110 protein-coding genes, 1 other RNA gene and 2 pseudogenes (1 of these 113 cut by a window edge) are annotated in these 115,011 nt (G+C 51.5%); 55 read left to right on the top strand and 58 right to left on the bottom strand.

Translation table 11 applies throughout. The features are described 5' to 3' along the window. Positions 1-155 precede the first annotated feature (155 nt). Entirely contained in the window at positions 156-1,205 is a 1,050-nt protein-coding gene (locus H1D31_RS00800; protein WP_261255191.1) for an NAD(P)-dependent alcohol dehydrogenase, read from the top strand. 58 nt (positions 1,206-1,263) lie between these two features. Here the strand turns inward: H1D31_RS00800 and xseA are convergent, their stop codons facing one another. After that, entirely contained in the window at positions 1,264-2,601 is a 1,338-nt protein-coding gene (xseA, locus tag H1D31_RS00795) for an exodeoxyribonuclease VII large subunit (RefSeq protein WP_261255190.1), read from the bottom strand. Between the two features lie 152 nt (positions 2,602-2,753). On the opposite strand from xseA, the gene guaB reads away from it, so the two are divergent. Both guaB and guaA read left to right on the top strand, forming a co-directional pair. Beyond that, entirely contained in the window at positions 2,754-4,223 is a 1,470-nt protein-coding gene (guaB, locus tag H1D31_RS00790) for an IMP dehydrogenase (RefSeq protein WP_261255188.1), read from the top strand. Positions 4,224-4,329: 106 nt separating this feature from the next. Continuing rightward, positions 4,330-5,907: a glutamine-hydrolyzing GMP synthase gene (gene guaA / locus H1D31_RS00785; protein ID WP_261255187.1), complete on the top strand. Its 1,578-nt coding sequence runs from the start codon at positions 4,330-4,332 to the stop codon at positions 5,905-5,907. A gap of 810 nt (positions 5,908-6,717) precedes the next feature. Here guaA and H1D31_RS17320 read toward each other — a convergent pair. The 7 genes and pseudogenes from H1D31_RS17320 to istA all read right to left on the bottom strand — a co-directional run. Continuing rightward, a pseudogene (locus H1D31_RS17320) lies at positions 6,718-6,870 on the bottom strand (type II toxin-antitoxin system RelE/ParE family toxin); the annotation flags it as partial. A gap of 52 nt (positions 6,871-6,922) precedes the next feature. After that, positions 6,923-7,687, bottom strand: coding sequence for an IS21-like element helper ATPase IstB (istB, locus tag H1D31_RS00780; RefSeq protein ID WP_261255186.1), 765 nt, complete (start codon positions 7,685-7,687; stop codon positions 6,923-6,925). Next, entirely contained in the window at positions 7,684-7,860 is a 177-nt protein-coding gene (locus H1D31_RS00775) for a hypothetical protein (protein ID WP_261255184.1), read from the bottom strand. Before H1D31_RS00775 ends, istB (H1D31_RS00780) begins: the two co-directional genes overlap by 4 nt. Positions 7,861-7,988: 128 nt before the next feature. Then, positions 7,989-8,735, bottom strand: a complete 747-nt coding sequence (gene istB, locus H1D31_RS00770; RefSeq protein WP_261255183.1) for an IS21-like element helper ATPase IstB — start codon at positions 8,733-8,735, stop codon at positions 7,989-7,991. A gap of 11 nt (positions 8,736-8,746) precedes the next feature. After that, positions 8,747-9,511: a Mu transposase domain-containing protein gene (locus H1D31_RS00765; RefSeq protein ID WP_261255182.1), complete on the bottom strand. Its 765-nt coding sequence runs from the start codon at positions 9,509-9,511 to the stop codon at positions 8,747-8,749. A gap of 17 nt (positions 9,512-9,528) precedes the next feature. Next, positions 9,529-10,719, bottom strand: a complete 1,191-nt coding sequence (locus H1D31_RS00760) for an IS4 family transposase (protein WP_261255181.1) — start codon at positions 10,717-10,719, stop codon at positions 9,529-9,531. A gap of 95 nt (positions 10,720-10,814) precedes the next feature. Then, a complete protein-coding gene (istA, locus tag H1D31_RS00755; protein WP_261255180.1) occupies positions 10,815-11,600 on the bottom strand; it encodes an IS21 family transposase in 786 nt (261 codons plus the stop codon). Positions 11,601-11,817: 217 nt separating this feature from the next. Between istA and H1D31_RS00750 the strand changes: the two are divergent. Continuing rightward, positions 11,818-12,159 (top strand): annotated as a pseudogene (locus tag H1D31_RS00750) (IS4 family transposase); the annotation flags it as partial. A 193-nt stretch (positions 12,160-12,352) separates the two neighbouring features. On the opposite strand, the gene H1D31_RS00745 reads toward H1D31_RS00750, so the two are convergent. Both H1D31_RS00745 and H1D31_RS00740 read right to left on the bottom strand, forming a co-directional pair. Beyond that, positions 12,353-12,874, bottom strand: a complete 522-nt coding sequence (locus H1D31_RS00745; protein ID WP_261255179.1) for a hypothetical protein — start codon at positions 12,872-12,874, stop codon at positions 12,353-12,355. A 116-nt stretch (positions 12,875-12,990) separates the two neighbouring features. Then, complete coding sequence (locus H1D31_RS00740) at positions 12,991-13,470, bottom strand: hypothetical protein (RefSeq protein ID WP_261255178.1); 480 nt, start codon at positions 13,468-13,470, stop codon at positions 12,991-12,993. 735 nt (positions 13,471-14,205) lie between these two features. Between H1D31_RS00740 and H1D31_RS00735 the strand changes: the two genes are divergently transcribed. Next, positions 14,206-14,721 carry a GNAT family N-acetyltransferase gene (locus H1D31_RS00735; RefSeq protein ID WP_261255177.1) on the top strand — a complete coding sequence of 172 codons (516 nt, stop codon included), beginning with the start codon at positions 14,206-14,208 and terminating at the stop codon, positions 14,719-14,721. Here the strand turns inward: H1D31_RS00735 and H1D31_RS00730 are convergent. From H1D31_RS00730 to srmB, 4 genes are all read right to left on the bottom strand, one after another. Beyond that, entirely contained in the window at positions 14,681-15,121 is a 441-nt protein-coding gene (locus tag H1D31_RS00730) for a type II toxin-antitoxin system HicB family antitoxin (protein WP_261255176.1), read from the bottom strand. The two genes, H1D31_RS00735 and H1D31_RS00730, sit on opposite strands and share 41 nt — an antisense overlap. Positions 15,122-15,132: 11 nt before the next feature. Beyond that, a complete protein-coding gene (locus H1D31_RS00725) occupies positions 15,133-15,315 on the bottom strand; it encodes a type II toxin-antitoxin system HicA family toxin (RefSeq protein WP_261255175.1) in 183 nt (60 codons plus the stop codon). Between the two features lie 156 nt (positions 15,316-15,471). Continuing rightward, entirely contained in the window at positions 15,472-16,530 is a 1,059-nt protein-coding gene (locus tag H1D31_RS00720; RefSeq protein ID WP_261255174.1) for an LD-carboxypeptidase, read from the bottom strand. A 151-nt stretch (positions 16,531-16,681) separates the two neighbouring features. Next, on the bottom strand, positions 16,682-17,902 hold the full coding sequence (gene srmB, locus H1D31_RS00715) for an ATP-dependent RNA helicase SrmB (protein ID WP_008608947.1): 1,221 nt from the start codon (positions 17,900-17,902) through the stop codon (positions 16,682-16,684). A 68-nt stretch (positions 17,903-17,970) separates the two neighbouring features. Here srmB and H1D31_RS00710 point away from each other — a divergent pair, with 68 nt between their 5' ends. The 5 genes from H1D31_RS00710 to H1D31_RS00690 all read left to right on the top strand — a co-directional run bounded on the left by H1D31_RS00710 (position 17,971) and on the right by H1D31_RS00690 (position 29,571). Next, positions 17,971-18,696 (top strand): tRNA1(Val) (adenine(37)-N6)-methyltransferase, encoded by a 726-nt coding sequence (locus H1D31_RS00710; protein WP_261255173.1) that lies wholly within the window; start codon positions 17,971-17,973, stop codon positions 18,694-18,696. A gap of 75 nt (positions 18,697-18,771) precedes the next feature. Continuing rightward, positions 18,772-20,691 (top strand): sensor histidine kinase, encoded by a 1,920-nt coding sequence (locus tag H1D31_RS00705; protein WP_261255172.1) that lies wholly within the window; start codon positions 18,772-18,774, stop codon positions 20,689-20,691. Next, entirely contained in the window at positions 20,682-21,368 is a 687-nt protein-coding gene (locus tag H1D31_RS00700; protein WP_261255171.1) for a response regulator transcription factor, read from the top strand. Before H1D31_RS00705 ends, H1D31_RS00700 begins: the two co-directional genes overlap by 10 nt. A gap of 182 nt (positions 21,369-21,550) precedes the next feature. Next, entirely contained in the window at positions 21,551-27,844 is a 6,294-nt protein-coding gene (locus H1D31_RS00695; RefSeq protein ID WP_261255169.1) for a YDG domain-containing protein, read from the top strand. Continuing rightward, entirely contained in the window at positions 27,841-29,571 is a 1,731-nt protein-coding gene (locus tag H1D31_RS00690) for a ShlB/FhaC/HecB family hemolysin secretion/activation protein (protein WP_261255168.1), read from the top strand. Before H1D31_RS00695 ends, H1D31_RS00690 begins: the two co-directional genes overlap by 4 nt. Positions 29,572-29,633: 62 nt before the next feature. On the opposite strand, the gene fldB is transcribed toward H1D31_RS00690, so the two are convergent. Beyond that, positions 29,634-30,152, bottom strand: coding sequence for a flavodoxin FldB (gene fldB, locus H1D31_RS00685; RefSeq protein WP_261255167.1), 519 nt, complete (start codon positions 30,150-30,152; stop codon positions 29,634-29,636). Positions 30,153-30,348: 196 nt separating this feature from the next. Here fldB and xerD point away from each other — a divergent pair, with 196 nt between their 5' ends. From xerD to yghX, 8 genes are all read left to right on the top strand, one after another. Next, positions 30,349-31,245: a site-specific tyrosine recombinase XerD gene (gene xerD, locus H1D31_RS00680; protein WP_409976773.1), complete on the top strand. Its 897-nt coding sequence runs from the start codon at positions 30,349-30,351 to the stop codon at positions 31,243-31,245. A gap of 16 nt (positions 31,246-31,261) precedes the next feature. Beyond that, on the top strand, positions 31,262-31,993 hold the full coding sequence (gene dsbC, locus H1D31_RS00675; protein WP_261255165.1) for a bifunctional protein-disulfide isomerase/oxidoreductase DsbC: 732 nt from the start codon (positions 31,262-31,264) through the stop codon (positions 31,991-31,993). Between the two features lie 3 nt (positions 31,994-31,996). Beyond that, positions 31,997-33,730 carry a single-stranded-DNA-specific exonuclease RecJ gene (gene recJ, locus H1D31_RS00670; protein ID WP_261255164.1) on the top strand — a complete coding sequence of 578 codons (1,734 nt, stop codon included), beginning with the start codon at positions 31,997-31,999 and terminating at the stop codon, positions 33,728-33,730. A 113-nt stretch (positions 33,731-33,843) separates the two neighbouring features. Further along, a protein-coding gene (prfB, locus tag H1D31_RS00665; RefSeq protein WP_162097744.1) for a peptide chain release factor 2 occupies positions 33,844-34,942 on the top strand; the annotation gives its coding sequence in 2 pieces (ribosomal slippage) (positions 33,844-33,918 and positions 33,920-34,942; 1,098 coding nt in all). A gap of 27 nt (positions 34,943-34,969) precedes the next feature. Beyond that, entirely contained in the window at positions 34,970-36,490 is a 1,521-nt protein-coding gene (gene lysS, locus H1D31_RS00660) for a lysine--tRNA ligase (protein ID WP_008608940.1), read from the top strand. A 176-nt stretch (positions 36,491-36,666) separates the two neighbouring features. Then, the gene (locus tag H1D31_RS00655; RefSeq protein ID WP_261255163.1) at positions 36,667-37,050 is read left to right on the top strand and encodes a PA2779 family protein; all 384 of its coding nucleotides are present in this window, start codon (positions 36,667-36,669) and stop codon (positions 37,048-37,050) included. Further along, complete coding sequence (locus H1D31_RS00650) at positions 37,050-38,018, top strand: PA2778 family cysteine peptidase (protein ID WP_261255162.1); 969 nt, start codon at positions 37,050-37,052, stop codon at positions 38,016-38,018. The genes H1D31_RS00655 and H1D31_RS00650 overlap by 1 nt, the downstream gene beginning before the upstream one ends. 140 nt (positions 38,019-38,158) lie before the next feature. Further along, positions 38,159-39,067: a YghX family hydrolase gene (yghX, locus tag H1D31_RS00645; RefSeq protein ID WP_261255161.1), complete on the top strand. Its 909-nt coding sequence runs from the start codon at positions 38,159-38,161 to the stop codon at positions 39,065-39,067. A gap of 696 nt (positions 39,068-39,763) precedes the next feature. Here yghX and H1D31_RS00640 read toward each other — a convergent pair. Next, positions 39,764-40,399, bottom strand: coding sequence for an NAD(P)H-dependent oxidoreductase (locus H1D31_RS00640; RefSeq protein ID WP_261255160.1), 636 nt, complete (start codon positions 40,397-40,399; stop codon positions 39,764-39,766). Positions 40,400-40,951: 552 nt separating this feature from the next. Further along, positions 40,952-41,416, bottom strand: a complete 465-nt coding sequence (locus H1D31_RS00635; RefSeq protein ID WP_261255159.1) for a CreA family protein — start codon at positions 41,414-41,416, stop codon at positions 40,952-40,954. A gap of 535 nt (positions 41,417-41,951) precedes the next feature. Here H1D31_RS00635 and H1D31_RS00630 point away from each other — a divergent pair. Beyond that, positions 41,952-42,629 carry a S41 family peptidase gene (locus H1D31_RS00630; protein WP_261255158.1) on the top strand — a complete coding sequence of 226 codons (678 nt, stop codon included), beginning with the start codon at positions 41,952-41,954 and terminating at the stop codon, positions 42,627-42,629. A gap of 142 nt (positions 42,630-42,771) precedes the next feature. Here H1D31_RS00630 and H1D31_RS00625 read toward each other — a convergent pair whose 3' ends face one another. Next, positions 42,772-43,086, bottom strand: a complete 315-nt coding sequence (locus tag H1D31_RS00625; RefSeq protein ID WP_261255157.1) for a helix-turn-helix domain-containing protein — start codon at positions 43,084-43,086, stop codon at positions 42,772-42,774. Next, complete coding sequence (locus H1D31_RS00620; RefSeq protein ID WP_261255156.1) at positions 43,073-43,405, bottom strand: type II toxin-antitoxin system RelE/ParE family toxin; 333 nt, start codon at positions 43,403-43,405, stop codon at positions 43,073-43,075. Before H1D31_RS00620 ends, H1D31_RS00625 begins: the two co-directional genes overlap by 14 nt. A gap of 666 nt (positions 43,406-44,071) precedes the next feature. On the opposite strand from H1D31_RS00620, the gene H1D31_RS00615 reads away from it, so the two are divergent. Continuing rightward, positions 44,072-44,899 carry a MipA/OmpV family protein gene (locus H1D31_RS00615; RefSeq protein WP_261255155.1) on the top strand — a complete coding sequence of 276 codons (828 nt, stop codon included), beginning with the start codon at positions 44,072-44,074 and terminating at the stop codon, positions 44,897-44,899. Between the two features lie 213 nt (positions 44,900-45,112). On the opposite strand, the gene H1D31_RS00610 is transcribed toward H1D31_RS00615, so the two are convergent. From H1D31_RS00610 to H1D31_RS00595, 4 genes are all read right to left on the bottom strand, one after another. Then, the gene (locus H1D31_RS00610; RefSeq protein ID WP_008949998.1) at positions 45,113-45,397 is read right to left on the bottom strand and encodes a type II toxin-antitoxin system RelE family toxin; all 285 of its coding nucleotides are present in this window, start codon (positions 45,395-45,397) and stop codon (positions 45,113-45,115) included. Continuing rightward, positions 45,387-45,638, bottom strand: a complete 252-nt coding sequence (locus H1D31_RS00605; protein ID WP_008608928.1) for a type II toxin-antitoxin system Phd/YefM family antitoxin — start codon at positions 45,636-45,638, stop codon at positions 45,387-45,389. Before H1D31_RS00605 ends, H1D31_RS00610 begins: the two co-directional genes overlap by 11 nt. Before the next feature lie 250 nt (positions 45,639-45,888). After that, the gene (locus H1D31_RS00600) at positions 45,889-46,359 is read right to left on the bottom strand and encodes an RES family NAD+ phosphorylase (RefSeq protein ID WP_261255154.1); all 471 of its coding nucleotides are present in this window, start codon (positions 46,357-46,359) and stop codon (positions 45,889-45,891) included. Next, a complete protein-coding gene (locus tag H1D31_RS00595; protein ID WP_261255153.1) occupies positions 46,359-46,811 on the bottom strand; it encodes an antitoxin Xre/MbcA/ParS toxin-binding domain-containing protein in 453 nt (150 codons plus the stop codon). Before H1D31_RS00595 ends, H1D31_RS00600 begins: the two co-directional genes overlap by 1 nt. A 161-nt stretch (positions 46,812-46,972) precedes the next feature. On the opposite strand from H1D31_RS00595, the gene H1D31_RS00590 reads away from it, so the two are divergent. Both H1D31_RS00590 and H1D31_RS00585 read left to right on the top strand, forming a co-directional pair. Continuing rightward, a complete protein-coding gene (locus H1D31_RS00590; protein ID WP_008608924.1) occupies positions 46,973-47,320 on the top strand; it encodes a PadR family transcriptional regulator in 348 nt (115 codons plus the stop codon). Further along, positions 47,320-48,267 (top strand): HAAS signaling domain-containing protein, encoded by a 948-nt coding sequence (locus H1D31_RS00585; RefSeq protein ID WP_261255152.1) that lies wholly within the window; start codon positions 47,320-47,322, stop codon positions 48,265-48,267. Before H1D31_RS00590 ends, H1D31_RS00585 begins: the two co-directional genes overlap by 1 nt. Before the next feature lie 128 nt (positions 48,268-48,395). Here H1D31_RS00585 and H1D31_RS00580 read toward each other — a convergent pair whose 3' ends face one another. The 3 genes from H1D31_RS00580 to H1D31_RS00570 all read right to left on the bottom strand — a co-directional run bounded on the left by H1D31_RS00580 (position 48,396) and on the right by H1D31_RS00570 (position 49,364). Further along, entirely contained in the window at positions 48,396-48,617 is a 222-nt protein-coding gene (locus tag H1D31_RS00580; RefSeq protein WP_008949994.1) for a hypothetical protein, read from the bottom strand. 301 nt (positions 48,618-48,918) lie between these two features. Then, positions 48,919-49,131, bottom strand: coding sequence for a hypothetical protein (locus H1D31_RS00575; protein WP_261255151.1), 213 nt, complete (start codon positions 49,129-49,131; stop codon positions 48,919-48,921). 14 nt (positions 49,132-49,145) lie between these two features. Further along, positions 49,146-49,364, bottom strand: coding sequence for a hypothetical protein (locus tag H1D31_RS00570; protein WP_008608920.1), 219 nt, complete (start codon positions 49,362-49,364; stop codon positions 49,146-49,148). A gap of 185 nt (positions 49,365-49,549) precedes the next feature. Here H1D31_RS00570 and tadA point away from each other — a divergent pair, with 185 nt between their 5' ends. Then, entirely contained in the window at positions 49,550-50,053 is a 504-nt protein-coding gene (gene tadA, locus H1D31_RS00565) for a tRNA adenosine(34) deaminase TadA (RefSeq protein ID WP_008608919.1), read from the top strand. Here the strand turns inward: tadA and H1D31_RS00560 are convergent. After that, positions 50,010-50,174 (bottom strand): hypothetical protein, encoded by a 165-nt coding sequence (locus H1D31_RS00560; protein WP_008608916.1) that lies wholly within the window; start codon positions 50,172-50,174, stop codon positions 50,010-50,012. The two genes, tadA and H1D31_RS00560, sit on opposite strands and share 44 nt — an antisense overlap. A gap of 74 nt (positions 50,175-50,248) precedes the next feature. Continuing rightward, positions 50,249-51,679, bottom strand: a complete 1,431-nt coding sequence (gene mltF / locus H1D31_RS00555) for a membrane-bound lytic murein transglycosylase MltF (RefSeq protein WP_261255150.1) — start codon at positions 51,677-51,679, stop codon at positions 50,249-50,251. A 147-nt stretch (positions 51,680-51,826) separates the two neighbouring features. On the opposite strand from mltF, the gene purL reads away from it, so the two are divergent. Further along, positions 51,827-55,717 carry a phosphoribosylformylglycinamidine synthase gene (purL, locus tag H1D31_RS00550; RefSeq protein ID WP_261255149.1) on the top strand — a complete coding sequence of 1,297 codons (3,891 nt, stop codon included), beginning with the start codon at positions 51,827-51,829 and terminating at the stop codon, positions 55,715-55,717. A gap of 66 nt (positions 55,718-55,783) precedes the next feature. Here purL and H1D31_RS00545 read toward each other — a convergent pair whose 3' ends face one another. The 8 genes from H1D31_RS00545 to H1D31_RS00510 all read right to left on the bottom strand — a co-directional run bounded on the left by H1D31_RS00545 (position 55,784) and on the right by H1D31_RS00510 (position 65,907). Further along, a complete protein-coding gene (locus tag H1D31_RS00545) occupies positions 55,784-56,305 on the bottom strand; it encodes a hypothetical protein (protein WP_261255148.1) in 522 nt (173 codons plus the stop codon). A gap of 143 nt (positions 56,306-56,448) precedes the next feature. Further along, complete coding sequence (locus H1D31_RS00540) at positions 56,449-57,186, bottom strand: tetratricopeptide repeat protein (protein WP_261255147.1); 738 nt, start codon at positions 57,184-57,186, stop codon at positions 56,449-56,451. A gap of 301 nt (positions 57,187-57,487) precedes the next feature. Further along, positions 57,488-58,612 carry a GGDEF domain-containing protein gene (locus H1D31_RS00535; RefSeq protein ID WP_261255146.1) on the bottom strand — a complete coding sequence of 375 codons (1,125 nt, stop codon included), beginning with the start codon at positions 58,610-58,612 and terminating at the stop codon, positions 57,488-57,490. Positions 58,613-58,663: 51 nt separating this feature from the next. Continuing rightward, the gene (locus tag H1D31_RS00530) at positions 58,664-59,569 is read right to left on the bottom strand and encodes a histone deacetylase family protein (protein WP_261255145.1); all 906 of its coding nucleotides are present in this window, start codon (positions 59,567-59,569) and stop codon (positions 58,664-58,666) included. Then, positions 59,569-61,413 carry a bifunctional acetyl-CoA hydrolase/transferase family protein/GNAT family N-acetyltransferase gene (locus H1D31_RS00525; protein ID WP_261255144.1) on the bottom strand — a complete coding sequence of 615 codons (1,845 nt, stop codon included), beginning with the start codon at positions 61,411-61,413 and terminating at the stop codon, positions 59,569-59,571. The genes H1D31_RS00530 and H1D31_RS00525 overlap by 1 nt, the downstream gene beginning before the upstream one ends. 133 nt (positions 61,414-61,546) lie before the next feature. Next, entirely contained in the window at positions 61,547-62,242 is a 696-nt protein-coding gene (locus H1D31_RS00520; protein WP_008608905.1) for an OmpW/AlkL family protein, read from the bottom strand. Between the two features lie 158 nt (positions 62,243-62,400). Continuing rightward, positions 62,401-64,065 carry a DUF3300 domain-containing protein gene (locus H1D31_RS00515; RefSeq protein WP_261255143.1) on the bottom strand — a complete coding sequence of 555 codons (1,665 nt, stop codon included), beginning with the start codon at positions 64,063-64,065 and terminating at the stop codon, positions 62,401-62,403. A 135-nt stretch (positions 64,066-64,200) separates the two neighbouring features. Next, positions 64,201-65,907 (bottom strand): lysophospholipid acyltransferase family protein, encoded by a 1,707-nt coding sequence (locus H1D31_RS00510; RefSeq protein WP_261255142.1) that lies wholly within the window; start codon positions 65,905-65,907, stop codon positions 64,201-64,203. A 152-nt stretch (positions 65,908-66,059) separates the two neighbouring features. On the opposite strand from H1D31_RS00510, the gene H1D31_RS00505 reads away from it, so the two are divergent. Then, positions 66,060-66,980 (top strand): 2-hydroxyacid dehydrogenase, encoded by a 921-nt coding sequence (locus H1D31_RS00505; protein ID WP_261255141.1) that lies wholly within the window; start codon positions 66,060-66,062, stop codon positions 66,978-66,980. 302 nt (positions 66,981-67,282) lie between these two features. Here the strand turns inward: H1D31_RS00505 and smrA are convergent, their stop codons facing one another. The 3 genes from smrA to H1D31_RS00490 all read right to left on the bottom strand — a co-directional run bounded on the left by smrA (position 67,283) and on the right by H1D31_RS00490 (position 69,995). After that, on the bottom strand, positions 67,283-67,861 hold the full coding sequence (gene smrA / locus H1D31_RS00500) for a DNA endonuclease SmrA (protein ID WP_008949982.1): 579 nt from the start codon (positions 67,859-67,861) through the stop codon (positions 67,283-67,285). Between the two features lie 112 nt (positions 67,862-67,973). Then, positions 67,974-68,252, bottom strand: a complete 279-nt coding sequence (locus H1D31_RS00495; protein WP_008608898.1) for a hypothetical protein — start codon at positions 68,250-68,252, stop codon at positions 67,974-67,976. Between the two features lie 414 nt (positions 68,253-68,666). Continuing rightward, positions 68,667-69,995, bottom strand: a complete 1,329-nt coding sequence (locus tag H1D31_RS00490; RefSeq protein WP_261255140.1) for a M20/M25/M40 family metallo-hydrolase — start codon at positions 69,993-69,995, stop codon at positions 68,667-68,669. A gap of 120 nt (positions 69,996-70,115) precedes the next feature. Between H1D31_RS00490 and H1D31_RS00485 the strand changes: the two genes are divergently transcribed. After that, complete coding sequence (locus tag H1D31_RS00485) at positions 70,116-70,505, top strand: response regulator (RefSeq protein ID WP_008608896.1); 390 nt, start codon at positions 70,116-70,118, stop codon at positions 70,503-70,505. 89 nt (positions 70,506-70,594) lie between these two features. Then, the gene (locus H1D31_RS00480) at positions 70,595-70,891 is read left to right on the top strand and encodes an ArsR/SmtB family transcription factor (RefSeq protein WP_008949981.1); all 297 of its coding nucleotides are present in this window, start codon (positions 70,595-70,597) and stop codon (positions 70,889-70,891) included. A gap of 118 nt (positions 70,892-71,009) precedes the next feature. Here H1D31_RS00480 and rpsT read toward each other — a convergent pair whose 3' ends face one another. Then, positions 71,010-71,279: a 30S ribosomal protein S20 gene (rpsT, locus tag H1D31_RS00475; RefSeq protein ID WP_008608893.1), complete on the bottom strand. Its 270-nt coding sequence runs from the start codon at positions 71,277-71,279 to the stop codon at positions 71,010-71,012. A gap of 174 nt (positions 71,280-71,453) precedes the next feature. On the opposite strand from rpsT, the gene murJ reads away from it, so the two are divergent. The 19 genes from murJ to H1D31_RS00375 all read left to right on the top strand — a co-directional run bounded on the left by murJ (position 71,454) and on the right by H1D31_RS00375 (position 90,333). Then, positions 71,454-73,031, top strand: coding sequence for a murein biosynthesis integral membrane protein MurJ (murJ, locus tag H1D31_RS00470; protein WP_314732986.1), 1,578 nt, complete (start codon positions 71,454-71,456; stop codon positions 73,029-73,031). Between the two features lie 48 nt (positions 73,032-73,079). Continuing rightward, positions 73,080-74,030: a bifunctional riboflavin kinase/FAD synthetase gene (gene ribF / locus H1D31_RS00465; RefSeq protein ID WP_261255133.1), complete on the top strand. Its 951-nt coding sequence runs from the start codon at positions 73,080-73,082 to the stop codon at positions 74,028-74,030. 14 nt (positions 74,031-74,044) lie between these two features. Then, a complete protein-coding gene (gene ileS / locus H1D31_RS00460) occupies positions 74,045-76,870 on the top strand; it encodes an isoleucine--tRNA ligase (RefSeq protein WP_261255131.1) in 2,826 nt (941 codons plus the stop codon). Beyond that, positions 76,870-77,361 (top strand): signal peptidase II, encoded by a 492-nt coding sequence (lspA, locus tag H1D31_RS00455; protein ID WP_065955612.1) that lies wholly within the window; start codon positions 76,870-76,872, stop codon positions 77,359-77,361. Before ileS ends, lspA begins: the two co-directional genes overlap by 1 nt. Then, positions 77,358-77,789: an FKBP-type peptidyl-prolyl cis-trans isomerase gene (gene fkpB, locus H1D31_RS00450; protein WP_065955611.1), complete on the top strand. Its 432-nt coding sequence runs from the start codon at positions 77,358-77,360 to the stop codon at positions 77,787-77,789. Before lspA ends, fkpB begins: the two co-directional genes overlap by 4 nt. A gap of 2 nt (positions 77,790-77,791) precedes the next feature. Then, complete coding sequence (gene ispH / locus H1D31_RS00445) at positions 77,792-78,721, top strand: 4-hydroxy-3-methylbut-2-enyl diphosphate reductase (protein ID WP_065955610.1); 930 nt, start codon at positions 77,792-77,794, stop codon at positions 78,719-78,721. Between the two features lie 12 nt (positions 78,722-78,733). Further along, positions 78,734-79,813, top strand: coding sequence for a sensor histidine kinase (locus H1D31_RS00440; protein ID WP_261255127.1), 1,080 nt, complete (start codon positions 78,734-78,736; stop codon positions 79,811-79,813). Continuing rightward, positions 79,791-80,498: a LytR/AlgR family response regulator transcription factor gene (locus H1D31_RS00435; protein ID WP_008608882.1), complete on the top strand. Its 708-nt coding sequence runs from the start codon at positions 79,791-79,793 to the stop codon at positions 80,496-80,498. The genes H1D31_RS00440 and H1D31_RS00435 overlap by 23 nt, the downstream gene beginning before the upstream one ends. A gap of 108 nt (positions 80,499-80,606) precedes the next feature. After that, the gene (locus H1D31_RS00430) at positions 80,607-81,182 is read left to right on the top strand and encodes a GspH/FimT family pseudopilin (protein ID WP_261255125.1); all 576 of its coding nucleotides are present in this window, start codon (positions 80,607-80,609) and stop codon (positions 81,180-81,182) included. Positions 81,183-81,190: 8 nt separating this feature from the next. Beyond that, positions 81,191-81,619: a type IV pilus modification protein PilV gene (gene pilV / locus H1D31_RS00425; RefSeq protein WP_261255123.1), complete on the top strand. Its 429-nt coding sequence runs from the start codon at positions 81,191-81,193 to the stop codon at positions 81,617-81,619. Beyond that, entirely contained in the window at positions 81,616-82,587 is a 972-nt protein-coding gene (locus tag H1D31_RS00420) for a PilW family protein (RefSeq protein ID WP_261255122.1), read from the top strand. The genes pilV (H1D31_RS00425) and H1D31_RS00420 overlap by 4 nt, the downstream gene beginning before the upstream one ends. Before the next feature lie 2 nt (positions 82,588-82,589). After that, complete coding sequence (locus H1D31_RS00415) at positions 82,590-83,099, top strand: PilX N-terminal domain-containing pilus assembly protein (RefSeq protein ID WP_261255121.1); 510 nt, start codon at positions 82,590-82,592, stop codon at positions 83,097-83,099. 9 nt (positions 83,100-83,108) lie between these two features. Beyond that, positions 83,109-86,522, top strand: coding sequence for a pilus assembly protein (locus H1D31_RS00410; RefSeq protein ID WP_261255120.1), 3,414 nt, complete (start codon positions 83,109-83,111; stop codon positions 86,520-86,522). Then, a complete protein-coding gene (locus H1D31_RS00400; RefSeq protein WP_314732985.1) occupies positions 86,519-86,929 on the top strand; it encodes a type IV pilin protein in 411 nt (136 codons plus the stop codon). The genes H1D31_RS00410 and H1D31_RS00400 overlap by 4 nt, the downstream gene beginning before the upstream one ends. Before the next feature lie 78 nt (positions 86,930-87,007). Next, a complete protein-coding gene (gene pilV / locus H1D31_RS00395) occupies positions 87,008-87,481 on the top strand; it encodes a type IV pilus modification protein PilV (RefSeq protein WP_261255119.1) in 474 nt (157 codons plus the stop codon). 3 nt (positions 87,482-87,484) lie between these two features. Further along, positions 87,485-88,447 (top strand): PilW family protein, encoded by a 963-nt coding sequence (locus H1D31_RS00390; RefSeq protein ID WP_065955601.1) that lies wholly within the window; start codon positions 87,485-87,487, stop codon positions 88,445-88,447. A 43-nt stretch (positions 88,448-88,490) separates the two neighbouring features. Beyond that, positions 88,491-88,868: a hypothetical protein gene (locus H1D31_RS00385; protein ID WP_261255118.1), complete on the top strand. Its 378-nt coding sequence runs from the start codon at positions 88,491-88,493 to the stop codon at positions 88,866-88,868. Further along, positions 88,865-89,932 (top strand): hypothetical protein, encoded by a 1,068-nt coding sequence (locus H1D31_RS00380; protein ID WP_261255117.1) that lies wholly within the window; start codon positions 88,865-88,867, stop codon positions 89,930-89,932. The genes H1D31_RS00385 and H1D31_RS00380 overlap by 4 nt, the downstream gene beginning before the upstream one ends. Next, positions 89,932-90,333, top strand: a complete 402-nt coding sequence (locus tag H1D31_RS00375) for a type IV pilin protein (protein WP_261255116.1) — start codon at positions 89,932-89,934, stop codon at positions 90,331-90,333. Before H1D31_RS00380 ends, H1D31_RS00375 begins: the two co-directional genes overlap by 1 nt. 109 nt (positions 90,334-90,442) lie before the next feature. Here the strand turns inward: H1D31_RS00375 and H1D31_RS00370 are convergent, their stop codons facing one another. Both H1D31_RS00370 and nadE read right to left on the bottom strand, forming a co-directional pair. Next, the gene (locus H1D31_RS00370) at positions 90,443-90,937 is read right to left on the bottom strand and encodes a GspH/FimT family protein (RefSeq protein WP_261255115.1); all 495 of its coding nucleotides are present in this window, start codon (positions 90,935-90,937) and stop codon (positions 90,443-90,445) included. A 139-nt stretch (positions 90,938-91,076) separates the two neighbouring features. Then, complete coding sequence (gene nadE, locus H1D31_RS00365) at positions 91,077-91,910, bottom strand: ammonia-dependent NAD(+) synthetase (protein ID WP_008608862.1); 834 nt, start codon at positions 91,908-91,910, stop codon at positions 91,077-91,079. A 138-nt stretch (positions 91,911-92,048) separates the two neighbouring features. Between nadE and glnB the strand changes: the two genes are divergently transcribed. Beyond that, positions 92,049-92,387 (top strand): nitrogen regulatory protein P-II, encoded by a 339-nt coding sequence (glnB, locus tag H1D31_RS00360; RefSeq protein ID WP_008949963.1) that lies wholly within the window; start codon positions 92,049-92,051, stop codon positions 92,385-92,387. A 28-nt stretch (positions 92,388-92,415) separates the two neighbouring features. Here glnB and H1D31_RS00355 read toward each other — a convergent pair whose 3' ends face one another. Genes H1D31_RS00355 through H1D31_RS00345 form a run of 3 tightly spaced genes read right to left on the bottom strand, consistent with a single transcriptional unit; the run spans position 92,416 to position 96,793 of the window. After that, on the bottom strand, positions 92,416-93,924 hold the full coding sequence (locus tag H1D31_RS00355) for an FAD-binding domain-containing protein (protein WP_261255113.1): 1,509 nt from the start codon (positions 93,922-93,924) through the stop codon (positions 92,416-92,418). A 2-nt stretch (positions 93,925-93,926) separates the two neighbouring features. Next, positions 93,927-95,267 (bottom strand): DASH family cryptochrome, encoded by a 1,341-nt coding sequence (locus H1D31_RS00350; protein ID WP_261255111.1) that lies wholly within the window; start codon positions 95,265-95,267, stop codon positions 93,927-93,929. Further along, the gene (locus tag H1D31_RS00345; protein ID WP_261255110.1) at positions 95,264-96,793 is read right to left on the bottom strand and encodes a cryptochrome/photolyase family protein; all 1,530 of its coding nucleotides are present in this window, start codon (positions 96,791-96,793) and stop codon (positions 95,264-95,266) included. The genes H1D31_RS00350 and H1D31_RS00345 overlap by 4 nt, the downstream gene beginning before the upstream one ends. A 124-nt stretch (positions 96,794-96,917) precedes the next feature. Between H1D31_RS00345 and H1D31_RS00340 the strand changes: the two genes are divergently transcribed. Further along, positions 96,918-97,526 carry a DUF2796 domain-containing protein gene (locus H1D31_RS00340; RefSeq protein WP_261255109.1) on the top strand — a complete coding sequence of 203 codons (609 nt, stop codon included), beginning with the start codon at positions 96,918-96,920 and terminating at the stop codon, positions 97,524-97,526. Positions 97,527-97,643: 117 nt separating this feature from the next. Here the strand turns inward: H1D31_RS00340 and H1D31_RS00335 are convergent, their stop codons facing one another. Next, positions 97,644-98,189 (bottom strand): DUF3299 domain-containing protein, encoded by a 546-nt coding sequence (locus H1D31_RS00335; RefSeq protein WP_008608847.1) that lies wholly within the window; start codon positions 98,187-98,189, stop codon positions 97,644-97,646. A gap of 98 nt (positions 98,190-98,287) precedes the next feature. Between H1D31_RS00335 and H1D31_RS00330 the strand changes: the two genes are divergently transcribed. The 3 genes from H1D31_RS00330 to H1D31_RS00320 are packed head-to-tail and all read left to right on the top strand — an operon-like array spanning position 98,288 to position 100,740. Then, positions 98,288-98,980 (top strand): ABC transporter ATP-binding protein, encoded by a 693-nt coding sequence (locus tag H1D31_RS00330; RefSeq protein ID WP_261255108.1) that lies wholly within the window; start codon positions 98,288-98,290, stop codon positions 98,978-98,980. Further along, on the top strand, positions 98,974-100,230 hold the full coding sequence (locus H1D31_RS00325; RefSeq protein ID WP_008949957.1) for an ABC transporter permease: 1,257 nt from the start codon (positions 98,974-98,976) through the stop codon (positions 100,228-100,230). The genes H1D31_RS00330 and H1D31_RS00325 overlap by 7 nt, the downstream gene beginning before the upstream one ends. A gap of 9 nt (positions 100,231-100,239) precedes the next feature. Beyond that, the gene (locus tag H1D31_RS00320) at positions 100,240-100,740 is read left to right on the top strand and encodes a DUF1543 domain-containing protein (protein WP_261255107.1); all 501 of its coding nucleotides are present in this window, start codon (positions 100,240-100,242) and stop codon (positions 100,738-100,740) included. Here H1D31_RS00320 and H1D31_RS00315 read toward each other — a convergent pair. The 6 genes from H1D31_RS00315 to smpB all read right to left on the bottom strand — a co-directional run bounded on the left by H1D31_RS00315 (position 100,655) and on the right by smpB (position 104,579). Further along, the gene (locus H1D31_RS00315) at positions 100,655-101,710 is read right to left on the bottom strand and encodes a metal-dependent hydrolase (protein ID WP_261255106.1); all 1,056 of its coding nucleotides are present in this window, start codon (positions 101,708-101,710) and stop codon (positions 100,655-100,657) included. The genes H1D31_RS00320 and H1D31_RS00315 overlap by 86 nt on opposite strands. A 23-nt stretch (positions 101,711-101,733) precedes the next feature. Then, positions 101,734-102,540 (bottom strand): PEP-CTERM/exosortase system-associated acyltransferase, encoded by an 807-nt coding sequence (locus H1D31_RS00310; protein ID WP_261255104.1) that lies wholly within the window; start codon positions 102,538-102,540, stop codon positions 101,734-101,736. 288 nt (positions 102,541-102,828) lie between these two features. Further along, complete coding sequence (locus tag H1D31_RS00305) at positions 102,829-103,230, bottom strand: type II toxin-antitoxin system tRNA(fMet)-specific endonuclease VapC (RefSeq protein WP_261255102.1); 402 nt, start codon at positions 103,228-103,230, stop codon at positions 102,829-102,831. After that, positions 103,230-103,463, bottom strand: coding sequence for a type II toxin-antitoxin system VapB family antitoxin (gene vapB / locus H1D31_RS00300; protein WP_261255100.1), 234 nt, complete (start codon positions 103,461-103,463; stop codon positions 103,230-103,232). Before vapB ends, H1D31_RS00305 begins: the two co-directional genes overlap by 1 nt. A 130-nt stretch (positions 103,464-103,593) precedes the next feature. Beyond that, positions 103,594-103,953: a transfer-messenger RNA gene (gene ssrA / locus H1D31_RS00295) on the bottom strand. Positions 103,954-104,096: 143 nt separating this feature from the next. Further along, positions 104,097-104,579 (bottom strand): SsrA-binding protein SmpB, encoded by a 483-nt coding sequence (gene smpB, locus H1D31_RS00290; protein WP_008608841.1) that lies wholly within the window; start codon positions 104,577-104,579, stop codon positions 104,097-104,099. 106 nt (positions 104,580-104,685) lie between these two features. On the opposite strand from smpB, the gene H1D31_RS00285 reads away from it, so the two are divergent. Both H1D31_RS00285 and H1D31_RS00280 read left to right on the top strand, forming a co-directional pair. Next, positions 104,686-105,120 carry a type II toxin-antitoxin system RatA family toxin gene (locus tag H1D31_RS00285; RefSeq protein ID WP_008608839.1) on the top strand — a complete coding sequence of 145 codons (435 nt, stop codon included), beginning with the start codon at positions 104,686-104,688 and terminating at the stop codon, positions 105,118-105,120. After that, the gene (locus tag H1D31_RS00280) at positions 105,110-105,460 is read left to right on the top strand and encodes an RnfH family protein (protein ID WP_008608838.1); all 351 of its coding nucleotides are present in this window, start codon (positions 105,110-105,112) and stop codon (positions 105,458-105,460) included. The genes H1D31_RS00285 and H1D31_RS00280 overlap by 11 nt, the downstream gene beginning before the upstream one ends. Before the next feature lie 164 nt (positions 105,461-105,624). On the opposite strand, the gene H1D31_RS00275 is transcribed toward H1D31_RS00280, so the two are convergent. The 3 genes from H1D31_RS00275 to nadK form a co-directional block, all read right to left on the bottom strand. Then, positions 105,625-105,981: an outer membrane protein assembly factor BamE gene (locus H1D31_RS00275; RefSeq protein ID WP_008949940.1), complete on the bottom strand. Its 357-nt coding sequence runs from the start codon at positions 105,979-105,981 to the stop codon at positions 105,625-105,627. A gap of 150 nt (positions 105,982-106,131) precedes the next feature. After that, complete coding sequence (gene recN, locus H1D31_RS00270; RefSeq protein ID WP_261255097.1) at positions 106,132-107,805, bottom strand: DNA repair protein RecN; 1,674 nt, start codon at positions 107,803-107,805, stop codon at positions 106,132-106,134. Positions 107,806-107,885: 80 nt separating this feature from the next. Next, a complete protein-coding gene (gene nadK / locus H1D31_RS00265) occupies positions 107,886-108,767 on the bottom strand; it encodes an NAD(+) kinase (protein WP_261255096.1) in 882 nt (293 codons plus the stop codon). A gap of 200 nt (positions 108,768-108,967) precedes the next feature. Between nadK and hrcA the strand changes: the two genes are divergently transcribed. Together hrcA and grpE are read left to right on the top strand one after the other, a co-directional pair. Further along, a complete protein-coding gene (gene hrcA, locus H1D31_RS00260) occupies positions 108,968-109,987 on the top strand; it encodes a heat-inducible transcriptional repressor HrcA (protein ID WP_008608832.1) in 1,020 nt (339 codons plus the stop codon). 40 nt (positions 109,988-110,027) lie between these two features. Then, a complete protein-coding gene (gene grpE, locus H1D31_RS00255) occupies positions 110,028-110,597 on the top strand; it encodes a nucleotide exchange factor GrpE (protein WP_261255095.1) in 570 nt (189 codons plus the stop codon). Positions 110,598-110,645: 48 nt separating this feature from the next. Here the strand turns inward: grpE and H1D31_RS00250 are convergent, their stop codons facing one another. The 3 genes from H1D31_RS00250 to H1D31_RS00240 all read right to left on the bottom strand — a co-directional run. After that, the gene (locus tag H1D31_RS00250; protein WP_261255094.1) at positions 110,646-111,422 is read right to left on the bottom strand and encodes a rhamnogalacturonan acetylesterase; all 777 of its coding nucleotides are present in this window, start codon (positions 111,420-111,422) and stop codon (positions 110,646-110,648) included. Beyond that, on the bottom strand, positions 111,419-112,453 hold the full coding sequence (locus H1D31_RS00245) for a pectinesterase family protein (protein WP_261255093.1): 1,035 nt from the start codon (positions 112,451-112,453) through the stop codon (positions 111,419-111,421). The genes H1D31_RS00250 and H1D31_RS00245 overlap by 4 nt, the downstream gene beginning before the upstream one ends. Before the next feature lie 126 nt (positions 112,454-112,579). Continuing rightward, positions 112,580-115,011, bottom strand: the 3' portion of a protein-coding gene (locus tag H1D31_RS00240; RefSeq protein ID WP_261255092.1) for a glycoside hydrolase family 88 protein. Its footprint extends 64 nt past the window's final position; 2,432 of the gene's 2,496 nt are visible here — the last part of the coding sequence; the start codon falls outside the window, past its right edge — the gene reads right to left on this strand; its stop codon occupies positions 112,580-112,582.

Genomic DNA, 115,011 nt, shown 5'->3' with positions numbered 1-115,011 from the left:
CACATTCCGGAGTCGCTATTTTGGTAAGGGAGCCGCGGTTAGCTTGCTGTTTGATAGTATGGCCTCTATTCTTGAGCCTAACACCGCGCACGCGCGATGAGCAAAAGCAAAGTGCTAATGCTGCAGTATCTAAACTAACCTTGGGGTGAAATCACATGAAAACAATTGGTTATGCAGCTTTTTCTACCGATGCAGTTATGGCCCCTTATCATTTTGAGCGGCGGGCTTTACGGCCTAATGATGTTGCCATTGAGATTTTGTTTTGTGGTGTCTGTCACTCAGATTTACACACCGTCAATGGTGATTGGGGGCCACAGCCGTATCCGTTAATACCAGGGCATGAGATTGTCGGCAGAGTGCAGGCTGTCGGATCTGCGGTAGTGCGGTATAAAGAGGGAGACCGGGTAGCGGTTGGCTGTTTGGTTGATAGCTGCCAGCATTGTGAACAGTGCGAAAAGCATGCAGAACAATATTGTCGTAACGGTTTCACTCCGACCTATGGCGCGCCGGATCGTGTTGACGGTGTTATTACTCAGGGTGGCTACTCTAAGCACATCGTAGTGCGGGAAGAGTTTGTGCTGCAAATTCCGGAAAACATGGATCTGGCAAAGGCAGCCCCTATCCTCTGTGCTGGTATCACCACTTATTCGCCACTTCGTGCCTGGCAAGTCGGCCGAGGCAGCCGGGTTGGGGTAGTTGGGTTAGGGGGGCTTGGGCATATGGCGGTGAAATTGGCTCATGCGATGGGTGCAGAGGTAACCGTCATTAGCCGCTCGGATCAGAAAAAAGCCGAAGCCCTCGCTATGGGTGCGGAGGCAATGCTGATTTCATCTGATACTGCAGCGATGAAAGCTGCCGCCAGCGCCTTTGATTTAATTATTGATACAGTACCAGTTAAACATGATGTAAGTATCTACACGCCGCTGCTGGATGTTGATGGCACGCTGGTTATCGTCGGGCAGGTTGGTCCGCTCAATGAGCTGATGACGATTCCGTTAATTATGGGACGGCGGCGTATTGCGGGCTCATTAATTGGTGGTATTGCTGAAACACAGGAAGTCTTAAACTTTTGTGCTGAGCATAATGTCTATCCAGATTGCGAGATGATTCGAATGGATCAGATAAACGACGCCTTTAGTCGATTGAAACAGGGGGATTTAGCCCATCGGTTTGTGATTGATATGGCCTCGTTGAACGCGAGCTAAGCTAATGAGTGCTACAGACACCAGCGACAAGTGTAGTGGTGCCTGCAGCACCATGCTTTTATTGCTCGGTAAGTTTCCGCACCTCAGCCTCAAAGGCCCCTTCGGCCAGCTTAACCGTGACTTTATCACCAACAGCTAACTGCGAGTTACGAGTAACCACCTGTTGCTGAGCATCAAAGGCGATACTATAGCCCCGAGCTAAAGTCGCCAGAGGGCTGACCGTATGCAGTTGTTTACTCAGTTGCAGCAAATTGAATTTATGTTGTTTTAGTTGTTGCTGCTGCGCCTGCTGTAAACGCTTTGCCAGCTGCTGTAGCTGCAGTTGCTGTTGCTTAATCGCCTTGGCCGGCGATAAATGCTGCAGGCTTTGTTGTAAATAACTGTGTTGCCGCCGCGCCTGCTGCAGCTGTTGTTGCATCTGTCGTTGCAAACGCAGCTGCAATTCATCCAGCCGCTGCTGCTGTTGCTCCAGCCGGCGTTGTGGATGTAATTGCTGTAGCCGTTGTTGCAGTTGCATTAAACGCGGTTGCTGCTGCATAAGTTGCCGGCGCATCGCTCGGCTTAATCGTTGCTGCAGTTGGCTAAGCGCCACTAACCACTGGCTTTGGTCAGGTGATACCAGCTCTGCCGCAGCTGAGGGCGTAGCGGCCCGCACATCGGCGACAAAATCGGTGAGTGCAAAATCAATTTCGTGGCCCACGGCACTGACAATCGGGATCGGACAGTCGGCCACGGCACGGGCCAGGGCTTCATCATTAAAACACCAGAGATCTTCAATCGAGCCACCGCCACGGCCGATAATCAGTACATCGACTTCTTTGCGCCGGATAGCGCTACTGAGCATAGTTCGAAGCTGAGCGGCGGCGGTTTCACCCTGCACCTGACACGGATAAATAATCAGCTCAATGCCCGGCGCCCGGCGTGCCAGCACGGTAATGATATCGCGTACGGCGGCACCGGTTGGTGAGGTAATCACCCCGACACGTCGCGGATTGGCCGGTAACGGCTTTTTCCGTTCGGGGGCAAATAAGCCCTCGGCGGCCAGTTTGGCTTTAAGTTGTTCAAACTGTTGTTTCAGCAAACCCGCACCGGCCGGTTCAATAAACTCGGCCAGCAACTGATATTCACCACGCGGCTCATAAACACTGATCCGGGCCCGGATCAGCACTTGCTGGCCATTTTGCGGCCTGACAGTGGCATAGCGGTTGGCTTGCTTAAACATCGCTACCTTAACCTGTGCCGCCTGATCTTTGAGGCTAAAATACCAATGGCCGGAAGCAGCGGCGACAAAGTTTGACACTTCGCCCACCAGCCACAGCTGCTGAAACTGCAGCTCCAGCGTCAGTCGTACTTCAGAATTCAGGCGAGATACCGTATAAATATCCGGGTTTTGCATAGCGTTATTCGGTTAAGCAATCAGGCCCCTAGTGTACCCAGAGCGGGGCTACCTGACAAAAAGAAAAAAAGCCTTTGTCCTAAAGCCCGCTTTGCGCTAAAATTGCACCGCAACATTCCCTATCATTTCACCCAGAAAGCGAGATTGTTGCAATGCTCAGGATCATCAAAGAAGCCCTTACTTTTGACGACGTGTTATTAGTACCGGCACACTCTAGTGTTTTACCCCACACTGCGGATTTACGCACTAAACTTACCGCCTCAATCACGCTGAATATCCCAATGGTATCCGCTTCTATGGATACGGTTACCGAAGCCCGGCTGGCCATTGCGCTGGCGCAGGAAGGCGGTATCGGTTTTATTCATAAAAATATGACCATTGAAGAGCAGGCTGCCAACGTACGCAAAGTGAAAAAGTACGAAAGCGGTGTGGTATCTGATCCGGTAACGGCCTCTGCTGAAATGACGGTACGCGAAGTGCAGGCACTGGCGCAGCAGCATGGTTTCTCCGGCTTTCCGGTACTGGATAAACAGGGTGAATTAGTCGGTATCGTGACCGGCCGTGATATGAGCTTTGAAGCCAATCTGCAGGCAAAAGTGACCGAGGTAATGACGCCGCGTGAGCGTCTGGTTACTGTTAATGAAAATGCGCCACGCGAGCAGGCGCTGAAACTGATGCATCAACACCGTATCGAGAAGGTACTGGTGGTGGATGATAACTTTAAACTGAAAGGCTTGATCACCGTTCGTGACTACTACAAAGCCGCCAGCAAGCCGAATGCCTGTAAAGATGAATTAGGCCGGCTACGGGTCGGTGCGGCAGTGGGCGTAGGCCCAGGCACTGACGAGCGCATCGCCGCCCTGGTAGAAGCTGGCGTCGATATCCTGCTGATTGATACCTCACATGGCCACTCGCAAGGTGTCATTGACCGCGTGAAACAAACCCGCGCCCAGTATCCGGAGTTGCAAATTGTTGCCGGTAATGTGGCCACGGCAGAAGGCGCTAAGGCGCTGGCCGAAGCCGGTGCCAATGCGGTTAAAGTCGGTATTGGTCCGGGTTCTATCTGTACTACCCGTATTGTGACCGGCTGTGGTGTACCTCAGATTACTGCCATCTCTGATGCAGTGGAAGGGGTAAAAGGCACCAACGTTTGCATTATCGCCGATGGCGGTATCCGTTTCTCCGGTGATATTGCTAAAGCCTTAGTTGCCGGTGCCAACTGTGTGATGGTCGGCTCGATGTTTGCTGGTACTGAAGAAGCACCGGGCGAAGTTGAACTCTATCAGGGCCGCTACTACAAATCTTACCGCGGTATGGGCTCCTTAGGTGCGATGGCGCAGCGTAACGGTTCGTCTGACCGCTATTTCCAGGGCAGCAACAACGCGGAAAAACTGGTACCGGAAGGCATCGAAGGCCGCGTTGCCTACAAAGGCCCGATTGAAACCATTATCCATCAGCAAATGGGTGGCCTGCGCTCTGCGATGGGCTTAACCGGTTCACCGGATATCGATACCCTGCGCACCAAGCCCAGCTTTGTCAAAGTGACGGCCGCCGGCATGGGCGAATCGCATGTGCATGATGTGCAGATCACCAAAGAAGCACCGAACTACCGTTTGGGTTAAGTTGGCGGTTAGGTAAATTTAGCGTTTAGGTTAGCTTGGCGTTTTCGCTAGGCCAATACCCGAATCCGGCTGGCGCAAGCCAGCCGCCTGAGCATACAAGGTTACTATGAACAAAAATATTCATCATCATCGTATTCTGATCCTCGACTTTGGTTCGCAATATACCCAGCTGATTGCCCGGCGGGTACGCGAAATCGGCGTTTACTGCGAGCTGTGGGCCTGGGATGTGACCGAAGCCCAAATCCGCGATTTTAATCCAACCGGTATTATCTTATCCGGCGGCCCGGAAAGCGTTACCGAGGCTGGCTCACCACGGGCACCGGCTTATGTATTCGAAGCGGGCGTACCGGTACTGGGCGTTTGCTACGGTATGCAAACCATGGCAGAGCAGCTGGGCGGTAAGGTGCAGGGCTCAGAGGAGCGTGAGTTTGGTTATGCCCAGGTTGAAGTGCTGGCGCCAAATGAACTGTTCGCCAAAATTGAAGACCATATCGGCGCCAACGGCAATGCCTTGTTAGATGTGTGGATGAGCCACGGCGATAAAGTGGTACAGATCCCGGCCGGTTTTACGACTATTGCCCAAACCCCAACCTGCCCGCATGCCGCCATGGCGGACGAAGCGCGGCAGTTTTACGGTGTGCAGTTCCACCCGGAAGTTACCCATACCCGGCAGGGCCTGCGGATGCTGGAGCATTTTGTGGTCGATATCTGTGGCTGTGACAAGCTGTGGACGCCAGCCTCAATTATTGAAGATGCCATCGTACGCTTAAAACAGCAAATCGGTGATGATCAGGTGATCCTGGGCTTATCTGGTGGTGTCGACAGCTCTGTTGTTGCCATGCTGCTGCACCGCGCTATCGGTAAAAACCTGACCTGTGTCTTTGTTGATAACGGCCTGCTGCGCCTCAACGAAGGCAAGCAGGTCATGGATATGTTTGGCGATCACTTTGGCCTGAACATTATCAAAGTCGATGCCGAAGAGCGTTTCCTGTCGGCTTTAGCCGGTGTTGACGAGCCGGAAGCCAAGCGGAAAATTATCGGCCGCGTTTTCGTTGAGGTGTTCGACGAACAAGCGCAAAAGCTCAGCAATGCCAAATGGCTGGCACAGGGCACTATCTATCCGGACGTGATTGAATCCGCAGGTTCAGCAACCGGTAAAGCCCATGTTATTAAATCGCACCACAACGTCGGCGGCTTGCCGGAGCATATGAAGCTGGGCTTAGTCGAGCCACTGCGCGAATTGTTTAAAGACGAAGTGCGCAAAGTCGGTTTAGAGCTGGGCTTACCTTACGATATGCTGTACCGCCACCCGTTCCCGGGACCAGGTTTAGGCGTGCGGGTACTGGGCGAAATCAAAAAAGAATACTGCGACTTACTGCGCCGTGCCGATGCGATCTTTATCGAAGAGCTGCATAAAGCCGATCTGTACAATAAAGTCAGCCAGGCGTTCGCGGTGTTCCTGCCGGTTAAATCAGTGGGTGTAATGGGCGATGCCCGTAAGTACGACTGGGTAATTTCGCTGCGTGCAGTAGAAACCATCGACTTTATGACCGCACACTGGGCACACCTGCCATATGAGTTACTGGGTAAGGTGTCGAACCGGATTATTAACGAGATCAATGGTATTTCACGGGTAGTTTATGATATTTCCGGCAAGCCACCAGCCACCATTGAGTGGGAATGATTTTGACGTCGTCAAAATCGTAGCACCAATCTAAACGCTACCCCGATCCAGGACTCCGGTACGCTAGTCGTACCGGAGTCCATTCTGCGATAGTGATAGCAGCGCCAATCTCAACGCTACCCCAAACCCAGGACTCCGGTATGCTCGCCGTACCGGAGTCCATTCTGCGATAGTAATAACAGCACCAATCCCAACGCTACCGCAAACACAGGACTCCGGTATGCTCGCCGTACCGGAGTCCATTCTGCGATAGTGATAGCAGCGCCAATCTTATCGCTACCCAGACCCAGGACTCCGGTATGCTTGTCGTACCGGAGTCCATTCTGCGATAGTGATAGCAGCACCAATCTAATCGCTAGCGCAAACCCAGGACTCCGGTATGCTTGTCGTACCGGAGTCCATTCTGCGATAGTGATAGCAGCACCAATCTCAACGCTACCCCAAGCCCAGGACTCCGGTACGCTCGCCGTACCGGAGTCCATCCTGCGATAGTAATAACAGCACCAATCTCAACGCTACCTCGATCCAGGACTCCGGTATGCTCGCCGTACCGGAGTCCATCTTGCGATAGTGATAGCAGCACCAATCTCAATGCTACCCCAAGCCCAGGACTCCGGTACGCTCGTCGTACCGGAGTCCATCCTACGATAGTGATAGCAGCGCCAATCTCAACGCTACCGCAAACCCAGGACTCCGGTACGCCCGCCGTACCGGAGTCCATCCTGCGATAGTGAGATGGGCACTTTTAGTTGATTTAGTGGCTAGATTGTAAGCGTTGCTGGGGCCGTAGGCCACGAATGACGCGGATTTTTAGCTGTGTTCAAGCATAAATGTACGAAGCTGTCGCTCCTCTCGCATGACAAAGAGGATAAAAACCCGCTGCTCATCCTCACGATAAAAAATGCGACAAGGTGTAACCACGACCTCCCTGTAGACTGAATCTGGGAGCTCAGGAGGAATCCGCCGTGTTCGGCGTCAACTATCTTGGCCGGTTCGCGTCAATTATGATGGCCGGTTAGGTTTTCTCATTTTTCCTATTTCCAACCTGTTTTAGTTGATGCTGTTTTCGATAGCTTTCTCCTTCTAACTCTATAATTGTCGCGTGATGGATCAGCCGATCTATGGCCGCTACCGTCATCATGCTATCCGGGAAGATCTGATCCCATGCACTAAACGGTTGATTGGCTGTGATGATCAGGCTGCCACTTTCATAGCGATGCGCGATAAACTCAAACAGTACCTGTGTTTCTGCATCGGTCTTTTTCACATAACCAATGTCATCAATGATAATTACCTGATACTTATCCAGCTTACTCAGCTCGCTCATCAGATCCAGTTCGCGCTTCGCTTGTTGTAACTGTTGTACCAAGCCAATAGCCGGAAACAGTTTGCAGCGGATGCCTTGCTCTATCAGCTGGTAACCCAGCGCGTTGGCGATGTGTGTTTTGCCGGTGCTACTGGGGCCAATCAGCAGGATATTATCCGCGTGATGCGCCCAGGACAGGTCTTGATGCAGCTTGGCAATGAGGGCTTGATTTGTCCGGCTTAATGGGCTGTTATCCAGCGCGCTCAAGGTTTTGCCCGGTGCCAGCTTAGCTTCACGTACCCAACTCTGGGTGCGCCGTGTAAAACGCTCTGAGAGCTCGTATTCGCATAAGGCCGCAAGATAGTCGCTATGCGACCAGCCTTTCTCTACCGCGGTTTGCCAGAGTTTTTCATAGTGTCTGACAAAGGCCGGTAGCTTTAATTCTTTGAGTAGCAATGCAACGGAGGAGGTCAAAACGGCTCCTCCACATCGTGTTTCGTCTGCGCCTTTAATGAAGCCAGCAGCGCATCATAACTTTGCAGGCTGTGCTGTTCAGACTTCACCTGTGGTCTACTTTGCGGGGTGTAAAAGCGCTCCTGAATGGTTTTGGCACTTTCAAACAGACCGGCTCTGGCCTCTTGCAGCAATGCCTCCCCCAGCTCTTTTTCGCTATCTGCGTATTTCGGTTTGTCCGGCCACCTGTTCCGGTTTCATCCGGCCAGGCGTTTCGGTGTGATCCGGCCAGCATGATCTGACCTTCGTTTATGTTCTCTTTTTACCCGACTTCTTCCCCCTGAACCAGTGTTTTTTTACGTTGTGACTCACCTGTTAATTCCAGTCGGTGGGCGTTGTGGATCACTCTGTCTAATAGCGCATCTGCAACGGTCGGGTTATCCATCAGGCCGTACCATTCTGAGACCGGTAATTGACTGACGATGATTGTACTGCGTTGCTCGTAGCGATCTTCAATCACATCCAGTAAATCACTGACTTGCTTCCCTTTAAATCCCTCAAGGCCCCAGTCATCCAGGATCAGCATATCCACCTTTTGTAGCTGTACCAGTTGTTTAAGATAGCTGCCATCAGCATGCCCCATTTTCAGGCTCTCCAGTAACCGGCCTAAGCGGTAATACAGTACACGTTTATTCTGACGGCAAGCTTGCTCACCTAAGGCGCAGGCAAGATAGGTTTTGCCGCTGCCAGTGGGGCCGGTGATCAGGATATTCTGATGGTACGTCAGGTGATGACCTTGCAGCAGCGGGGTAATGTGCTCAGCGCGTAAGCCTCGCTTTGCCGGATAGCGTAAGCCTTCCGGTGTCGCTTTAAGGCGCAGATTAGCCTGTTTGCGCAAGCGTTGTAAGCGGGTGTTATCTCTTGCCAGATGTTCTTGCTCGACCAGTAATCCCAGTCGTTCGTCGAAGCTCAGCTCTGCGTAAGTGTGTGGCGCAAGGCGTTGCTGCTCCAGCGCATTGGCCATGGCTGCCAGCTTAAGCTGGCGCAGTTGGATAAGTAGTGAATCCATTAGTGGTGTCCTTATTGGTAGTATTTTGAGCCACGGATGTTGGTGTGTGTGCCAGGGATAATGGTTTTGGTTTCATCCGGTTGCCAGCGCATATCTTCGCCGTTTTTAAGCAGCTTTTTGATGACCGGTATATAAGGTAGTTGGCGACTGATGGCCAGTGCGCAAGCCTTTTCCAGTCGGTCACTGCCATAGCGTTTTTGCTCGCTAAGGAGCCCCAGACAGGTGCGCTGCGCTTGGATAAGATGATCTTTGTGACGTTCAACCGCTAAGACCACTGCCAGCGTGTTGGTGCCAATATGGGTTGCCCAGCTGCGAATGCGCTCAGGGCTCCACTCCAGATGGGCAGCATGGTTCTCTGGCATATGCGCTATGTCCGTCGTGTGCCGGTAAGGGGTATAGCTGCGAGCATGCTGGGCGACACATTTCGCTTGATGGTAAATCTTAATCAGCGTTTGCGTGGCGCTGATTTCAACTCGCTCACCCACTAAACGGTGTGGCACCGAGTACCAGTGATAGTCGTATTGTACATGGTAGTCTTTGGCGACTTTGGCAATGCGATAATCGGTGTACTCATAGGCGTAAGGCGGCAATGGCTGCAAGGCAGGTTCGTCCAGCAATTTAAACAACTGCTCACGGCTGGCACCGTTGTAATGCTTCATCGGCCGCTGGTTAAGCTCAGTATTCAGTGCGCGGATGGCCTGATTTAACGCGGCCAGTGAGTGAAACACCTGATGGCGCAGCCGGGCTAATACCCAGCGCCTGAGGGATCCCCACAAATTTACACCTCATAGTATCAGCTCTTTGCCAACTTGATTTGCGCCCAGTCCCACTGAGCAGCCCAGTGCAAGATTTGCTTTAGCCCTTGCTGATAATGTTGCCTGCTGATTGGGAGCTTGGGTTCATTACATAGCAGGATGCCGAGGAAGTTCAGAGCAAGTACCCGTCGATTTCTTACTGTGTTAGCCTGATATCGTAAGTGCACACCTGCTATTTCACCTGCGGCTCCCATCAGGTAGTGGAACCAATTTGCCAGTGCAGCCAATAGCAGCAATATATTCAAACGTGATTTACACTTGGTGCCGTGCAAGTCACTCCCTAAGCCATAGCGCGGGCTTTTCTGGTCGCGGAAACTTTCTTCTATTTGCATCCGGCTGCTGTAGCATTTGGCGATTTTATCCGCATAGTCATGACACTCAGGTAACGATGACACCAATAACCAGGGTTCTTTGTAAGATTTATTTCTATCACGCTTCAAGAGCTTATAGCCTTTACCTACCAGAATAGCGCGGGTTTCATATTGCTGCGTCTGAGTCAGCACGATTGCGCCTACGTGTTTGGGTGTAGCGCGAGCCTTTTTATAAAGAGCATTCACGGTTATAAATTCTGTTTGCTCTGTAAGCTTAAGTTTCACGTTGCCTCTGACTCTGGCGACATAATGCCAGCCTAATTGGCGTACCTGTTTAAGCCAGGGCACCTTGAAGCCAGCATCGGTGACGATAACGGGCTTGCAGTCTTTGGGTAACATGGCCTTGAGCTGTTTTAAAAACGCGCGGTGCAAATGTGGGCAAGTATACTCTTCTGCTGCCGCCACTTTTTGTAATAGCGTCAATGCTCTGCCATCAGCGGCCATACTGGCTCGCAGTATAAAGTGCCGTTTCGCGGTATCAGCGTTGCTCCAGTCAACCAGAATGAGCGGTTGCGATTTACTGCTAACGACAGACTTAGTCATTGCTGCATAGATAAGAGGCAGTTCCCGTTGCAGATTGGCATTGCTGAGTAATCTATCCGCGCGCTTGATACTGATTTTGTCGGACGATCCTGGCATTGCGCGCCCTATGGCGGTCACAGTGCAACGCGCGTCTTTAGCAAGCGCAGTAACCGCGTCTAATAAGACAGAAAATCGCGCTTTATGCATAGTTTTGGGGGTGACAAATCCGAGGAAATCGGCGAGCATTCTTTTCACATTCATGGCTGTTAATGACATGGTTTAGTTTTGGCGAACGATCAGATCAGGAACGGCCATGAATGTTCCCTAATCGCCTAACTTTTTATTTTAAATGCAGAATTTCTGGGGATACCTCAGACCCAGCGCTCAACTATCAGCACAGCCGATTCGACTTTGCCTTTATCCTGCGGTTTGCGTGGTCGGGTGGGCATCAATGCACAGCAATAATGTCTGGCCAGCGCTTTGTAATTGTCGTTAATCACCGGCTCGAACTTATCCGCTTTATCAACCGCGGCTTTGAGATTATCGGGTATCAATAATGCGGGTACACCACCTAAAAATGTCAGGCAACGACTGTTCGCCATCAGCCAGGATTCCCTATCCTGACCTTTACAGGCTTCAATATAGGTGTAGTTCGATGCGCCCATGGTGGCGACGAAGATAGCAGCGGGTTTTATCTCGCCTGTTTCTGGATGCACAATTGGCACTGTTGGGCCACAGAAGTCGATAAACAGCTTCTCACCGGCTTCATGATGCTGCCGCATTGAGCGTTTTTGTACAGCACACCAGCGGCGATAATGTTCGCAGAATTGCGTGTAACCAAGCGCTTTATTGCCATGCTCAGCTTGATACTCCTGCCATAACAGCAGTTTGGTGACGCCTTTTCTGCGCAGCTCAAGGTGTACCTGCACCCACAACGGCAAGACCCGCTGTGTACTGTAATCACGTCCAGGAAATAACTGTTTATCGAGGCTATCAAGCGGGTAATCGGCTGCCAGCGGCCAGCTCAGACCTAAATTGTTAAAGCGTATGACCACATCACTGATGGTTGCCCGGCCGATATTTAGTGCCTGAGAGATTTGTCTGTCGCTTAACTTGGCCTCGAATTTGAGGCGGAATATATCCAGATAAGTTTGCATATCTGTCCTTACCATTTTCTTTTTACGTGTCATGACTACTCCGACAAACAGTTAAAAAACTGTTATGCCAAAGTCCGTAAAACGAAGGAAGAACAAACTGGCCGGACGATACCGAAACAGATGGCCGGATGAGGCCGAAATCAGTGGCCGGATGATACCGAAATGGGTGGCCGACTCATGCCGAAATCGCTGGCCGGATCATCCCGAAATACGCACCATCACGCTTCGCAGCAAAAAAGTCGCGTTGGTGTATCAGGAATTATGGGGTCTATTGCTGGGATACAATCTAGTCAGGCGGGAAGCCAGTCAGGCCGCAGTCGCGCACAAACGGGCACCTTACGAAGTCAGCTTTAAGTTTGCTTGTCAGTTTATAGCCAGCAAGCTGGTGATGATGGCGGGCGCTATCTCGCCGTCACACTCAGCAAGAAGACTGTCAGAACTGCGCGGTTGTGTCGGCAATCTGTTTATAGAAAAACGCCCCAGGCCAGCAAGACCTAGGGCGGTGAAGATATCCAAAACCCGTTATCCGGTAAACCGCAATGCCGCTCCACTTAAGTGAAGAGCATTACGAAGCACGCGCGGCTTTGTAGTGGAGGCGGAGCCGAAAAAAAAAGCCATTGCCGTGCCTGTGATAGCAAGAAAAAATGCGAGGAACGCTTTAGCAGAAAAAAAGAACCACAACTTTAAACACCCGAAAGCGGCTAACACCTGAATTAAACGCTCCGTGAAGCTGCATCGGTTTGGACAAATAATTAGCTGCCACCGGCGATGCCAATTTTTGGACGGTACTGCGCCAGCAAGTGCTTCAGGCCGACGGCGTACGCGAAGGACGCCACCCAAAACATAAAGCCTATTGTCAGAGCCTTGGCAAATGAGCTCGAGCCGCTTGGGTCCGGATAGATGTGCAGGTGAATCGCAACGGCGAATAATGTTGCCAAAATAGAGCTGCCGAAAATGGATATGGTGCGTGGCATCTCCATGAGCACGTTCTTGGCAATCGAGAGCACGCGGGGGCTCTCCTTCGTCGCTGCTAATAGAAAGAAGAGTACGCCGGACACTACCAAAATGGACAGTAGTGAGAGGAAGAACTCAGGGAACGTAGTGCCGTTGATTTTCTGGTTGGCGTAAGCTGCCAGAGCAGCGCTGTCACGTAGAAAATTGGATGAGAACATTGCAATAAAGAAGAAGATCGCAGTTTGTGCGATCGATATGGACAACTCCTCTGCAAGCAGCCATAGGCTATTCCTCTGTGTTTTAGCTTCTTGTCCTTTCATGATAAGACTATATTCCTACTGTGGCAGCTAATGCATAAATTTAGCTCGGAGAGCCGCGCAGCGGGCTGACGTCACAGACATAACTTTTTGCTGTCGAAAAAGTTTGATTGTTATGTTTATTGGTAAACAACCTCGGTTGATATAGCAATGCAGCCATTACCGGCAGGCATGAGCAGTCTATCAACGCTGCCTGACGGATTCTTCAAAACCACAAGACCTGCTAGCTCTCCTGAATATTTCCAATCACTAAAATTTATTTCACGAGCAACACTGCAGGATTTATCAACGTAAAAAACTGTCGTATACGAGCCATCGCATCGGCCTGTTTTACCGGGTGAAACATTCAACATAGCAGCAGAATGCCCATCTGGATACTTGACAGCAATTAGCGCATTAAACAGCCGAGTATCTGCCTCATTATTATTCCATGTTGCTAATGAGCCATGATTATTGTCTTTAATCACAAATTTTGACAACCCGTCAACCAAATCTAGGCAAGCGTTGAAGCCAGCACCCTTTGCGTGCTGCGTTGGTAGTGTTTCAGCATCCGCTGCTGCCGATAAAAAAACTGCACCAAGCAAAAAAAGTCTTTTCATTGTCATCTCCATTTTTGATATAAAATTTAAACATAATGTTCGTAGCACAGGCCGAAACCCGCGCAGCGGTTGAGGTCCAGGCCACGCAGTGGCCGATTGGGCACAGATTGCACATGCAACTCCGTCTTGGCCATTTCTACATGTCCCAGAATTGCTGCAATGGCCACATGATTCATATTTGGGTTGCTGCAAATTAACTCTCCTTGTTCTCTAATGCTTAATATCCGGAAAAATTTGTATTTAAATACAGATCCTTCTGCTGTTGTTAATTTAATGTGTTAAATATTACATGGATTTTCTAAAGCTTACAACAAGCGGCTATTTACACTTCCTGAAAACAAGGACTAATCCGTCTAAAAGCATTGGCTGGCTATACTCAGATGCGAACAGGATACTTTTACAGCTCCAATATCCGCATTTACGACTACAGTAGTTTTCTGCTCCAGATCGCAGATGTGACTCCGGTACGACAAGCATACCGGAGTCAGGTGTAGCAGTGCAGGCTAAGATTCCCAAGTTGGCGCCACTGTGCTACTTTTATCGGGCTGACCAACTCCGGACGGGATCCGTAGCCGCGTTAACCCACACAGCGCCGGCTTCGCATTGCATAATAAGAGGAAAAACCGATGCGTAACGTCAAAGTCATCCAGCACAATAATTTCTATCTCAAGGCCCTGTGCGAGTGATCCCAGGCGCTATGACGCTGTCTTTTCTGCAGATTAATACCGGTATGCTATGAGCAGTCCCGATCTGATCCTGCTTAAGTATTTGCCTGAGCTGATCCCTGAGCTGGCGCATTGGCATTATCTGGAGTGGGGCGCCCTGTTTCCGGAAAAAACCGAAGCCGACTTTGCCGCCGATCTGGCCGCCAGTTTAAATGAGCAGCAATTGCCGATCAGTTGGGTGGTGGTGTATGAACATCAGGTGGTAGGTACCGCCTCGCTGTTACTGCACGATATGCAAACCAATCGTGAGTTATCGCCCTGGCTGGCCAATATTTATCTGGCACCCTCGGTAAGAGGTAAAGGGCTTGGCAAATGGCTGGTGCAGCAGGTGATGACAGAAGCCCGGCAGCTGGGGCTGATGCAACTGTATTTATTTACCGAAGATCAGGCAGAATTTTATCAACGTCTGGGCTGGCAGGTACTCAAGCAGGAGCTGTATCAGGGCAAGGCAGTGACCATTATGAGCTGGTGTTGTAACGGAATGGCTAATTGCTTGCCGTCTCCAATTCATGCCGCGCAGCTGTAGCCAAAAAGTGACTACGATCACGGTAGCGATCAGGTGAGTTCTTCACTGTTTGATCAATGCGGCTGATCAAGGTGTCAGGCATACTGATGTTAATACGCTTGGGTTTACCGTCAAAACTAGACAGATCAATATAAACCAGCAACCAACTATCACAATAAGCATACTCAGCTTGCTGTTGATAGCTAAGTGGGCCAAGATCCTGAATATTGGTTAGTGCAAGGCCTTGCTCTTGAAGCTGTTCCAGCGTCATCATAATGGCTTCTGTTACAGCCGGCGCAATTTCTGCCTGACTGTCGGCGGCACTGATACAACTAAAGTCAGTGGTACAAAGCGCAGGCACCACCAGACCATAAGCGGTGTTATCAGCTGTTGGTTGTTCGATACCCACCGAAAAATACATGTATTACCTCACTATATACCAGCGGCTTTTCTGATCGCTTTTAATGTTCCAATAGGTAAAGCACCTTTGGGATGGGGGACGACAAAGGTTTTGCCGGTAAGTGGCGAATACCATAGTTGATGGCTGCCTTTGCCTTGCCGTTTTAGTTCACAGCCTGCAGCTTTCAGTTCCCTGATCAGATCTATAGATCTCATTATAGCTCCGTTTCGCAATCTTGCACACACCAATACACACAATGGGGTAAGCAGACTTACCAGAGTCGGCGGGCAACGGACAAGATGTAGCTTTAATGTAAAAATCTTAGCAGATTTTTGCTAAGCTTTTTATCAGGCAGGTAAGGCTAATATGGGCTAACTTTGAAACACCGGCTCCAGCAAACGGAAGGTGCCGGCGTCGGCATCCATTTCTGCCATAGCGCCAACCGGCACAATAAACTGCTTTGGAATATGACCAATCATGGCGCCGCGGTAAGCCGGAATACCGAGCGGCTTAATAAAGTCAGCAAAGATTTCATCTAAGGTTAAACTGCCCCAGCCGTTGCCTGGGGTACAGCGGTTACAGTCACCAAAAATAAAGCCTTTAATTTTATCCAGCGCGCCCATTAGCTTTAAGGTGCTCATCATGCGGTCGATACGGTATGGCTGCTCTTCAATATCTTCGAGGAATAAAATCTTATTCTGAAAATCCGGCAGGTAAGGCGTGCCAGCCAGCGCCGTTAATACGGTCAGATTGCCGCCGATCAGCTGGCCCTGAGCTTTGCCGCCGGTAATGATTCGGGTGCGGTTTTCGCGTTGCACCAGCTCGCCTTTCAGATCCTGCTCGTTCTGGTATTGCATCAGCTCTTGTTTAAAGAACAGCCGCTCAAACTGATCAACATTAAAGGCATTCCAGCTGCCTATGCCATTCGGGCCATGGAAACTGACCAAACCGCACTGTGCCAGCAAGGCATTATGTAGCGCAGTGATATCGGAATAACCGAGCAATGGCTTAGGATTGCGGCGGATCATTTGATAATCCAGCAGCGGTAAAATGCGGGCTGCGCCAGAGCCACCGCGGGCACAGATCACGGCTTTCACCTCTGGATCGGCAAACATGGCATTGAGATCCGCGGCGCGATCTTCATCTCTGCCAGCTAAGTGGCCACGGCGTTCGTTATAGAAGCGGCCGCTTTTTACTTTAAAACCCAGGGCTTGCAGGGTTTCGCGGGCGATTGCCAGATCTTCAAGATCCGCGACGGCAGCCGAGGAGGCGATTAAGCCCACCGTATCGCCCTTGCGCAGCGGTTTTGGCAGAATGCGGCCAGTCACTTGCCGTTTGGCCGTGGCAGCACCGGCCGGTACAGCGCAAGCGGTAAGCGGCAGCAGGCTTAATGCCAGCGCACTGGTTTTTAGAAATTGTCGTTTATCCATCAGCGGCACCATGCTTATCAGTAATAATTTATTCCTATTGGTAGCATAACTTTGGAATAAATGCAGCAGCTAGGGCGGAAAATCAGGCGTTTTTTCGAACGGCAGCCCGGCGCAGAGTGCGGCCGGGCTGAAGAATGGCAGGTGACAAAGCTTACTTTTTGGCTTTCGGTGCCAGCTTTTTCGCGGCAACCCGGCCCGGTTTTTTCTTTTTCTTGGTGACCTTGGCTTCTTTATGTTTTGGCCGCAGCTCGTCGATCACCCGGCGCTTTAACGGCTGCTCGGTGTAACGCTCAACCTTGCCAACCACTGCCATATCATGGGCTTCAACCAGCGAAATCGCGGTGCCTTTTTTACCGGCGCGGCCGGTGCGGCCAATGCGGTGCACATACACATCGGCGCTGCGCGGCATATCATAGTTAATAACATGGCTGATATCGTCGATATCCAGACCGCGTGCCGCCACGTCGGTGGCAACTAAAATCCGTACCTGATTATTGGTAAAGCGTGCCAGCGCCTGTAAACGTTTGTCCTGCGGCATTTCGCCCTGCAGCCAGCAGCACTTAATGCCGGCGGTTTCCAGCTGACCAGTTAGCGTTGCCAGCCGCTCGCGGGTTTTCACGAACACTATGGCTTTACTGACGTCGGGCTGCTTCAGAATATGGGTTAGCAGCGCCAGCTTATGGTTGGCATCATCGGCCAGATGGCACCACTGCAAAATTTTGGCTTTTTCTTTGCGCGATGGGTTGGCTTCGACATGTTCCGGCTCTTTCAGTGCTTTTTCGGCAAAGCGCTCTAACGAGGCGCCTTCCAGCGTGGCAGAGAACAGGAACGTCTGGCGGCGGCGGCGCGCTTCCAGCACAATGCGATTCATCTCACCGATAAAGCCCATATCCAGCATGCGGTCAGCTTCATCAAGAATAAGCAGCTCGACTTCATCGGCCTGAAAGCTCTCGGCATCCAGATATTCAATTAAGCGGCCCGGGGTGGCGACCAGAATATCGTTGTTCTTTTCCAGCGTATCTTTGTGACTGCCGTAATTAATACCGCCGGTGATCAAACCGACATTCAGCGTGGTGAACTGGCTGAATTGTTTAAAAGTATCGTAAACCTGATACGCCAGCTCGCGGGTTGGTGTCATCACCAGTACCCGGGCAAAGCCCGGATCGCGGCGCGGGAAATCCAGTAGATACTGAATTGCCGGTAACACAAAGGCCAGGGTTTTGCCGGTACCGGTGGGGGCACTGGCTAACAGATCACGGCCTTCCAGCGCCGGCGGGATCGCCAGTTGCTGTATTTGGGTAGGCTGATCAAAACCGGCACTTTCCAGCGCCTGATTTAAGGCGTCATCCAGTTGGAACTCGGCAAAACTCATGTTATTTCCTTAAGCTGTTATATTGTGACATTAGCGGCTGGCGCGTTACACTCCGCGCCGGAGGGCTTATGTCAGCAGGTTTTCAGTGTAAACAATTTTATATCGGCCATCAGCACTGCGCGATGAAAGTCGGCACCGATGCGCTGTTACTGGGTGCCTGGGCCACTCTGCCCGTGTCGTTACAGGCTAATCCGGCCATACTGGATATTGGCAGCGGCAGTGGCATTTTAAGTTTAATGCTGGCACAGCGCACCGGGGGCCACATTCCGATCACGGCAGTGGAGCTCGATACCCATGCCGCTGCCCAGGCTGCCGCTAATGTGGCAGCAAGCCCCTGGCCTGAGGCCATTCGCGTGATAAAGGGCGATATTCTAACCTATAGCACTGCTGAACGTTATGCTTTAATTATTTCTAACCCGCCTTTTTTTCAGGATGCGCTGCCAAGTCAGGATGCCACGCGGCAACAGGCCAGGCATACCGCTAGTCTGCCCTTTGCTGCGTTGTTAGAGAAAGCCGCCAGTTTATTAGCGCCTGGTGGAGAGTTTAGTCTGGTATTGCCGGCCGCCAGTCAGATGGCTTTTACTAAAACCGCGGTAGAGAGCGGCTGGTTGTGTCAGCGGCTTTGTACTGTGAAAAGTAAAGCCGATAAACCGGTAAGCCGTTATTTACAAAGCTGGATTAGATATACAAAGCCTGATTTACCTGTGATTACAAAGCTATTAATATATCAGAGCAGCAATGAATATTCTTCAGCCTATCGCAATTTACTTGTTGATTTTTATTTGAAATTTTAGTTTTAAGTTTTGGGTTTAGAAAAAGAGCTTGGCTTAAATAGGCAATAAACTCGCCTAATAATGGAATGCAAAGTAATGAGACTGAAAAATAAAGTGTTGAGTTACCACATCTCTCACCTAGTTGTTATTTTTATGTTGATTACGAGCAGCTTGTCGAGTGCTATGCCAGAGCCTAGTAGAGTACTGATCCTAAATTCGCATAGCGTAGGTATGCCTTGGTCTGACGCTGTCATGCAGGAGTTATTAAATGCGTTTGCTTCACAGCAGCTTGGTGTAGTGCAGGTTGACTATGAATATACAGGCCTATCTTCTTATTCTGATGCGCTTTACGCCCAACATCTTGCAGAATTATACAAGAAAAAGTATCAAACTAAGCAACCTGACGTTGTTATAACCTTACAAGGTCACGCTACCCGCTTTTTAGTAAGTTACGCGCCGCAAATTTTTTCTAAATCCTTTATTCACATCTACACTGGGGATGAGGGGGATACCTCGCTAGTTAATACACAGAGTAAGGTTATTGCACTGATTACTTCAATGCAAATAAAGCGGAATATAGAACTCGTTTTAAAGCTAAAACCTGCGACTTCTAAAATTTATGCTTTTGTCGATAATAGCCCGGTAGGTAACGACAAGTTAGAGCATATAAAGCAAGAACTCAAGACTTACCCAGCTATAACGTTGGTTAATTTAAGTGACATACCCATACAGGAAGCGATTTCTAAGGTTGCTACCCTACCTACAGACTCGGTTATTTTTTATACCCCTACTTTGTTAGATGTTACAGGGCAGCGTTTTATACCCAGAAACATTTTAAATATTATCAGCCAACAGGCGTCTGTACCTATTTTTACCTTTTGGAGCTCTTTCTTAGGGGCTGGAGCTGTTGGTGGCTACCTAGCTGATACCAAGCACTTGGCTTCAGATTTACTTAACCTAACTTTTGAAGCATTAGCCAGTTCGGATTCAACAAAATCTATTATTTATCGTGAAGGTGGTTCAGGCTATTATTTTGACCATCGACAATTACACAAATGGGGTATTTCTGATAAAAATCTCCCTCAGAATAGTGTCGTCAAGTTTGCAGAATTAACATTTTGGCAGTTGTATAAGCAATATTTATTTCTATTAATCCTTGGGGTTAGTAGCTTGTTGCTAACATTGTTGCTGTTTGGTTACCGTAATAAGCAATTAAGACTTGCTAAAATTGAACTGCAAAAACTTAACGAAAGTTTAGAGCATAAAGTACTCCATCGAACAATCAGACTTCAGGAATCTCAGTTAAAAACCGAGCAGGCACTGGAAGAGAATAGGCAATTACTTACGATGCTATCGCATGAGCTTCGTTCACCCATGTCTGTTATCAATAGCAGTGTTGCGGTTCTTGAAAAAGCACTAGAAATTAAAAATCCACAGCTTGCATTAGACATGACGTTAAAAATAAGACAAGCGGTAACGCGCTTTCGAAACTTTATGGATAGTCTTGCAGCGGCCGATCGTTTGCAGACCAAAATTAGGCCTGAAGCTCATTCTTGCGACATTCTAGTATTGGCCAACAATGTTATATATAACTTAAGCTCGCAGTATCCGAACAGGGTTATTAACCTTACGCTTCTAGGCGAATCTCAAACAACGGTAAACGATCCTTTATTACTTGAAATCTTAATGCAAAATTTACTTGATAATGCTTTAAAGTATTCTCCCAATAGCGCATGTGTTGAATTCAATCTCGTTGTAACCTTGCAAGATATTTCGTTTAACATTGCAGATCGTGGCCCGGGATTTCTTCCAGCTGAGATAGACCAAATGTTTAAGAAATATACTCGTGGTTCTGCAGCAACCAAAGTAAGCGGTACTGGTATAGGTTTGTATTTAGTAAAAAAAATTCTTGATTTATTTTCAGGAAATATAACTATAGAAAATAGAACGGGAGGTGGCGCCTGTGTAAGCGTTCGCTTGCCAGTAATTATAGAGACTAGCAGTAAATGTCATTAAAAGTAGTTTTGATTGAAGACGATACAAATCAGCGTGAAGCTTTACATGCATGGCTTGAGTTGGATGGCTTTCAAGTTTGGTCTGTGCCAAGTGCAGAGGCGTTTTATAAGCAAGCTGCAGTTAATAACTTTGACTTGGCTGTTGTTGATCTAGGTTTACCAGGAGAAGATGGTTTAGAGTTGATAGAGTTTTTACGGAGTAATCTAAAAATATCTATTATTGTACTAACTGCTCGTACAAGCGCAAATGATAGGATAAAAGCTGCCAAGTTAAAAGTTGAACATTATTTAGTAAAGCCTATCATTCCAGAGGATCTATCGGAAATAATAAGGGCGGAATGGAAAAAAAATGACTTTAATAAAAACAATGAATCGCTTTTTCCATGGAAAATTAATACAGCAGAGAAGATACTTATATCACCAGATTTTGAAATTATAAATTTAACATCCAGTGAGCTTTTAATACTGCAGTATTTAGCAAGACAAAGTGAACCGGTATCAAAGCATGATATTGTTTTGCAGTTAGGTGCAAAACCCGCACAGTACGATATGCATCGCTTAGATGTCCACATTAGCCGGTTGCGAGCAAAAATCCGAAAAGTGACCAAGATCAATCTATTTATAACTACCTTACCCGGTCAGCGCCTGCAACTTGTCAGCAAAATTCTTATCCAGTGAGAAAAAGAGAGAAATTGGTATTTAAAGTGTCTCTCCTATCTCATCCTCTTTCATATAATCAAGTATATTGAAAATATACCGTTTATCTTGTCTATCTTGGCTAAATCCATTGGTTGATAAAGTTCTGGTCAGTGGATTTGCTCATGACATTCATGCTTTTGTTTATCTGAAGGAATCCACCTATGAATCGTATCTACCGTCTAATTTGGGACCCCATTCAGCAGCAGGTTGTTGTTGTCAGTGAAAAAGCAAAATCGCGTGGCAAAAAGGGCCGGATTGTTGGCGCAGTGATGGCTGCTGGGCTGATGAGCCAAGGCGCTTGGGCTTCGTCGGTTGCTGCTTTTGATCCGGTACAGGCGGGTATGACGGGCGTGGCGCCACAGCGGGTTGCGATGGCGGTGTCGAATGCGCTACCTGCTAATACGTTGCCTCGAAACGGTACAGTAACGGTTGGTGAGATTACGATAAATAGTGCAGGCAATGTGATGAACATTGAGCAGGCAACACAGCGCGGCGCTATTAATTGGCACAGCTTCAGTGTAGGTAGTGATGCTACGGTAAACTTCCTGCAACCGAACAGCAGTGCCATTACCTTAAACAGGGTGGTAGGGCATGAGCGCAGTGTGATAGACGGCGCTATAAATGCTAATGGCCAGGTGTGGGTTTTAAACAGTCATGGCGTGCTATTTAACCGTGATGCGCAAGTTAACGTAGGTAGCCTGATAGCGACCACGCTGGATATGAGTGATGCCGATTTTGTGGCTGGCAGTTCGACCTTTGAAGCAGGCTCAGGCCGTGGCAGTATTATCAATTTAGGTACCTTGCAGGCTGCTGATGCGGGTTATATTGCGTTACTGGGGCAGCAAGTTGCCAATGAGGGGGTAATTCATGCCCGGCTTGGCACCGCGATGCTTGCGGCGGCAGATAAGCTGACCCTGAATTTTAACGGTGACTCGCTGGTGGGCGTCACCATTGAGCGTGGCACCTTGCAGGCTTTGGTAGAAAACAAACAGGCGATTATTGCGGACGGTGGTTTAGTTACTCTTACCGCTAAGGGCCTGGATGAAGTGATGCGCACGGTGGTGAATAACACCGGTGAAATTCGTGCCCAGACCATTCAAAACAAAGAAGGCCGGATTTTCTTGTTGGGTGGCATGGAGAACGACCGTATTGAAGTCGCCGGCAAGTTAGATGCCAGCGCATCGGAAGGCGGTAATGGCGGCTTTATTGAAACCTCTGCAGCAAATGTACAGATTAATGATGTTAATATTACGACATTATCTGATCATGGCGAAACCGGCACTTGGTTAATAGATCCAACTGATTTTGATATTGTTCAGGGCAATATTTCACAGACAAATAGTGGTATCGGTGCTCAAACATTAGAGTCAGCCTTAGCTGGCAGTAATGTCGTGATTCAAACCGTAGCCTCTGGCAGCGAAGTCGGGAATATAAATGTAAATGCAAACCTCACCTGGTCGGCAAATAAGCTTACTCTTGAAGCTCATGGAGATATCAATGTAAACGCCGTTGTTACGGCCAGTGGCACCAGTACGCTGGATTTAAAAACCGGTTGGGATGGCAGCAGTTACGACACAACTAAGTTCGTCCGGATGCAAATGGACAGGGGTAATAACCAGTTTACCGGAAAAATTAATTTTACCGATGGTGTAGGTGGTTTGCGTGGTGGTGATGGCATTCTGACTATTAACAATCAGGCGTATACGCTTATTAACTCGCTCGGCATAAGTCACACCGACACCACTTTGGGCACACTGCAGGGAATGCAGGCACATTCAACTAAAAACTATGCGCTTGCTGGCAATATTAATGCAATTAATACTGTTGATTGGGATAGTGGAGCTGGCTTTAAGCCTATTGGTCAAGGGTTCCCTTTTGTAAGGGGCTCGTTCAACGGTCTAGGAAATACCATCGATAATCTATTCATTAATCGTCCAGATGAAGACAGGGTTGGAATTTTTGGAACTTATGTTAGTGTTTTCCCCGGAGGCGCGGAGGTACAGCCACTGATCTCAAATATCGGCATTCGCAACGCCAATGTTACTGGGGGAAGAGAGACTGGAATTTTTGCAGGCTATGCAAGCCTTAGTTTTGATCGAAGTCTCAGTGCTGTTAACGTTTTCAGTTCGGGGCAAGTAACTGGCACTAGCAAAGTGGGTGGCTTATTTGGGCAGTGGGGAGGTAAGCATGCTGAACACCTTTACTCTCGTGCAAATGTTCAAGGTAGTGGCGAGGGCATAGGTGGGTTAATCGGTTATTGGGATTCGGGTAGCTTGTCCCAGGTTTTTGCAACTGGCGATGTAAATGCTTCTGCGGGTGCTTCGCGTGTCGGGGGGTTAATAGGCGATATTGACGGTACGCAGGGTCTAAAGCAGTCACATGCCACGGGAAATGTCACTTCTGATCCCACAAATTCTGAGTCGGTTGGTGGGCTTATAGGGTTTATGTATGAAACTGAAATACTTCAGTCCTTTGCGACTGGAAATGTACACGGTCAAAATAATGTTGGCGGTTTAATCGGCTATAACAACAATTATGGTACAAGAGAGGTTCGAGATAGTTATGCAATTGGTAATGTGAATGGTGTCGACAAAGTGGGCGGTTTTATTGGATATTCAAACGAAAGTCGAGTGGTTAATAGTTACTCTGTCGGTCAGGTAACAGTAGCCCCTGGTGGAATCCGCGGTGGATTGATCGCGTTCGAAGATAATTCAAATGCCATAATTTCTAATAGTTTCTGGAATGTTACAACTTCAGGTATAGGCTCATCAGGTCAAACCTCCGGCAGTGCTGGCGGTTTAGGAAAAACCACCGCGCAAATGTCCGATATTCTCACGTTCCGTGGCAGCAACCCTAATGCACCTATCTGGAATATCGTTGCTGCGGATATTGCCGGCCCTTACCCACAGTTACGTTGGAGTACTGAGATTGGTGGCAGCAGTGTCTGGGTTATTCCGTTTAGCATGCTGTACTCGGTATTTAGCGACGTAATTCTGCAAACTGGCGGTACATTTAGTGCCCAGCAGGGTAGTGGTAGTTTGACACTAGACAACGGACAACTAACTTTTGCCAGTGGCAACATTAGCTTGTCACAGGCGCAAATTGATGCGGGTTACCTAGCCGAAGATTTTAAAGCCGGTGCGAAAATTCTTAGTCAGAGTGATATGTTGATTACTCAGGCATTTGAATGGTCTGATTTCGCTTTATCATTAGAGGCCGGTGGCGATATCCTCGTTAACGCGCCTATTGTTGCACGAGGTAATAGTACATTAAACCTTGATGTTGGGTTTGATGGCAGCCAGTACAGCGACGATAAATTGTTAAAGATGCGGCTTAATCCGCAAACGGATTCTTTCAGCGGCAGTATTAAGTTTAAAGATGCGCAGGGAGATCTCCGTGGCGGCGAGGGTATTCTTACGATTAATGGTCAGGCTTACACGCTGATTAATCGGATTGGAACTGATCATACAGATACAGCACTAGGCAGTTTGCAGGGGATGCAAGGAGATTTAAACGGGCATTATGCTTTAGCTGGTAATATTGACGCTGCAGCAACATTTGGTTGGGACAGCGGTGCTGGTTTTGGCCCTATAGGCGGTAGTGATACCTTTAGAGGTAGCTTTAACGGCTTAGGCAATATAATTGATAATTTTTATGTTAATCGTCCTAGTCTATCAGATGTAGGGTTGTTTGGTGTTATACGGCCATCAAGTGGCACCACAAGAACAATTTCAAATGTTGGTTTTGTCAACGCCGAGGTAACAGGGCTTGAAAGAGTGGGGGTTTTAGCTGGAAGAACCCGCGCATTGATAGGTAGCCGTGATCTCCTCATTCACAACGTTTTCTCTACAGGTTCTGTCACCGGGCAGCGCAATGTAGGCGGTTTGACTGGACGTTTAGGTGTAAAGCAGGCATCAGATATTTATTCGCGTGTCGACGTAAATGGGAGTGTGTTAGACGTTAATTTAGCCAATGGAGAAATTTATTCAGTTGGTGGCTTGTCCGGTGGTTGGGATAACGGCAATCTCCACCGTGTCTTCTCTACAGGCGATGTGACCGCAATTAATGTTAGCCCAGTCTCAGGGCAAGAGTATGTGGAAGCAGTCGGTGGTCTTTTTGGTTATACCCTTGATGCTTATGAACTACGAAATGCTTATGCAACCGGCAATGTAATAACACCAAACGCACCATTTTCGCAAAGTGTTGGTGGTCTAATTGGTCAGTTGGATGCAACTAGTATTTGGGAATCCTTTGCAACAGGTAATGTGGTTGGCGGTCAGGCCGTCGGTGGCCTGATTGGATTAGCGTACCCCAATATTGCTATTGAGATCACTAATTCTTATGCGCAGGGTAATGTATCAGGCGTTGAAGCTGTGGGAGGATTTATTGGCCGATATTTCGTTGCTCCCGCGACTATTCCAAACGGCGGAACACCTGAAATTAGTATTTCAAACAGTTATTTTTCAGGTTCAGTGATTGCTACGGGGCGTCATGCGGCATTTATCGGTGAGGCTGATTTAATACCGATGCTGAGCAATAACTTTTGGGATCAAAATAATTCCGTTACATTGTCAGCATATAACGCATCTTCTGCTGTTGGTTTGCCTTACTTAAGTGTTGGGTCAACTCTTGGTGAAATTGAATCTAAAACCACCACACAAATGCAACGCTCCAGCATATTCCAGAGTGCCGGTTGGGATATTGCTACTCCGCTTGCGGGCAATTTGTATCCTACGCTGATTTGGTCAGAAGAGCTGGGCGCCCCAGTATGGCAGACTTATGCATCGTTGGTGACGGTAAATGCACCTACAGTGGTGAGCCGTGATTACGATGGCACAACACAGGCTCAGGTGCAATTTAGCAGTATAAATGGTGTGCAGCCGGGTGAGGATGTAACGGTGAATGCCAGTGCGCAGCTAGACAGTGCAAATGCCGGAAACCGCACCGCTACAGTCAGTTATAGCCTAAGTGGCAGTAACCTCATTGACTTTATTCTGGCAACAACCAGTGAGCAGCTGCAGGCGGTGATTACACCTAAGGCGCTTACCATAAGCGGAACTTTGGTATCAGGCCGGGCTTATGATGGTACTACTGCTGCGAATATTTCAGCGGGCGCCCTGCAAGGTCTTGTGGGCGCTGAGACGCTGGGTGTGACAGGTTCCGGGGTCTTTGACAGTGCCAACGCCGGACAGCGCGGTGTAACAGTGACTTACCAATTGGCAGATGGGACGGGGTTGGCCGCCAATTATACGTTGAGTCCGCAGTTGCTGGCAGCTCTGATAACACCCAAAGCTTTGGGCGTGTCTGGCACTACTATTGCTGATAAAACCTTTGATGGCACCGCAACGGCATCGGTAACAGTCGGTACGTTACAGGGCTTTGTAGATGGTGACAATGTAAATGTCAGCGCCAGCGGCAGCTTTGCTGATAAGAATGCGGGTCAGGGTAAATCGGTAACGGTGACCTACACGCTAGATAACGCAAACTACACGCTGGCGGATGAAACCCTGCTGGCGGATATTCTGGCGAAGGCGTTGAGTATCAGCGGCACTGTGGTGAGTAATAAAACCTATGATGGTAATACCACGGCATCGGTAACAGTCGGTATGTTACAGGGTTTGGTAGATGGTGACAGCGTGAATGTCAGTGCCAGCGGCAGCTTTGCTGATAAGAACGCGGGTCAGGGTAAATCAGTGACGGTGACCTATACGCTGGATAACCCGAACTACACGCTGGCGGATGAGGTCTTGCTGGCGGATATTTTACGCCGCAGCCTGAGTATCCTCGGCACCCAGGTGCAAGACAAGGTATTTGATGGGTCGACATTAGCACAGGTGATCTTGGGGCAACTGCAAGGATTGGTGGGTAATGAAACCTTGGTCGTGAGTGCAACGGGTACCTTTGACTCGGCAGAGCCGGGTAGCCGTACCGCGACGGTGTTTTACAGTCTTGCCGACGGCATTAACGGCGGTTTGGCTGCAAACTATGAGTTGGCAGCACAAACGGGTTTGACTGCGATGATTAATCCGGCGGTATCACCTGCGCCCGGCGCGTCTTCGGCTTTGACGAACTTGCTGGCTACCACTATTGGTCGGGAGAGCCTGCAACTGCAAGGTGTTACATCAATCGTTATTCGTGGTTCTGAAGCCTTAATATATAGTGGCGAGCGACTGACAGCTGTCATTACCTTGCCAGCGGCGTTGGCCGCAGCCTTTGGTGAGGGCAGTGCACAGATGGTTTCAATGGCGGACGAGGATGAAGAGACACTGGTACTGTCGCTTAATGAAGCAGAGTCATTGCTGTTTGGTGAGACAAGTGGTGCGGGTGCTCAGGGTGAGCGGGAAATCCGGGTTCCGGTAAGCCGTAACTCTCTGGCGGAGATTGTCAATGGTGGTGTCAGGCTGCCAGAGGGCGTGCAACAAAAAATCTTCCTGGTAAAAGGTAATCCACAATGACGCGCACTGAGCAAAAGAAGGATAAGAATATGCAGCTTGATTTATTAAAAACATTGCGCGGCGCGTTAGCGTTAAACATCGCCTGTATGACAACGGCAGTGATGGCGCAGAGCACGGTGCCGCAGGTGGGTGATGTGCTGCGTGAGGTGCCGGCTAAGCCGCAGGTTGAGCGGCCGAAGGCACCGCTACCTCAGGTTGGTGCTGAACTGGCTTCACCGATGCAGAGTTTACCGGATGGTGGAGAGCTGGTAAAGGTTAGCGCCTTTCGGGTAGAGGGGAGTCGCGAGATGGCAGCCACTGAGCTTGAAGCGATTGCGAACCGCCATGCGGGTAAAGCGATGACGCTGGCTGAGCTGGAGGCTGTGGCAACAGAGCTAACCCGTTACTACCGTACCCGCGGCTACTTTGTAGCTAGAGTTTATATTCCGGCGCAGGAGGTGATGAACGATGTCATCGTACTGCGGGCAGTTGAGGGTAATTATGGTCGTTTTATTCTGGAAAACCGTTCTCTGGTGCGGGACAGCATCGTACAGGCCATGCTGGATGATGTGAAAAAATATGACATTGTTTCGCTGGATACATTAGAGCGAGCGATGCTGATTATCAATGACACGCCAGGTGTGCAGGTTGTCAGAGCGGATGTGATGCCCGGTGAGGCAGTAGGCACGTCAGATTTTGCGGTAGGCACTGTTGCGGTACCGGAGCATCAGGGTTATATGTTGCTGGATAACTATGGCTCTAAGGCGACAGGCCGCGAGCGTCTTAGCGTAAACTGGGATTGGAATTCGCCGACTGGCAGTGGTGACAGTTTGTCGATAACCGGACTGACCTCACTCAACGGCGACTTGCTAAACGGGTGGGCCGGGTATTCGACGGTTTTAAGCGCTAGTGGCTGGCGGGGTGAAGCAGCGTTATCACGCACCAATTATACTCTGGGTAGTCGCTTTGCGGCGTTGGATGCAGAAGGCGTTGCCACTGGCTTTGACCTGGGTGTCAGTTATCCCATTCGGCGTATCCGGGCGCAGACTATCGCTTTTAGTGCAGGTTATGCGATGCGTAATCTAAAAGATGAGGTAAAGGCTTTTGATACAGAGACACGCAAGCGCTCTCAGGTGCTTAGCGCGGGACTTAGTCTGCGGGATGAGGCGTACTTATGGGGGCTGGATGGTTTGACAGAGGCCGATATTCGTTTGGGGCATGGCGATTTAAATATCCGTGATGCGCTATCACTGGAGTTTGACCAGTCGCCGTTAGGTCCAGATACGGATGGACGTTTTACCAAAATCAATCTTAGTCTAAGTCGCTTAAGTTTATTACCGGATAGCTTTCGTTTACGGACCAGCTTGCGCCACCAAAGCAGTTTTGGGGGTAAGAACCTGGATGGAAGTGAGCGCTTGGGGATAAGCGGCGTAGGCTCTGTGTCTGCTTACCCCTACAGTGAGGCATCAGGTACGGACGCGAGCTTGCTGAGTGTAGAATTGAGCCGGCCTTTTGCGGGTAATGAGCAATTGCAGCATGAGTGGAGTTTATTTGCACAGGCGGGGCAGGCGCGGGCAGTGAAGTCAGACTCTTATCAAAAGTTATCTGGTTTTGGTGTGGGTTGGAGTGGCCGTTATGGTCAAGGGCTGCTGCTGAGGGCGCAGGTAGCTCGTCAGTTATCGGGTGAGTCGGTTAGTGAGCCGGGCGATAAGACCCGTATCTGGTTGCAAGCGGGCTATATTTTTTAACAAAGTGAATAAGCGGGCGATTGCCGTCGCCCGCTTATTCTCAAAATCGTGGTATTAAATCACTAACCTATTTCAGAAATTTCCAGTAAAATTTGTTCCACCCACTGCGCCAGCCGCTCATCGGTTTGCTCGTATTGATTTTCATCATCCAGTGCCAGGCCATAAAACCACTCGCCATCGGGTGTTACAGCTTTCGAGGCGATAAAGTCATAGCCTTGATTTGGCCAAAAGCCAACCCGTTTTACCTGCTGTTTGGCGAGTTCATGATGCAGCATACCCAGTGCATCCTGAAACCACTCGGCATAGCCCAGCTGATCGCCCATGCCATACAGCGCGATGGTTTTGCCGCTCAAGTCCACCTGATTAATCTCCGGCCAGTGCGCTTCCCAGTCTTCCTGAATTTCACCAAAGTCCCAGGTCGATAAGCCGAGGATCAGAATGTCATAGTCAGCCATCGCAGTTAACGGCGTATCTTTTAAGTTATGCAGCGCCACATATTCCGGGCCAATCAGCGCCTGAATTTTTTCTGCCACCATTTCGGTGTAACAAGTCGTTGAGCCGTAAAACAAGCCAATCTTCATCTGGCAGACCTTTTTATCGAGAGTGTGTTTGCACGCTAAAAACGGCCGGCAGTTTAGCATAGTGTGCGCCCTGCGCCCATCAACAAGCAGGGGTAGTTGACGTCTGGCAGCAGATCAGCACCCTTGTTCCCTAAGGGGGGCCTCCGTTACACTAGCCGTAACGTATTAAGAAAGAAAGCTTATGCCAACACCACCGCTGTCCGCCGAAAATCAGCACCTGATCCAACAGTTTCAGGAACAACTGGAACTGGAGCAGGCCGCCAGTGTGCATACGCTAAGTGCTTATGGCACCGATCTGAAACATTTTGGTCGTTTTATCCAGCAACAGGGGCAACCCCATCTTACGGCAGTAACCAGTGATCTGATTAACCGCTATCTGGCGAAACGCTATGACGAAGGTTTTAACCCGCGCAGCACTTCGCGGCTTTTGAGCAGCCTGCGCCGTTTTTACCGTTATCTGGTGCAGCAACAACAGCTTGCGCAAGACCCAACCACAGAGCTGATTAACCCGAAAATAGGCAGCAGCTTGCCGAAAACGCTGTCGGAGCAGGATGTTGAAGCCTTGCTGGCCGCGCCGGATATCAGTGAATTGATCCAGTTTCGCGATAAAGCCATGCTGGAGCTGTTATATGCCACTGGCATCCGGGTAACTGAGCTGGTGACGCTATCGATGCAACAGCTGTATTTGCAGCAGGGCATAGTGCGGGTGCTGGGCAAGGGGCGTAAAGAGCGCCTGGTGCCAATGGGCGAAGAAGCACAGTACTGGCTTAGCCGCTATTTAAAAGAAGCGCGGCCGGCGCTGCAAAGTCAGCTTAGTGATGTAGTGTTTCCCAGTAGCCGGCAACAGCTGATGACACGGCAAACCTTCTGGCATCGGATTAAGTTTTATGCGAAAGTAGCCGGCATCCGGGCTACCTTGTCGCCCCATACGGTTCGGCATGCCTTTGCCACGCATTTGCTGAATCACGGTGCGGATTTACGGGTGGTGCAGATGTTGCTGGGGCACAGTGATCTCTCTACCACACAAATTTACACCCATGTCGCGCAGGCGCGCTTACAGCAATTGCATCAACAACATCATCCGCGTGGTTAGCGGAGTGGGAAGCATTATGAAAAAGTCAGTTAAAACCCTGTTATCGGTACTTGTTGCCGCCATGCTGCCACTAACGGCGGTTGCCAATGAAAAAATCAGCCAGGCGTTGTCAGAAGTTGGGCTAAATGTGCAGGAAGTCAAAGCTTCGCCGATGCCCGGGGTTGCTCAGGTACTGACGGATCAGGGGCTGTTTTTTATGTCAGAAGATGGCCGTTATCTGATTGCCGGTAATGTGCTGGATCTGCAGCAATGGCAAACGGTGCGTGGGCAGCGGGTTCCCACTAACCTGAAAGATCAGCTGATGGCACCGCTAATCCAGCAAAAACTGTTAGAGCAAAAAGACCAGGTTATTGAGTATAAGGCACCGAAAGAGAAGTATGTGGTGCATGTGTTTACCGATCCAAGCTGCGGCTATTGCCGCAAGTTACATCAGGAAATGAAAGACTACCATAATGCCGGCATTACGGTGCGCTACCTGGCTTATCCGCGGGCCGGTGTCGGCTCGGAAACTGGCTTACAAATGCAGCATGTCTGGTGTGCAAAGAATAAAAACGCTGCCATGGATAACGCAAAAGCCGACAAGTCTGTCGCCAAAGCCATGTGTCAGAACCCGGTGGCCAGCCAGTATGCGCTGGGCCAGTTCTTTGGCATTAACGGTACCCCGGCGATGATCCTGCCGGATGGCAATATTATACCGGGCTATATGCCGGCCGCGGCCTTACTGCAACAGCTAACCAGCGGAGGCTAAGCTTTGCAGCTAAAACAAATCAGCCGCCGGCCATTGCCGGCACAAGCTGAAAGTGTGCTGGATCCGGCACTGCACCCGGTATTACACCGTTTGTATCTGAGCCGGGGCGTCAGCTGTGCCAGTGAGCTACAACGTCAGGCCTCGGCGTTACTGCCTTTTACGCAACTAAAAGATATCGACCGCGCCAGTGCCCTACTGGTGGAGGCGCTGACCAGCCAGCAACGTATTGTGATTGTTGGCGACTTCGACGCCGATGGCGCTACCAGCACCGCCGTATTGATGAGTGGCTTAAAGGCCTTTGGCTTTAAGTATCTGGAATATCTGGTACCGAACCGCTTTGAATACGGCTACGGCTTAACGCCGGAGCTGGCCGAAATTGTCGTAGCGCAGGGCGCTGAGCTGATTATTACCGTTGATAACGGCATTTCCGCTATCGAAGGCGTGGCACTGGCAAAACGTGCCGGTGTCAAAGTCCTGGTCACTGACCATCATTTACCGGGCAATACGCTGCCGGATGCCGATGCCATTGTTAACCCGAATCAGCCCGGCTGTAACTTCCCAAGTAAGGCGCTGGCCGGTGTTGGTGTGGCGTTTTATTTATTGCTGGCATTACGTGCGACCTTACGTGACCAGGGTTATTTTGCTGCACAGGGGCTAACCGAGCCTAATGTGGCGGAATTGCTCGACCTGGTAGCACTGGGTACCGTCGCCGATGTGGTGCCGCTGGATGCCAATAACCGCATCCTGGTACATCAGGGCTTAATGCGCATTCGCGCCGGTAAATGCCGGCCCGGTATTCAGGCGCTGATTGATGTCGCCAATCGGGATGCGGCCAAACTGACTGCCAGTGATTTTGGCTTTGCACTGGGGCCGCGACTGAATGCCGCGGGCCGTTTGGATGATATGTCGCTTGGCATCAGTTGTTTACTGGCGCCAAACTTAGGTTTAGCGCGCCAATATGCCGCCGAGCTGGATAACCTGAACGCCGAGCGGCGCAGTATCGAGCAAAGTATGCAGCAGGAAGCGCAGGCACTGCTGAGCCAACTCTCCTTTGATGGCAGCAATTTACCGGAAACCCTGTGTTTATACCGGCACGACTGGCATCAGGGCGTGATTGGTATTCTGGCCGGCCGTATTAAAGAGCAGTTTCACCGGCCGACCATTGCTTTTGCCGAGGGGGATAACGGCGAGTTAAAAGGCTCGGCGCGTTCAATTACTGGCTTACATATCCGTGATGTGCTGGAAGAGATGGCAACCCAGTATCCGGGGCTGATTAAAAAATTTGGCGGCCATGCGATGGCAGCCGGTTTAACCATTAGCGCAGACAAGCTCGATACCTTTGCGCTGGCATTTAACCTGACGGCAAAAAAATACCTGACAGCGGAGCAACTGACCGCGATGGTGTTAACCGACGGTGAGCTGGAGGCGGAGTGTTTTGAGCTCAGTTTTGCCCAGCTGCTGCAAAATGCCGGGCCCTGGGGCCAGGCTTTTCCGGAGCCGGTGTTTGATGGTGAGTTTCAGCTGCTAAGCCAGAAAATGCTGGCCGATCGGCATTTAAAAATGCTGCTAAAAGGCCCCGGCGGCAAGCTGGTTGATGCGATCTGGTTTAATGCCGATAACAAAGCCTGGCCCAATGTGAATATTCAGCGGGTACGGCTGGCCTACCAGCTGGATATTAACGAATATCGCGAACAACAAAGCCTGCAGCTGATCGTGCGCTATATGGAAGGCCTGTAAGCCTACTGCAACAAGCCCTGGTTGAAGATTGCTGTTAAAAACTGCCCGTAGCGGCAGTTTTTTTGTTATAATCCGCGCCAATTTTTTTATCGTCCTACAGGTCGGTTTATCCCATGTTTGAAGTGAATCCGGTATATAACAGCATCAAAGATGTTACTGAACGCACCAATGTGCTTCGGGGGTATCTTTGACTACGATGGCAAAAAAGAACGCTTAGAAGAAGTCTCGCGCGAGTTAGAAGACGCCGCTATCTGGAATACTCCTGACAAAGCCCAGGCGCTGGGTAAAGAGCGCTCGGCGTTGGAGCAGGTGGTGGGCACTATCGACAAGCTGGACCAGGGCCTGGAAGATGTGCAGGGCTTGCTGGAACTGGCGGTCGAAGCCGAAGACGAAGCGACTTTTGAAGAAGCCAAAGCTGAGCTGGCCGATCTGGAGAAACAACTGGCGTTGCTGGAATTCCGCCGCATGTTCTCCGGCAAACATGATCAGAACGACTGTTATCTGGATATTCAGGCTGGCTCCGGTGGTACCGAAGCCCAGGACTGGGCCAGCATGCTGATGCGGATGTATCTGCGTTGGGGTGAAGATAAAGGCTTTAAGCCCGAGCTGTACGAAGTGACCGATGGTGACGTGGCCGGTATTAAAGGCTGTACCATTAAATTTACCGGCGAATACGCCTATGGTTGGCTGCGTACCGAAACCGGCGTACACCGCCTGGTGCGTAAGAGCCCGTTTGACTCCGGTAACCGCCGCCATACGTCTTTTGCCTCGGTGTTTGTGTCGCCGGAAATCGATGACGATATCGAAATCGAAATTAACCCGGCAGACTTACGTATTGATACCTACCGCGCCTCGGGTGCCGGTGGTCAGCATGTTAACCGTACCGATTCAGCGGTACGGATCACCCACTTACCAACCAATATCGTGGTGCAGTGTCAGAATGACCGCTCGCAGCATAAAAACCGCGACAATGCCTATAAGCAACTGCGCGCCAAGCTGTACGAGTTTGAGCTGCAAAAGCAAAATGCCGAAAAGCAGGCACTGGAAGATACCAAGTCGGATATCGGCTGGGGCAGCCAGATCCGCTCTTATGTACTGGACGACTCGCGCATTAAAGACTTGCGTACCGGGGTAGAAACCCGCAATACCCAGTCGGTGCTGGATGGCGATCTGGACAAATTTATTGAAGCCAGCTTAAAAGCCGGTTTGTAATTTTTTAACTCACTCAGGAATCAACAAATGTCTGAACAGCATAACCAACATGAAGAAATTCAGGATGTTAACAAACTGATTGCTGAGCGAAAACATAAGCTGGCGGCGATTCGCGAGCAGGGCATTGCCTTCCCGAATGATTTTCGCCGGGCGCATATCTCTGATGAAATTCATGCCAAGTACGATGCGTTAAGCAAAGAAGAGCTGGAAGCCAACAAGGTAGAAGTCAGCCTGGGCGGCCGGATGATGACCCGCCGTATTATGGGTAAAGCCAGCTTCTGTACGCTGCAGGATATGGGCGGCAAGTTTCAGGTGTATGTGGCACGCGACAGCCTGCCAGAGGGCCTGTATAACGACCAGTTTAAAAAATGGGACCTGGGCGATATCCTCGGTGTAAAAGGTTATTTATTTAAAACCCAAACCGGTGAGCTGACGGTATGGGCGACGGAAATCCGCTTATTAACCAAAGCACTGCGCCCACTGCCAGACAAATTCCACGGTTTAACCGATAACGAAGCGCGTTACCGCCAGCGTTATCTGGATCTGATCTCAAACGAGCAATCTCGCAAAACCTTTTTGGTGCGCAGCAAAACCGTAGCCTATATCCGCCGTTTCTTTAACGAGCATGGCTTTTTAGAAGTCGAAACGCCGATGCTGCAAGCCATTCCGGGCGGTGCCTCGGCACGGCCGTTTGAAACCCACCACAATGCGCTGGATATGCAAATGTTCCTGCGCATTGCCCCAGAGCTGTACTTAAAGCGGCTGGTGGTTGGCGGTTTCGAAAAGGTATTTGAGTTAAACCGTAACTTCCGTAACGAGGGCGTGTCGACCCGGCATAACCCGGAATTCACTATGCTGGAGTTTTACTGGGCCTATGCCGACTATAACGACTTAATGGACTTAACTGAGAAGTTATTCCGTGGTTTAGCGCTGGACGTACTGGGCAGCACTGAAGTGCCATATCAGGGCGAGGTGTTTGACTTCGGTAAGCCGTTTGCGCGGATGTCTGTTACAGAGTCGATCCTGCATTACAACCCGTCAATCACCAAAGAGCAGCTGGCGACCCGCGAGTCGGTGGCTGAGCTGGCAAAATCGCTGGGCATTGAAGTTAAAGCCAACTATGGTCATGGTCGTATTTTGATGGAAGTGTTTGACGAGCTGGTGGAAACCAAGCTGCGGCATCCGACCTTTATCACGGAATACCCGGCTGAGGTATCACCGCTGGCGCGGCGTAACGACGATAACCCGGAGATCACCGACCGCTTTGAGTTCTTTATCGGTGGTCGCGAGCTGGGTAACGGCTTTAGCGAGCTGAACGATGCCGAAGATCAGGCCGAGCGCTTCCGCGAGCAGGTTGCGCAAAAAGACGCCGGTGATGATGAGGCCATGTTCTACGATGAAGACTTTGTTACCGCGCTGGAACACGGTTTACCGCCAACAGCAGGTCAGGGTATCGGTATCGACCGCTTAGTGATGTTGCTAGCCGACGCCGCCTCGATCCGCGATGTGATCCTGTTCCCGCATATGCGTTTACATCACGATAAGTGATCTGACAGCGCGCTACGGCGCGCTAAGGTCTTCGGTAGCGACGCTGCCGAGGACCCTGTTCCTTCCTTGCAGCTTGGTTTTTATTGGTCTAATCTCAGTCAGTTAGCGTTCAGCAGCGCAGTACTATCTTAGTTGTTGCTGTTGCAGATTCTGTTATTAACTACAAGGATACCGAAATGCAAGCTAAGCTAATTACCGCAACTTTACTGGCCGCCAGCCTGACGTTTGGTTTGAGCCAGGCGTCCGCTGGTGTAATCAGCTCTGAGCAGGTTATTGCCAAGCAGCAACACCATTATAATAAGCAGCAGGTACTGTCGTTCCTCGATACGGCCGAAGTGCAGCAAAAGCTGGTGCAGCTGGGTGTTAGCCAGCAGGACGCCGCCCAGCGTATTGCCAATATGACCGATGCGGAACTGGCTGCGCTTAATAGTCAGTTACATGAGATGCCGGCGGGTGGTGTCGTGGGCACTATCGTCACTGTGCTGGTGGTTGTGGCGGTGTTGGACCTAATGGGCATTACTGACGTTTATCCCTTTATTCGTCCTATCAATTCCAACTGATGCTGATCAAGTATGCGACGGCCGGCTTGAAAATCGGCCTGTTGCTAACGCTGTTATTGTTAGTGGCTTGTCAAAGCCCACCGCAAAGCCGGCAACTGTTAGCTGAGCCACCGGCAATCAGCCGCCAGGCCTTGCTGAGCACAGTACCCTTCTATCCACAGCAAGACTATTTTTGTGGCCCAACCACACTCTCGGAAGTGGCTGCCTATTATGGGGTAGAGCACAGCGCCGATAGTATTGCCAGTCTTACCTTTACGCCGGGGCTGCAGGGCAGCCTGCAAATTGAAATGGCCGCTGCCAGCCGCCAGCTGGGCTTTGTGGCTTATGAACAGCGCGGCAGTTTGAGCCAGTTACTACAGCTAATTGATGAAAAAATCCCGGTGATCGTACTGCAAAACAATGGTCTTAGCTGGTTGCCGCAATGGCACTATGCAGTTGTCATTGGCTATGATTTGGATCGGCGCGAGATTATTTTGCATAGCGGTCTCAGCGCCGAGTACCGGCTTCCGCTGGCTACCTTTGAGCGGACCTGGCACAGAGCTAACTATTGGCTACTGGCGATGTTGCCGCCCGGGCGCACCAGCGCACTGCTGGACCCCTTTCTTTATACCCGAGCCTGTCAGGATCTATTGCAAACCCGCCAGACTACAGCCGGCGTAACAGCGCTAATCAGCGCCACCGAACAGTGGCCGGATTACTGGCTACCGTATTTTTTACTCGGTAATCACTTTTTAGCGCAAGCACCGGCCGAGGCCGCCACCTGGTTTGCTCAGGGCCTGCCGCTGGCCAGACAGCAACCGGCCTATTTAAATAATTATGCTTTGGTATTGAGTGAGCTGGGCTGCAAAGCGCAGGCGCTCGAACTGATCAAAGCTGCGCGGCGGCTGGCGCCTGACGATGCCAATATTCAGGATAGTGAGCAACAAATTAGGGCTAGCGTGCCCGCAGTTTGTACTATTACTGATTAAGCTTTGCATCATCGTTTCCGGCTCACCGCTATCGGGCGTAGACAGATGGCGGCTGGTCGCAGCAGAACGCAGCAGATTGAACCGGTATGCTCTAGACTGCGTTAACAGTTACAAAGAAATACGCATCCTAGGAGAGCATTATGCCCCGTTTAACCGCCGCCGACTTTAGCCCGGAATTACTTGAGCTGTATGATTTTTACGTGCATGGCAAATTAAGCCGGCGTGATTTTTTAGAGCGGGCAGCTAAATTTGCCGTCGGTTCAATGACGGCGGTTGCGCTACTGTCCGCGCTAACCCCGAATTATGCACTGGCACAGCAGATCTCTTTTAACGACCCCGCGATTATCGCCAGCTATATTCGTTATCCGTCACCCAATGGACATGGTGAGGTGCGCGCCTACCTGGTGCGGCCAGCCAAGCTGGAACAGCCCGCCAAGCTGGAACAGCCCGCGCCAGCCGTGCTGGTGGTACATGAAAACCGTGGCCTGAACCCTTATATCGAAGATGTGGCACGGCGGGTAGCCAAAGCCGGCTATGTGGCGCTGGCACCGGATGGTTTAAGCTCGGTTGGCGGTTATCCGGGCAATGATGACGAGGGCAGGGCCTTGCAGCGTCAGGTTGATCCACAAAAACTGTTAAACGATTTCTTCGCTGCGCTTGAATTTTTAATGGCCAGCGAGCTGACCACCGATAAAATCGGCATCACCGGCTTTTGTTATGGTGGCGGTGTCTGTAATGCGGCGGCTATTGCGTATCCAGAGCTGGCCTGTGCTGTACCTTTTTATGGCCGGCAGGCAGATCCGGCCGCCGTAGCGCCAATCAAGGCGCCGTTGCAATATCATTTTGCGGAGAACGACCCCAGAGTCAACGAAACCTGGCCGGCGGTAGAAGCAGCACTAAAAGCCGCTAATAAAACCTTCGAAGCCCATTTCTATCCCGGCACTTACCACGGCTTTCATAATGATTCTACACCCCGTTACGATGAAGCCGCTGCCAAACTGGCATGGCAACGCACCCTGGATTGGTTTGCCCGCTATCTAAAAACCTAGCCCAGCACCACGACTCCGGTATGCTTGCCGTACCGGAGTCGCTCCTGCGATAGCGAGAAGAACACCGAGCTCAAAACTACACCGCACCACGACTCCGGTATGCCTGTCGTACCGGAGTCGGTCCTGCGATAGTAAGAAAAACACCAAATTCAAGACTACCCCGCATCACGACTCCGGTATGCCTGTCGTACCGGAGTCGGTCCTGCGATAGTAAGAAAAACACCAAATTCAAGACTACCCCGCATCACGACTCCGGTATGCTTGCCGTACCGGAGTCGGTCCTGCGATAGTGAGAAGAACACCGAGCTCAAGACTACACCGCACCACGACTCCGGTATGCCTGTCGTACCGGAGTCGCTCCTGCGATAGTGAGAAAAACACCAAACTCAAGACTACACCGCATCACGACTCCGGTATGCCTGTCGTACCGGAGTCGGTCCTGCGATAGTGAGAAGAACACCGAGCTCAAGACTACACCGCATCACGACTCCGGTATGCTTGCCGTACCGGAGTCGCTCCTGCGATAGTGAGAAAAACACCAAACTCAAGACTACACCGCATCACGACTCCGGTATGCCTGTCGTACCGGAGTCGGTCCTGCGATAGTGAGAAGAACACCGAGCTCAAGACTACACCGCATCACGACTCCGGTATGCTTGCCGTACCGGAGTCGATCCTGCGATAGCGATAGATAAATTAACGGTAGGAAACAAACTCGTCTTTCGCGCGACGCACCTTTTTCAGGTTAACCAGCCAGTCACCCTCGGCGGCGCGATAACCCAGCGGTAATAACAGCACCGATTTTAAACCTGAGGCTGCCAAGCCAAGGATCTGGTCCACTTTTTCCGGTTCAAAGCCTTCCATCGGTGTCGCATCGACTTGCTGCTCTGCCGCAGCAAGCAGCGCTGAACCCAGGCCAATATAGGCCTGACGGGCAGCATGCTCAAAATTTTGCTCTGCCGGACGCTGCGGATAGTACGCCAGCAGTTTCTGCCGGTAGGCTTCCCAGCCTTCGTTTTTAAAGCCACGTTGTTCGTTAACCAGATCAAACATCATATTGATCCGTTCAGCGGTATAGTTATCCCAGGCGGCAAACACCAACAAATGCGAGCAATCGGTTACCTGTGACTGATCCCAGGCCACCGCACGGATTTGCTGTTTGATCGCCGGATCCGTTATCACTAACACCTGATAGGGCTGTAAGCCGCTGGAGCTGGCGCTAAGACGAATCGCCTCCAGAATAGTCTCCAGTTTATCTGCCGGCACTCGCTCGGCCGCATTCATTTTCTTAGTGGCATAGCGCCAGTTTAATAACTCAACAATATTTGACATGGTATCTCCGTGATAGCTTACGCAGTTTGGCTGAAATTGGTACAGCGCTGTTCGCTTTCAAGGTGAAAGCCAAAAGATTTTTGCCGCCAATATCACCACAACTCCGCTACGCTTGCCGCACCTGAGTCGATCCTGCGCTAACGAGAACAACACCAAACTCAAGGCTACACCGCACCACGACTCCGGTATGCCTGTCGTACCGGAGTCGGTCCTGCGATAGCGAGGAAAACACCAAACCCAAGGCTACACCGCATCACGACTCCGGTATGCTTGCCGTACCGGAGTCGGTCCTGCGATAGCGAGCAAAACACCAAACGCAAGGCTACACCGCATCACAACTCCGGTATGCTTGCCGTACCGGAGTCGATCCTGCGATAGCGAGAAGAACACCGAACTCAAGACTACACCGCACCGCGACTCGGTATGCTTGCCGTACCGGAGTCGATCCTGCGCTAGCGAGAAAAACACCAAACGCAAGGCTACACCGCACCACGACTCCGGTATGCTTGTCGTACCGGAGTCGATCCTGCGAGAGTGACAGGAACACCGAGCTTAACGGGCAACACCCGGAGCGGTATAAGCCTCGGTCCCCCACAGTGGTACCGTTGACAGGCCATGCTTAAAGCTACCCGAGGTTTCCTTGGTTGAGTAAGACAGATACATCAGGGTTTGATTCTGCGCATCGTAGATGCGGCGGATTTTCATGCTTTTAAAAAAGATACTCTTCGATTTACTAAACAGTACTTCACCGTTTTTGCTTTTATCGATTTTAGCAATCATCTCAGCGGTAATAGGCCCGGTTTGCCGGCAAGAGATAGCGCTATCCGAAGGATCCGAAAAATCCAGATTAGCCTCAATACTGGATACGTGGCAGGTTACGCCGCTAACGATAGGATCAGTAAAAGCATCCAGTTTGATATCTTTAGTAGTAAAGAGCCCCAACGACACATCTCCCACTTCATTTCTATTGCAGCCGGTAAGTGTTAGTAGCAATAAAACGCAACCTAGTATGCGCATTCCAGACTCCTTAGTGTGATTTGCTGGCCGCTGCCAGCCCAGTGGTTAGTGGCAATAATAGCGCAATTGGTGGTTTTGCAGCAGACCGCAGTTTAAAGCAGGTAAAAAACTACTGAATTTGCTTTGGATAGCGTGTCTGGACGCGTCGTTTAAATTTAACAACGCATTAAATAAAGACGAGGGACCTTTTATGGTTTAACTTATCAGTTTTTAATTAAATACTGATTTTGAGACAACAGTGCGACTGCTATTGGTTTGTTGTTATTTGTTCACTTCACTTACATTGGCCGCTGTTGAGCGGGGTTCAAGCCTTGACGTTACCCTGCAATTGGCAAAGCAGCATGGCTACTATGCTGATCGGGTTGACTGGCCACAGATTGAAACTAAAGCTAAGCTGCTATTAACAAGTCGGGGAGAGCCGGCGGCGATCCGCTTTGTCCTTGAAGCGTTGGGTGACAGACATTCCAGCTATATACCGCCAACAGGTGAAACTGCGGACACCGTAAAAAATTCGAACCAGAAATCAGAGAAGCTATTGTCTGAGACCAGGACGCCCGTCGCTGGCATTCCAGTCATCCGGATCCTCGCCTGGTCGGGCACTTCGCAGCAGGCTATGGCGGTAACCCGGTCACTGAGGGAGCAATTAAACAGTGTATTATCGGTACCGCGTTGCGGCATTATTCTGGATTTTTCAAATAATCGAGGCGGTAATATGTGGCCGACCCTCGTTGGTCTGAGCCCGCTGTTAACGGAGGGCTTACTGGGCTCCTTTAAGAGCGCACAAGATGAAGCCCGGTTAATTGAAAAGTGGCAGAACAAGATTTTCTACCGTGGTGAAAGTCATAACCTTAACAGTGCGATAACGGAGCAACCGACGTATCCAGCTCGGCGCATCGCCATCATTGTGGGGCCTTTTAGTGCCAGTTCGGGTGAGATTGTTCCTATTCTGTTACAAGGTCAGCAGAATGTGCGGGTATTTGGTCAGCCCACTGCGGGTCTGGCCACAGCAAATACGTCCTTTTCTTTGCCGAACGGCGGTTCGGTCAATATTACTACAGCACTTACCGTCGATAGGCATGGTGAGATAGTTGAGACTCGCCTTATGCCAGACGAGGAAACCTTAAGGCCATTGGAAACTGCAGCAAATTGGGTGATGCGGCAATGCCAGAGTGGGGGAGCGCTTAATACACATCTGCCTTTTGGGGGGGAGTGAGGCTTGGTATAGGCTTGGTCGTACAGAGAGTCGCGATTTTTTTGGTATGTGCCAATTGCAGACGTTTCACTACGTTGGCATAAAGGTCAGCTTTTAGTTATCAGCAGGAGCCCAAGCCCGTAGTAGCGACAACAGCCGTTTGTTATAGCTCGGCTATGTAAGACAGCGTTTCAGGATGACGCTGTACTAACTTTAAAAGGGTAACAGCTTGACCATTTGGCACACTACGACCTTGTTCCCAGTTTTCTAATGTGCGTGAAGACGTATGAAGTAACCTTGCGAAGACGCCACGGGACATATTAAACTGCTCTCGAATGCTCACGATTTCATCTGGTGAGATATTCAATTCACCCGTATCATTCACATGATGTGTTTTTAGGGTCAGCTTACCTTCTGAATGCTGTTTAGCCTCAACAAGAGCTGAGCTCAACTCTGCAAATAAATTACGAGTGCTCATTGCGCCACGCCTCCATAAAAGCCATTAATTGTTTTCTTTGAATTGCATTTAAATCGGACATTTCATTTTTGCCGTAAATGGTTAGCAAATAGAAACGCCTTTTTTCATCGAGAAAGTAATAGATAATCCGTGAACCACCACGTTTTCCTTTACCTTTGCTGGCAACTCGAATTTTGCGTAAACCGCCAGTACCTTGAATCACATCACCCAAGTGAGGGTTTAACATTAATTCAGCTTGAAAGAGTCTGTACTCATCATCACTGAGGTATTCATCTCGGTGCTTTTGAAAAATTGTTGATTCGACAAATACACTTTTCATAGAGAAAGTGTACGCAAATAACGTATAGATAACAAGAATTAGTTCTACTGTTCCCGGCACTAGCATCTAAATCAGGATTAGAAAAAACCAGAAATATGTCCAGTTATCCTGTAAAACGCAGACTTCCGTATGTAAATTCTGTTGCGGGGGCAATTTCCGCTCCAAACTCAAAGCGGCGTTTCTCCGCCACAAGCTAGGCTCCACATCAACGAAAAGTGCCAACTCTACTATCGCAGGTTGCGACTCCGGTACGGCAAGCATACCGGAGTCGAGATCAGGCTCAATCTGCGCGGCTTGGTTTATTGCTCAAAGCCCGTCATTTCCTGCTACAGACCTGGCACGATATCAACTAAAGATGCATATCCCACTAACGCAGATGGCGACTCCGGTACGGCAAGCATACCGGAGTCGAAGTCAGGCTAAATCTTCGAGGGCTTGGTTTATTGCTCAGAGCCCGTCATTTTCTGCAGCAAACCTGGCATGGCATATACTAAAGGTGCTTATCCCGATATCGCCGATGGCGATTCCGGTACGACAGGCATGCCGGCGTCGATACCAGAACCACGCTAAAAACATGACAAACAGTGATCTTTACGCAACAAAACCCGTAAACGCTAACGTATAGATAAGTTGGCATTTTGCTAAATTGGCATAGGAAAGCATTTTATGAAGAAATTCCTAGTGTTGTGTACTGCCCTTGTTATGCATAGCCTGCTGTTGCCAGCAGCGAGCGCACAAGAAACAAAAACCGCTTTGGTGCCTTTGCCATCTATTGATGATTTTAGTCGGGGTAAAGATGGCTGGAGTTTCGCGTTAGGTGCGGGTATTGAATACGAAACCGCCTACGAAGGCTCGGACGAATTTGGTTTGGAGCTTGAACCGGCAGGGGGCTTGCAATGGCGGCGCGGTAATGATGTGTTCTTTTGGGTCGGTGAAGCCATAGGGTGGCGTGGGTTACGTGCGGATACCTGGTTGTTTGAAGCCCTTATTGGCTTTGACGAAGGTCGTGCAGAGAGTGATTCAAAAAAAGGTTATCTGGATGGGCTCGGTGACAGTGATGAGGGCTTTGAATTAGTGCTGCAAACCCGTCGCGCCTTTGATACAGATTGGCGCTATTGGCTGGTTGGCCGGCTTGTCACCGGCGGTGATGGTAACCTGGGTTTGTTTGGTGTGGGTCGCCGCTTTGGCGAGAAGTTTGATGGCTCGGGCTCAGAGGTGAATATTGTTGCAGTATTTCACGATAGTAAATATGCCAATAAAGATTTCGGCATCACCGCTGAGCAGTCGGCGGCATCAGGTTTAGCCGCAACCAATATGAGCGGCGGTTATCGCTCTGTCGGTATCAATTACAATTATCGTCACTACATAAACAATAACTGGCAGATTTATGGTGAGGCACTGTATGAGCATTTTAGCAGCGCTGTTCGCAAAAGCCCGATTGCCCGTGGTGACTTTGAAGCAGAGGTTGGCATCGGCTTTATCTATGTGTTTTAAGCGCTAAAGCTAACAGTGCGCGAGAAAGCCCGCAGCTCCAGCATTTGGCCGTTGGAAAATAGGGCATTGCCGGATCCCGGCGTCCGCAAGCTGTGTGTTTGCTACCCAAACTGAATGTCCGCAACTAAATCAATGCGGGCATTCGGTTTATTTAAAATAATGAGTTCAAACGGTGTCTGTTGCAATTGTTTGTAGTGCTTGCTCTATTAGATCTTAGGTTCGCTTTTTGAGAGACGAATAAACCTTACCCTTTTCCCGCTTACCTACGGCAATTACATATACGAACAGTTCATCGTCAACAACCTCATAGGCTAATCGATATCCAGCAGAGCGAAGTTTAATTTTGTACACTGATTCATAGCCACTTAACTTATCAGCAGGTACTCTGGGATTTTCTAATCGCTCCGCCAGTTTTTTCTTGAATTGACTCTTGATCGGGGCACCAAGCTTTTCCCATTCCTTAAGCGCTGCCGGAAGAAATCGCAGCTTATAAGTCATCCAACGACACCGTTATAGCTTTATCCTTGTCACCACGACGTTCCTCAACAAGCCGCGCCAATTCATAGTCTTCGAGCATATCCATCAGAGCCTCGTAGGTCTCTGCTGGAATCAGGTAGGCTGCAGGTTTATTGTGGTTTAGCACCGCTATCGGTGAACCACTTGCCTGAGCGAGCAAGGCTGAGGGGTTTTTCTTTAATTCTGAAATGCTTACAGAAAAGTCCGCTAATACCTGACGCATGAAAACCTCTATTTTGACCTTAATTATGGTCTTATATTAGCTCGTTTTTCTATTGGTTGCTACGAAGTTTTAGGTATGACAGTTATATATTGTGTTGAATTCCTGCTTCACGCTCAAAGCAGCCTTTCGTCGCAACATGATAGAGCGACATCAACTAAAGGTGCTTATCCCACTATCGCAGATGGCGACTCCGGTACGGCAAGCATACCGGAGTCGGGGCCGGGAGCTGCATTGGATTTGGCGTATTAAGTTATCTGAAGATCCGTGAATCAAAACTAAATTCGAGTTTTTCGGCTTTGGCGAGGATAGCAGGTAGCAGCGGGTGCTGCGGATTAATCAGGTAGTTACGGTCTCGCGGCGAAATGCTTGAGGGTACCTGGAGTGCGGCGAACTCGGGGTTTTCGGCGTTAAGAAATTGATCGCCAATCAGTTGTGTCTGTTCCGGCGCGGGTATTGCCCGCCAGTTAGCTGGTAGAACTGAATTGTCCAACGGGATAATCAGCTCGTCGGGTAACTCAATGCGGTAAAGATCGTATTGGTGAATCACCTCGGGGGCGTGATTAAGGTGTACAAAAACTTCCAGGATACAAAGCGATTCGGATGCAGCGAAATACAGCGCCGCTGTGCCTTTTGAGTTCCAGCGCCCGCCATATAACTTTGCGCCTTGCGGATTGAAGGGCGCCTCGGCGAACTTTTTTTGGGTCAGCCGGTACAGTTGCATCAAGAAAACACGCCGTGTTCGAGCCGGCCGATTAACTCTTTAACCGTTTCAAAATCGACAGTGGTCGCAATCATATCTAATGGCCGCTTGCCATTCAGGCCATACACACTTTCACGCAACCAGGTCAGAGCGCGTTGTTCATTGCCAAAAAGCTCGGTCGCTAGTTTGACCAGCAATGCCAGGCGGTACATCACATCACTTTCCTGAGTGTTGAAACGTTCTCCATTTTTCAGGCGGCGCTTAATGGTGCTGATTGGGATCAAGGTCACATGGTGAAACTCGGTTTGTGACAACCGGGCTTTCGCCAGAATATTCCGATAGACCTCTGGTTTAAAGCCTTGATGAATAGCGGCATTTTTTGACGTTACCTCATCTTCTATACCAAGGCCATACCAATAATTCGGTTGGTATAGCGGCGAGGGTTTAAAGCTTTTCACTGCGCTGACAGTCATCACTGAGCCCTTTTTGGTTCATATGGCCTATTAAAAATAGCCCATATGAGCCAGTGGTGCAATTTTTTATTATTATCCCCCCTTGCTTTTATACTGTGCGCCACCTAGTATAAGTAGCTGTGTGGCGCACAGTATGTGCTGCACAGTATCAGGAGCAAAAGATGACGCAATCGCAACTGGACAAAATTCGGCTGGAACTGCGCCGCGGGGTGCTGGTTTTGGCGGTGCTGGCGTCGTTGAAAGAAGCGCATTATGGCTATTCGCTGCGCAAGCAACTTAACGACAACGGTATTGAGATTGATGAAGGCACCCTGTATCCACTGATCCGCCGTTTGGCAGAGCAGGGGTTACTCGACAGTGAATGGCAGCAAGGCGAAGGGCGGGAGCGGCGTTATTACCAGCTGTCTGCCAGCGGCCACAGCTTGCTTGGGCAGTTAACCGATGAATGGCAACAGCTTAATGGCGCCCTGAGTAACTTACTGGGTGTAAAGCCAGAGGAGACAGCATAATGGATTTAGTCACACGTTATATTGCTGCGGTGCAGCGCGAGTTACCCGAGGATAAACGCGATGAAATTGGCCGTGAACTGAATGCCAATATCCGGGATCAGTTGGATGCGCTGACGGAGCAAAAAGGTGAGCTTAGCGACGACGACAGTGCTGCCGTGCTGCTACAAATGGGGCATCCACGCGATGTAGCCCAGCAATTTGTGCCGCCGCAGCCATTAATTAGCCTAAGCTATATGCCGGTGTACCGCTATACCCTGTATATGGTGCTGGGGATTTTGTTTGTCCTGCAAATTATCGCCAGTACCAGTGCCTGGTTGCATAGTCAGTTTGGTTTATTGCTGTATCTGAAAAGCGTTGCCAGTGGCTTTATCGGCGATGCCTGTCTGGCATTTACTGCGATTACGGTGACTTATATGTTGTTATCGCGGGAGCCGGCTGCAGCAGCTAAAGCCACACCGAACTGGCATCCGCGGCAGTTACCGGCAGTGGAGCCGGGCTGGCAGACGATTTCGCTGCAGAATATTTTTACCGATCTTGGCACCTATGCCTTTTTATTGGTGCTGATCTGGTATCCGCTTTGGTTTACCCCAGAGCAGCTGGAAGCGCAGCGTATTAGTCTGGCTGAACCGGCACGGCAGTTTCTCACCTGGTGTACACCGGTGTTGCTGGCCGGGATAGTGCTGAATATTGGACAGCTGAAACAACGCTTCTGGAGTCGCCCGCTGTTAATCGCGAATGTGATGCTAAATAGTGCGCTGGTGCTGATCTTGCTGTATTTGGCTGTGAATGGGCCGCTGTTGGACATTAAAGTAGAAGTATGGCCCTATGCCTTTGACTGGACTTCACTGCAGCGCTCTATAGTAGCGGCCTTATTAATTACCGCCTGCTTTCCGGCTTACGAGCTGGGCCGTGATCTGCTGCGCTTAAAGCGTTTAAAGGCGGCCTGAGCAGCTTTAAGCCAGGCTAGAAATGCCAGAGGCTGAACTATCGCTCAGCCTCTGAATTCAGTGTCGTGCTGTGGTAAAGACTTTACTGGCACGTTTTATAGCGATACCCGCACTTGCCAGCTAACTGCTCAGTACTGCCGGCTGCGCTTATTATCGCGCACCAGCCACCAGATCAGATAACCCAGGATCACTAGGGGTAATACTGTGAATAACAAGGTCAGGCCGATGCCAATAACCGCGCCGACCAGACCAATTAATAAGCCAAAGATAGTCGCGGCAATGGCGATTAAGCTTGGTAAGCAGTAAATACCGACAGCGACTAATAAAATAATAACGATTGTTCTGTTCATACTAAGATCCTTTTGTTCGAGCTATTGATTCAGGTTAGCTTAAGGTAATCAAACAGCATGCCAAAAATATAGTTGTTTAATATCAATACCTTAATCTGGTTCGTCTGTCGCTGCAGCGGTTTGCGACCACCGGGCTTAGTGAAATTAACCAATTAGTGGTGAAAATCTTTATCAGAGTAGAATGTGAGCTAGCGGTAGGGCCAGCGCCTGTGTTGGTGGCGGCGGTAGGTCTGGCTTGTTACAGCAAAAATAAAAACGGGCAGCAGTAAGCGGCCCGTTCCGGAGGTTATAGTAGGTGCTATCAGAGTCTGTTGATCTGCTCTTTTAGCTGATAGGACTTGTCGGTAACAATACTTTCCAGGGTGCCCACCCGCTCCTTAAGTTTGGCAATTTCTGCCTGTAAGGCTTCGATATCCGCCTTGCCGGCTTTGCCTTTGGTTTTCATATGCGTTTCGTAGGCTGCGTAGCCCAGACCACCAATAATGGCAATAGCCGCAATTTCAAATGGACCCATCTCTGCTTTACCTCTTATAACCGGTTAATTTCTTCTTTTAACTGATATTTTTTATCTGTCACTATGCTTTCCAGTGTCGCCAGGCGCTCTTTTACTGCCAGCAGTTCCTGCTGCAGTTCATCAAAGCCTTTACCCGATGCCAGGTGCCGGTATTTATAGCGCATTTTCAGCGCATCATAGGCCACGCCACCGACGATTGCCACTACCACTATTACTACCACGCCAATATCCATTGTTATCTCCTTGCTGTTTTTTTGTAAGTAAAAGCAAGCACAATGCCATTATTGTAAGTTATTGATTAAAAGCAAATTGATTTAAAGGTGCGGCCTGTACTTAGCGTAAAATGCAAATATTTAGTCAGCTTTAACATAGTCTAGTGGTAAAATTGGCCAAAGAAAGTGAATTTTTGTAAGGCTTTATGACTGACGAACAGTGGATGCGCCATGCCATGATGCTGGCACAGCGGGCGGAACAGCTGGGCGAGGTGCCAGTCGGGGCGGTATTGGTTAAAGATCAGCAGATCGTTGCTGAAGGCTGGAACCAGATGATTAGTCTGAATGATCCCTCGGCGCACGCTGAAATGCAGGCGGTACGTCAGGCTGGCCAGGTACTGGACAACTATCGGCTGCTCGATTGTACGCTCTATGTTACGCTGGAACCTTGCACTATGTGTGCCGGAGTACTGGTACACAGCCGGATCAAACGTCTGGTCTACGGGGCGGCTGATTATAAAACCGGTGCCGCAGGCTCGGTGCTCGATTTAGTGCGCTACCCGCAGTTTAATCATCAGTTAGAGGTAACGGCCGGGGTGCTGGCTGAGGAATGTGCCGCCATGTTGTCTGCGTTTTTTCAACGCCGGCGGGCCGAGAAAAAACAGCTTAAACAGCAGGCGCTTCAACCAGATGTTGAAAGTAAGCAATAAAACTGCGGCGGCGGTGATGTACCTTTTTAATTTGCAGATTGCGCTTGATCCGGCGGCGGCTGGATGCCACATCCAGTAAGCGACGGCGACGTTTTAGCGCCGGCTTTTTCTTTTTTAGCATAGACTTATCCCGTTCTTTACACTGTTGTGAATAATATGGGCAGGGCTGGCGGGCTGCAAGCACCTCAGATGAATTTATTGTGACAGGGGCGGCGCCTCGGCAACTTGCTCACTCTGTTCGACCAGTCGTTGCCGCTGTTGTTCCTGACGCTGCTCTAATTGTTGCCGCTCATCTACGCCCACCAGCGTATCGTAATAGCGGCGGATATTTTCAACATAGAGTGCGGCTTCGTCACCGCGCGCAAAACCAAAGCGGGTATGTTGGTACACCGATTTTTGCCGTAGTAACGGCAAGCGCTGTTTTACTTCCAGCCATTTATCCGGATCGGCGCCATCACGCTGCGTCAGGCGCCGGGCATCTTCCAGATGACCCCAGCCAATATTGTACGACGCCAGCGCAAACCACAGCCGGTCTGGCATCGGGATCCGCTCCGGGATCCGGTTTAGCAGCAGCTGCAGATAACGGCTACCCCCGGCAATACTCTCTTCGGCATCCAACCGGCTTTGTACTCCCATTTGCCGCGCAGTGGGCATGGTTAGCATCATCATGCCGCGCACCCCGGTAGGGCTGCGGGCTTTCGGATTCCAGTGCGATTCCTGGTAACTCAGCGCCGCTAACAGGCGCCAGTCGAGGTCGCCGGCATATTCGATAAACCAGTGCCGGAATGCCGGCAGGGTGTCCTCGATAGCCCGGATAAAGCGGATGGTATCGACATAGTCAAACAGCTCAACATGACCAAAATAGCGATCTTCCAGCGTAACCAAATCGCCATTTTGATAAACATGGCCAAAATACTCGATCAGTACACTAAACAGGCTATCGTCCTGATTTTTGGGTAGCAGCCAACCTACCGGCAGATTTTCACTGACTGTCAGGCCGATATTCAGTTGCGGGAATAGCCGGCGGTTTACCGCCAACTGGTTAGAGTCGGTCAGGGTATAGCGGATGCTGCCATCGACCACTTTTTGCAGCAGCTCATCGGCGTCCAGATCGGCCGATTCCTGAAAGCGGATCGCCGGCTCCTCCGCTGCCAGACGGCGCAGCGTTTCGGCATGGCTACTAAAGGCCGAGACGATTACCGGCTCATCCAGTTCGGCCAGTTGCTGTGGCCAGCTGTTGCCCTGGCGAAAAACTAATAATTCGTCAATCCAGCGGTAGGCCGGCGCGGCCCGGAATTTCGCGGTGCGCTCCGGTGTCAGCGTTAAACCACCGGCAATAAAATCCACCTGGCCGTTTTTCAGCTTGCGCTGTAAATCTTCCAAATCGAAGCTGGGAAACAGTTGTAATTCGACGCCAAGACGATCGGCCAGGCCCTTAGCCAATTCATATTCAAAGCCAGTCGGACCATCGACGCCAATATAGTAACTGGTCGGGCCATGCAGGATGCCGACGCGGATCTGACCGCGCTGATAAATGTCAGTAAGCTGATTTGTTTGTTCTGGCAATGGCTTAGAGCATGCCAGTAACAGCAAGCTCAGACAAAGCACAGACCATAATCGCAGCATAATCAGTTCCGGTTGAGACGACTTTGCGATGTTACCGCAAACTTCTTAGTCGCAGCCAGACTTTTCACATATCACTTAGCGCGAATTTTCTTTATAATGTGGCGCCTTTTTAGGTTCCACTGTCGTTCAACCAACGGAAAATAGCCTATGTTGATCCTGCGTGGTGCACCTGCACTGTCCGAATTCCGAATTCAAAAGTTACTCGATCTTTGTGCCCAGCAAAATTTACCGGTTAACGGTATCTATGCCGAATATATGCATTTTGCTGATTTATCGGCACCACTTAGCAGCGAACAGCGCCAGGTGCTGGATCAACTGTTAACCTACGGCCCGAGCATTGCCAGCCACCAACCCAGCGGTTTGTTGCTGTTAGTGACACCACGCCCCGGCACTATTTCTCCCTGGTCTTCCAAAGCCACCGACATTGCCCGCAACTGTAACCTGCCAACGGTAAAACGCTTAGAGCGTGGTATTGCCTATTATGTTGACGCGGAGGCCTTAACTGCGGCTCAGCAGCAACAACTGGCCAGCCTGTTACATGACCGGATGATGGAAGCGGTGTTTAACGAGTTGGAGCAGGCTGCCGCGCTGTTTGCACAGGCCGAGCCGGGTACTTTAAGCTCGGTGGACATTCTGAGCGGTGGCCGTGCGGCACTGGAGCAGGCCAACCAGACGATGGGTCTGGCCTTGGCCGATGATGAAATTGATTATCTGGTCAGCAATTTTCAGCAGCTGGGTCGCAACCCGAACGACATTGAACTCTATATGTTTGCTCAGGCCAACTCTGAGCACTGCCGGCACAAGATTTTTAACGCCGACTGGACCATCGATGGCGTAAAACAGCCTAAATCGCTGTTTAAAATGATTAAGAACACCTTCGAGCAAACACCGGATTATGTGTTATCAGCCTATAAAGATAACGCTGCGGTGATGGTTGGCTCTGAAGCCGGTCGTTTCTTCCCGACGCCGGATGGCCGCGAGTATCAGTATCATCATGAGCCAATCCATGTGCTGATGAAGGTAGAAACCCATAACCACCCCACGGCGATTTCTCCTTATCCGGGCGCGGCAACCGGCTCGGGCGGCGAAATCCGTGACGAGGGTGCCACCGGCGTGGGCTCTAAGCCCAAAGCGGGCTTAGTGGGTTTCTCGGTGTCTAACCTGCGTATTCCGGGCTTTGTACAGCCATGGGAAAGTGATTTTGGTAAGCCGGAGCGCATCGTTACCGCGCTGGACATTATGCTGGAAGGCCCACTGGGTGGCGCCGCCTTTAACAACGAATTTGGCCGCCCGGCGATCAACGGTTATTTCCGTACCTACGAAGAAAAGGTGCACAGCCATAACGGCGAAGAAGTTCGTGGTTACCATAAGCCGATTATGATTGCCGGTGGTCTGGGCAATATCCGCGAAGAGCACGTCCAAAAAGGCGATTTGCCGGTGGGTGCCAAGCTAGTGGTATTAGGCGGCCCAGCGATGAATATCGGTCTGGGTGGTGGTGCGGCGTCTTCGATGGCGTCAGGCCAGTCGAATGAAGATCTGGATTTTGCTTCGGTACAACGCGATAACCCGGAAATTGAACGCCGTTGTCAGGAAGTAATTGACCGCTGCTGGCAGCTGGGCCAGGACAACCCTATCGTCTTTATTCATGACGTCGGTGCCGGTGGTTTATCCAATGCCTTCCCGGAGCTGGTAAACGACGGCGGGGTCGGTGGTAAGTTCGAGCTGCGTAATGTACCGAACGATGAGCCTGGCATGTCGCCGCTGCAAATCTGGTGTAACGAATCGCAGGAGCGCTATGTGATGGCGATCCCGGCAGACAAAATGCCGGTATTCGAAGCCATCTGTAAACGTGAACGTGCCCCTTATGCGGTAGTGGGTGAAGCCACCGCCGAACAGCATTTAACGCTGAGCGACAGCTACTTTGGCAATACGCCGATTGACCTGCCGTTAAACGTGTTACTGGGCAAGGCGCCCAAAATGCACCGCGAAGTGCAAAGCTTAAAAGCGCCGGCTAAGCCTTTAGATCGCTCTGCTATTACGCTTGCCGATGCGGCCGAGCGTTTATTACGTTTGCCGACCATTGCCGAGAAAACCTTTCTGGTAACCATTGGTGATCGTACGGTAACGGGTTTGGTCGCGCGCGATCAGATGGTGGGCCCCTGGCAGGTGCCGGTGGCGAACTGTGGTGTCACTGCCGCCAGTTATGATACCTACCATGGCGAAGCGATGGCGATGGGTGAGCGGACGCCGGTTGCCTTGCTGGACTTTGCTGCCTCAGCCCGTCTGGCAGTGGCGGAAGCTATTACCAATATTGCTGCCACGGATATTGGTGACTTAAACCGGATTAAACTTTCTGCCAACTGGATGGCCGCCGCCGGTCACCCGGGCGAAGATGCCGGTTTATATGCGGCGGTAAAAGCCGTTGGCGAAGAGCTGTGTCCGGCACTAAAAGTGACGATCCCGGTGGGCAAAGACTCGATGTCAATGAAAACCCGCTGGCAACAGGATGGTGAAGATAAGGCCGTTACCGCGCCTATGTCGCTGATTATCACCGCCTTTGCCCGGGTAGAAGATATCCGTAAAACCGTGACGCCACAGCTGCGTACGGATAAAGGCGCCAGCTCCTTGCTGCTAATCGACCTGGGGCAGGGCGCTAACCGCTTAGGCGGTTCGTGCTTGGCTCAGGTATATAAGCAACTGGGCGATCAGCCTGCTGATCTGGATTGCCCACAGCTGCTGATTAACTTCTTTAATGCCATGCAGCAGCTGACGCGCGAGCAGAAATTGCTGGCCTACCATGATCGCTCCGACGGTGGTTTATTTGTCACCCTGGCTGAGATGGCCTTTGCCGGTAAAGCCGGTATCGCCGCCGATATCAGCGCTCTGGGCAGCGATGCGCTGGCGGCGTTATTCAGCGAAGAGCTGGGGGCGGTGCTGCAGGTTGCCGACAGTGAACTGGCTTATGTCCAGCAGGTGCTGGCCGCACATAACCTGGCAGACTTAAGCCATGTTGTAGGTAAAGTTGAGCAAAGCGATCGTTTTGCGATCAGCCAGCAGGGCACAGTGGTATTTAACGATAGCCGCAGCCGTCTGCGCACGGTCTGGGCCGAAACGACTTATCAGATGCAAAGCCTGCGCGATAACCCGGCGGGTGCCAAGCAGGAGTTTGACGCCAAGGCCGATCAGCAGGATCCGGGCTTGCACGCCAAACTGACCTTTGATCCGAATGCCGATATTGCCGCGCCGATGATTTTAAAAGGCGCTGCACCCAGGATCGCGATTCTGCGCGAGCAGGGCGTTAACTCGCAGCTGGAAATGGCCGCTGCCTTTAACCGTGCCGGCTTTAGCGCCGTTGACGTGCATATGAGCGATATTCTGAGCGGTCAGGTGTCGTTAAAAGACTTTAACGGTTTAGCGGCCTGTGGTGGTTTCTCTTACGGTGACGTGTTAGGGGCCGGTGAAGGCTGGGCCAAGTCAGTGCTGTTTAACGAGCAGGCACGCAAAGAGTTCCAGACCTTCTTTGAACGGCAATCCACCTTTGCCTTGGGTGTTTGTAACGGTTGTCAGATGATGTCGAATCTGAAGAGCCTGATCCCGGGTGCCGATTTATGGCCACACTTTGTGCGCAATAAATCTGAGCGCTTTGAAGCCCGCTTTAGCCTGGTGGAAGTCCAGCAAAGCCCGTCGCTGTTCTTTAGCGGTATGGCTGGCTCGCGGATGCCGATTGCCGTATCGCACGGTGAAGGCCATGCCGAGTTTGCCTCTCAAGCTGCCTTTGCGGCTGCCAACCAAAGCGGTACTGTGGCACTGCGTTTTGTTGATAACTACGGTCAGGTTACCGAGCAGTATCCGGCAAACCCGAATGGTTCAGTGGCCGGTATTACCGCGCTGACTACCACCGATGGCCGGGTTACTATTATGATGCCACACCCGGAGCGGGTATTCCGCACCGTGGCCAACTCCTGGCATCCGGATGACTGGCAGGAAGACAGCCCCTGGATGCGGATGTTCCGCAATGCCCGGGTATGGTTAGGGTAAACCACGATACAGGTAGATAAAAAAAAAGCTGGGCATGCCCAGCTTTTTGTTTTAAAAGTCTTGCTGTTATTCCAGTTTCATCTGATGCTCGGTATCGACCAAAGTACCAATAGCATCTGCTGCGACACGCGCGCCCAGCATCTGCGCCAGATACTGTAATTGCCTATCAACATCGCCAAAGTATAAGAGGCCAGTTCCAGCATTAATTTTGGCATCCTGATGAACCACCATATATTCATGGCCAATGCCTTCAAGGCGTCGCCAAGTAGGTATACGTTGAATAGTTAGTGGGCCGGCCTGACGGAGTAAGTTAATTTTTTGCAATGCGACTTCCGCTCTTTGCCATTCCGTCATGCCTTTCTTAACATATTTTATGTTCAATTCGGTGTGGAAGCGAGTCAAAGCGTTGCGCTGTTCAAGCCGGGACAGCTGCCCGTTATTAAAGCCAACGATAAGTTCGTGTTCGGCTTTACTGGCAGGTACATGTAACGTCATATTTACGCTATCGAAAACTATCTCTGCGTGGATGGGTATGGCTGCTATGCAATATAATAAACAAACGACACTCCCTGTTATTAATCTTTTCATATCTGGCTCCTTGCTAAAGTACACACCTTAGCACTAAAAGTGCTGGCTAACCGCGATTTAGTCCTACTAAAGCTTTATCATACAACCGGGTATCTGCATACCTGGTTGTATGATAAAGCCGGGAAGATAGGGGCAAAGTAACGTTACATGCTATTGGTAAGCGATTGCTTCAGATCCCGGTCACCGGCGCGCGGGCTGATGGATACACAGCCAAAAGAACCGTCACACCTTTGGCTTCTGATCCTAACCATACTGCCAGGTTCAAATAATCCGGTACGTTGTAACTGTTGCACTACGTTTGTCAGCATCGATTCCGTTTTAAAGTCACGGCCAATTACCTGAATAATTTCCATATCGTAAGATTGTTGTAAGTCAGCGACCTGCTCGGCAACCTCTGCCTGCGCGGATACCTGTGCGGATAAGAGTGTAATGCAGTTTTGTAGGTATGGTCGGGACGGCTGATGACCGACCAGCACCAATTGTTTAAAAAGATTGGCGGCGGCGCTGATATCCTGCTCCGCAATTTCCCCGCTCAGTTTCATCCGGGCGAGTAAAAAGACGGCATCAAGCAGTTTTTTCTCACTGGCCCTTTCCAATAACGCTAAGCCGTCACGCTGGATACCCGGGTCTGGATCCAATAATTTCGTCACTGCAACTTTATAAAGGGCCGGTGCATAGTCCAAATCCACTGCTTTTTGTAGTAGGGAAGCGGCCTGTGCCGGGTCTTGTTCAACCACAAAACCCCGTTCATACCAGTCCGACATTAACAGCAATGCGGGTTCATGATTCGACTTCGCAGCCCGGCGCAGCATCCGCAGCGCACGCTCCGGTTCAGCCGGCCGGCCATCACCGGTAGCGTAAATCATACTGAGTAGAGTCATGGCTTCTGTACTACCGTGACGGGCTAACTTATGTAAATCCCTGATATCTTTGTTGCAGTTGCCTGATACACAGGCAAGTTCCTGCGACTGTGCAGATCGGGCGTGCAATTGTAAGGGAAGCAAAAAGGCGCACACAAAGACTAAGCTGCCCAGAAACCGTGTAGTGTGTTTCATTGATTCATCCTGAATTAGGGTCGGGATTTAAGCTTAGCGGTTAAGAAATATACTGTCAATTAGCGTTTTATTAACATGATAAGGGCAATCTAACTCGATAAGGGTACTGCTATAGCTAAGGAACCGGCTATGCTGAGCTTGTCGCTTGCTGCACCGTTGATGCTAAAAACTGCTGCCGGGCCTGATTACGACCTTGTTGCTTGGCCTGATAAAGCAGCTGATCGGCTTGCTGCATCAACTGACCACTCTGATAACCGCTGGCCGGGTAATTTAGGGTGATAATACCGATCGATGCGGTGACTACGCCAAAGGGTGAGTTTTGATGCGGGATCGCCATTGCCGCCAGCTTGTCGGGTAATTGCAGTAAAGTACTGCGGCTGCTGGCACTGTGCTGCTCTACCAGAATAAATTCTTCGCCGCCAAAACGCACCACCAGCAGCTTGGGATCGGCAGACAGTAGCCTGGATAGTTGCACCAGCACCAGATCGCCATCCAAATGACCATAATGGTCGTTATAGCGTTTAAAGTAATCGATATCCAGCAACCCCAGCGATAATTGTTGACCTGGCGGCAGTTGTTGCAGTTTTTGCTGCAAACGTTGTTCGAAGCTACGCCGGTTCAGCAAGCCGGTTAACTGATCAGTTTCGGCTTTTTGTTGCTCCAGCCGCACGGTTTTAAACTGGCTGCGCAATAAAATATCAAATTGCCGTTGCCAGCTCAGGCAGAGTAATAATGTAATACTCAGATAAAACAGCGTCCAGCCGGTGTTGGTATCGGTACAGTACTTCAGAAACAAAATGCTGGCGCTCAGTTGCAGCCAGAGCAGCAGTTTTTGCTGCAGGTTAAAAATCGGGATAGCGGCCAGCGCAAAGGCCACCACCAGGGGGCCGCCTTCGCCCAGTTTGCCAAAATACTGGGCCGAGCTGTAAAAGGTCACCGCCAGCAGCAATAACACCAGGGCGGCTATCGCCAGCCAGCCCTGTAGCCAGTGGTCGGGTGTCAGGCGCCGGTTGTAAATAGCGAAGCCGACTATCAGTGTAGCGGCAATAAAGCGCGATAGATTGTTCAGGCTGTGCCATTGGTCGCCCAGGATAATATCGGTGGCACTGAACACCAGCAGCAACAGGGCACAGACCAGCGCCAGCCGCTGTGCGATATGGCGGGTGCTGGCAACCAGATACAGCCGGAACTCGGCTTCACTGGCCGGGTCCAGGTAAGATAAAGCTGGAAAGTAGTTTTTAATCAATTGCATAGAAAAGAGATATCCAAATGATACCTCTAAGCTTAGCAGCTAATTTGCTATTCAGAGCAAGCCTTTTAAAAAAGCCACCACGCTACGTCCGAGCGCACTTAACGCATATCCGCCTTCCAGCATGGCGACGATGCGGCCCTGGCAATGTTTATCGGCCAGTTGTTTTAGCTCGCTGGCGATCCACTGATAGTCCTCTTCGCGCAACATAAAGTGCGCCATCTCATCTTCAGCGTGGCCGTCAAAGCCGGCCGAGATCAGGATCAGTTGTGGGGCAAAGGCATCAATGGCCGGTAGCCAGTGTTGCTGTACCTGCTCACGCCAGGCGCTGCTGCGGCAGCCGCCGGCCAGTGGTAAATTGATAATATGCTCGTTACTGCTGTCGGCGCCGGTGTAAGGGTATAGTGGATGCTCAAACGAGGAGCAAAACAGTACCCTGGGTTCGTGCTGAAAAATATCCTCGGTACCGTTGCCATGATGTACATCGAAATCAACGATGGCGATCCGGCTTAGCTGATAGGTATTCAGGGCGTGCTCAGCCGCGATAGCAATATTATTTAGCAGACAAAAGCCCATTGCCTGCTCGCGGGTGGCGTGATGACCGGGCGGGCGCACCGCGCAAAAGGCCTGCTCGTTACTGCCTTTCATTACCTGATCCACGGCATTGATACCGCTGCCGGCGGCATTCAGGCTTTTCGGGCCCATAATGGTATCGGGATCCAGCCAGATATGGCCCTCGGTTGGTGCTTTGGCAAATAATTCATCGACATAGCGTTTGCCATGTGCCAGATATAGCGCTTCTTTTGTGGCTGGGCTGGCGTCGCGCTGCATCACCACATATTCCATTCCGGAGCGGATCAGCTGGTCATTAATCGCCGACAGGCGCTCCGGACACTCCGGATGATCAACGCCATTTTCATGGTAGTAACAGCTGGGGTGACTGAAAATGGTAATGGGCATCAGCTGTCTCCTGCTGGAGTTAAATCCAGTTTTAAATAGGCTTCGGATGGATCTTCGCTACGCAAGCGCACAAAGCCGGCGTTTTCGAATACTTTGAGCATGGGTTTGTTTTCGGCGCGCACATAGGCCTGCATTGAAGCCAGGCCGCGGGCTTTTGCCACATTAATCATTTCTGCCAGCAGCCGCTTAGCCATACCTTTGCCCTGGAACTTTTCACGGGTAACAAAGGCCACTTCACAGCTATTCTGGCTCTCAATCAGGTAGTAGCGGCCGACGGCCTGGATCTCTACGACTGAGCCTTTTTGCTTCACAATGCACAGTGCTAAATCCCTGGACTGATCGACACTGACCAGGGTGCAGGATTTTTCGCGGCTCATCTGTGTCGGCACTGAGTTATAGCGCATTTGCAGCGTTTCTTTGGTATGGGAGTAAAAAAACTCCTGCAAGCGCCGTTCATCCGAAGGGTTCAGTGGCCGCAAATCAAAGCTCTCGCCGTTTACGCTCAGCTCTTTAAAGCCGACAGGCCCCAGCTCCGGTACTTCGACCGGGGTTTGCACCTGATAATGCGGTACCCAGTAATGTTTGCGGACTTCAGCCAGTAACTGATTACGGAATTTCGGATGGGCGACCCGGATCAGCTCCAGCGCCCGCTCGCGGATACTTTTGCCGCGTAACGACGCCACGCCAAACTCCGTCACCACATAGTGCACATGCGCCCGGCTGGTGACCACGCCGGCGCCTTCGCGGATATGCGGCACGATGCGCGAAATACTGCCATCTTTAGCGGTCGAGGGCAGGGCGATAATGGGTTTACCGCCATTACTCATTGAAGCACCGCGGCTAAAGTCAACCTGACCGCCAACGCCGCTGTAAAACTGATGGCCGATTGAATCTGACACCACCTGTCCGGTCAGATCAACTTCGATGGCACTGTTAATCGAGACCATGCGCTCGTTGCGGGCGATATTGCTGGGCGAATTGACATATTCACTGGGATAAAAGCCGATATGCGGGTTTTGGTGCACAAAGTCATACAGTTGCTTAGTGCCGATACAAAAGCTGGTGACACTTTTGCCGGGATGAAAGGTTTTGCGTCTGTTGTTGATCACTCCTTTTTTAATCAGCTCCAGTACACCGTCGGTCAGCAGCTCGGTATGCAGACCCAGATCCTTGTGATTGCTCAGATAGCGGGTTACCGCTTCGCAGATTTTCCCTACGCCAAGCTGAATAGTGGCGCCATCTTCGACCAGCAGTGACACGTACTGGCCGATACGCTCAGTACGCGGATCCAGCTCGGTAGGCTGGACTTCCGGTAGTGGCTGCTCGGCATAGAAAAACGCATCGATATCATCTTTATGAATAAACGATTGGCCATAGGTAATAGGCATGGCCGGATTGACCTGGGCAATCACTGTTTTGGCGGCTTTCGCTGCCGCGGCTATCACATCAACTGATACACCAAGTGAATGATAACCATGTTCATCGGCCGGGCTCACCATAATCAGCGCGGCATCCAGCGGCAGTACGCCGTCGGTAAAAAGCGCCGGAATATCGGTCATAAAACAGGGGGTGTAATCAGCCCTGCCCTCAGCGACAGCCTGACGCACGGTATTGCCGCCGATAAAGAAGGTATTGACCTTAAATAAATGCTGAAACTCGGGTTTGGCCCATTTGTTGTCTGACAGGGTCACCAGTTGCACAATTTCAATATCATGCAGGCTTTTGGCATTCGCAATCAGATCGTCAATCAGTAGGGTTGGCACCGCGGCATGGGAGCCAATAAAAATCCGGTTTCCGGATTTTAGCAGGTGTTGCCAGTTAAGTTTGGAGACAGGACTTGGCATAACAGCTCCGGCTTGAGATCAGTATTAGCACTCTAATCCAGAAGCCGGAGCGGGAAAAGCCCCGACTTTGGTCGGAGCGCCCGGAAAAATACCGTCAACACCGTAATGTTGACGGCAAAGGGCAAGATAAAACTTACAGCGTCCAGCGCAGACCAATCATTGCTACCAGCGGATCAATACTGACATCAACGCTTTGCACTGTATTGCCATTAACCCGGACATGCGCCTTGGTATCGATATCAATTTTGCTGATCATCAGGTGGACACCCAGGTTATCAGCCAGTTTGATATTGACGCCGGCTTGTGCGGCCAGGCCCCAGGAGTTTTTCAGCTTAATGGTCACAGGATCATTAGCACCGGCCGCACCCAGCGCGACCAGCGTGCTTTTCAGCTGACCATCGGCTTCGGTATTAAAGAAGTTGGTGTAATTGACGCCCAGGCCAACAAAAGGCTGAATGTTGCTGTTGCCAACATCAAAATAATACTGGCCGAGTAAGGTAGGCGGTAAATGCTTGGTTTTACCTACTTTTAAACCGTCAATAGCGCCATCGCCACTGATTTTGTGGGTAAAAGGGGTAGCGGCAATTAACTGCACGCCCCAGTTTTTATCCAGTTTGTAGTCAAAGGTCAGGCCCAGTTGGGTATTGTCATTCACCTTGACGCCAGTTGAGCCGGCCGGTAAGCCTGCGACGGCTTCTACCACATTCAGATTGCCGCTGCTGTCACTTGGCATCACGCTGATGGCGCCAACGTTGACAGAAAATTCGGCCATGGCAGGGGCGGCAACTAAACTCAGGCCCAGTGCTACTGTAGATAACATTGTTTTCATTGTATTCTCCCGTCAGATAACTGGCGCCATTGTGCGCTTGCTGGCGGTGAAAACCTTGGGCTGGATCAAAAAAGCCCGCTACAAAGCGGGCCTTTAATGGTAAGTATTGTTCTATATCAACAAAGTGGTAGGGACAGGTTGCCTTTGCGCAGCGCGGCCTAGTCCTGCTGTTGGCGCCTGTTCTCAAAGCGGTTAGAGCGATCGGAGATTGAACCTGTTGCCCGGCTCTCGCTTGCTGGCCGGCTGACAACGGCTTGCCGTTGTTCCATTTGTGGCCGCTGCGGTTGTACCCGTTGGCTATCCTGCGCTGGCCGGCTCACCGGTTGTACCCGCTCTTGCTGAAATCTTTGTGGCTGCACCCGCTCGGTTCTTACCTCTTGCTGCGGCTGTTGATACTGTACGCGCTGGGTTTCAGCTTGCGGTACTCTGATAGGCTGCACCCGCTCGGTCCGGCTGTCCTGTGCCGGGCGCTGATGCTGTACCCGCTGCTCTCTATTTAATGCTTCGTTGCGCTGCTGTGCTCGCTGCTCTCTACCCAGCGCCTCATTGCGCTGCTGTTCTCTATTGAGTGCCTCATTGCGCTGTTGTGTGCGTAGCGCACTGTCCTGCACACGTTGCGGCCGCTGCCGGTCAACGGCCGGGCTGGTGTCTGCAACAGGGATTGGCTGCATACGCTGCTCATTTTCCGCCCATTGCTGAGCAATACGTCCCTGCGTCGGGCGCTCCTGATGTTGCGGCCGTTCGCTTCGTGCTGTTTCATGCTGGCGCGGCTGACGGTTGCTGTCATACTGACGGCCTTCGCGCTGCGCACTGCGTGGTGCTGCCTCAGCTTCGCGGTTAGCCTGACGGAGCTTGCTGTCGGCCGGAATAAAGCGATTGTCTGGTTGTGAGCGCTGCTCCTGATTACGCTCAGCACGCCATTGTTCGCGAGGTCTGTGCGGCGCATCGTCATGACGGCGTGGCCGATCCGGGCGGTGCTGATAGTCTGGCCGGTCACGTAACTGACTGTGACGGTAGTGCACGCCACGGCGGTGATAATGATCATGCTGCCAACGTGGTGCATTGTGGAAGTGCTGCCGTTTTGGATAATAGCGCGGTGGTTTATGATAGTAATGGTGGTGCACTATCACATGATGACGATGCCAGTCGAAGACGCTGAAATAAAACGCCGGTCTGACATGGTAACCACTGCTCCAGTAAAAGCTGACCCGGCTGCGGTGACCGACCGGCTCATACCAATACAGTGGCGGATAGGCTGGCCACCACCAGTTACCGTAAACCACCCGGGTATCGTAGTAGGGCACATAAATCACCTCACGCCGCGCCGGTTCAATCACGATCACTTCGCGTTCGCGCTCCACCACCACATGCTCCATCTGCTGCAGTGAGCCCTGGGCATAGGCGCGTTGCCGTAAGCGCTGAATACTGGCCAGTAACGCTGGCTCATCGGCTAAAAAGATTTCTCCCAGCCGCTGCGTCCATTGCAGATCATCATTCAGGCGTTGCACTAACTGTGGGAAGGCAACCAAAGCCTGGACACTGGGGTCCCAGTCCTGGCCCTGCACGGCTTCTACCGCGTCTTCGCCGCGAAGATCCGGATTACGCTCTAACCAGCGTGCCGCCTGCACAATTTCCAGCGGATAGGTCGAGGCAATCAAGACGTGGGTTAGTACTGAGTCCGGATACAGTGCAATCGGCGCAAGCATCTGGTCCAGCTCAGCCTCGCTGTTGCTGCTGCGGCTTTGTGCCTGACTGGCGCAGGCACTGAGCAATAAAATCGCCAGGGCTAACAGTAGCTGTGGCAGGGTTCGTTGTATCGTCATATCAAGCTCCTTACCACGGGCGTTAAGTTGCGCCGGCAGAGGGTTGGACATTTAGTATACAACTTATAGAGGGCCGCGGCTGAATCGTAGCTGAACTTTACCGGATCTTTACACTAAGCCACAAGAAACAGTGGATTAGCTCAGATAACGGGCGCGCTTTTGCGCTTTTAGCTGCGTCAGGTCTACCAGTACCAGGCCATCAATGCAGTCAGCGAAATCCGGATCCGTACCAAAGGCCAGAAATTTCACCCCGCCTGGCTCGCACAGCTCACTGTATTGCTTATATAAGGTGGGAATACTTACCCCCATATTGGCCAGCAGGTGTTTTAGCTGCACAAAGTCTGCTGCATAGTCCTGACCGCTGAAGTGCTGCTGCAGCTGTTGCAGAATAGCGTGCGGCAGCTGATAGGGCTGATTTGATACTGCTGTTTGCTGTTCATCCTGAAAATATAAAGAGTAGAAATAGACCATCAGATCCCGGGCTGCTTGCGGGTAGCTGTTCGACAGGCTGACGCCGCCAAACAGATAGCGTAGTTCCGGATACTGCTTAAGATAAGCTCCAATGCCATACCACAGATAGTCCAGGCTGCGCTTACCCCAGTAGCGTGGTTGCACAAAGCTGCGTCCCAGCTCCAGCCCCTGCGCCAGATAGGGTTGCATCTGGGCGCTAAATTGAAATAGCGAGGCGGTATATAAGCCGGCTAAGCCGTGATCAGCGATCACCCGCGCCGTATTGGCAAAACGGTAGGCGCCGACGATCTCCAGATCATCGCTATCCCACAGGATCAGATGTTCATAATGGCTATCGAAGCGGTCAATATCACGGCGCTGGCCACAACCTTCACCGACAGCCCGAAACGCCAGCTCGCGCAGGCGGCCGATTTCGCGCATCACCGGCGAACTTTGCTGATGATGGTACAGGTAGATTTTTTTGCCATCGCCGGTTTCGCCCAGCAACTGGCAACTTTCTACCGCCTTTTTCAGCACAGCCCGCTCTTCCGGATGCGCTATAGCACTCTGGGTTTTAAACAGCGGGGCTTTATCTTTTGCCAGTCGGTACAGATGCTTTTTAAACAGTTTAACTTTATCTGCCAGCTCCAGCTGCAGGTTGTTAAAGCTGTCAAACGGAATGCTTTCACCAATGCGCAGCGTGATCGATTTGCGCTGCTGCTTAAACATTTCCTTTACCAGCAATAAGGTGGCCAGCGGTTTATATAGCATCGAGGCACTGTAAAACAGCGCCGAATTGCGCCCACCAATATAGATCGGCAGAATTGGCGCCTTACTTTGACTGGCAAAGCGCAAAAAGCCGCTATGCCACTTGCCGTCACGGATTCCATTGGGTTTTAAGCGTGATACCTCACCGGCCGGAAACAGGATCAGTGCGCCTTCCGCCGCCAGATGGGCGGCAATGGCGTCTAAGCGGCGCCGTTCGGTGCCACCTGTCATATTATTTACCGGTAACAATAGGGGATGCAGCGGCGGTAGCGCCATCAGTAGCTGATTGGCCAAAACCTTAACGTCTGGCCGGATCTCGCTGACTAGTTTTAGCAGGGCCAGCCCGTCCAGCGAGCCGATCGGATGATTGGCGATAATCACCACCCGCCCGGTCGCCGGGATCCGCTCCAGCTCGTTGTCGCGTACGGCGTAGCTGAAGTTAAAATAGTCCAGCACCTGCTCCACAAACTCCAGTCCCTGCAGGTGCGGGTAGCGCTTGGCAAAATTCTGAAAATCCTGCTCATGTAACAGGTAGCTGAGGAATCCTTTAACCGGCCGGTAAAACCAGCTCTGGCGGTCAACCTGGGGCAGTTGTTGTTCGATCATTTGCTCGACATTCAGCATCGCTCTGTCCTCTCACCTGTTACATAGGGTCACACAGTTGAGCCTAATGCCTTTGTATGACGCCAAGTTGGCAGTTTTATGGCAGTTTGACGACAGCCGAAGTGCCGCTTTTATGCTAAGGTTGGCACCCTGGCCAAGATATGGAGTGAGCTGTGACTATTGCCCTTATTATCCCTGATCGAAAACTGGATGACTTACAACAACGGCTCAGTGCCGCCCTACCGGGGGTAACGATTGAGGTCTGGCCCGAGCTGAATGATCCTGCTGCTGTCACCTTTGCCGTGGTATGGAAGCACCCGGCAGGCTGTTTACAGCAGCTACCAAATTTAAAAGCGCTGCAAAGTTATGGTGCCGGTGTGGATAGTATTCTTGCCGATCCTGAGCTGCCTTTGGTACCACTGGCGCGGGTTGTCGATCCGGCGTTAACTGAGTCTATGCTGCGTTATCTGGCCGGTATTGAAAGCTATTACCGTTTGCGCCTGGATCAGTTTCATCGCCAGCAACAGCAGGCGCAGTGGAAACCGAAAAGCCCACGTCAGTTGCGCAAGCTTTGTGTGCTGGGGTTAGGTGAACTGGGCGCGGCGGCCGCACAATTTTTTCAGATGCAGGGCTATCAGGTGACGGGCTGGGCTCGACGCCCGCAGCAGCTTAGCGGTGTAACTTGCTATGCCGGCGTTGATGGCTTAGCCGCAGCTCTTAACGGTGCCGATCTGGTGATCTGTTTATTACCACTGACCAGTGCCACCGAGGATCTGTTAAATCAACAGCTGTTTGCCCTGATGAAGCCGGGAGTGATACTGGTCAATGTCGCGCGTGGCGCGCTGCTGGTGGAGGCAGATTTATTGGCCGCACTGGACAGTGGGCAGGTTCAGGCGGCTTGTCTTGATGTGTTCCGGCAAGAGCCTCTCGCAGCAACGCATCCGTTTTGGTCGCATCCGTCGATTTTGGTCACGCCGCATATCTCAGCGGTAACCCGGGTGGATACAGTGGTGGCGCAGATCGCAGAGAATTACCGGCGCAGTGAAGCCGGCTTAGCATTGTTAAATCAAATCGACCGGCAACAGGGCTATTAACTGGTTAAAATTACAGCGTTGCCAAGGAGTTATTAACGGACTACACTCTTTTGGTCGCAGTAACCTGCCTGCTGGTCGCAACCAGGGCTGTTGCCGTGACAGAATAATAAGAATAAATGTTGAGGTTAGGTTATGAGTAAAGCGTCCAGTCGTGGTTTTGGCTTTACCACTCTGGCTATTGCCGTGATTTTAATGGCGTTGTCAGCCTTTCTCACCCGGGCAGAAGCCTTTTGCTGGGTGATTTAAAAATTAAGGGCCTTTTGGGCCCTTAATTTTTTATCTGTTAGCCTAATCTTGTTTCATTATTTCTTGCTATGCCGTTCCCGGTTTTCGCGTTTTTGTTCGGCATTTTTCTGCAGCAGGACATAGGTGGCGCTATAGCCGCCATGTTGACGCTGAGCGGTATGCGCCGCCAGAACGACACCAAAAGCCGGTAACCATTTGAAAACATAGCTACGTAAGATGGCTGGATGCGGCTTGCTGTTGCGGCCCATACCATGCTGGATCAATAAGGTACGCACGCCCCGTTGATGGCAGTCGGTAATAAATTGCTGTAGCGCACCGCGGGCTTCGATCAGTGTTTTGCCCAGCAGGTTCAGGGTGGCATCCAGTTGATACTTGCCGAGGCGCAGATTGCGGTATACCCCTTGTTGCACACCGTCTTTACAATAGGCAAAGACGTCATCCGGCTTTACCAGCTCGACATATTCCATGCTCAGGTAATGCGGATCATACTCCATTTCCTGTTCCGCCGCCTTGCGTCTGGCTTGTTGCGCCAGAGTGGGGCTAAACTCAGCGTTGGCTTGCAGCACAGCATCCTGAGTCAGTGGCTTTACATCGGCCATTTCAGAAAGAAACAGCTCGAATTCATCTTCCTGCATAGCGGTCTCCGTCGATTAGCATGGTCTGGATGCACTACGTTAAAAAGCTAGCGCTGGTCCAGACCTGAAAGATCGGAAAGTATAACGGCAAGCCGCTTTGGAAAAAAGCGGCTTATTCGGCTTGCGGTTTTAAGGCGGCGGGTACGGTGTCGCTACTGGCGGCCTTTTTGCGTGCTGCAGCAAAGCGCAGTAAATAGTAGGCGTTAATCAGCAATACCAGCAGATTGGAGATCACCCCTTGCGGAATGGCAATATGGCTGTAATAGACAAATAACAGGCTGCAACCTATTAATGTAGCTAATCTCAGCCAGAATACATCTTTGATAAAAAAGGCGCCGATACAGATCGTCAGGCCAACCCAGCTGATAATGTCATAAATTAAGTTTTCCATCTGCAGGCTCCACGATACGGCAGGTTAATTGCGCGCATTATGAGCAGTGTCGAGTTTTTACTCAACTGAGGAATATTGTGAGTTTCGGATTAGATTAAGTAATATACCCAAGTGACCTCAAGATACGTATTTCAGAGTCTTTGGGCGCTTTTAATGCAAGGCACACTGGCGACGCAATGTCGACTACCTTGCTAGCCAGGGTAACGCCGCAGTAGAAGCGCCCAAAGGCTCCCGTAGGGCTGGGTTCAAAGCGCTTTATGCCGCGTTAGCTGTTTTCACTTTGGAACCACCAAAGCTTCAAACAGCCGCCTTGCCTAAAGCGCTTTGCTCTCCAGCTGAAATTCGTATCTTGAGGTCACTTGGGTATAAATGTAACCCTGCTGTCATAAAGGCGACAGCAGGGCCGGGGGGAGTTTACTGGCGTAAATCAACGCTGCTATTGGCGATGGCGCGGGTCATAATCAGCCAGGCTTCCAGGTTTTGCCGCAGTGCCGTTGGATCAATTTTATCCAGGGTATCGTTTGGCGTATGGTGATAATCGAAGTAATCGGTGCCATCCTGCATCAGGCTGGCGACTGGCACGCCCTGAGCCTTTAAAATTGACACATCCGGACCACCTGAGGCGGTATTCGGACCCATGGCAATACCCAGCGGTGCCAGTTGTTGCTGGATCTGTCTGGCAAATTGCAGCGCCTGCTCGCCCATACCGGTATCAAAACGCCAAACCCGGCCGGCACCAAAGTCAGATTCAGAGGCAAAGACATGCTTATGCAGTTGTTGGTGATGACGGGCGGCATACGCACGGGCGCCAATCAGACCGCCTTCTTCGTTGCCAAACAGCACCACCCGGATTGTGCGCTCCGGCTTTTCCTGTTTTAGCAGGGCGGCCGTCGCCATTACGATGCCCACCCCGGCGCCATCATCCAAAGCCCCGGTGCCTTCGTCCCAGGAATCCAGGTGCGCACTAATTAACACAATTTCATCCGGTCTTTTACTGCCGGTAATTTCCGCAATCACATTATGGCTGGTGACGGTGCCTGGCAGCTTGTTATTCATTTGCAAACTTAGGCTGACTTCCGGGTTACGGCTGAGCATTTTATTAAGCTGCAAGGCGTCAGGTACCGAGATCGCCGCCGCCGGGATCCGCGCTACGCCCTCTTCATAGCGCATCTGACCGGTATGAGCGAACCTGTTACTGCTGCTACCGACCGAGCGGATCAGCAAGGCTTTGGCTCCGAGTTTTGCCGCTTCGACAGCACCGCGGGCGCGACCACCGACTACCTGGCCGTAGAAGCCACCACGGATGTCTTTTTCCAGCGCATGGTTAATAAAGACGATACGATCTTTGACCTGTGACGGCTCGGCGGCAATCAACTCTTCCAGCGTATTAAACATTACGACCTGCGCCGTGATACCATCAAAAGGCGTACCCACAGAGCCACCCAGAGCGGTGAGTACCAATGCCTGGTTGAAAGGAGCACCAACGCGCAGACTGGCGTCACCACGCTCCCAATACAGCATCTCAAACGGCTCGCGCCAGACTTTATCGAAGCCTAACTGTTTAAAATGTTGCTCGGCCCAGATCACAGAGCGGATGTCAGCTTCACTGCCAGCCAGCCGCGGTCCGACCTCGACGGTTAAGGACTCCACCAGCTTATAGGCTAAATCTTTATCCAGTGGTAGGGTTGTTGCCTGCACATTCAGACTAAAAGCTGCTATTATTGTGCTGATCCAGAGTTTCATATGCTAAGTGACCTTGGTAGTTTAGATTTTTTCGAATTTATCATCTTTAACGGATTAAACCCAGATTTAGCGGCTAACGTAAGAAAAAGCCAGACTAACTGAGTAAGGAGTACCTTCAGGATGCAAGGGCAGACACAGGGAGACGCATCATCAGGCCTGACAGCTTTGGTGGTAGACGATACGCTAACCAGCAGACATTATCTGAAACAGATCCTGCAGTCGCTTGGCGTAGCGGTAGTGCATGAGGCCGCAGATGGCGCCAGTGCTGAAGCCTTATTTGTGCAACAGCAACCGCAGCTGGTTTTTTTGGATATTCAGCTGCCAGACATCAACGGTAAGGTACTCTTACAACGATTCCGGCGTATTGATCAGCACTCGCATATTTTTATGGTGTCGGCCCATTCCAGCGTCGACAACCTGAAAGCGGCAGTAGCAGGTGGTGCCAAGGCTTTTGTCGTGAAGCCATTTTCGGCAGAGCGAATTAGTCATCTGGTGCAACCTTTGCTCTGATTGTTGGTCTGAGGCTGGTCAGGCGTATCAGGGCTTCAGTTGTCAGCTCTGGGTTCTTTTTCAGGTTCAGTCAGGTACGGTAACAATAAATGAATTTAGAAGATATGCTGAAGAACTCAGCACAAGCGGTGAAATTGCTGAAAGCCGTTTCGAATGAACGGCGGCTGATTATTTTATGTCACCTGTTAGAAGGTGAAATGTCGGTGGGTGAAATTAACGAAAAGCTGGATTTAAGTCAGTCAGCCCTTTCGCAGCATTTGGCATTGTTACGAAAGCATAAACTGGTGAAAACCCGCAAAGAAGCACAAACGGTATTTTACCGCCTTAACAGCGCCGAGGCCGAGGCCTTGATCGCGTTGATGCATAAATTGTACTGTTCAGAATAAAGGTTGCTACGGCAGCCTTTATTTTTGGCCGCTATCAGGGTTTGTTGACCTTTACTATGAAGAATCGCGTCAAACAAAAAAGCCAGCATTAGCTGGCTTTTTCGTCGAACTCTGACAGTTAAGCGGCTTTTAACGCTTTAACATGTGCATTTAAGCGAGCTTTATGACGAGCTGCTTTGTTCTTATGGATCAGACCTTTGGCCGCCATGCGGTCAATTACCGGAACCATTTTGTTGAATGCTTCCTGAGAAGCAACTGCGTCAGCAGTTAACACCGCTGCGTAGGTTTTCTTGATGAAAGTACGCATCATAGAACGTTGACTGGCGTTTTGCTGACGACGTTTTTCTGATTGAATTGCGCGCTTCTTAGCAGACTTAATGTTAGCCAAGGTAACACTCCTAAAAACTAAACCGGACTCTTTAAAGGCCGCATAATATGCCTATTTACTGTGCCATTGTCAAATGCTTTCCGCGAAAAGGCCAGCAATTTAATTGGGATTACCGCTGGTAATTGGCGCCCCGAACAGGTGAAAATAGCGACGCATTATACACAGGAGTTTCAGGTGTCGGGAAAATTATTAAAGTCAGGGCTGATTGTAAGTTTTATGACCCTGATTTCACGGGTATTGGGGCTGGTCCGCGATGTGGTGGTTGCTAATTTTGTCGGCGCCGGTGCGGCGGCCGATGTATTCTTTTTTGCCAACCGCATTCCAAATTTCTTACGCCGTTTATTTGCCGAAGGCGCTTTCTCGCAGGCCTTTGTGCCGGTATTAAGTGAGGTGAAAGCGCAGCATGGCGATGATGCGGTGCGTGAGTTGGTGGCAAAAGTCGCTGGCACACTCGGTGTGATTGTCACACTGGTAACCCTATTTGGTGTCATCGCCTCACCGCTACTAGCTTTACTGTTCGGTATGGGCTGGTTTATCGAATGGCTTAACGATGGCCCGGATGCGCATAAGTTTGAGCTGGCCTCGTTAATGCTGAAAATTACCTTTCCCTACCTGTGGTTTATCACCTTGGTTGCCTTGTCGGGCGCCATTCTAAATACCTATAACCGCTTTGCGGTGGCGGCCTTTACGCCGGTATTTTTAAATATTGCCATTATCGGCAGTGCGCTCTATCTGGCACCGACGCTGGATGAGCCTGCGCTGGCCCTGGCCTGGGGTGTGTTTATCGGTGGCGTGGTGCAGCTGTTGTTTCAACTGCCGTTTCTGGCCAAAGCCGGTTTGCTGGTGATGCCAAAATGGGGTTGGCACGATCCGGGCGTGACGAAAATCCGCACCCTGATGTTGCCGGCGCTTTTCGGGGTATCTGTCAGTCAGATCAACCTGCTGTTGGATACCGTGATCGCGTCGTTTTTATTAACCGGTGCGGTGAGCTGGCTGTATTACTCAGATCGCTTAATTGAATTTCCATTGGGTTTATTCGGTATTGCGATTGCCACTGTCATTCTACCGAACCTGTCACGCCATCATGCCACCGCCAATGCGGAGCGTTTTTCGCATACGCTGGATTGGGCGATCCGTTTTGTGGTGATGTTTGGCTTGCCGGCGATGCTGGCGCTGATGGTGCTGGGGCAGCCCATTATCAGTGTGCTCTTTATGCGCGGCGAATTTACCCAGCAGGATGTGCTGATGGTGTCATACAGTCTGGTGGCCTATAGCTGTGGTTTGCTCAGCTATATGCTGATTAAGGTGCTGGCACCGGGCTACTACGCCAGGCAAGATATTAAAACCCCGGTAAAAATTGGCATTATTGCCATGGTCGCTAATATGGTGTTTAACCTGATGCTGGCGCCGTTTTTAAGTTATGTCGGTCTGGCGCTAGCGACTGCGATGTCGGCCAGTTTAAATGCGTTTTTACTGTATCGGGGTTTAAAGCTGGCCGGAATATATCAGCTAAGCCGGCAGAACTGTTGGTTCTTAGCCAAGTTTAGCCTGGCCGCGATCTTAATGGCGGCAACCTTGTGGTGGTTAAGTCCAGAATTGAATGACTGGATTGCCCGGCCACTGACAGCACAAATTCTGTTGTTAAGTAGCCTTTGTGTCGGCGCGGTGCTGCTGTACTTCGCCTTGCTGTTGCTTTTCGGGGTACGTTTGGCTGATTTTAAAGCGAAATCTGTTGCTGAAAGCCGTCACTAATCCGGTTATAATCCGGCGTTTACAGGCACCAGAGGCATTATTGCAGGCATGGAGTTAATCCGCGGTATCCATAATATTCTGCCGCAGCATCAAGGCTGTGTACTGACTATTGGCAATTTTGATGGTGTGCATCTGGGGCATCAGGCGGTGCTGGCAAAGGTGCAGCAGTTAGCGCTGTCACTCAAGCTGCCATCCTGCGTGATGGTATTTGAGCCGCAGCCGCTGGAGCTGTTTGCCGGTAATGCCGCGCCAGCGCGTTTAAGCCGCTTTCGCGAAAAATATCAGGCGCTGGCCGCCGTCGGGATTGACCGCATGCTGTGTGTGAATTTTAATCGCAGCTTTGCCGCTCAGGATCCGCAGCAGTTTATCAAAACCCTGTTGCTGGATAAGCTGGGCGTACGGCATCTGATTGTGGGCGATGATTTTCATTTTGGCAAAAATCGCAGTGGTAATTATGCCTTACTGGCCCAGGCCGCGGCGCAATATGGCTTTGGTTTAAACAGCACCTCCAGTTTAAAACTGGGCGAGCAGCGGGTCAGCAGCACTTTGATTCGCGAAGCGCTGCAACAAGACCAACTGGACAGAGCCGCAGCCATGCTGGGGCGGCCTTTTACACTAAGCGGCCGGGTGCGCCATGGCCGTAAGCTGGGGCGGGATCTGGGTTTTCCGACGGCCAATGTCTGGCTTTACCGGCGTAAGCTGCCGGTGTCAGGTGTGTACGCTATTACAGCGCATACTTGTTATGGTGTTTTTAACGGTGTCGCCAATATTGGCAACCGACCGACAGTGCAAGGCAGTCGTGAGCAGTTAGAAGCCCATTTATTTGATTTTGATCAGGATTTATATGGCAGCCAGATCCGGGTAGAGCTACGGCATAAACTTCGAGCCGAGCAACGTTTTGCCAGTCTGGATGCGTTGCAACAACAAATTGCCGCCGATGTTGCGGCAGCACAACAGTATTTTAGTGAGGCCGCGTCCGCGCAGGCCCCGACAACCTAACGGAACCGAAACGGATGAGCGATTACAAGCATACCCTTAATTTACCGGAAACGGCCTTTGCCATGCGCGGTAATCTGGCGCAGCGGGAACCGCAAATGCTGGCCAAGTGGACGCAGGATGATCTCTATGGTCAGATCCGCAGTGCAAAAAAAGGCAAGAAAACCTTTATCCTGCATGATGGCCCACCCTATGCCAATGGCAATATCCATATCGGTCATGCCGTTAACAAAATTCTGAAAGATATTATTGTTAAAGCCAAAACCCTGTCTGATTTTGATGCGCCCTATGTCCCGGGCTGGGATTGCCATGGCCTGCCGATTGAGCTGGTGGTGGAGAAAAAATACGGCAAGCCGGGTACCAAGCTGACGCCAGCAGAGTTTCGTGAAAAATGCCGCGAGTATGCGCTAACGCAAATTGAAGCGCAGCGCACTGACTTTATCCGGTTAGGGGTATTAGGCGATTGGTATAAGCCGTATCGCACTATGGATTATGCGACCGAAGCCAATATTATCCGCAGCCTGGGTAAAATTATCGGTAATGGCCACTTGCAACAGGGCTTTAAGCCGGTGCACTGGTGTACCGACTGTGGTTCGGCCTTGGCCGAAGCCGAAGTAGAATATCAGGATAAGGTCTCGCCCGCGATTGATGTGCGCTTTAAGGTACAGGATGACAGCGTTGCGGATAAGTTTGATCATCCGGCTGGTCATGCCGGTCAGGGCCCGATTTCTGTGGTGATCTGGACCACCACTCCCTGGACTATTCCGGCAAACCGCGCCGTGGCACTCAACGCTGAGTTACAGTACTCGCTGGTACAGGTTGAGCAAGGTCCAAATGGCGCAGAACGCTTAATTCTGGCCACTGACCTGGTGAAAGACGTGATGGCGCGCGCGAATATCGAGCATTACCATGCGCTGGGTTTCTGTCAGGGCGCGGCGCTGGAGTTAGTGCAGCTGCAGCATCCGCTGTATGACTTTAGCGTGCCGGTAGTGTTAGGCGAACATGTTACGACGGATTCGGGTACCGGCTGTGTGCATACGGCACCGGGTCACGGTCAGGAAGACTTTGTGGTTGGCCAGAAATATGGCCTGGAAGTCGCTAACCCGGTTGGTGCCAATGGGGTTTATCTGCCGGATACGCCGCTGTTTGCCGGGCAGCATGTGTTTAAAGCCAATGACACCGTGGTTGAAGCACTGAAAGCGGCCGGTGCCTTATTGGTACACAAAGCCTATAAGCACAGTTATCCGCATTGCTGGCGCCATAAAACGCCCATTATCTTCCGTGCCACGCCGCAGTGGTTTATCAGCATGGAGCAGCAGGGCCTGCGCCAGACGTCATTAACGGAAATTGAGCAAACCCGCTGGATCCCGGATTGGGGTCAGCAGCGGATTGAAAATATGGTCGCCGGCCGGCCGGACTGGTGTATTTCACGCCAGCGCACCTGGGGCGTGCCGATTGCACTCTTTGTGCGCAAAGATAACAGTGCCTTGCATCCACGCACGGCTGAACTGATTGAGCAGGTGGCACAGAAAGTTGAACAGGCGGGGATTCAGGCCTGGTTTGATCTGGATGCTGCTGAGCTGTTAGGCGCGGACGCCGCGGATTACATTAAGGTTACCGATACCCTGGATGTCTGGTTTGACTCTGGTGTAACCCATGCCGCAGTCGTCGATGCGCGGCCGGAATTCCATGGCGCCGAAATTGACCTGTATTTAGAAGGTTCGGATCAGCACCGTGGCTGGTTTATGTCGTCACTGATGACTGGCGTCAGCATTAAAGGCAAGGCGCCGTATAAACAGGTACTGACACATGGCTTTACCGTGGATGGTGAAGGCCGCAAGATGTCGAAATCGCTGGGCAATGTGGTGTCACCGCAGGATGTGATGAACAAACTGGGTGCTGATATTCTGCGCTTATGGGTGGCGACCACGGACTACACCTCGGAGATGACGGTATCGGATGAAATTCTGAACCGTGCCGCTGATAAATACCGCCGTATTCGGAATACCGCGCGTTTCCTGCTGGCCAACCTGAATGGCTTTAACCCGCAAACGGATGCCTTGCCATTTAATGAACTGGTGGAGCTGGATCTGTGGGTAGTAAACCGGGCGGCGAAGTTACAACAAGAAATTATTGATGCGTACGATAACTACCAGTTCCATCAGGTAAGTCAGAAACTGATGAATTTCTGTACCGTGGAGCTTGGCAGTTTCTATCTGGATGTGATTAAAGATCGCCAGTATACCGCGCACACCGAGTCCAAAGCCCGCCGCTCCTGCCAGACTGCGCTGTATCATATCGCTCAGGCGATGGTACGCTGGATGGCACCGGTAATGAGCTTTACCGCGCAGGAAATCTGGGAGGCCTTACCAGGCCAGAGCACGCCTTATGTGTTTACCGATGTTTGGTATCCGGGTTTTGCCAACTTACCGGCAGGTAAATTCAGTGACGCCTTCTGGCAACAGCTGTTAGAAGTACGCGATGAAGTGAATAAGGTGCTGGAAGCAGCGCGCCGCGAAGAAAAGCTCGGCGCCTCTTTACAGGCTGAAGTAACACTGTTCGCCGGTGCTGAATTGGCGCAGGCGCTGTCACAGCTGGGCGACGAGCTGCGTTTTGTGCTGATTACGTCAACCGCTAAGGTGAGTGCGGAGCAACCGGCTGCTGCGGCGGTGGCCACCGCCATTAAAGGTTTAAGTGTGCTGGTAGAAGCCTCTACCGCCGCCAAGTGCGAGCGCTGCTGGCACCACCGTCATGATGTCGGCGCCGATGCCGCCCATCCGGGTATTTGTTTACGTTGCGTCAGTAACGTAGAAGGTAGCGGTGAACAGCGGGAATTTGCCTGATGCAGTTGTTTAATAATACCGCCTGGCGCTGGTGGTGGCTGATCCTGCTGTTAATCGGTCTGGATCAGCTGACCAAGCAGCTGGTACATCAGAATATGGCCCTGTACGATTCGATTGAACTGTTGCCATTTTTTAATCTGACCTATGTGCGTAACTATGGCGCTGCCTTTTCGTTCTTAAGTGACGCCGGTGGCTGGCAGCGCTGGTTCTTTACGATTCTGGCGGTGGTGATAAGTAGCGTGATTGCGGTCTGGATGAGCCGGTTACCACGGCAGCAGATTAAGCTGGGACTGGCATTAAGCCTGGTGTTTGCCGGTGCTATCGGTAATTTAATTGATCGCAGCATCTATGGTTACGTAATAGACTTTTTCCATCTGTATTACCAGACCTGGCATTATCCGGCCTTTAATATCGCAGATTCGGCGATCTGTATTGGCGCCGCCCTGATTATCTGGGACAGTTTTAGCAGTGATTCCGAGGCAAAAAAATGAGCGAAATTCAGGCCAAAAGTACAGTAATTTTTCACTTTGATATCACGCTGGCCGACGGCAGTGCGGCCGAGAGTACCCGGGTGCACAACAAGCCGGCAAAATTACAGATGGGCGATGGCAGCTTGTCACCGGCATTTGAAGCCCAGCTGTTAGGTATGACGGCCGGTGAGAAAAAAAGCTTTACCCTGGCCCCGGAAGACGCCTATGGTATGCCGAACCCGGATAATATTTATTACGTTGACCGCAGTAAATTCTCGGCTGATGCGCCGGCGAAAGTTGGCGCCATTATTGGCTTTGCGATGCCGGATGGCTCGGAATTGCCTGGCTTAGTGCGGGAAGTGGTGGGCGATTCGGTCACCGTTGATTTTAATCATCCGCTGGCGGGTCAGACCCTGACCTTTAATGTCGAAATTGTGCAGGTAAGCTAAAGATGGATATTTTACTCGCTAATCCGCGGGGCTTTTGTGCCGGTGTTGATCGGGCGATCAGTATCGTAGAGCGGGCGCTGGAGCTGTTTCCGCATCCAATCTATGTGCGGCATGAAGTGGTTCACAATAAATTTGTGGTAGATGGTTTACGCCGTCGCGGCGCAGTCTTTGTTGATGAACTGGACGAAGTGCCGGATAGCCATATTGTGATTTTCAGCGCCCACGGTGTGTCGCAGGCGGTGCGTGAAAATGCACGGCAGCGCGGTTTAAAGGTGTTTGATGCCACCTGCCCATTAGTGACCAAGGTGCATATGGAAGTGACCCGCGCCAGCCGCAAAGGCACCGAATGTATCCTGATTGGTCATGCGGGACATCCTGAGGTAGAAGGCACCATGGGCCAGTATGATAACGCTGAAGGTGGCATCTATCTGGTGGAGTCGGTCGAGGATGTGGCAAAACTGCAGGTTAAAAATCCGGCACAGCTGTGCTATAGCAGTCAGACTACCTTGTCGGTAGACGATACCGCCGATGTGATTGATGCGCTGCGCGCCCGTTTTCCGGATATTGAAGGGCCGCGCAAAGATGATATTTGCTATGCCACGCAGAATCGCCAGGATGCGGTGCGCGAACTGGCCGCTAAAGCCGAACTGATGCTGGTTGTCGGTGCCAAAAATAGCAGTAATTCTAACCGCTTACGCGAGCTGGCGGAGAAGCTTGGTTGCAAAGCCTATTTAATTGATACCGCCAACGATATCCAGCAAAGCTGGCTCGACGGTATCAGCCGGGTTGCCGTTACCGCTGGTGCTTCTGCGCCGGAAATTCTGGTGCAGGATGTGATTAGCCAGTTGAAAATGTGGGGCGGTAAAACTGTGACCGAAACCACCGGCCGCGAAGAGAATGTGGTGTTCGCCATTCCGGCTGAGCTGCGTTAAGCGGAGACGACCATGCGACAGACTGTGACGCAAGCTCCCGAACAGTCTGGCGTTTTTCCATCACTTTGCCGCGGTAAAATGCTGCTGCGGCTGCTGGTGTTAACCCAGGCCGTAGCTATCCTGCTGGCCTTTGCTCCCGGAATTAGCGGCGACCCCTGGCTCAGACTGGGGGTGATATCGCTGTGCAGTCACTGGATCACCTTGTTAAGTCTCGGGTTCTTGTGTCCGGCCTTGCAACGCTTGCCGGGTGTCAGTTTGCCTCGTCTGGCGACGCTGGTCGGTAGTACCCTGTTGTTAGCAACCGTCCTGGTGTCGCTGGTGATCTGGTGGTACTTCGCTGCCGGCCTGCCGGAATATCAGAGTTTCTGGCATTTTACTGCAGCGAATATGCTGTTGGCTTTTGTCGTCTCGTTATTGTTAATTCAACTACTGTTAATGCATGCCGAGCGTGCCAGGCTGCTGGTTGCCCAGCAGCGGGCCGAGTTAGATGCCCTGCAGGCCAGGATTGCACCGCACTTTTTGTTCAATAGTTTAAATGCGATAGCAGAGTTGACGCATCAATCCAGTGCGGCGGCAGAGCAGAGTTTGTTGGATCTGGCTGATTTATTCCGGGCCGCCATGCAGGCGGGGCAATTGATCCCGCTTAGTCAGGAACTGGCATTAGCACGCAAGTATTTGCAGCTGGAGTCGATCCGGCTTGGCGATAAACTGCAACTGGACTGGCAACTGCCAGCAGACTATCCGGATACTCAACTGCCGGCGCTGACGTTACAACCCTTGCTGGAAAACGCAGTACGTTACGGTGTTGAACCAGCGTCGCAACCAGTCACCATTTCGGTGCAATTACTGGTTGGACAGCAGCAGCTGGTATTATTGATCACGAATCCGATTAACCACTCCACTATGCAGCCAGCCACGGCCTTAACGCAGCAAAACGGTATTGCGCTGAGTAATATCCGCAATCGTTTGGATCTGCTTTATGCCGAGCGACAGCAATTTAGCTGCAGCGCGCAGGATGGTGTATTCAGGGTTAAACTGGTGTTACCTATCATAAAACGGGAGACAGCGGATGCGGGCGCTAATCATAGATGATGAACCTCTGGCACGGGCCCGCTTAAAACGTTTACTGCAAACGAGCGCGCAGTTTGCAGAAATCGATGAAGCAGCGGACGCTGAGCAGGCGCTCCTGCTCAATCAGCAACACCTGCCAGATGTGGTGTTTCTGGACATTAACTTACCCGGCAAAAATGGCTTAGAGCTGGCAAGGGTTTTCGCCATTCAGCCAACACCACCGGCAATCATCTTTTGCACCGCTTATGCAGAACATGCACTGGCAGCCTATGACTGTGCGCCGAAAGACTATTTACTGAAACCTGTCAGTCAGCAAAGTTTGGATAAAGCACTGGCGAAGTTGAGTCTGGTAACGCGGGCGGACCAGCGAGCCCGGGAGTCTGACACGGCGAAATTAGTCTATCTGCAGGGCGGAATTAAACGCTCACTGTCACTGAGTGAGGTGTGTTATTTTCGCGCCGGCGATAAATATGTGACGGCGGTACTGCCGGCGCAGGAGATCTTGCTGGAAGAAAGTCTGTTGGCACTACAGCAACGTTTTCCAAATCAGTTGTTGCGGATCCATCGTAGTCTGCTGGTGCATAAGGCGCATTGTCAGGCGCTGTTAACCCGGGATGGCAAACACTATATGCAATGCCAGGGGCGCCCTGAGCTACTGGAAGTTAGCCGCCGTCTGCTCAGCCAGGTTAAACAAGCGCTGGCTTAACCGCTTATCTGAAATTTCAACCGCTGGTCAAGCCGGCTTTTACCTTGTTTGTACTCGCCGCTATAGTAAAACTGAGACAGGTTTTCACAACCCGATAAGGAAGTGGCTGTGCAAAAAGCAAACATATCCGGCTTTACGTTAATCGAGGTAATGGTAACAGTGGCGGTGCTGGCAATAGTGATTACTGTAGCCGTGCCCAGCTTTGGCAATTTACTGGCGGCAAACCGTTTAACCGGCCAATCAAATGAAATACTGGGTGCACTGGCGTTGGCCAGAAATGAAGCCATTAAGCAAAATCAGGACATCGTATTTTGCCACAGTAATGATCTGCTGGTTTGCGAAAATGCACCTGCTGCGGGCTGGCGTGGTTATTTGGTATTAAGGCCGGCTGATAATACCGTGATTGCAGCCGGTCGTCTTAGCTCAGCCAACCTTATCCTGTTGGCCAGCCCGGCCGTGAATAACTCGACCCGCAATAATGTTAACCAGGTGATTCGCTTTAATCCGCAAGGTGTGGTGCGCCAGGGCAATCAGGAAGCGGTATTGAACGGTGTGCTGCGGGTGTGTACTAATGTCGCCAGTATCAATCCGAATTCACGGGATATCCAGCTGAGATCCGGCGGACGGGTCAGAATTGTGCAAATTCATAACGCTGGCTGTAATGCCCCGGCAAACTTAGCGTAGGTGCAGTGATGAAACAAAAAAATCGCAATAGCTACAAAAGCCAAACTATGCAGCGGGGTGTCACCCTGCTGGAAGTTATGATCGCAGTCTTTGTGCTGGGTATAGGGTTATTAGGCGTGGCAGCGCTGCAAGGTGCCAGTGTCAGACATACCAATAATGCCCTGGAGCGGACTATGGCAGTGATCCTGACCGAAACCCTGTCTGAGTTACTGCGTGCGAATCCACAGCTGGCACGGCAGGGCAGTTTTGCCTTTAGTGATTGTACCGGCAGTACTGAGCTGGGCACGCATGGCTGGGTATTGGACGTGAAACAAGCGACACGGGCTGATACCTGCCCGGTTGTAACCTGGCAGGATGGAACCTATCTGGTCAGCATTGTCTGGGGCGATGAGCGAACCGGTGTTGAGAGCCGGGTTATTACGGAAATTATGCCATGAAGAAGCAGTTAACAGGCTTCACGCTGGTTGAATTGATGGTGGCGATGGTACTGGGCTTACTGGTACTCGGTGGTGCTCTGACAGTGTTCCTGGCCAATCAAACCACTGGCCGCGCCAATCAGGCGCTGGCGGAAATTCAGAATACCGCCCGCATGGCACATCTGTTAATGGCGCATGATATTCGCAATGCCGGCTTTACCGGTTGTGGTAACTCGCCGCGGGTAGCAAATGTGGTCGCGGTTGCAGGTGCTAACCCAATTTGGGCCAATTGGCGCGATGGTCAGGGTATCCGCGGTTTGCCTGCACCGGTTGGCGCTATTAATGGCCGTGCCGCAAATGATGGCTCAGAAGCATTACGGGTGCTTTATGGTGGCGGTAGAAGTAATACCATTCGTTTATATGATGGCCAAACGCTAACACTAAATACTCCCTCTGTGGTCGGGGCCGGTGAGTTAGCCATTGCCTGTGATGAGAACCTGGCCAGTATTTTTCAGGTAAGTCAGGTCGGCGGTGCCGCACAGGATCAGGTTCAGCACATGGTAGCCGGATTAAATTGTGACGCTAATCTGGGTTTTGTCGCGCCGGAGGATTGGGCCTGCGGTGTGCACCCGGCGCGTAACTTTAATAATGGCGCCATGCTAATGCGTTTGGAGTCCGTGGCCTGGTTTGTCGCGCCCAGCCTGGATGATGCCAATGTTTCGTCATTGTTTCGCGCTTCGTTGATTAATGGCGGACAGCTAAATGAAGAGGTGCTATTTGGCGTAAACAATCTGCAGTTTGCTTACCTAAACGGCGACACCATGGCATTTCAAACAGCGGCGGCGGTGACCGCTGCTAATGCCTGGGGCAGGGTGATAGCGGTCAATGTCACACTCACTCTGGATCCGGCTATTTTGCAAGGAACAGAGGTACCGGAAAACGCCAGAACTATTCGTTTTTTAGTCTCGCTGCGTAATAGATTGGGGTAATTATGATGAGATCCAGACAACAAGGTGTTGCTTTGGTGGTCAGTTTACTGCTGCTGTTGGCCATTACTCTGGTTGCGGTCAGTAATATGCGGCGTACCACGGTACAGGAGCGAATGACAGGTAACCTCTATGACAGTCAGTTGGTAATGCAGCAAGCAGAAGCGGCCTTACTCTTTGCTGAGCGGCGTTTAGAAAATGCAGCTTTGCCGGCTGGACCAGTTGGCTTGATAGGTCAGCCGGGCATTTACAATTTACCCAATCCGCTGGCTGCCGATCGTTGGGCGCCGGGGAATAACTCGCAGTGGCAACCGGGGCCGGCGATGAATGACGATATGGTCGTGCAGGCACAATATATTATCGAATATATGGGGGACTGGGCCTATCCGCCGGACTGTGACCGTTCGTTAACGATACCGGCAAATTGCCTGCAACCTACCTTTAGAATTACCGCCAGGGTACCAGCGAATGATGGCCGGGCAGAAACCATGTTACAAACCGTTTGGCGTCGTTGAGGACAAGCTATGAAACCTTTTAACGCAATACCTATGCTGAGTAAACCGGCGTTTTTGTTCGGATTGCTCTTTGGCGCCGCCAGTGCCCACAGTGCAATACAGATCTCGAATGTACCACTGCAAACCGGTAGTGCTGTACCGCCTAATGTTATGTTTATTATTGATGACTCGGGTTCAATGCATTGGGAAATTACGCCGGATGAGTTCAGAGGTTCAGCGTACTATATGTTTCCTCGAGCCAATGGCGTTTATGGCGCCGATGATTATACAAATACTGTAGTCTCATTCCGTGACGAATCCTCTACAGCAGCAGCTGAACGCAACTTTGTTGCTACAATGCGCTCCTTCGAGGTGAATAAGTCTTACTATAATCCAGAGATTACCTATCGACCTTGGGTAAGGGCTGACGGCAGCTCTTTTCCTCCAGCGCCCCCTGCTGCGGCGCCGCATCATCCGATCAGGAATGTCGGTACCCGGAACTTAACGGCAGACAACTCCCAGTCGGCAACCTGGGTTACCTGTACTGTCGGTGCATCTGGCTCCAGTTCATGCAGCACCAGTAGTCAGACCCGGACTTTCTTTCCTGCGGTCTATTTTCAGTATAATGGCGGCAACCGCTTTGCCCGTGCCAGTTATACTAAAGTGGAGATCCGGCCAACCACGACCTCTTATAGTGGCGGTGGCAGGACTAACCGCACCGATTGTACCGGCGGGGTTTGTACTTATGCCCAGGAAATCCAGAATTTTGCCAATTGGTATACCTACTACCGTTCCAGAATGTTGGCTTCACAAGGCGGTATTGGTCGGGCTTTCGTTAGTCAGTCAGAGCGGATGCGGGTCGGCTTTGGTTCCCTAAATGCGGCTTCAACTAACGTCGACGGTGTCAGTACCAGAACTATTATCCGTGGCGTACGGCCTTTTTCCGGCTCTGATAAGGACGATTTCTACAGTCGTTTATACACAAGTAATTGGCCAACTTCTAACACCCCACTGCGCAGGGCGTTGGATGATGCGGGCCGTTACTTCTCCCGTACTGATAGTAGAGGGCCCTGGGGGTTAAATCCGGGCTCAGGTACAGAGCCGACTTTAGATCATATTACTTGCCGGCAGAGCTTTACCATCCTGATGACCGATGGTTATTGGAATGACGCCGAAGCAACTACCGCAGGTGCCAGAGCCAATGTTGACGGTAGCACAGGTCCTCTAATCACAGGTCCGAATAATTTGAGTTTTCAATATCAGCCCAGATCGCCATTTTCTGATGGGCATAGTAACACGCTAGCCGACGTTGCCATGTATTACTGGAACCGTGATCTGAGACCTGATTTGGAAAATCGAGTGCCAACCAGCACTATTAACCCAGCCTTCTGGCAACATATGGTGACCTTTGGTGTGGGGTTAGGTGTAACAGGCTCAGTTAGTCCTACTACTGCATTTAATGCGATTAGTAATCTTGCTAGTGTTACATGGAACAACCCGACAACGAATGCCGCTAAGTTGGATGACCTGCTGCATGCTGCAGTTAATGGTCGTGGTGGTTTCTTTACCGCAGATAACCCGGATGATTTTGCCCGCAGACTGGAGGCGACGCTAAGGGCAATTCAAGATAGGGTGGCGTCAGCGTCCAATCTGGCAGGTACTACGACCTCAACCCAGGCAGATAATTTCGTGTTTCAGGGCAGTTTTAATTCGGGTGAGTGGAGTGGTGCATTAAAGGCATTCAATATTGACGACACTGTAGTGCCGGTTTGGGAAGCCAATTTCCCGGCCTGGGATAGTAGAAATATTTTCTTTGGTAAGCGAAATAATGCCGGTGCAGCGGCTTTTACAACTGCTAATGTTAATGCTGATGGAAATGCCTTAAGTGGCAACGGAGACTTGATTGACTATCTGCGCGGTGATCAGACTAAAGAGGAAGGTGAATCTGCCCAATTTAGAAAGCGGGTCAGTATATTGGGTGATATTGCTAACTCGTCACCATTGTACCTAGCAAATCCGGTAAATCGCAATTTTCAGCGCTACAATTGGGCAGGTGCCAGTAGTTATCGGGACTTTTTAGCCGAGCAACAGAACCGGCAACCAGTGGTCTATGTTGGCGCTAACGATGGCATGTTACATGGGTTTAATGCTACCAATGGCACGGAAATTATGGCTTATGTTCCGGCTTCAGTACTTACGCCAGCAGCAAATCTCGCGGATTATGCCAGCACAGAATACGAGCACCGCTACTTTGTCGATGGCTCCCCGGTCGCTTTTGACGTCTATCTCGGCGGCAGTTGGAGAACCATTCTCATAGGTTCTTTAGGCCGCGGTGGTACTGGTTTGTTTGCGATAGATGTTACCTCACCCACAGCATTGGCAAGTGCTAATGCGGCGGAGCTGGTACTTTGGGATAAGAGTTTTCCGGAGCTGGGTATCACAACCAGTAAACCAGTAGTTGCGCGCTTAAATAATAACAAGTGGGCTGTGGTTGTAGGCTATGGTTACAACAATAGCGTCAATAAGGCCGGTTTATTGGTTATTGATTTGGAAACCGGCGAGGTATTGCGAAAACTAGATGCCGGTACTGCTTTGAATAATGGCACTGGCCAGGTTGAAGGCTGGGATGCTAACGGCGATGGGATTACGGATTGGTTTTTTGTTGGCGATCTGCAGGGCAATATCTGGAAGTTTGACTTATCTTCCAATACAGCAGCCAGCTGGGCAGTAGCTTATGGCGGTGATCCCTTGTTTGTGGCAACAGACAAAAATGGCGTGCGCCAACCTGTTACCGGCGGTTTAACGCTGAGCTCGGATCCGAAGACCGGTTATCTTTGGGTTAACTTCGGTACCGGACGGATGTTGTCAGAAGAGGACCCTTTGACCAGCAGCCTGAATACCTGGTATGGGATCCGGGATGGTTCCAAGATTACCAGCCGTAGTGAATTACAGGAGCGAAAAATTCTCGGCGAGCAAAATAATGCCCGTGTCATTGAACTGGGCGCACCCAATGATATGACGACAAAGCGGGGCTGGTTTATTGATTTGGGCGATCAGCGGGAGCGGATCGTAAACCGGCCGCAGCTGGTTGGTAATGCGATGGTCGTCAATACTATTATTCCGGGTGATAACCTGTGTAATCCGCAAGGTAGCGGCTGGGTAATGTCAGTTGACCCGTACACAGGTAGTCGTCTGCGTTACAATTTCTTTGATCGTAACAATGATGGTATTTTTGATGGCAATGATTCTATAAGTATTCCCGGTGTCAACAATGGTGAACTTACCGTCGTCAGTGCGATCCGCTTTGATGGTATGCCGAGTGAGCCGGTATTCTTTGATAACAAAATGATTGTCGGCTTGGCAGATACCCGTATTGCTGATGTTGATGTCGATCTGGAATTTTTACGCGGCAGGGTATCCTGGCGGGAGTTAAGTAATCCATGATGATAAATAAAATTAAAGGTATCACGCTAATCGAGTTAATGGTGGCGGTGGCAATAGTCGGTATTCTGGCCTCTATTGCCTACCCATCCTACCGCGATTATGTGTTGCGTAGTAATCGAGGCGCAGCTACTGCTTGCGTGATGGAGCTGTCGCACTTTATGGAACGCGGCTATTCGGCGAACTTTAGCTACCTTGGGTTAAATTTGCCTGCTAGTCAGTGTATTAACGATCTTAACCAGCGCTATACCTTTGCGCTGGATAATCAGGCCGCCAGAACCTATCGGATAACGGCAACGCCATCCGCAGCCCAGGCTGGGGATGGTTGTGGTGTGCTGACCTATGATCAGACCGGGCGCAAGGGGGCTAACGGTGGTTTTGATCTGGCAACAGTGCAAAGGTGCTGGTAAAAAAATTCACAAATCTTGTTGAAATTTTAACAAGGCGATCTAAGTTTATTTACCTAAGGGTTGCTAAACGAGGTCGCCATGTTACGCCAACAGGGAGTGACTTTAGTCGAGGTACTGGTCACTTTACTGATCTTAAAAGTCGGCTTACTGACAGTGCTTGCCGCTCAGCTGCAAGCACTGCGCTTGACTACCGATGCCTTGCAAACCACCACAGCGGTGGCGCTGGCGCGTGATATCCTGCCACAACTTTCCAGTTTTCATACTGCTACAGATACCGCTCTCGATATATTGCCGGAAACGGTTATGCCGCCTTGCGCGTCGGGTTGCGTTGATGGAGATTACCGCCAGCATTTGCTGGCGCGCTGGCAGCAGCAATGGCTAACCGATAGTGGCTACGGGCTCTTGCTGGCGCCCGAGTTTTGCCTACAGCAGCAAGCCGGACACATCAGATTGCAAGCCAGCTGGCAACAGCGCTCGGCGCTAAGCCTGGCCAGCCAGCACTGCGGCGGCGGGCCAGGCCGGACCGGTCTACAGGTTCCTGCCATGGAGTAGCCTATGACTGGTAAGCAAGGAGGCTTTTCATTAATCGAATTAATGATCGCCAGTACGCTGGCGCTGCTGCTGTTAGCGTTGATGTTAACTGCTTTTAGTAGTCTTAGTGCTGCTTCTACCCAGAGCAGGCAGCTGGCGTTTTTGCAGCAAAATGGCCAGCTGGTACTGAATTTGTTGTATAACGAGTTTGAAAACAGTGGCTTCTGGGCCGGTCAATCGCTAGCACAAGTCAGGCAAAGTAGCAGCCAGGCTGCGCCACCGGCCGCCGATTGCCGGCTGCCCGGTATGACGCATGGTAGTTTTCCGCTTACCAATGAGCCCTTTCTGACGCTTTATGCCGCGGCGGCCGGTAGCAGCGGGCAATTATCCTGTTTGTCTAACCTGGCAAATGGCACTGAGTTTATCCAACTCAAACGCACTTTGGGTTTAGCTGTAACGCCTGATGAAATGCGTGCCAACCGTTATTACTTCTGGCCGCAGTGGCAGCAAGCGCAGTTCGTCGATCGTGACAGTGCTATTCCGGCTCAGACACTGCTTTTTCCCTACCAACATTTAGTGCTGTATATCCAATGGCAGCAACACAGCACTGGCAGTATACCGGTCTTGATGCGCAAGCGTCTGGTTCGCACTGCAGGCGGACAAGCCAGTATCAGTACCGACTCGGTAGTCGATGGGGTGGAGCGGCTGCACTTTGAGTTTCTGCTCGATCTGGATCAGGACGGGCAACCTGATGCCATAGTACCCACCGCCGATATGACCAGCGGCAACTGGTTTCAACAAGATGCGCGGATCCTGGGTGTCCGCTTCTTTGTGTTACTGCGGGCGTTGGAGCCGGATATGCGGTATCAGAATCAGCGTTTATATCAGTTGGGATCGCAGCAGTTTGCTGCGCCCGGCGATCACTACCGGCGCCTGCTGTTAAGTGGGGCGGTGAATTTTAGTTTTGCCAGTACGGCAGAAGAGTGAGGACGACAATTCAGAGCATCGTTACTGAAACTACGGAGGAGCTATGAGAGAGCAAGGAATGGTTTTACTCAGTGCACTGTTGTTTTTAGTGGTTATGTTATTAATGGTCAGTAGTAATTTATATATCAGCCAGCTTAGCGTGAAATCGGCTCAGGCAGCGCAGCAGCAACTGCAACTGGACGTACAGGCATTGCAGGCGCATCTGTTACAGTTATCCGGTTTGGATCCGGAACTGCTACCTGATCCGGTATCAGCTCTGCCCTCTTGCCCGGGAACCTATGCTGCCTGGTCAGATGCCAGCATGCAATGTGAGTTGGTGTTATTTGAAACAGCAGAGCAACATCATCAATACCCGCTTTATACCCGCTACGGCAGCATGCTGCTACGTAAAAGGTTGCAGATCCCGGAGCTTGCACCATGAGCCCCCGCATTCTGTTACTTTGGCTGCTGCTGCAAAGTCTGGCTTTGCCTGCGGCTTGCCCGGAGTTTCTGCCGGCTGAACCGGCACGGCTAACGCTTAACCATCAGCAACAGACTATACAGGCGGAGCTGAGCTGGGCCGCAGCATCGTCAGAGCCTGCCGAGCTGCTGGTGCTCGGCGCAGCAGATCAGCAACTACTTGCCAGCATCGCGCTGAATCATCCGGCTTTTTCCGGTAGCTTTATGGCGCAACCACTGGCAGAAGATGCGGATCTGGATGGGCTGGCGGATCATCTGTGGCTGGTGAATCAACAAGGCTTAATTTGGCGGGCGGCTTTTTCCGGCAACCAACTGGGTACGCCTGTGCTATTGGCGGATTTGTCTGGGCTTGGGCTGCAGTTTCGTTATAGCGTCAGCTTGCTCAGAACGCGATTACCAGGCCGCCTGGCGCCGGCAGTCTGGCAAAATCTGGAGCAGCATCTGCTGTTATTGCTTGGCCGCGACCCACTGTCGGATCAGGATGTGTTGCTGCTGTTGCGTTATAGCGTTAATCCGGCGCTGCAGACCTTTGTCCAGGGCGCTCAGCTCACAGATCGCACTGAATTATCCGAGGCAGAGCAGCAACTTACGCTCAGCGCTGCTGATTGGCGTAATCTGTTGGCAACGGCGGGTTGGCAAATGCGCTTAAACGGTCGCTTAACGGCGCTGCCACGAGTGGTCGCCGGTGTGATCTATGCGCCTTTAATGCGCCCGGCCGCAGACAGTTGCCAGCCTGAACTAGCCGAGCATCAGCTATTGGCGGTGCAATTACATACTGCGGGGCAGGTCTATCAAAGCCGGCAGCTGAGTATCCCTTATCTGGCAGACGGGCGTTTGCAATTGCAACAGCAGGTGGATCTGAGTGTCAGCCTGATCTGGGCTAATGCTAATCAGCAACTGACTATTCTGCCGTTACTGCGTCGGATCAGTGGTGATTGTCACTATTGCAGTGAGCCGCTGCAGCTGGATGCCCGAGCTTTTATCCGACGTCTGGCCACCTTTAAAGACGAGCAGGGGGCCTTTTAATGAAAGCGCGTGGCTTTACGCTGCTGGAGATGCTGATCACATTGCTGTTGCTGGGGATCCTGGCCAGTATCAGCTACCCGTCTTATCAGCAATATATCCTGCGCTCCTACCGTGCTCAGGCGGTTACTACCTTATTAGAACTGGCTGCCCGGCAAGAGCAATATCTGCTGGCAGAAGGTCGTTATGCCACCAGTGCGGTTGAGTTGGGGCTAAGCTCAGCCCTAACTCTTAACGGCCGTTATCAGTTACAGCTGTCGGCAAGCACGGCACCGCACAGCTATTTACTGCTGTTAACGGCGCAGGGACCCCAGCAGCAGGACCAGCTCTGCCGGCAGTTTAGTCTTAATCATCTTGGGCAGCGCAATCCCGGTTTGGCTGAACCGTTAAGCTGTTGGGAGTAAAGGCAATGGCCGGGCGGCGTCAGCAAGTCCGCTTATGCTGCAGTTAAAAGAGCAGCAATGCCAATATGGCGCAGAGCTTTGGCGATGAGCAAGCTAAAGCGAAATCCATTCAGGGGCAGGCGGTATTGATATAATGCAGCCGGCTGCGTCCGGCCTGATTTAATACCAGCCGGTAATGCCAGTTAAAGCGGCTGGGCGGACAGTAATAAAAGGTACCGTTTTCCAGCGCATTTAAACTGCCATCACGGCGAAACTCCAGCTGCTGGCGGTTATAGTTCAGACGATGCCCGCCTGGTAGCGCCGGTAGTTCCCGTAATAGCAATGGTGGTGTCGGCTCTGGCAACTGTAACGTCAACCTAATGGGATCGTGCTGCCAGTTGCCCAGACATTGATTGCCGCTGACCGGGCACATGCGTACCGGTTGCAGGTGGCTACTGGCTTGCAGCCTGGCAAAATGTATATGGCGGCTGAATTGCTGCACATAACTTTTGGCGCGCTGTTGGTGGATCAGTTCATCCATCGCCGGCGCACCGATGGATAGCAAGATAGCTAAAACCGCTAACGCGATCAGTAGTTCAAGTAAGGTTAACCCAAGTTGGCGCATATCCAGACTCCTTTGCTACTGCTTTGAAGTCTAGCGCGAAGATATGTTATGTAAAATAAATGTTATTTATATTGTTCTTGGTTGTTATGCTAAAACGCCCTAAAGCGGTAATTCGGCCCGCTTTAGGGGATGAGCGCTGTTACAAAGGGTCGTATACCGTTGGGATCGGTTGGCGCTTATGTTGGGTTTTTTGATAGATCTGCACTAAACGCGCGCTGACCGCCGCATCCACGGCCTTACCTTCCAAAAAGTCATCAATTTGCTGGTAAGTAAGTCCCAAAGCCGCTTCATCGGCCTTTTGCGGCGCCATACATTCCAGATCGGCTGTCGGTGTTTTTTCTACCAGTAGTTCCGGCGCGCCCAGATGCCGTGCCAAGGCCCGGACCTGGCGTTTACTTAAGCCGAACAGCGGTGCCAGATCACAGGCACCGTCACCCCATTTGGTGTAGAAGCCGGTAATATTTTCTGCCGAATGATCGGTACCCAGCACTAAACCGCCTTGCAGCGCCGCAATATGATACTGCGCCAGCATCCGGCAGCGAGCTTTAACATTGCCTTTGGCAAAATCCTGCTGCGCTTCGCCCGGTAACGGCAGGCTCTCAATACCCAGTAAGGTGCTCTGATGCAGCGCATCGGCTGCCGCCTTTATATTGACCGTCACACTAAGACTGGGTTGGATAAAACGCAGCGCCAGCTGCGCTTCTTCTTCATCTTTTTGCACACCGTACGGCAGCCGCACCGCAATAAACTGATAGCCACCACTCTGTTCGCGGTTTAATTCATCCACCGCTAACTGGGCCAGCCGGCCACAAGTAGTGGAGTCAACACCGCCACTGATGCCAAGTACCAGAGTTTTTAAGCCGGCACTTTGCAGCCTCGCTTTAATAAAGTCGACCCGGCGGCGGATCTCAAATTCGACATCGATCTGCGGCAGCACCCGCATTTCCCGGATAATTGCTTGTTCTATGCTCATAGTGGCCTCGCTGTTGGTTATTGATATCTTAACGGATTTATTGCTGAAAGGATCAACAAAATGCGCTCCGACAGCTGAAGCCTGCCGTCTGTTGTATTATACTGCGGCCACTATCTAAGCAGAGCGATGAGTTCTACCATGAAAAAAATTGAAGCCATTATTAAACCCTTTAAGCTCGATGATGTGCGCGAAGCGCTGGCCGATCTGAATATTACCGGCATGACGGTAACTGAAGTTAAAGGCTTTGGCCGGCAGAAAGGCCACACTGAGTTGTACCGCGGCGCCGAATATATGGTGGATTTTTTGCCTAAGGTGAAGCTGGAAATCGTAGTCACTGATGAGCAGGTAGAACGTTGTGTCGAAGCCATTATGACCACAGCGCAAACCGGCCGCATTGGTGATGGTAAGATCTTCGTATTTGATGTGGAGCGGGTGATCCGTATTCGTACCGGTGAGGAAGACGAAGAGGCCATCTAAGCTGCTCCCGTCAGTTTAAGCCAAGGTGTTAGTCGAATAACCCGAGCTGACTGCTCTGCTTTACTGAGCGCCGCTCTGCTGGCCGATTCCGGCTGGCATGGCGCTGAAATACCTGACGCTTTTCCAGTTCAAACTGCCCGCGTTGCTGCGCCAGCCACTGACTGAGTTTCGCTCTGGCTGCGCTTACGGCCTGGCCGGCCGCGACCACCGGTGCCGGATAATCGCGGCCTATCACACAACCGTATTGCTGTTGCAGCGAGCTGCTCATCAACCAGGGCTGATGCAGCCAGCTGTCCGGCACCCGGCGTAGTTCCGGCAGCCATTGCCGGATAAACTCGCCTTTGGGATCTTTTTGCATACTTTGCTTTACCGGGTTATACATACGGTTGGGGTTGATCCCGGTCGTGCCGGCTTGCATCTGTATTTGCGGATAGTGGATGCCCGGCTCGTAGTCGACAAAGCATTGTGCCAGATGTAGTGCCAGCGGCCGCCAGTGCAGCCACAAATGATAACTGGCAAAGGCCACCAACATGGCGCGGCCGCGAAAGTGCAGCCAACCGGTATGTAGCAGCGAGCGCATGGCCGCGTCAATCAGCGGATAGCCGGTCTGACCGCTGGCCCAGGCTTGATACAGCGCCGCATCAAAGGCGTCCTCGCGTAAGCCATCAAAGCCGCGATGCATATTACGCATTTCCACTTCCGGTTCATCTTCCAGCTTCTGTATAAAGTGGCAATGCCAGCGCAGCCGGCTGTAGAACGCCTGCAGCCCGCGTTTTTGCAGTGTGGAATCGCTGGCCTTACGTTGTTGCTCGGTAAGCTGCTGCAGTTGACGGATACTAAGCTGGCCATAAGCCAGAAAGGGGCTGAGGCGGGAGCAGCTGTTTACTGCGCGCGCCGCAAAAGAAATGCCGCCATGATAGTGCTGGCTGCGTTGGTGTAGAAAGCTATCCAGCGTTTGTTGCAGCTGCCAGCCATGCTGCCGCTGCTGACACGCCGGAAAATCGCGGCTACGTTGCGGTACCGGCAGCGGCGCCTGCCAGTTCGCGGCGCAAATAAAAGGTAGCCTCGCCGGGCAGGGGTAAAGCGGTTGGCTTAGCCAATGATCGGCTTGCTCGAACCAGTGATCACGGGAGCTGAGCGTGCGGATCACCGCAAACTGCGGGTATTGCTGCCAGGGCAGAGCCAGTTCTGCCAGTAAACGTGCTACTGCCAGATCACGCTGATAGCTCCATAAATTACCGGTTTCCTGATGGCTATAGACAGCGCTGATCGGAAAGCGGGCACAGAGTTCACGTAGTACCCGGGTCGCGGCGCCATAACATACCAACAGCGGCTGCCCCAGTGCTGTCAGTTGCTGCTGCAGCTGCGTCAGGGCTTCGCTGACAAAGGCCCAGTGCCGTAACGACACATCAGGCTGTTGCCAATAATCTGGCTCGACAATATAGACTGGTAACACGGCGCTGCCATTTTTGGCGGCATAAAACAGCGCGGCGTGGTCTTCGAGGCGCAGGTCGCGTTTAAACCACAGCAGATGCATCGCTAGAGTTCGCTTAACCAGCTGCGCCACTGCGGTAACAGGCGAGCGTGTGCGGCAGGGCGATGCGCTGCCTTACCAACGCCGCTGATGTCCGGCAGCAGCGCCCGTACAAAGGCCGCGTCCGGATCGTACCAGAGCGCCTGCTTAATCGGGTTAAAGGGCCGGGCTTCACTATTACCATAGCCTGCGATATAGGCCCAGTTACCCCAGTTACTGGCCACATCATAATCGAGTAGCCGCTGCTCGAAGTAGGCAGCGCCCAGCCGCCAGTCCAGCGCCAAATCATGCACCAGATAGCTGGCCACATTTTGCCGGCCGCGGTTACTCATTAAACCGCTTTGATTTAACAGCCGCATATTGGCATCGATAAAAGGCACGCCAGTATTACCGGCACACCAGCTGGCAAAAGCATGCTGCTGCGAGTTGTTCAGGCTGGGTTTGCTGTAATCAGCCTTACCGCTGATGCCGGTTTTACTAAACCAGCGCGCCTGATATTTGCGCATTTGCCAGCGGAAAAACTCCCGCCACAGTAATTCAAATTTTAGCCAGTAGGTCGATTCGTTAGCTTCGATCTGCTGTTCAAATTGTTCCACCTGCTGCCAGCAGCGGCGCACCGACAAGGTGCCCAAGCTGAGCGGCGTTGAGAAAAAACTGGCGTAATGCTCACCGATGAGCGCATTGCGGCTGTCTTTGTAATGCAGAATATGCTGGCCCTGCCAGATAAAATGCTTAAGTCGCGCCAGCGCCTTAGTTTCATCCCAGCGCGCCGGAACGCTGTTGCCAAGCCATTGCTGCAGCATCGCCTGCTGCGAGTAAGTGGCGGCAGCTGCCGGGCTTAACCAGTCACCAGCAGGCTGCGTCCTTTGTGGCGGCGTGACCAGCAGGCTTGGCTCCAGCTGTTTGCGAAATTGCGTAAAGCGATCGGGCAAGCGGCCAAGCTCTGGTCTTAGCGTAGCGCCGAGTAGGCTGTTATTATCCTGCAGTTCCAGCGCAAGCGCCGGTGCCAGAGCACGCAGCGCCTGGTATTCCTCCGGTGCCGTTGGCTCATTGGCCAGCAGTCTATCGGCCTGCAGTAGCTCTGCTAACTGTAAAAGCTCGCTGCGGGTATCGCCAAAGCGGATAATCAGACCAATATTGTGCTGTGCCAGGGCCTCAGTGAGCGCCTGAACGGCTTGCAGCTGGGTTTTCAGGCGCCAAAGATTGCTGCGAAACAAGCCATACTGGCGGCCAAAGCACTGCTGCTGCTCAAGCACTACAACGGCAGCGGCAGGCCCCGCTGGCGCCTTTAATAGCGGGTTGTCATCCAGTCGTAAGCTGCTATTTAGTAGTACCAGTGTTGTCATAACTGCTCAATCTGTATTAACCACTGCGCAGCCTGGGCGCGGATCGCCTGTTGCTGCTCCGGCGTTTTGTTATGCCAGTTTTTATAAGCCAGCTGCATCCGTGCATTCTGACCTAATTGCGACTCGTTGCGGGCCAGAAAATCCCAGTACAGCGCATTAAAAGGGCAGGCTTTGGCACCTGTCACCTCTTTCACCTGGTAGTGGCAATGTTTGCAATAGTTGCTCATCCGGTTGATATAGGCGCCGCTGGCGGCATAGGGTTTTGACGCCAGAATGCCACCATCGGCAAATAACGCCATTCCCAGCGTATTGGGCAGCTCAACCCACTCGTAGGCATCGACATAAACCGCCAGATACCAGGCCGTGACTTCATCGATGGCTAAGCCCGCCAGCAAGGCAAAGTTACCGGTAACCATTAAACGTTGAATATGATGCGCATAGCCATGTTGCAGGGTTTGACTGATCGCCTGCTGCATACAGCGCATCTTAGTTCCGGCATGCCAGTAAAACCCGGGCAAAGGTGTATGCGCCTGCAGGAAATTATGGCGGCTGTAGTCTGGCATCATTAACCAATACAGACCGCGGACATATTCGCGCCAGCCAATGAGCTGCCGGATAAAGCCTTCGGCGGCATTCAGGCTGACGCTTTGTTCGCGCCAGGCGGATTCGACTTTCTGGCACATCCAGCGCACATCCAGTAAACCGGCATTCAGGTACATCGAACAGATGCTGTGAAACAAGAATGGCTGCTCCAGCAGCATCGCATCCTGATAATCGCCAAAATTGGCCAGCTGCTGATCAACAAAATGCAAGAACGCCTGCCGGGCAGCTTTACCAGTGACGGCATAGTGAAATTCACCGACGCTGCCGGGATGGTCGGCAAACTCGGTTTCAACCAGCGCCATCACCTGCCGGGTAATGTCATCGGGGCTAAACTGCAATGGCGGAACTTGCTTTAGATCCGGAGGGCAGGCTTTGCGGTTGTCTTTATCATAGTTCCATTGGCCACCGACAGGTTGTTGCTTCGCATCCATCAGTAAGCCGGTGTAGCGGCGCATCTGGCGGTAAAAAAACTCCATCCGCAGCTGCTGGCGATCAGTGGCCCACTGTGCAAACATCGCCGTTGAACAAATAAAGCGGTCATCTTCCAGCACGTGCAGCGGCAGATTAAAACGTTCGCGCCAGCTCAGTATCTCCTGTTGCAACCGGTATTCGCCGCACTCGGTGATGACAATGTCACTGAACTCTTGCTGTTGTAGGGCATAGGCCACGGCATCGGTCATACTGTGAATACCCGGCTGTGCGCCGTATTCCAGATAACAAAGCGCAAAGCCCTGTTGCCGCAAGGTTGCGGCAAAATGACGCATTGCGCTAAACAGTAAAATGATTTTGTGCTTATGATGTTTAACGTAACGGGCTTCGGTTTTCACTTCTGCCATCAGAATCAGGTCGTCAGGACCTGCCTGACGCAGGCTGGCCAGGGCTGGGCTTAATTGATCGCCCAGAATAATAATCAGTTTGCGCATAGCGGCCACAGTTAATCAGAGTTATGGCGAGTACGGGCGTGAGCCCTTTGGCGATCATTCGTTAGCGTTGCAGTCGCGTAAAAACTGAGTATGATGTGACACAATAACATTTGAGGAGAAGGCTATGTCATCAAAATTGATTGCCCTGCTGCTGCCCGCCTTACTGCTGGGCCCGGCTGCGCTGGTTCAGGCGCATCCGGCGCATCAGCACGACAAAGCGCCCAAGGCTGAACAACATAATCACGATCATGATCACAAGCATGCGCACGACCATGATCATGATGACATGACTCAATTGGGTGCTCATGTGCATGGCGCGGCGACGCTGACGTTGGTGCTGGAGGGCAATGAACTGCAACTGGCTTTGCAATCTGCCGCCTACAATATCGTCGGTTTTGAACATGCGCCAAGCAATAACGAGCAACGGCAGGAAATTGCGCTGGCGCTGGATAATCTTGCCCAGGCAACCTGGCTTACCTTAAGCCGCGACGCCCACTGCGAAGTGCAAAGCGCCGATGCTAATACTGATCTGACCGAACCGGGTTACACTGGTCATGGTGATTTTTATGCCAATATCAGTTTGCTGTGTCAAAACCCGGCGCGTTTGCAGCAGTTGGAGCTGGGGTTGTTCAGTCTGACGCCGGCACTGGAAAAGGTGGAGGTGCAGTGGGTGATTAACGGTCGCCAGGGCGCTGCTACAGCAACGCTGAATAACAACAGTATTCGATTCTAACGGCAGTGGTATCGCAAGGCGCTGGAAAGGCAGCACCATAAAAAAAGCCGGTATTGCTAAAACAGCAAACCGGCTTTTTTGTAACTGTTTTTGTTACTATTTTTTATTACGGGGGCGTTACCAGGTATATTCTTCTACCTTATCGGCCTTGATACTGTAAGCCGCGTTGGCTAAGTCATGCGAGACACTGTCGGTGGTAATGGTGCCGCTGATCCAGAATGGTGAATAGATCATATCCGCGCGCAGATTGGACGCGCCGGTAACATAGATAATCTGGTTTGGTGGCGGTGGCGGTACGTGGATACAGGCACCAAAGTAGGGTACCAGGAAGAAACTGGTCACATTTTGTTTGTCATCAAATTCCAGCGGCACAATAAAGCCCGGGATCCGGACCTTAACGTTATTAAATTCCGGTTTTACCTTGGCTGACTGTAAAATTTGCTGCCAGGCCTGGGCAGTAGGGTCATTACCATTGTAGTTATCTTCAAACGGTGAAGGCTGACTATAGTCGTGCGTCACCTCGGGTAAGGACTGGAGTAGCTTCAGGTCCTCTTCCGGCATTAAATCAGTCCATTCAATGGTTTTAACCTCGGCCGCCTGCAGGCTAAAAGCCAACATTGCGGTCAGTACCAAAGAAAACGCAACAGACAACTTGTTGAACATTGGAGTTTCGCCTCTTAATTAACGCATAATACGGCACAGAACACTGCACAGCACATTGCACTATGCTGCGCTATCATAGCATGCAGAAAGGAGACCCTGTGACCACCAAGCCGAAATTTCCTGCGATTGAACTCAAAGATCTTAAATTTTGGTACCAGCCCGGCGGCTGGCAACTGGCCATCCCAAAGTTGTCGCTAAATAGCGGCCAGCACCTCTTTGTACGCGGTGCCTCGGGCAGTGGTAAAACCACGCTATTGAATTTGTTATGCGGTATTACCGTGCCTAACGCTGGTGAAATCTGGTTAAACGGCATGGCGCTGCATCAGCTCAGTGCCTCGCGTCGCGATAAATTGCGCGCTTCGGAGATTGGGGTGGTGTTTCAGCAACTGAACCTAATCCCCTATCTGAGTGTGCTGGATAACGTACTGTTACGCGCTGCCTTTGCCAGGGCGCCGGCCGCAGCAATGCAGCAGCGGGCCCGCGAACTGTTAACAGCACTGGGGCTGGGAGATAATTACTGGCAGCAAAAAGCCAGCCAGTTAAGCGTAGGTCAGCAACAGCGGGTTGCCATTGCCCGGGCTTTACTGACCCAGCCAACCTTACTGATTGCCGATGAGCCCACCTCAGCCCTGGATGCAGATAACCGTGATGCCTTTATGCAGGTATTGCTCAGTGAAGCGGATAAAAGCGGCACTACTGTGATCTTTGTCAGCCATGACAGTCAGTTGCAGCGTTATTTTCATTATCAACTGGCGATGACAGCCCTGGAGCAAGGAGTAGTGGCATGTTAATTAAACTCGCCCGTCTAAGTTTATGGAACCGCCGTGGCACTGTGTTATTAACTCTGTTGTCGCTAACCATCAGTCTGGTGCTACTACTGGGAATTGATCATATCCGTAAAGAAGCCCGCAGTAGCTTTACCAATACGGTGTCTGGTACTGATCTGATCGTCGGTGCCCGCTCTGGTCAGCTGAACTTGTTGCTGTATTCGGTATTCCGGATCGGCAATGCCACCGCGAATGTCAGCTGGGCAACCTATGAGCGGATCAGCCGGCATCCGCAAATCGCCTGGACCATCCCGTTATCGCTCGGCGATTCGCACCGTGGCTACCGGGTATTGGGCACGAATCAGGGCTATTTTGAACATTTCCGCTACGCCTCATCGCAGCAGCTGCAGTTTGCTGAGGGCGTGCCCTTTGCCGGTGTTTATGATGCGGTATTAGGCGCTGAGGTGGCAAAGCGCCTGGGCTATGTGCTGGGGCAGGAAATCGTACTGGCGCATGGTATCGGCGCGGTCAGTTTTTCCGAGCATAAAGACAAGCCTTTTACTGTCGTCGGCATCCTGGCGCCAACCGGCACTCCTGTTGATCAAACTGTACATGTTAGCCTGGAAGGCATTGAAGCCATCCATATCGACTGGCAGCAGGGCGCGCCTATGCCTGGCCGGCAGGTCAGTGCCGAACAGGCGCTGGAAATGGATTTAACTCCCAAGGCAATTACCGCCTTTATGGTGGGGTTGAATTCACGGATGGCCACCTTTGTGGTGCAGCGGCAGATCAATGAGTTTCGCGGCGAACCCCTGACTGCCATCTTACCCGGGGTGGCACTGGCTGAACTGTGGCAGATGCTGGGCATGGTAGAGAATATGCTGCTGCTGATCACCTTATTGGTGCTGGTGGCAGCTTTAGTTGGCATGATGACCACCTTGCTGGCTTCGATGCGAGAGCGGCAACGCGAAATGGCGATTTTACGCGCAGTGGGAGCCAGCCCCTGGTATCTGTTTTGGCTGATCCAACTGGAAGTGCTGTTGCTGACCAGTGTGGCGATGCTTAGCAGTGCCGTCCTACTGCTGGCCGCGCTGTGGGGTGTGCAGGACTATCTGGCGGCGAACTATGGCCTCTTTATCAGCCTGAGCCCCTTTAGTTTACAAAGCCTGTACTGGGCTGGCGGCATTCTGGCTGCAGCTGCGCTACTGGCCTGCGTACCGGCCTTGGTGGCTTATCGCCGTGCCCTGACTGATGGTTTAAGTATTCGTTTATAAGGACAGCTGATGCAGCTATTTTTAGTCTATTTAGGTGGCACCGCACCCGGTGCCAATATTGAACTGCACGATGTGCGTTTTGTGGTCGGTGAGACCATTGAGCAGACTTACCCTCAGCTGCGCCAGCAATGGTTTGGCGAGATTAAAGGTCTGCATCTGGACAGCTATCTGGCGCTACATAATATTGATGGCTATCAGATCCGTCTGTCGACAACGCCGGTTGAGCAGGCGGAAAAGCTGTTTTTTATAAATTTTGGTGGTTATTACCCGGGCAAGATTGCCGAGCAGCATGATTTTATGCTCTGTGTGGCGAAAAGTGCTGCAGAGGCGAAGGCAAGGGCCAAAGCTCAGCTGTTGACCGATGCCGATAGCCCGCACAAAGATGATTTGCTGCAGCTGGACGATTGCCTGCCGTTACAGCAGGCTAGTGGCTACTATATTGAGCTGCTGCCGGGCGGTCAGGCTCAGCCTCTGCGTCCGGACTGGTCAGGTTACGAGGTAATTGGTTAGCGGCACTGAGCTCACCGGTCAGAGTGCGCCACACCCAGCTTACGGTTTCGGCCAGCTGCAGTTGTCGTGGCAAGCGGCTAACCGGTTGCCCCGGCTCCGCGGCCAGCACAAAACTAAAGGCATAGTTTTGTTGTTGCCCCATCCGTAAATCTGTCATTACTACTTGCTCGCCCTGTTGCTCCAGGGCGTAAAAGCCCTGACTAAAGGCGGCCAGCGTCTGCACATCCGGATGCTGCTGATAGCGCTGGTATAACTCAGGGTCCAGTACATAACGCTGAAAAACGATGTCGCTGTTCTTTTCCAGCAGCGAGTAAAAGCCTTCATAGTAAGCGTCTTCGGTGACCAGCAATACCCGCCACAGTAAGGTGTTCAGTGCCGTCGGTACCACCAGCACCCTGGCTTCACTGCTTACCGGCTGCTTGGCAGCAACTTGTAAGACATGCTGCTGCGCAGCCAGGCCCCAGAGTAAATAACAGCTGGAGAACACCAGCGCTGCGGTATTGGCGGCCAGGGCCCTTTTGCCGCGCCACAGCACCCAGGCCAGGCCGAGCAATAATGGCAGCGTATAAAGGGGATCGATAATAAAGATGCTACCCACCGCAAACGGATGATTACTAAAGGGCAGCGCCAGCTGAGTGCCATAGATGGTAAGGGTATCCAGCAGGGGGTGGGTAATTAGCACCAGCCAGATCGCCAGCAACCAATGACGGTATAGCGGCATTTGCTGATGAATTTTACAAATCAGCAGCGCCAGCAGCGGTGATATTAGCGTCAGATAGAACAGCGCATGGCTAAAGCCACGGTGGTACACCATATTACTCAGCGCATCACCGTAGTCGATCAAGATATCCAGATCCGGCAGGGTGCCGGCTACCGCACCCCAGAGCGCGGCTTTTTTAACTGAGCTTTTGCGGCCCACTACAGCAACGGCAACCGCCGAGCCAAGGGCAATTTGGGTTAATGAATCCATAGTGCTATGTAATCCGTCAGATGTTAGCGGATGCCAGAGAGGCTAACTTGCGCCAGTTGCGCCGCCAGCACTTGCCGTAACAGCTTATAATCATCACACAAAGTATAGAGGCTTTTGTTCACATCCAGATAATAGGCAGCACGCTGGCCATTCAGTTCAATTGGCGCACTGATTTGGCGGAATTGAAAGCCGACCCGGTTGAGCATTCTGGCCAGAGCGGGCGCAACCACAGCATAGGCATGCGCTATCCCCTCGCTGTAGGCTTGCTCCAGCGCAGCCAGATACAAACCCGCCGCCAGATAACGGTAATGACTGTTGTTCGGGCTAACTTGTAACGGATTTAACTGGCTCAGTGCCGGATTATGCGGTTGTTGCTGGCGGCGAAATTCACCGGCCAGCGCCAGACGTGATAGTTCACAAATGCTGTCCGGTGCGAAGGCTGCTGGCTGCAATTGTGGTTCGGTAAAACTGCCAGCGAAATAACTAGCTACCGGTAATTGTTCCGCGGCTGAACGGCAATACACCATCCGCATAGTGCCGGCCAGACTGTGGCTTTGCCGGTGTTGTAGCAGATAATGGGCAGAGCGCTGATCGTAGTGATCCTGCTCAATGGCATTGGCATTGGTAGGCTCAAAGCCTAACTCTTCGCAATACACCTGGTGGCGTAAACGATAGCTTTGTTGCTGCTCGTCGCTACTAACGGCGCGCTTGATCTGAAAATCGCGCTGAAACAATAATGCCCAGTGACCACCTTGCTGTGGGAGTGGTTCGCTGGGCACAGCAGTTTGTAGCAGGCTAAGCGCTAAACTGGCCTGAGAATTAGAATGCATGGCGCAACCCTGACAATAGGAAAATGCTGTTTTTGTTGTAATAGCATAAGCCGGCCGGCGCGTCCTGAGTGCGGCATTCTTCCCTGATACAGCTATGCAACTGGCCGCCCATTTTCAGGCGCAGCGCAGCACTGATGCTTACTATGCAGATTTTATTTGCAGAGATCAAACCAGCAAGCGCTTATTTTGCAGCAAATCGCTGCTAAATCACCACAGGACAAGGGAAAATGATGTGAAAATATTTAATTAAATTACCGTTGCCCGGGCTTCCGCTGCGGCTAATAGCGCCTAATTTAGCCAGTTAACTAACCGCAAGCCGGCAACGCGCTCAAACTCGCGCAGATTATTAGTCACGAGCGTTAGGCTTTCACTGCGGGCATGCGCACTGATATGCAGATCATTGACGCCGATAGGGATACCAAGCTGTTCCAGCTCAGCGCGGATTTCGCCATAATGCTGAGCCGCTTTTTCACTGTAAGCTAGTATCTGCAAACGCGAACAAAAATCTTCCACGGCTTGCCGGTTTTGCTCGGGCCGCGCGCTTTTTTCAACGCCGTGACAAAGCTCGGCATAGGTAATGGCGCTAATACACATTAAGCCGGCATATTGGTTAAAGGTTTGCAGTACTTCAAGCGGCCGGCGTTTAATTACATAGATGCAGATATTGGTATCCAGCATATATTTCAGCATTAAAAGGCTTCCCGCTCTTGCTGTTGCTGTGTAGCCCGTTCAGTCATAAAGTCGTCTGTTACCGCAGGGCCTTGCAGAAAAAACGAATCCCAGCTGTTAGCAACCGGCGTTAGGATACGGTCTTTACCGACAACACGCACCACCACCTTTTTTACATCGTCTGGAAAACGCGCTTCAACCGGCAGTCGCACCGCCTGGGTATTGTTATTTTTAAACACTGTACCCGTATCCATATTCACCTCCAACAACTAGATAGGTGAAGTATATACCTATGGCGGCAGATACTCAAAATATCGACCAATAAGTCTGGCAGTGGGAATGGCAGGCAATAAAAAAGCGGCGCTAATGCGCCGCTTCTCTAGTTGGTGGAGCTGGCGGGAGTTGAACCCGCGTCCGAAAAACCTACATCGTCGGTACTACATGCTTAGCCAGTTATTTAGTTAACCCTATGAGCGCCAGCTGGCAGGCTATCGTCGGGCGAGCCTGATTGGTTTTAACGTTTTGTCTCCAGGCGAAGACGCGACGCGATCCTGTTAGGGGTGATCTTCCAGAGTCTCAGCTTACAGGCATGCGTGAGGGGAAGAGCTATCTACTGCTTATTAGGCAGCGATTGCGTAAGTTTCGTCGTTTGCGACTATTTAATTGAGGCTTTTTTACGAGGCCTACCTCACCTCGGCATGCACCTAAGAGTTCGTGAATCCCGTCGAATCCAGAATCAGCCCCGAATTCTGTGGAAGTAACACTCACTTTCAGTGTTTGGCTATTGTACGCAGCCTGATTGCTTTACACAAGCGGGCTTTATGCTTTAGCCGTTTTCCTGTCGCCCTAATTAGATGGGGCCAGGCGGAAAAAGTTTCAAGGGTGTTTTAGTGTTTACTGTGTTTCATCATGCGCTCTTTCTCGCGTGACCAGTCGCGGTCTTTAATATCGTCACGCTTGTCATAGCTTTTCTTGCCCTTGGCTAAATGAAACTCCAGCTTTACCCAGCAGGCTTTCCAGTACATGGCGGTGGCGACCAGGGTATAACCTTCGCGCTCTTTTAGGCCAACAAGTTTACTTAGCTCGCGCTTGTGCAGCAGCAGTTTGCGGCTGCGCTCGGGGTCGCATACCACATGGGTAGAGGCACTGTTTAGCGGCTGAATTTGTGCGCCGAGTAAAAATGCTTCACCATTATGCAAAATGACATAAGAGTCGGACAGGTTGACCTTACCCTCGCGAATACTTTTTAATTCCCAGCCTTGCAGGGCCAGGCCGGCTTCGTAGCGGTCTTCTAAAAAGTACTCGTGCCGCGCTTTGCGGTTTTGCGCTATGGTACCGTTTTTGTTTTTGCTTGCTTGTTTTTTGCTCATATTTCGTTACTTGTCGCAGCTCAGTGTTGGATGTCAGCGATGGCTCATGCCTTGTTGCAGCGCGTTATTCTGTTACAATCGGCGGCGAGTTTAAAGGGGAGTGAGTATGCCACAAATTGAGCGCAGTGCCTTGGTTTTTTACAGCGCGCAACAAATGTACGACCTGGTTAATGCGGTGCCGGATTATCCGCAATTTTTACCCGGCTGTACCAAAGCCACGGTGATCCGCCACACTGAACAGGAAATGGTGGCGAAACTTGAGGTTTCCAAGGCAGGCATTGGGCAAAGCTTTACTACCCGTAATATTTTACACCCGGTACAACGCATAGAAATGCAGCTGGTTGATGGGCCTTTTAAGCGCTTGCAGGGCGGCTGGCAATTTGTGCCGTTAAATGAGCAAGCCTGCAAGGTGATTTTGCAGCTGGAATTTGAATTTTCAAATAAGTTGGTGCAGTTTGCCTTTGGCAAGATATTTCAGGAGTTAACAGCTGCCATGGTCAACGCCTTTACCCAGAGAGCGAAGCAAGTTTATGGTGAATAACAGCGCAGGTGCCGCCATTTCCGATACCATTAGCGTTGAGGTGGCGTATGCCTTGCCGGAGCGGCAGGCTTTGTTAACTATCTCGGTGCCGGCTGATACCTGTGTTGAGCAGATTATCCGTCAATCCGGTATTTTGCAGCAATTTCCGCAGATTAACCTGAGCGAACAAAAAGTGGGTGTCTGGAGCCGGCCGGTGAAGTTAAGTGATAAAGTGAAAGACGGCGACCGGATTGAAATCTACCGGCCTTTGATTGCTGATCCGAAAGATTTGCGTCGGCGCCGTGCCGAAAAAGCCAAGGACGAGGGGCGGGCGAATAAAGTTACCGGTGGTCATTTATAAGGTCAAAGCTGTTTGGTATGTCACCATTCAGCAGGTTGGCCGCGACACTTGCAACAAGAATCACAATAAAAATCACAACACACAATAAAAATCACAACAATAGTGACCACAATAAAAAAGCCGCGATAAAGCGGCTTTGTTGTATATCTTGCTAATACGCTGTCTTAAATATCCAGCGGCTTGTCAAAGTCCGGGTGCTTATCAAAGTCACCACTGATATTTACCAGCCGGTCATCTTTAAACTCCACCACCAGGCGCTTTTCAAAATTATTGCCACGGCCTCCTCTCAGGGCATAAAAGTAATGCCAGGTATCGTGGTCAAAGGGGTTGGCTGCGACGGGATTACCCAGTACAAACACCACCTGCTCCTTGGTCATGGCAATACGGAGTTTATCAACGTCCTTTTGCTCTAAAAAGTTACCCTGCGGAATATCAATACGGTATACCCAGCTGCTACAGGCGCTCAGGCTAAGAGCCGCCGCCAGTAAGACGATTTTTACTACTGCTTTCATAGATACCATGTCATCAACCTAAGTGCCGTCATCATAACCCAGGATGCGTAAGCAAAAAACCTGTTTCTGAGTGCGGTGCGGTAAAGTCGGGTTTCGTTACCAGGCTAAGCTGCTTACACACCTTTGGTGCTGTGCAGCTTAGCGCAGCAAAACTGCAGCTCAGACTGCAGGGGTACACAAAAGTTCCCGCGCATTGGCCAGCGCATTGGCACTGATATTCTCACCGGCCAGCAGACGGGCAATTTCCTGGATCCGCTCATCATCACTGAGCTGGCGCATCCGGGTTTCGGTGGCGATACCATCGGTATATTTTTCCACAAATAACTGCTGATGGCCCTGGCTGGCTACTTGCGGCAGGTGGGTAACGCAAATAATCTGGGTGCTCTGGCCGAGCTGGCGCAATAAGCGTCCGACGCCGGCTGCTACCGGGCCGCTGATCCCGACATCCACTTCATCGAAAATCAAGGTAGGGGTGGTGACCTTATCCGCCAGTATTACCTGTACCGCCAGGCTGATCCGTGATAATTCACCGCCGGAGGCGACCTTACTTAACGCTTGCAGTGGCTGGCCCGGGTTGGTCGATACCTCAAAACTGATCAGATCCAGGCCGTTGGCGCTGGCCTGCTCTAACGGCAAGGTCGAAACATTGATAGCAAAGCGGGCATTGGCCATGCTCAGTTCATGCATATTTTTGCTGATCAGCTCGCTTAGCTCCGAGGCCGCCTGCTGGCGGGCCGCGGTTAACACTGCCGCTGCCTGCTGATATTGGCGACTGGCTTGCTGGATAGCCAGTTCCAGTTCGGTCAGCCGCTGCTCTGAGCCGGTTAACTCTGCCAGTTCTGCCGCTAATTGTTGGTGCCGCTCTGCCAGTTGTTCATTAGCGATCTGATGCTTGCGGGCCAGATTAAGCCACTGTGCCAGTCGCTCGTCGACTTCAGCCAGCCGCTCCGGATCCAGTTCCACCTTATCGGCATAGCGGCGCAGTTCACGGCTGGCTTCTTCGGTTTGTAACAGCGCATCGCTTAGCATTTGCTGTATACCGGCCAGTGCCGGGTCCAGTGCTTGTAATTGCTCCAGTTGGTAGCTGACCTGAGACAGCGCGCGGTAAATGCTTTGTTCATCATCATCGTACAGCTGCTGCAGGCATTGCTGGCTTTGCGACAGCAGAGTGTTACCGTGCGTCAGCCTGCTATGTTCGGCTTCCAGCCCGCTGAATTCATCAGCCTGTGGCGCAAACTGATCCAGTTCTGCTACCTGATACTCCAGTAACTGGCGCTGGGCATCACGCTGTTGCTGAGAATGCTGTAATGCCTGATGCTCCTGCTGCAACTGTTGCCAGTAGCGATAGCTTTGCCGGCATTGCTGCTGCAGCTCGCTGTTGGCGACATAGGCGTCCAGTAACTGACGCTGATAATCGGCCTTTAACAGCAGCTGATGCGCGTGCTGGCCATGGATCGATAACAGGTACTGTCCCAGTTGCTTTAGCTGCTGCGCCGGCACCTGCACGCCATTAATATAACCGCGGGAACGGCCTTCATTACTGACGACACGCCGGACAATACATTCGTTACCCATCAACAGGTCTTGTTGTTGCAGAAAGTCGCGCGCAGCGGGCAGGGCTGAGATATCAAAGGTGGCGACAATATCGGCTTTGTCGGCGCCGGGACGCACTACTGCGGCATCGGCCCGTTCGCCCAGGCACAGTGCCAGGGCGTCAATGGCAATGGATTTACCGGCTCCGGTTTCACCGGTGATGGTTGACATCCCGCCCGCCCAGTCAATTTCCAGCGCGCGAACTATGGCAAAATTACTGATATGAAGATGGCAGAGCATAAGGCACCTGATACTGTTTATAGTTACAGTGTAAATTTATACAGTAAAAGTGACTTTAGCAAGTCGGGCGCCGATTTTTTTTAGTACAACTTGCTGCCCCAGCCCAGTTTATTGCGCAGCACATGGTAATAGCTATAACCGGGCGGATGCACCAGCCGCAGCGGGTTAGGGTGTTTGCGGATGGTAATATCATCGCCTGGCATTACCGCCAGAATCACATGGCTGTCGCAACTGATTTGTAAATGGGCATCATTGGTATCCGCTACTTTCAGGCGGATTTCGCTGTTCCCCGATACTACCAGCGGCCGGCTACTCAGCGTATGCGGAAACATCGGCACCAGGCTCATGGCATCCAGATCCGGGGTCAGAATGGGGCCGCCACCGGATAAGGAGTATGCGGTTGAGCCGGTTGGCGTACTGATAATCAGGCCGTCGGAGCGTTGGCTGTAGACAAATTCATTATTAATATAGGCTTCGAATTCAATCATATGCGCCACCTTGTCGGCATGCAGCACCGCCTCGTTAACCGCACTGTTACTGCTTTTAATGCTGCCATGACGATGGACGGCGATTTCCAGCAGGTTACGCTTTTCGGTAACAAAATTTCCGGCCAGCACCTCAGTTAACGGTTCGGCAAAGCTCTCTGGCGCCAAATCAGTTAAAAAACCGAGATTACCGCGGTTTACGCCCAGTACCGCCACATCAAATCGTGCCAGCACCCGCGCTGCGCCCAGCATATTGCCATCTCCGCCGACCACGATCGCCAGATCACAGGTTTTTCCTAATGTCACCAGATCCAGCACTTCGGTCGCAGCGATGGGCAAACTTTGCGCGACGCGCTCTTCAACATAGACGCTCAGGCCCTGTTGCTGCAAAAACTGATACAGGCTGAGCAGGGTTTGGTTGGCGCCGCTGTGGTGCGGTTTACCGATTAATCCCACTTTGCTAAAGGCTAGACTCATAAGGCTTCCATATTTAAAGACCAGAGTTAGGAGATCTGTGTTAAATGGCCAGGCAAGCACCGGCCAGCGTGTTGCCTCTGCCCGGGCAGCGGCCAGACTGTTGGCTCAGTATAACGGCTGCTGGCTTTAGTGTCCTGAGCTGCTTGAAATTTTTTAGAAAGGCCCCATCATAGTTAGCAATATAAGGCAGGTGCAGGCGCATGACCGAAACATTAAGCAGAACCGAGCTGATTTTAAAACTGATCGTTGAGCAGTATCTGCTGGATGGTTTACCGGTATCCTCCAAACTGATCGCCGAAAATCAGGCTTTGTCTGTCAGCTCTGCTACGGTGCGCAATACCATGGTGCAGTTGGAACAGCAGGGGCTGATCCGCTCACCCCATACTTCAGCCGGCCGCATTCCTACCACTTCTGGTATCCGGTTATTTATCGATAAGATGCTGCAGCTGCAACCGCTAAGCGATAGTTGGGCGGCCGAGATCAAAAAGCGTTTGGTACCGCAGTTGCCGGTATCGTTATTATGCCAGCAGGCCGGGCAATTACTGGCTAACCTGACCGGTTGTGTCGCCATTATCAGTGCGCCCAAGGCCAGTGGCCGTGAAGTGCGGCAAATCGATTTGGTGCGTCTGGCCAGTGACCGTTTGTTACTGGTGGTGATCGATGAAGATGGCGACATTCTGCACCGGGTGCTGCAATGTGAGCAAAGTATTGATTCGGCTACCTTAAGTAAGGTGCTGTGCCTGTTAAACGCGGCCCTGGCCGGTGGCCAGTGGCAGGATGGTATAGCCCGGCTGGGTAATTTGCTGCGCAGCGAAAGCGGCCTGAGCCAGGCGCTGCTGCAAAAGGTGCTGGGGCAACTGAGTCTGGATGAGTTTATGCAGCATCAGCCGCTGATCTTTGGTCAGCATCAGTTGTTGTTAACCCCGGATTATCAGCAAAACCCGGCCTTGCAGCAGGTAGTGCAGATGTTGGAACATCCGGCTGGCCTGATGCAGTTACTGGAGTTGGTGACCCAGGATAGCAAACCCAAACTGATCCTCGGTAAAGAGTCGGGCTTTGTTGAGTTGGCGCAGCTAAGTGTGATCGCCCAAAGCTATCAGCAACAGCCACACCGCTTTATTGCACTGCTTGGGCCGCGCCGGATGAATTATGCGCGCCTGGTGCCACTGGTGGAATCCTGCGCCGCCCAGTTAAATTTAAACTTGAATCGGCCAAATTGATCCCCATAATACCCCTACGCAAAATTGGAGTATTGTAACAATGACTGAGCAACACAAGCCTGCAGAGACCCCTGAAGAGCTGAACCAGACTACCGATAGCCATGCCGACACAGTGGAGCTGTCGTCTGAGCAAACCATTATCAGCAAGCTGGAAGAAGAACTGGCGAAAACCCAGAGTCAGCTGGCTGAGCAACATGATTTAATGCTGCGCATTAAAGCCGATGCCGATAACGCCCGCCGCCGCGCCGCGCAGGATGTAGAAAAGGCACATAAGTTCGCGCTGGAGAAGTTCGCTTCGGACTTATTGCCGGTACTGGATAACCTGGAGCGGGCGCTGAACTTTATCAACCGCGAAGACGAGGCCTTTAAAGGCGTGATCGAAGGTATCGAACTGACGATGAAGAGCTTCCTGGATACAGTTGAGAAATATGGCGTGATCCAGCTGGATCCAGCCGGTCAGCCATTTAATCCGGAGCAGCACCAGGCGATGAGCATGCAGCCGACGGCGGATTTACCACCGAATACGGTGACCTTTGTGATGCAAAAAGGCTATGAGTTAAATGGCCGCTTATTACGCCCGGCCATGGTTGGGGTGTCTAAGGCGCCATAATAACAATTTGCTGCCAGTTTCTAAGCGCCCGGCCTGTGCCGGGCGTTTTTATAACAGCTCACGGTAAATATAGGCCGCCAGTGGATGTTGCTGCCGCTTTAACTCCCGCACAAAAAATTGCGCAATCTTAGCGGCACCCTGCAGCGTCAGATGGGTGTTATCGGTGCTGCCGTCGGGAAACTTGCGATAAAGATCAGCCGGAATTTGAATAAAGTACGGCTGACTGCCCGCCAGGCCGGCGTTTTCAATAAAGTCACAGCTCTGCTGCTGTAAATCAAAGAAGCTTACTGTCAGCTCGGTGGCGACCTGAGCAGTGGCTTCTGCATAGGCGGTCAGATCCCGGATTAAGACCCCATCACTGTTAAAGTTGCGCCGGCAAATCGAACTTGCCAATAGCGGAATGGCGTTCTGGGCACGAATATCGGCCACAAACTGGCGTAAAAACGCCGGATAGTCGCCATCTGACGCCGCATAGCGCGTCGGATCCGTAATTTTCTGGTCATTATGGCCAAACTGGATCAGCACATAGTCGCCGGCACTCAGTTCGCTTAACAGCAGTTGCCAGCGCCCCTCATTGACAAAGCGTCGGGTACTGCGGCCATTGGCGGCATGATTAATAATCGTTAGCTGCGGCAGCATAAAGGCCGGTAGCAGCTCACCCCAACCACGTTCCGGATAGGCCGGGTTAGCCTTAACCGACATCGTCGAGTCACCGACCAGATGCAGCCTGATGGGTACTGGGTGAGATTCCGGGCTAGGTTCCGGCGTCTTAGCAGCTAGCGGCAAAGTGCAGAGCAGCAGCAGGTAGCAAATAGCCCACTTCATGGTTGCTGCGCCAGTAGTTGATACAGCTGTGCCAGCTCAGCCTCGGGATCCCAGCGACCGTCAAAGGTCCACTGTGCGGTGATCTGCGCCGCACTGAGGTTAGCCGGATGTGTAGCCAGATTATCTGCCAGCCACGGATAGCGCGGGGCGCTGCTTTCTGCGCTCTGGCTAAAAACGGCCTGGCTAAAGTAGTAGCGATCGCCCCATAAATTGGCCCGGTCACGCTCAGGTTGTTGCGGATAGGTGTGACGGAAGATTGGCCGGTCTGCCATATTCGGGCTGTAGCTGTTATTGATCAGATAAAACTGCGCATCGTAGTGGCGGCGGCCCAGCAAAAAGCCGGGTACACCATCGAAGTGCGAATTGACCACCACCAGTTTTTGCGCTGGGTCCAGTTCACCGTCATGCCACAGGGTGGCATAGGCTTTCTGGTTGTAAAAAGTGACATTGTCAAAAAAAGCCCAGCCGCGCGGGCACACCATATCGGTATGACCTTCAATATAACAGTTACGGTGGTAGTACATGCCGTCGGTCTTATTCCACAGACTTAGGGTGTCGGCACCGCCGGCAATAATGGCACAGTCATCAGTAATAATCCGGCTGGCATTTTCAAAGCCACGGATCGCGAACTGATGTTCATGATCGCCGGTTAGTTCACCGTAGCTGTTTTTAACCGTCAGGCCGAGCAGGGCAATGTCGCTGGCGCGGATATTTACCACGGCGCTGCCCCAGTCATCCGGATGGGACGCCAGCCAATTTGTGCGCAGTTCAGCGTATTGAATAATGGTCTGAGTGCGGCCCTGGCCAACCAGAGCCACCTTATCCCGAGTCAGGTACAGCTTTTCCTGGTAGATACCCGGCTTAATCTGAATAATCGCCTGTTGCTCTGTGGCTGGCAGGCTATCCAGTGCCGCCTGAATAGTTTGAAACTGCGCGCTGCCATCCTGTGCGACGCTTAAGTAAAGCACCTCGCTGGCCTGGCTGCTGTGGGGTAGTAGCAGAACAACAAAAATAAAGATCAGGTTACGCATCCGGTCCTCCGGAACAAGTGCTGTTAAAAAAAGAGCCGGCAGTTGCCGGCTCAAACCACAGGAGAGGGAGAAGACCTCTCGTACTCCAGAGTCCGCTTTGGGCGAAACTCTGCTGCCTGGCAGCTGTTACTGGCTAACCGGGTAACCGAGTAATTTGGCGATTTCTACCGCCGCCATAATAAAGGGGCCGTTGGCCTTGGCATCGTTACGGAATACCGGCTCGCTCATATAATAGTGGTAGCTGCCATCGCGGCCAAAGCCCAGACCCGCCACCTGCACCGTATTAACTAAACTGACTAAACCATCCGGATGCATCAACATAAATTCGCGCACTAACCCCTGATAGGCTTTTAGCGCTGTCGCTTTATAGCTCGGTGGCAGATAGCCGTTGTTTATCGCTTTAGCATAGAAATAGGTAAACATGGCGCTACCGGATGACTCCAGGTAGTTGCCTGTCGCCTCGGGCCGATCCAGAATTTGATACCAGACGCCGCTGTCATGCTGAAAGCGTGGTAAGGCTTCCGCCAGCTCAGTAATCATCTGCAGCAGTGGTGCCCGCAGCTCGGTGTGTTCGGCCGGGATATAATCCAGCACATCAACCAGCGCCATACTGAGCCAGCCCAGGCCGCGGCCCCAGAAATGCGGCGACAAGCCGGTTTCAGGGTTAGCCCAGACCTGCTGTTTCGCTTCATCCCAGGCATGGTAGTACAGGCCGGTATTGGCATCGCGCAGTAATTCACGGGTCAGCTTAAACTCCTTGACGACTTCCGGCAGGCCCTGGCCTTGCTCAAACTGACTGGTGTAAAAGGCGTAGAACGGCATGCCCATATAGACGCCATCCAGCCACAGCTGATGCGGATAAATTTGCTTATGCCAGAAGGCGCCATCCTGAGTGCGCGGATGCTCGGCGATCTGACGACGCAGCAACGCCAGCGCCTTGCGTGCCGGCTCGTTCGGCTGGCGCAGATAATCGCGCAGCAGCATATTGCCGGTATTCAGGCTGTCGATATTGTACTTTTTAATACTGTAAGTGCGGATATCTCCTTCAGGTGTCACAAAGGAGTTTACAACGTCGCTTATCACCTGCTGCCATTCGGCGTTAGGTTTAAGCTGTAGTAAGTCATCATAGGCTTGCAGCAACAGACCGGTGGTGTATTCAAAGGTCGCCGGACGCTGACGCTCATAATCCCAGCCGCCGTGAGCGTAGTAGGGAGTTTGCCGTACCATCTCACTTTGGGCCAGTAGCTCCCCCCAATACAATGCGTGCTCAGCAGTGAGCGGCTGCTGCAGTTTCGCGGCAGTGGCGGCGGTATGCAGGCGCTGCCGCGGTGTCAGGGTTAATTGCTCGGCTTGTTGTTCAAGGTAGGCAATAAATTCCGCTTCGGTTTTGATGCCGTCTGCTTCACCATCCCAGGCGGCTAAAAAGTAATATTCCAGCTGGCTGCCAGCCGGTTTCATCACGCTGACATGACTATGTTCATCCTCGGTTTGTGCCGTGCGCTGGCCGCGTTTAAACAGCAGTGCCATCCCAAGTTTGCTATCAGGGGCCGATAAACTCTGATTCCCCCAGGTCGCGACATAGGTCCAGGCGTGACCGGTGATCTCCACTTCGCCCTGAATCAATTTGGTATCCGGCAGTTTCACCAGACCAATAGCGAGGTTATCCAGTGGCTCAGACAGTTGTAACCGGGTATTGACCAGCCGGCTGCCGGCAGTCATCGATAAGTCGGCTGTTAGCGTCACGGTTTTACCGGCAATTTGCCAATCCTGATAGGTTATCTGTAATGCGGAGTAGAGCGGGCCATTTTCAATCACTTTAGCGGTATGTTGGCCAACCCTGGACACACGCTCAACTTTCTGACCATCCCAGTAACCATAACCACCGGCGCCCAGTGATTGCCCGACTTTTAGCAGATCCATACCCCAGTCGGCCATTTCATGGTACGACTGATAGCCATCCTGGCCGACATCCTGCAACACCAGCTGTGGTTTGGTTTTACCAAAGACATCAAAGCCATTACGCCAGTCCAGATAAATCCGATAGCCAACCTGATCTGATTCGATACCTGGGCCTTCATAACGGATCCACTCCGAGTGATCGGTATACTGTGGCGGCGGTGTCAGTTGCTGCACGTTCTGAAAGGTGCCGCCAATATATTTGGCACCTTGCCACTCGCCACCGACTTTATGCGAAATTTCGGCCTGAGTTCTCGCTGGCAGCTGCAGGGCCGCCAGGGCGGCAGCATCATGTTCAATGTGTAGTTGCAGTTGTTCGGCTGGCTGAAAATCCAAGGCTAAAAACAGCGTATCGCGCCTGCCGTCACCGCTGCGATCCAGATGCTGCAGCGGTACCAGCTGGCCGGCGCGGCGGGCAACCAGATCCTGCGCCTGCTCAGCGGTTAACCCCAGATCATAGTAACTCAGGTACACCGGCTGTTGGCTGCGGACAAAGTCAGACGGATTGGCAATCAGTAACTCGGCTACCGCCGGCATGGTAGTCACGGTTGACGGTTCAGTAGTGCTTTGGTTTGCGGCAGGCGGACTGGCGGGTTGACCGC

Origin of the sequence: Alishewanella sp. BS5-314 (assembly GCF_025377695.1) — a bacterium.
Taxonomy (GTDB): domain Bacteria; phylum Pseudomonadota; class Gammaproteobacteria; order Enterobacterales; family Alteromonadaceae; genus Alishewanella; species Alishewanella aestuarii.
This window is presented reverse-complemented; position numbering and strand designations above follow the sequence as displayed.

Coding starts and splice junctions, on each gene's coding strand:
- H1D31_RS00800 (WP_261255191.1), top strand. CDS start 156: ATGAAAACAATTGGTTATGCAGCTTTTTCTACCGATGCAGTTATGGCC.
- xseA (WP_261255190.1), bottom strand. CDS start 2,601: ATGCAAAACCCGGATATTTATACGGTATCTCGCCTGAATTCTGAAGTA.
- guaB (WP_261255188.1), top strand. CDS start 2,754: ATGCTCAGGATCATCAAAGAAGCCCTTACTTTTGACGACGTGTTATTA.
- guaA (WP_261255187.1), top strand. CDS start 4,330: ATGAACAAAAATATTCATCATCATCGTATTCTGATCCTCGACTTTGGT.
- istB (WP_261255183.1), bottom strand. CDS start 8,735: ATGGATTCACTACTTATCCAACTGCGCCAGCTTAAGCTGGCAGCCATG.
- H1D31_RS00760 (WP_261255181.1), bottom strand. CDS start 10,719: ATGTCATTAACAGCCATGAATGTGAAAAGAATGCTCGCCGATTTCCTC.
- istA (WP_261255180.1), bottom strand. CDS start 11,600: ATGCAAACTTATCTGGATATATTCCGCCTCAAATTCGAGGCCAAGTTA.
- H1D31_RS00745 (WP_261255179.1), bottom strand. CDS start 12,874: ATGAAAGGACAAGAAGCTAAAACACAGAGGAATAGCCTATGGCTGCTT.
- H1D31_RS00740 (WP_261255178.1), bottom strand. CDS start 13,470: ATGAAAAGACTTTTTTTGCTTGGTGCAGTTTTTTTATCGGCAGCAGCG.
- H1D31_RS00735 (WP_261255177.1), top strand. CDS start 14,206: ATGAGCAGTCCCGATCTGATCCTGCTTAAGTATTTGCCTGAGCTGATC.
- H1D31_RS00730 (WP_261255176.1), bottom strand. CDS start 15,121: ATGTATTTTTCGGTGGGTATCGAACAACCAACAGCTGATAACACCGCT.
- H1D31_RS00725 (WP_261255175.1), bottom strand. CDS start 15,315: ATGAGATCTATAGATCTGATCAGGGAACTGAAAGCTGCAGGCTGTGAA.
- H1D31_RS00720 (WP_261255174.1), bottom strand. CDS start 16,530: ATGGATAAACGACAATTTCTAAAAACCAGTGCGCTGGCATTAAGCCTG.
- srmB (WP_008608947.1), bottom strand. CDS start 17,902: ATGAGTTTTGCCGAGTTCCAACTGGATGACGCCTTAAATCAGGCGCTG.
- H1D31_RS00710 (WP_261255173.1), top strand. CDS start 17,971: ATGTCAGCAGGTTTTCAGTGTAAACAATTTTATATCGGCCATCAGCAC.
- H1D31_RS00705 (WP_261255172.1), top strand. CDS start 18,772: ATGAGACTGAAAAATAAAGTGTTGAGTTACCACATCTCTCACCTAGTT.
- H1D31_RS00700 (WP_261255171.1), top strand. CDS start 20,682: ATGTCATTAAAAGTAGTTTTGATTGAAGACGATACAAATCAGCGTGAA.
- H1D31_RS00695 (WP_261255169.1), top strand. CDS start 21,551: ATGAATCGTATCTACCGTCTAATTTGGGACCCCATTCAGCAGCAGGTT.
- H1D31_RS00690 (WP_261255168.1), top strand. CDS start 27,841: ATGACGCGCACTGAGCAAAAGAAGGATAAGAATATGCAGCTTGATTTA.
- fldB (WP_261255167.1), bottom strand. CDS start 30,152: ATGAAGATTGGCTTGTTTTACGGCTCAACGACTTGTTACACCGAAATG.
- dsbC (WP_261255165.1), top strand. CDS start 31,262: ATGAAAAAGTCAGTTAAAACCCTGTTATCGGTACTTGTTGCCGCCATG.
- lysS (WP_008608940.1), top strand. CDS start 34,970: ATGTCTGAACAGCATAACCAACATGAAGAAATTCAGGATGTTAACAAA.
- H1D31_RS00655 (WP_261255163.1), top strand. CDS start 36,667: ATGCAAGCTAAGCTAATTACCGCAACTTTACTGGCCGCCAGCCTGACG.
- H1D31_RS00650 (WP_261255162.1), top strand. CDS start 37,050: ATGCTGATCAAGTATGCGACGGCCGGCTTGAAAATCGGCCTGTTGCTA.
- yghX (WP_261255161.1), top strand. CDS start 38,159: ATGCCCCGTTTAACCGCCGCCGACTTTAGCCCGGAATTACTTGAGCTG.
- H1D31_RS00640 (WP_261255160.1), bottom strand. CDS start 40,399: ATGTCAAATATTGTTGAGTTATTAAACTGGCGCTATGCCACTAAGAAA.
- H1D31_RS00635 (WP_261255159.1), bottom strand. CDS start 41,416: ATGCGCATACTAGGTTGCGTTTTATTGCTACTAACACTTACCGGCTGC.
- H1D31_RS00625 (WP_261255157.1), bottom strand. CDS start 43,086: ATGAGCACTCGTAATTTATTTGCAGAGTTGAGCTCAGCTCTTGTTGAG.
- H1D31_RS00620 (WP_261255156.1), bottom strand. CDS start 43,405: ATGAAAAGTGTATTTGTCGAATCAACAATTTTTCAAAAGCACCGAGAT.
- H1D31_RS00615 (WP_261255155.1), top strand. CDS start 44,072: ATGAAGAAATTCCTAGTGTTGTGTACTGCCCTTGTTATGCATAGCCTG.
- H1D31_RS00610 (WP_008949998.1), bottom strand. CDS start 45,397: ATGACTTATAAGCTGCGATTTCTTCCGGCAGCGCTTAAGGAATGGGAA.
- H1D31_RS00605 (WP_008608928.1), bottom strand. CDS start 45,638: ATGCGTCAGGTATTAGCGGACTTTTCTGTAAGCATTTCAGAATTAAAG.
- H1D31_RS00600 (WP_261255154.1), bottom strand. CDS start 46,359: ATGCAACTGTACCGGCTGACCCAAAAAAAGTTCGCCGAGGCGCCCTTC.
- H1D31_RS00595 (WP_261255153.1), bottom strand. CDS start 46,811: ATGACTGTCAGCGCAGTGAAAAGCTTTAAACCCTCGCCGCTATACCAA.
- H1D31_RS00590 (WP_008608924.1), top strand. CDS start 46,973: ATGACGCAATCGCAACTGGACAAAATTCGGCTGGAACTGCGCCGCGGG.
- H1D31_RS00585 (WP_261255152.1), top strand. CDS start 47,320: ATGGATTTAGTCACACGTTATATTGCTGCGGTGCAGCGCGAGTTACCC.
- H1D31_RS00580 (WP_008949994.1), bottom strand. CDS start 48,617: ATGAACAGAACAATCGTTATTATTTTATTAGTCGCTGTCGGTATTTAC.
- H1D31_RS00575 (WP_261255151.1), bottom strand. CDS start 49,131: ATGGGTCCATTTGAAATTGCGGCTATTGCCATTATTGGTGGTCTGGGC.
- H1D31_RS00570 (WP_008608920.1), bottom strand. CDS start 49,364: ATGGATATTGGCGTGGTAGTAATAGTGGTAGTGGCAATCGTCGGTGGC.
- tadA (WP_008608919.1), top strand. CDS start 49,550: ATGACTGACGAACAGTGGATGCGCCATGCCATGATGCTGGCACAGCGG.
- H1D31_RS00560 (WP_008608916.1), bottom strand. CDS start 50,174: ATGCTAAAAAAGAAAAAGCCGGCGCTAAAACGTCGCCGTCGCTTACTG.
- mltF (WP_261255150.1), bottom strand. CDS start 51,679: ATGCTGCGATTATGGTCTGTGCTTTGTCTGAGCTTGCTGTTACTGGCA.
- purL (WP_261255149.1), top strand. CDS start 51,827: ATGTTGATCCTGCGTGGTGCACCTGCACTGTCCGAATTCCGAATTCAA.
- H1D31_RS00545 (WP_261255148.1), bottom strand. CDS start 56,305: ATGAAAAGATTAATAACAGGGAGTGTCGTTTGTTTATTATATTGCATA.
- H1D31_RS00540 (WP_261255147.1), bottom strand. CDS start 57,186: ATGACTCTACTCAGTATGATTTACGCTACCGGTGATGGCCGGCCGGCT.
- H1D31_RS00535 (WP_261255146.1), bottom strand. CDS start 58,612: ATGCAATTGATTAAAAACTACTTTCCAGCTTTATCTTACCTGGACCCG.
- H1D31_RS00530 (WP_261255145.1), bottom strand. CDS start 59,569: ATGCCCATTACCATTTTCAGTCACCCCAGCTGTTACTACCATGAAAAT.
- H1D31_RS00525 (WP_261255144.1), bottom strand. CDS start 61,413: ATGCCAAGTCCTGTCTCCAAACTTAACTGGCAACACCTGCTAAAATCC.
- H1D31_RS00520 (WP_008608905.1), bottom strand. CDS start 62,242: ATGAAAACAATGTTATCTACAGTAGCACTGGGCCTGAGTTTAGTTGCC.
- H1D31_RS00515 (WP_261255143.1), bottom strand. CDS start 64,065: ATGACGATACAACGAACCCTGCCACAGCTACTGTTAGCCCTGGCGATT.
- H1D31_RS00510 (WP_261255142.1), bottom strand. CDS start 65,907: ATGCTGAATGTCGAGCAAATGATCGAACAACAACTGCCCCAGGTTGAC.
- smrA (WP_008949982.1), bottom strand. CDS start 67,861: ATGCAGGAAGATGAATTCGAGCTGTTTCTTTCTGAAATGGCCGATGTA.
- H1D31_RS00495 (WP_008608898.1), bottom strand. CDS start 68,252: ATGGAAAACTTAATTTATGACATTATCAGCTGGGTTGGCCTGACGATC.
- H1D31_RS00490 (WP_261255140.1), bottom strand. CDS start 69,995: ATGAAACTCTGGATCAGCACAATAATAGCAGCTTTTAGTCTGAATGTG.
- H1D31_RS00485 (WP_008608896.1), top strand. CDS start 70,116: ATGCAAGGGCAGACACAGGGAGACGCATCATCAGGCCTGACAGCTTTG.
- H1D31_RS00480 (WP_008949981.1), top strand. CDS start 70,595: ATGAATTTAGAAGATATGCTGAAGAACTCAGCACAAGCGGTGAAATTG.
- ribF (WP_261255133.1), top strand. CDS start 73,080: ATGGAGTTAATCCGCGGTATCCATAATATTCTGCCGCAGCATCAAGGC.
- ileS (WP_261255131.1), top strand. CDS start 74,045: ATGAGCGATTACAAGCATACCCTTAATTTACCGGAAACGGCCTTTGCC.
- lspA (WP_065955612.1), top strand. CDS start 76,870: ATGCAGTTGTTTAATAATACCGCCTGGCGCTGGTGGTGGCTGATCCTG.
- fkpB (WP_065955611.1), top strand. CDS start 77,358: ATGAGCGAAATTCAGGCCAAAAGTACAGTAATTTTTCACTTTGATATC.
- ispH (WP_065955610.1), top strand. CDS start 77,792: ATGGATATTTTACTCGCTAATCCGCGGGGCTTTTGTGCCGGTGTTGAT.
- H1D31_RS00440 (WP_261255127.1), top strand. CDS start 78,734: ATGCGACAGACTGTGACGCAAGCTCCCGAACAGTCTGGCGTTTTTCCA.
- H1D31_RS00435 (WP_008608882.1), top strand. CDS start 79,791: ATGCGGGCGCTAATCATAGATGATGAACCTCTGGCACGGGCCCGCTTA.
- pilV (WP_261255123.1), top strand. CDS start 81,191: ATGAAACAAAAAAATCGCAATAGCTACAAAAGCCAAACTATGCAGCGG.
- H1D31_RS00420 (WP_261255122.1), top strand. CDS start 81,616: ATGAAGAAGCAGTTAACAGGCTTCACGCTGGTTGAATTGATGGTGGCG.
- H1D31_RS00415 (WP_261255121.1), top strand. CDS start 82,590: ATGATGAGATCCAGACAACAAGGTGTTGCTTTGGTGGTCAGTTTACTG.
- H1D31_RS00410 (WP_261255120.1), top strand. CDS start 83,109: ATGAAACCTTTTAACGCAATACCTATGCTGAGTAAACCGGCGTTTTTG.
- H1D31_RS00400 (WP_314732985.1), top strand. CDS start 86,519: ATGATGATAAATAAAATTAAAGGTATCACGCTAATCGAGTTAATGGTG.
- pilV (WP_261255119.1), top strand. CDS start 87,008: ATGTTACGCCAACAGGGAGTGACTTTAGTCGAGGTACTGGTCACTTTA.
- H1D31_RS00390 (WP_065955601.1), top strand. CDS start 87,485: ATGACTGGTAAGCAAGGAGGCTTTTCATTAATCGAATTAATGATCGCC.
- H1D31_RS00385 (WP_261255118.1), top strand. CDS start 88,491: ATGAGAGAGCAAGGAATGGTTTTACTCAGTGCACTGTTGTTTTTAGTG.
- H1D31_RS00380 (WP_261255117.1), top strand. CDS start 88,865: ATGAGCCCCCGCATTCTGTTACTTTGGCTGCTGCTGCAAAGTCTGGCT.
- H1D31_RS00375 (WP_261255116.1), top strand. CDS start 89,932: ATGAAAGCGCGTGGCTTTACGCTGCTGGAGATGCTGATCACATTGCTG.
- H1D31_RS00370 (WP_261255115.1), bottom strand. CDS start 90,937: ATGCGCCAACTTGGGTTAACCTTACTTGAACTACTGATCGCGTTAGCG.
- nadE (WP_008608862.1), bottom strand. CDS start 91,910: ATGAGCATAGAACAAGCAATTATCCGGGAAATGCGGGTGCTGCCGCAG.
- glnB (WP_008949963.1), top strand. CDS start 92,049: ATGAAAAAAATTGAAGCCATTATTAAACCCTTTAAGCTCGATGATGTG.
- H1D31_RS00355 (WP_261255113.1), bottom strand. CDS start 93,924: ATGCATCTGCTGTGGTTTAAACGCGACCTGCGCCTCGAAGACCACGCC.
- H1D31_RS00350 (WP_261255111.1), bottom strand. CDS start 95,267: ATGACAACACTGGTACTACTAAATAGCAGCTTACGACTGGATGACAAC.
- H1D31_RS00345 (WP_261255110.1), bottom strand. CDS start 96,793: ATGCGCAAACTGATTATTATTCTGGGCGATCAATTAAGCCCAGCCCTG.
- H1D31_RS00340 (WP_261255109.1), top strand. CDS start 96,918: ATGTCATCAAAATTGATTGCCCTGCTGCTGCCCGCCTTACTGCTGGGC.
- H1D31_RS00335 (WP_008608847.1), bottom strand. CDS start 98,189: ATGTTCAACAAGTTGTCTGTTGCGTTTTCTTTGGTACTGACCGCAATG.
- H1D31_RS00325 (WP_008949957.1), top strand. CDS start 98,974: ATGTTAATTAAACTCGCCCGTCTAAGTTTATGGAACCGCCGTGGCACT.
- H1D31_RS00320 (WP_261255107.1), top strand. CDS start 100,240: ATGCAGCTATTTTTAGTCTATTTAGGTGGCACCGCACCCGGTGCCAAT.
- H1D31_RS00315 (WP_261255106.1), bottom strand. CDS start 101,710: ATGGATTCATTAACCCAAATTGCCCTTGGCTCGGCGGTTGCCGTTGCT.
- H1D31_RS00310 (WP_261255104.1), bottom strand. CDS start 102,540: ATGCATTCTAATTCTCAGGCCAGTTTAGCGCTTAGCCTGCTACAAACT.
- H1D31_RS00305 (WP_261255102.1), bottom strand. CDS start 103,230: ATGCTGAAATATATGCTGGATACCAATATCTGCATCTATGTAATTAAA.
- vapB (WP_261255100.1), bottom strand. CDS start 103,463: ATGGATACGGGTACAGTGTTTAAAAATAACAATACCCAGGCGGTGCGA.
- smpB (WP_008608841.1), bottom strand. CDS start 104,579: ATGAGCAAAAAACAAGCAAGCAAAAACAAAAACGGTACCATAGCGCAA.
- H1D31_RS00285 (WP_008608839.1), top strand. CDS start 104,686: ATGCCACAAATTGAGCGCAGTGCCTTGGTTTTTTACAGCGCGCAACAA.
- H1D31_RS00280 (WP_008608838.1), top strand. CDS start 105,110: ATGGTGAATAACAGCGCAGGTGCCGCCATTTCCGATACCATTAGCGTT.
- H1D31_RS00275 (WP_008949940.1), bottom strand. CDS start 105,981: ATGGTATCTATGAAAGCAGTAGTAAAAATCGTCTTACTGGCGGCGGCT.
- recN (WP_261255097.1), bottom strand. CDS start 107,805: ATGCTCTGCCATCTTCATATCAGTAATTTTGCCATAGTTCGCGCGCTG.
- nadK (WP_261255096.1), bottom strand. CDS start 108,767: ATGAGTCTAGCCTTTAGCAAAGTGGGATTAATCGGTAAACCGCACCAC.
- hrcA (WP_008608832.1), top strand. CDS start 108,968: ATGACCGAAACATTAAGCAGAACCGAGCTGATTTTAAAACTGATCGTT.
- grpE (WP_261255095.1), top strand. CDS start 110,028: ATGACTGAGCAACACAAGCCTGCAGAGACCCCTGAAGAGCTGAACCAG.
- H1D31_RS00250 (WP_261255094.1), bottom strand. CDS start 111,422: ATGAAGTGGGCTATTTGCTACCTGCTGCTGCTCTGCACTTTGCCGCTA.
- H1D31_RS00245 (WP_261255093.1), bottom strand. CDS start 112,453: ATGCGTAACCTGATCTTTATTTTTGTTGTTCTGCTACTACCCCACAGC.